Here is a 115343-nt window from a genome sequence, read left to right as displayed (position 1 = left end):
TCGAAGCAACAGTTGAAACAGCACATCAATTACAAAAACACATTGAGCAATTGAATCAAAAATTGGCGAACTTCCAAGCAACAGACTTAATTGGTCAAGTTCAAGAGATTGCAGGTCGCCAAACACTTATTGCCACAGTTCAAGGACAAGATGCGAAATCTGTTCGCCATCTTCATGACAGTGTCAAATCTAAATTAGAAAATGCAGTCATCGTGCTTGCAGGTGTTGAAGGTGACAAAGTCAGCTTAATCGCATCTGTAGCGAAAGATTTTACTGCAAATCTAAAAGCAGGTGACATCATCAAACACTTAGCAACCGAGTTAGGTGGTAAAGGTGGTGGTAAACCTGACTTAGCACAAGGTGGCGCGCCACTAAACGAGAAGTTTGATCAAGTGATGGCAGATTTAACTGCTTGGCTTGCTCAAAAATAAAACTTCACCTTTTGTGTAACTGACCCTAATGCCAATTAGGGTCATGGCTTATATGGAACAACTATGGCATTAATCGTTCAAAAATATGGCGGTACCTCTATGGGTACTCCCGAGCGCATTTTAAATGTTGCTCGTCGTGTAAAGCGTTGGCATGACCACGGCCACAAGGTTGTAGTGGTTGTATCAGCAATGAGTGGTGAAACTAACCGCTTATTGGCTTTAGCGAAAGCCATTACCGAAACTCCTGATCCTCGTGAATTAGACCAAATGGTGTCTACCGGTGAACAGGTAACGATTTCAATGTTAGCTATGGCGCTTAACTCAATTGGTGTTGAAGCAAAATCGCTAACAGGTCGCCAAGTGGGTATCAAAACTGACAACGCATTTACCAAAGCCCGTATCGAATCGATTGACACCGACGTCATGACAGATCATTTAGATGCAGGTCGTGTTATTGTTGTTGCAGGCTTCCAAGGCTTTGATGCTGATGGCAATACCACAACTTTAGGTCGTGGTGGTTCTGATACTTCAGGTGTTGCACTTGCTGCTGCACTAAAAGCGGATGAATGTCAGATTTATACAGATGTTGATGGCGTATATACCACTGACCCTCGTGTTGCACCTAAAGCGAAAAAAGTTGACCGCATTTCATTTGAAGAAATGCTTGAAATGGCATCTCTTGGTTCTAAAGTTCTACAAATTCGTTCTGTTGAATTTGCAGGGAAATACCAAGTGCCTTTACGCGTATTATCAAGTTTTGATAATGACAATGATGGCGCATTCGACGAACATTTCAAAAAGAATGTCGGGACACTAATCACTACAGAAGCGGAAGACAGTATGGAACAGCCAATTATTTCAGGTATCGCATTTAACCGTGACGAAGCTAAATTAACAATTTTAGGTGTACCTGATGAACCAGGTATCGCTTCTAAAATCTTATCTCCGATCGGCGCAGCAAATGTCGAAGTCGATATGATTATCCAAAATGTAGAAGAAGATGGTACGACTGACTTCACATTTACAGTCAACCGTGGTGAGCTTAAAAAAGCCACGACAATCCTAGAAGAAACTGCTCGTGCAATTGGCGCACGTGAAGTTGCAACTCGCGATGATATCGTTAAAGTGTCTATCGTTGGTGTAGGCATGCGCTCACATGCGGGTGTTGCGAGTAAAATGTTTACAGCACTTGCAGATGAAGGGATCAATATTCTAATGATTTCAACATCTGAAATTAAAATTTCAGTGATTATTGAAGAAAATTATTTAGAGCTTGCTGTACGTTCTCTACACACTGCTTTCGGTTTAGACCGTGAACATGGCGAATCAAGTGCGCATGCTTAATATTTAATCTAAAAGATTAAGTATTTCACTATTTCACTTGATAAAAAACCAGAGCCACTATAGTTTTTACTATAGTGGCTCTGTTATATTAGACCATGAGGTTTAAGAAGAATTTTCAACAGTGCGTGCTAAAGTGAAAATTTTGTCACATTTTTCTGTTAAAATTGGCTCTGCTATCGAGGTTTGTTTTTCGTATATTGAAATTCATCGCAGGTTTAGCGTTTAAGCAAGGAGATAAACATGCTGATTCTGACCCGTCGTGTCGGAGAAACATTAATGATTGGGGATCAAGTCAGTGTAACTGTACTTGGTGTCAAAGGTAATCAAGTGCGTATTGGTGTGAATGCACCAAAAGAAGTATCTGTTCATCGTGAAGAAATCTATCAACGAATTCAACATGAACGCGCTATGCACGAACATCTTCAACACATCGATCAAGATTATCAGCCTTCTTTTGAAGATGATAATACAGTGCAAAACAACTATAATCGTTAAGGTTATAGTCTTTTTGCAAAATAAAGCGGCTCTTGAGGCCGCTTTAAATTTTTATGGATTTCAACAATTTATAATTAATCAATGCCCAAAGCTTTCTTGACGGGTGCATAACTACGACGATGTTGATCGATTACGCCATGCTGCTCAATCGCTTCAAAATGTGCTTTAGTCGGATAGCCTTTATGTTTAGCAAAACCATATTGCGGATACTGTAAATCTAAAGCCACCATTTCATAATCACGCGTTACTTTGGCAAGAATACTTGCAGCACTGATTTCAGCATGCAATGCATCTCCACCGACCACCGCATCACAACTCATCACAAGACCTTGTGGCACTTTATTACCATCAACAAGGACATGCTCAGGTTGAACTTTTAATTTTTCTACCGCACGACGCATTGCCAATAAAGACGCTTGTAATATATTGATCTCATCAATTTCTTCATGGCTGGCTTCTGCAATAGCCCAAGCCAACGCTTTTTCTTGAATTTCAATAAACAGTTTTTCACGTTTTTTTTCAGTGAGTTTTTTTGAATCGTTCAAACCTTCTATTGGATTATTAGGATCTAAAATCACAGCAGCAGCTACAACTGAACCAACCAATGGCCCTCTACCCGCTTCGTCTACACCAGCAATTAACATTTTCTACTCTCATAAAAAATGACTGATCAACAGCCATTCTAAAAGTTTAATAACAATCTCTTGATCTTAGTTTAACATTTCAGAGGCACAAACGGCTGTTGTTTTTGTAGTTGCCAAAGCTGCATAAGTTTCTTTCGCTTTCGGATCAATTGCCGCTAATGCCAATTGTTCTTTAGACAACACCTTCGGTGAATTTTCTCCTACACAGTTACATACTTGACGTTTTTTCTTATGTTTTTGATCTTCAGATAAAAGTTTGCTACTTAACATCCATGTTGGATTATTTTCAATTTCATTCATACATTTGCTATGTGACGCCATCTTAATCACGGAAAATCCATCTGACTCAGAACCAGATAAAGGATTTGATACACAAGCTGTAAGCATGACAACCCCAAGCAAACTAAGTATTAATTTATCATTTTTCATACGGATATCACCCTTGTTGTAAAATAGACGATGCTTCGATTTTTATAGTTCAAATTAATATAAAAGATAAATTCAAGAAAGTACAAAAAATTCAGTAAAAGAAGCTCGGATTGCCCCAGCTTCTTGATTTCACATCAACTTATTTGATTGCTTCAGCAACACATTCATTAATTGTTTTAGTTACAACATTTGAAACGATAGTTGCACGTGCTTGTGGGTCAATTGCTGCTGTAGCTAAATCAACTGCAGTCACACTTTGCGGTGCTTTTTCACTTACACAACCACAAATTTGACCTTGAACATTGGTTTTTTGCTCATCTGTCATTACGCGAGTTGCAGTTTTCCAAGCAGGAAGACTATTCAATTCTGTCGTACATTTTGCATTGATTGCAACTTTCATCGCAACCATACCCAATTGTTGAGTTGTGGTACTTGCAGCAGTGCCAGTTGAATCTGTTGTTACGCAAGCCGTTAAACCTAAGCTGATTAAAGCAACAGCAGCGAATAATTTATTCACACGTTTTTCCTTTTCATAATATGAAGTGCGAGTATTTTGCCTAAACTATGACTTAGTTTAAACCTAAATTTTAAATAATCATGTAATCGCCCTTTCTTGAATAATTATTGAATCATCATCGAGTATTTTTATGTTTTTGAATATCTTGCGTTGCAAATATAAAACAATACGTTGAATTTTTAACGATGATCGTCAGCTAAAAAATGGATATGATATTGATAAATATATTTAAGGTGCGCATAAAATGTCGCAAAAATCAAAATATTACACCAAAACTGCGCAATGGTTACATTGGGTCATGGCTGTTATTTTCATTGCAGCATGGATTATCGGTTTTTATAGTGGGAATTTTCTAAGTTACGATGTTGACGGTAGTTATAAAGGTGATGTGATTACACTGCATAAGAATATTGCATCTGTGATTATCTTTCTTGTGATTATCCGTATTTTTTGGCGCTATACCCATCCTGCACCTGAGCTACCTGAAACCATGTCACCGATGATGAAGTTTTTGGCTCATTTAGGACATTTGGGGCTTTATTTTATGCTCTTGGCATTACCGATTTCAGGTTGTTTATTCAGTTGGAGCGCCGGTCATCCTGTACCTGTACTCTATCTATTTGAAATTCCAAGAATGATTCAAGACAATCCTGACCTAACAGATATTGTGAAACCAATTCACATTTACTTATCTTGGGCTGCTGGTTTGCTTTTAGTTGGACATATCTTAGCTGCACTTAAACATCATTTTGTTGATAAAGATAATGTGCTTAGAAGCATGACTCGCCAATCCGATTAATTTACTCTGATCAATTCAGGTTGCATATTTCCTTTTCGTTTAGGAAATATGCAAATTTTCCAGCTTAGAAATTCTTTTAGCAAAAAATATAGTAAGACTAAAACTGAAAATAAATAAAATACGAACTAAATAAAACATCACCCATTCAGACGTTCATATTTATTGATTTCTATTTAAGATGCTATTCTCAAATCCATTCGCATTATTTCAATACTTCTTGTACGCAGCCCTTTAAACTATTTATAAGTGCCTGCTGTACTAATTCATTCTTCGCATTTTTATTGACTGTCGCCATCAGCAAATCTTGAGTAGGCACATCGTTTAATGCATTTTCACTGACACATTCACAAACTTTTTCTTGTGCATGATTCTGTTGTTCCGTTGATAAAAATAAAGCAGAAGCTTGCCAAAGTTTAGAGGCTTTCAATTCATTACCACACTGCAACTCAATTACTGGTTTCAGTATTCTTTGTACCGTAGATTGTTTTTGATTTCCTGTATAAGCGAATATCACAACGCCTATGATTAACAATACAAAAAGTAAAATAAGCAAGCGTTTTAACATATTGTCCTCATTAAAAAAGCAGTGTATGAACACTGCTTTATCATTGTCACTTTAGAATAACGGAGAATAAATCGTTATCTAAACCAATGCATCAATTTGATTGTTCCATTTTTGCTTTTCTTCATTCGAAATAAATGAAGCTTCAAATGAATTTTTAGCCAATTGCTTTAGCTCATCATTGTTTAAATCAAGTGCATCTGCAATTGCAAAGAAATTATCATTCATATAACCACCAAAATATGATGGGTCATCTGAATTCACGGTCACGTGAACGCCCTGTTTTAATAATCTCTGAATATTATGCTGTGCCATATCATCAACCACGCACAGTTTTAAATTACTCAGTGGGCAAACGGTCAAAGGCATTTTTTCAGCAATTAAGCGTTGCATGAGTTTAGGATCTTCTTCTGAACGTACACCGTGGTCAATACGGTTCACTTTCAATAAATCCAATGCTTCCCACACATATTCAGCTGGCCCTTCTTCACCTGCATGTGCAACCACTAAAAAGCCAGCTTCTCGTGCTTTGGCAAATACACGTTCGAATTTAGCAGGTGGATGCCCCACTTCACTTGAATCAAGCCCCACGCCAATAATTTGGTCTTTATATGGCATCGCTTGCGCTAATGTTTCGAATGCTGCTTCTTCGCTTAAATGGCGTAAGAAACACATAATCAGACGTGAGGTTATGCCCAATTTTGTTTCAGCATCATCACAAGCACGCTGTAAACCATTGATCACCGTTGCAAATGCAACACCACGATCTGTATGGGTTTGCGGGTCAAAAAACATTTCTGTGTGCACAACTTTGTCTTCAGCACATTTCTCAAAATACGCCCAAGCCAAGTCATAAAAGTCTTGTTCATGTACAAGTACATTGGCACCTGCATAATAAATATCAAGAAAAGACTGTAAATTATGGAAGTTATACGCTTGTTTCACTTCTTCTACAGATTTATAGGGAATATCAATCTGGTTACGTTGAGCAATGGCAAACATGAGTTCTGGCTCAAACGTCCCTTCAATATGCACATGCAATTCTGCTTTTGGTAAAGCACGTATGAGTTCATTTCTATTCATGTTCTATCCTCAAAAATCGAAAGTCAAAAACTTATTTATCAGTTCAATAACTTCATTCAAACTAAAATTCTTTAATCATCTTAAATAAAAAAGGGTGCAAACTGAGTTTACACCCTTTCTTGAATCGGAGAAATTATCCACCAAATGCGATGAATTTAATCACCCAAAGCAAGGCAATAATCCAAACCATATACGGAACAGTCTTCGCTTTACCCGTAAATAATTTTATCACTGCATAGCTAATAAAGCCCATTGCGATACCATCTGCAATTGAGTATGTAAATGGCATGAATACAATGGTTAAAAATGCAGGAACAGCTTCTGTAATGTCATCCCAATCAATATTGGTAATGCCTTGAATCATCAACACACCAACAAATAACAATGCTGGAGCGGTTGCAAAACCAGGTACCGATTGCGCTAATGGCGCAAGGAATAAACATGCAATAAAGAGCACACCAACAACAACAGCAGTTAAACCAGTACGACCACCAGCAGCAACACCAGCAGATGATTCAATATAAGGAGTCGTTGAAGATGTACCTAAAGCAGCACCTGCAACAATCGCAGTTGAGTCAGCAAATAATGCTTTTTTCAAGCGTGGTAATTTACCATCTTTGAGCAAACCTGCACGATGCGAAACCCCTACAAGCGTACCTGTAGAGTCGAATAAATCGACAAGGAAGAAGACAAAAATCACACCGACTAAACTTGCAGTAAACAAACCTTCAAAGTTCATCTGTAAGAATGTAGGTGCAATTGAAGGAATTGTACCAACAACGCCTTTAAATTCATTCAAACCCATTGCCGTTGCAATACCCGTAATCACTAGAATACTAATGATAATTGCACCACGGATTTTAAAATGATGCATCACAACAATCATGGTAAAACCGAGTAAAGTCAACAAAACTGTTGGTTGTTTCAAATCCCCCAAGCCTACTAAAGTGGCTTGATTTGCAACAATAATACCCGAATTTTTCAGTGCGATCAGGGCTAGGAATAAACCAATTCCGCCACCGATTGCAAATTTCAAAGACATTGGGATCGCATTCACAATCGCTTCACGAATCTTAAACATACTGATCGCGATGAAAATCAAACCCGAAACGAATACAGCAGCCAAAGCAGTTTGCCAAGGAACGCCCATGCCTAAACATACAGAATAAGTAAAATAAGCGTTTAAACCCATACCTGGTGCAAGCGCAATAGGATAATTTGCGATAATCCCCATTACAAAACAACCGATTGCAGCAGCCAAACAGGTTGCTACAAATACAGCACCATGATCCATTCCTGTTTCAGACAAGATCAAAGGGTTTACAATAATGATGTAACACATCGTTAAAAATGTCGTTAAACCCGCAAGTATTTCGGTTCTAAACGTTGTTTTGTTCTCGCTTAATTTAAATAAGCGTTCAAGCAAACCCGCTGAAGGATTTGGATTTGTCATTGCTGAGCCCCTATCGAGTTTGAGCTATTCGTTGATAAAATCTAGTTCATTTAGAAAATGATGCACGTCCAAATTTAGCGTGAACAAAACATTCAATAAACGTACCAAAATAACATTTCCGATAAAAAACGATTTGAATTAAAAAAGCTGCGGTTAGGCAGCTTTTATATTAAGAACGCTTTATTACGGTCTTTTTCGATCACATATTACAAATTATAACATACTGTTCAGTTAATTTTACCAATCTGTTCATGCTACTTATCGAGTTACTTTGAACGTGAAAGATCAAAAAATGACTTGAAACTATTTTTCAATGTTTACCCTGTTCAAATCACAGGTTATCGTCTGGTATGACCATCCCAATAATTTTTTAAATCTCGGCTGTAATTCTTCCAACATTACACTTCTCATCTGTCATCACATTTTCTAAAAGAAGGCAGTGAAACGTATATTGAGTTGTAAATAATAACCACCATTTGAATGAACGAGATGATTTCTAACCGCTCGTATTCCTTTTTTGTCGCAAATGTAAAAAATTACAATTTTCCATTTCTAAAAAATATTGAAATGCATTAAAAATGGTTCAAATTTTTATAACCAATCAATTGTTTAATTTATGGAAAATTTAGAGCTTCTCAAAGCCTTATTTTTGGGTTTAATCGAAGGGTTAACTGAGTTTTTACCTATTTCGAGTACTGGCCATTTAATTCTTTTTGGACATTTAATCGATTTTCACTCAGATGGTGGTCGAGTTTTTGAAGTGGTGATCCAACTTGGTGCGATTTTAGCCGTCTGTTGGTTGTATCGACAAAAAATTGTAGAACTGGTTAAAAGCTTTTTCTCTGGCGATTTACATGCACGACGTTTTACTATCAATGTCTTGTTAGCGTTTATTCCAGCAGTGGTCATCGGAGTCTTGGCTGTTGATTTTATTAAACAAGTACTTTTTAGCCCTCTTGTTGTTGCCTGCGCACTGATTATTGGTGGATTAATCATTTTTGCAGTAGAAGCAAGAAAATTTGAACCCAAAACCATTGAAGCAACCGACATTTCGATTAAACAAGCTATTATTGTTGGATTCGCTCAATGTGTCGCAATGATTCCGGGAACTTCACGTTCAGGTGCAACCATTATTGGTGGAATGTTAGCAGGCTTATCACGTAAAGCTGCAACAGAGTTCTCATTCTTCCTTGCCATGCCAACGATGCTCGGCGCAGCAACTTATGATTTGATTCGCAATGCAGATGTGCTCACTTCTGATAATTTAGTGAATATTTCAGTTGGATTTGTCGCAGCATTTATTGCAGCACTTTTAGTTGTAAAAGCTTTGGTAAAATTTGTTGAAAGACATACTTTAAGAGTATTTGCTTGGTATCGAGTGGTATTAGGTGTAATTTTACTCATTGTATTCTTATAAATTAAGCATTTCTTAGATATAAATAAATCCCCCTAAATTTGAAATTTAGGGGGATTTTTATTCTTGAATATTTAAGATTTTCATCGTACAAATTGCATCATTGATTCAAATCTAAAACTCAAAATAATCAAAACTTCTTGGTATACGTTGTTAAGAGACGATTTTCCTGAAATGAATTTCCATGATCAATATCATAGTCGATGTAAATCCATTGAAATGCCAAACCTTTTAACGATGGATTTTGCACTTGATAAGATAAAATTAAATTTAATTCAGACTCTTTATTATCTCGCCCTTGCGAATCCTTAAAATCAAAACCATAGACATATTTTGCTAAAGCATTTAAACCAGGAACATAGTCTTTAAAATCATATCCATATAATGCATGAATTGATTTTTCATCTTTCTTGAAGAAACCTGTAGTATTCCAGTTAATAAAATACAGTTCCGGAAGGAAACCATCAGGAAGTGGATAAGCTGTGTCCCCTGCGATCTGTTGATAACCTAAAGCTGCTGTTTGGTTTCCAACAAAGATCTTTTCCAATACACCAATATTATGGTTATCAATTTCTCCTGCTTTTGAATCCCCAGAATCTTGAGATCTAAAATATTTGATACGTGTCTGAGATTTAAAATGCTCATTTTTCCACGTGTATTCTAAACCGACATAGTGCTTATCAAATAAATCTTCCATGTCGCCATAATAATATTCAGCTTTAAAATTAGGTGTTAGATCATATTTAAGGTCAACATAATTTAAACCTTCAGATTCATGTTTTTGTCCTTTGACCGTATAAGAAAAGCGATGAAATCCCTCTTGATAACGTGGTGAAACTTGTTCAACTCGACCAAATTCAAGCTTCAATTGATCTGTGATTTTGGATTGAACTTGTCCACCCCAATATGAACTTAATAATTGGCGACTGGCATCAATAGACGTCACAGGTAAGTCTAACCAAAGTTCACCTACTTTTAACTCAGTTTGATCATAACGTGCTTTAAATGTCGCACCATATTTAAAGAAGTTACGATCTTGAGTTTGGGTATTTTTATCGAAAGGCAGAACTGTATCATCCACATGTCGGTCATCACTTAAACGATATGCATATTGCAATGATGCATCTACGCCTAATTCGATGGGCTTACCTGCTACTTCTAAAACCGTTGGAATATATTTTGAATTATAAAAACCTGAAATCCCTTGTGACCAACTTCCTGGATCTTTTAAATCATCACGATCGAAATTACGCTCAATAAATGCATTTTTTAATACGAGTTTAAATTGGTTGTCATTACCACTATCTGCATGGCTTAAACCCGTCACGCATAGATTACCAATTAAAATAGAAAGTAGTGTTTTTACAGTGGTTTGCATATTTAATCCTTTTAAAATTGTATCGATATTCCTAAATTTGATACAAAAGAGTCCTCAGCCAGAAGGTATGCAAATACCTTCTGTTCTAATTTTAAATTTGAACGTTATGATTCGTGAACTCAGCCAATTACTGTGCTTTTACTGCTGAATTTTTAGAAAAATCTGCTGATTCTTTCGCTCTACTTTCCGTAGAAACTTTTAAATTCACCATGAAGATTGCCAATGCTGCAATGACACCAGGGATTGCAATGATCATGAAATTCAATTGGTGTGGAAGCTGTAGTGTCAATAGCGCACCTGTTAAAACAGGACCTACGATTGCACCAATTCGACCAATTCCAGAAGCCCAACCCATACCCGTAGAACGAACTGCTGCTGGATAGAATTGTGCAACAAAGGTGTAAAGTAAGATTTGTGAACCAATGGTTGCCGCGCCTGCAATGGCAATTAAGCTATAGAGAAGGATTTGATGGCTCTTAAATCCAAGTAAAATTAATGCTGCTGCACCGACAGTAAACATCACAATTAATACAGGTTTAAGATGGAAGCGATCTGCTAAAACACCACCACCAATTGCGCCAACCATACCACCAATGTTGAGTGCGAATAGAAACAACATACTTGCGCCAAGCGAGTAACCTGCTTGAATCATCAGCTTCGGCAACCAGCTACCGAGCGCATACACCATCAACAAACACATAAAGAAAGCAACCCAAAACATGACTGTACTGGTGGTACGTCCTTGTTGGAACAATGCTTTCAGAGGCGCTTCATCACCTACCGTTGGTTCATTCAGTACAAATTCTGTTTCAGGTGTAATTGCTTGTTGAGGAGAAATCTTTTTCACAATTTCAGCAACTTTTGCAGATTCGCCTTTTTTCGTAAGGAACATCAATGATTCTGGTAGAAATTTCCAAATTAATGGTAAGCAAAGTAATGGTAATCCTGCGATATAGAACATGATTTTCCAACCATAATCAGCAACTAACCATGCACCAAGCAAAGCTGAGGTCATTCCACCAATCGCATAACCACTAAACATGACTGCAACCAAAGTGCTACGGATACGTTTTGGAGCATATTCTGTCATCAACGCTACGACATTCGGCATCACGCCGCCAATACCTAAACCAGCAAGAAATCTTAAAATACCAAATTCAACAGGTGTGGTTGTAAATGAACCTAAAAACGTAAAACCACTAAAAATAGCCACACAGATCATAATGGTTTTTTTACGACCCAATTTATCTGAAAGCGTACCAAAACTCATTGCACCAAACATCATGCCGAACAATGCTGTACTGGCGAGTAAACCTGCTTGTACCGCGGTTAAACCCCACTCTTGCATCAGCAAAGGCAATGCGACACCATAAATAACCAAGTCATAACCATCAAAAATAATGATCATTAAACACCACAACAAAACACTCCAATGAAAGGGTGTAAATTTAGCGTCATCCACAATGCTATTTATATTCAATTTATTCGTTTGCATGTTCAGCCTCCTGCTGTGAAACGTGATAAAATTTTCCAAACAATGGGGCAACTGCTATTTTTTGTCCAAAACCGAATATATATATATTCATACCTAAAAGGTCGGTTTAATAAAAATGATTTGATAAACAATAAATTAAGACTTAAAAATAAGAGTCATTGATTAATTTTTTTATGCATTTTTCTTTTAATTTTATTATTTTTATTCATTTTTCATTAATTTCAGAACAAATCGAATGATTTGCTCTGATTAATCAATACTTTACTATTCACATAATATTTAACACTATATAGCTTATATATTGTTGCGATCATATTGGAATCCCTCCAAATCATAGACCTGATAAATACAATCAAATAAAGAACGAATATTTTCACTTTCATCCATACAACGTATTGCAAGGAAAATTGGACTCTTTGCAGAACTGTCTAATAATGGAATATAGTTTAAATTTGGCAATTGAATCGTTTTAGCACTTTCGGGAACAATACAAATCCCTTCACCCGCAGCAACTAAACCCAAAGCCAGTTGAATTTCTCTGACTTCTTTAAGATTTTTCGGATCTAGACCATGTTCTGAAAAAATATTACGGACTTGCGTTGAAAAGTTTGGTTTAGGATGACTTGGATATAAAAATAAATTTTCATCTTCAATATCTGCTAAATATGTCCCTTTTGAATTACTCGCTGCTAAATGATGACTGGTATGTACAGCAACCATTAAGGGTTCTTCACGTAACAATACTCTGCGCACCGCAGGATCTGAAATTCGAAGTCGTCCAAATCCAACATCAATCCGCCCTTCTTTTAAAGCTTGGATTTGATCTTTGGTACTCATTTCTACGAGCTCTATTTTTAAATGAGGCTGTTGCTGACGAAACATATAAACAATTTTCGGCAATAAGCCATAGAGCAGAGATCCAACAAAACCCATGGTGACTGTTTTTTCGATCAGACCAATGCGTTTAGTCATCGACTTCACTTCTTCTGCATTAGACAAAAGTTTAACAGCGTGTTGATAAAAGAATTGCCCTGCTTCCGTGGTTTTCAACGGACGACTTCCTCGCTCGAAAAGCGCAATTCCTAGTTCACTTTCAAGGTTTTGGATCTGCCTGCTTAATGGAGGCTGAGCGATAAAAAGCTTTTCTGCGGCTTTTGTAAAACTTTGTTCTTCTACAACAGCGACAAAATAACGTAAATGTCTGAGTTCCATCCCAACTCCATACCTTTAAGATATAAATAAATGCAAATTTGATCTTAGACAGCGATCATTCATTCTTTTAAGGTATATCAAAAGTAAGATGAAAAGCAAGATTGCAAAACTTTTCACAATGCCAAGCGAATTAATTTAATTCAGTCAGCCAAATGAATAAGCGATGCACGTTCAACTTTTTAAGTCTTATTGAAATAGGACATGAAAAGTGGTCAGCAATGCAGTAAGCAGAATTTCAATCACTGCGAGTCACATGCCAAACCACTCATATTTAGGAGCAATCGTATGAATCGTCAAGAAATTGATGCTTTAGTTAAGCAAATGAACGTGGAAACGGCGACAGGTGCTGTCAATGATCGAGTACAACAAATCGTTGTTCGTTTGCTTGGTGACCTTTTTCAAGCTATTGAAGACTTGGATATCTCACAGTCTGAATTATGGAAAGGTTTAGAATATTTTACTGATGCTGGTCAAGCCAATGAACTTGGTCTTTTAGCTGCTGGTCTAGGTTTAGAACATTATTTAGATTTACGTGCTGACGAAGCAGATGCTAAAGCAGGGATTACTGGTGGTACACCTCGTACAATCGAAGGTCCACTCTACGTTGCTGGTGCACCTGAATCTGTAGGTTTTGCTCGGATGGATGATGGTTCTGAAAGCGATAAAATTGATACGTTATTCATCGAAGGTATTGTTAGGGATACTGATGGCAATATTATTCCAAATGCTAAAGTTGAAATTTGGCATGCCAACAGCCTAGGTAATTATTCATTCTTTGATAAATCACAGTCTGACTTCAACTTACGTCGTAGCATTTTGACAGATGCAGATGGAAATTATGTTGCTCAGACAACAATGCCTGTTGGCTATGGTTGCCCACCTGAAGGTACAACACAAGCTGTTTTAAACTTGCTTGGCCGCCATGGTAATCGTCCTTCTCATGTCCATTATTTCATTTCTGCACCGGGTTATCGCAAACTTACAACGCAATTTAATATTGAAGGTGACAAGTACCTTTGGGATGATTTTGCCTTTGCTACACGTGATGGTTTAGTCGCAACTGCTGTTGATGTAACAGATGAAGCTGAAATTGCACGTCGTGGTGTAGACAAACCATTTAAACAGATCACTTTTAATGTTGAATTGGTCAAAGATCAAACTCAAGCACCTTCAACAGAAGTAGAACGTCGTCGCGCAAGTGCATAACAAAAATACCAAAATTGATGACTCGACTGAGGCTTAGATCAAACAGCCTCAGCCCTATCACCACACGGATAGTCGGAGAACAGACATGCCTCGTATTCCAGTAATTAACACCAGCCATCTTGATCGTATTGATGAGTTACTTGTCGATAATTTTGAAACAGGTGAATTTAAATTACATCGCTCAGTATTTACAGACCAAGCTTTATTTGACCTTGAATTAAAATACATTTTTGAAGGTAATTGGGTTTATTTGGCACATGAAAGTCAAATTCCCAATAATAACGATTACTACACCACTTATATGGGACGTCAACCGATTTTAATTGCACGTAACCGTAATGGTGAACTCAATGCAATGATCAATGCATGTTCACACCGTGGTGCACAACTGTGTCGTTATAAGCGTGGTAATAAAGCAACTTATACCTGCCCTTTCCACGGTTGGACATTTAATAACTCTGGAAAATTACTCAAAGTTAAAGATCCAGCAGATGCAGGTTATTCAGACTGTTTTAATAAAGACGGTTCACATGACCTGAAAAAAGTTGCACGTTTTGAAAACTACAAAGGTTTCTTATTTGGTAGCTTAAATCCTGATGTACCAAGTTTAGAAGAATTCTTAGGTGAAACAACTAAGATCATTGACATGATTGTTGACCAATCTGAACAAGGTTTAGAAGTTTTACGTGGCTCTTCAACCTATACATTTGAAGGCAACTGGAAATTAACCGCTGAAAATGGCGCAGATGGTTATCACGTTTCAGCAGTACACTGGAACTACGCTGCAACGACTCAACAACGTAAAGAAAAAGAAGCTGCTGACAATGTCCGTGCGATGAGCGCAGGCTCATGGGGTAAACAAGGCGGTGGTTCATACGGTTTTGACAATGGTCACATGCTGCTTTGGACACAATGGGCAAACCCAGAAGATCGTCCGAACTATTCTAAAGCTGAAGAATATACTGAAAAATTCGGCGCACCTATGTCGAAATGGATGATTGAGCGCTCACGTAACCTATGCTTATATCCAAACGTCTATTTAATGGATCAGTTTGGTTCTCAAATTCGTGTGGTACGTCCAATTTCAGTCAATAAATCTGAAGTGACCATTTATTGTATCGCACCTGTGGGTGAAGCACCTGAAGCTCGTGCGCGTCGTATTCGTCAATACGAAGATTTCTTTAATGCTTCTGGTATGGCAACGCCTGATGATCTTGAAGAATTCCGTGCTTGCCAAGCAGGTTATGCAGGTATCGAATTGGAATGGAACGACATGTGTCGTGGTTCAAAACACTGGATTCAAGGTCCTGATGATGCAGCCAATGAAATTGGTTTAAAACCATCGATTAGCTGTATCAAAACAGAAGATGAAGGTCTTTATCTTGCACAACATCAATATTGGTTAAAAACCATTAAACATGCCATTGAAGCAGAAAAAGAACTTGCTGGTTTGGATTTGGTTGATTAAGGAGAAACAATATGAATGCGACTGCAACAATGGATAAAGCAAGTATCGAAAATATCAGCCAATTTCTCTACCGTGAAGCTCGTTTTTTAGATGATGAGCAATGGGATGATTGGTTAGCGTGTTACGCACCAAGCGCTTCTTTTTGGATGCCTGCTTGGGATGATGACGACAAATTGACTGAAGACCCACAGTCTGAGATTTCCCTCATTTATTATCCAGACCGTCAAGGACTTGAAGACCGTGTGTTCCGTATCAAAACAGAACGCTCTTCTGCAACTATGCCCGACACACGTACCTGTCACAACATTGCCAATGTTGAAATCATTGCACGTGAAGGCGACAAAGTCACAGTACGCTTTAATTGGAACACTTTAAGTTTCCGTTATAAAACCAATTATTGCTACTTTGGCATGTCACGTTATGAGATTGATTTTTCAGGTGAAAAACCACAAATTTTAAGCAAATATGTGGTGCTAAAAAATGACTATATCAACCAAGTAATTGATATCTACCACCTCTAAGACTCTTGATTGTAAATATTCACAATAAAGAGCAAGGTCAGCCGTTCAGCCTTAAGGAGATTTGACTGAACGGCAGAAGATTTATATACATTAAAAGGATTCTGCCATGTCAAACCATAATGTTGCACTTCAATTTGAAGATGGCGTAACTCGCTTTATTTCTGTTGCTCAAGATGAAACCCTTTCTGATGCAGCGTATCGTCAAAAAATTAATATCCCTTTAGATTGCCGTGATGGTGCATGTGGTACTTGTCGTGCATTTTGTGAATCAGGCTCGTATGACATGCCTGAAGAAAATTACATTGAAGATGCGTTGACTCCCGAAGAAGCTGAACAAGGCTACATCTTGGCTTGCCAATGTAAACCAACTTCAGATGCTGTATTTAAAATTGCAGCATCATCAGAAGTTTGCAAAACGGAAATTCATCAATTTCAAGGCACGCTCTCTCGTGTAGAAAATCTATCTGATTCAACGATTACTTTTGATATCCAATTGGATGATGGTCAGCCTGACATCAATTTCCTTGCTGGACAATATGTCAATGTAGGCATTCCTGGAACATCTGAAACACGTTCATATTCATTTAGCTCAAAGCCGGGTAATCGCCTCACAGGCTTTGTGGTACGTAATGTTCCAAACGGAAAAATGAGTGAATTCCTCAGCAAAAATGTTCAAGCTGGCGACAAAATGACGTTTACAGGGCCTTTCGGAAGTTTCTATTTACGTGATGTCACCCGCCCTGTGTTGATGCTCGCTGGTGGAACAGGTATTGCCCCGTTCATGTCAATGCTACAAGTGCTTGAAGAAAAAAATTCAAATCATCCTGTACGTTTAGTCTTTGGTGTGACCAATGATTTTGACCTTGTCGCTATTGAAAAATTAAATGAGTTACAAGCTAAATTTCCTTGGTTTGAATACCGCACTGTTGTAGCACATGCAGACAGTCAGCATGAACGTAAAGGTTATGTGACCAGCCATGTAGAAAATGACTGGTTAAATCAAGGTGATGTCGACGTTTATCTCTGCGGCCCAGTGCCAATGGTTGAAGCAGTACGTGGCTGGTTAGATACAGAAGGTATAAAACCTAAAAGCTTCTTATTTGAAAAATTCTCTGCGAATTAATCAGTAGATATAAATATTCATATTTGAGGAGAATGGAGCCATGAATCAACGCTTTCAAAATAAAGTTGTTATTGTTACAGGTGCAGCTCAAGGTATTGGCCGTGGTGTCGCATTACAAGTCACTTTAGAAGGTGCCCAAGCAGTTTTGGCTGATCGCTCTGAATTTGTTGAAGAAGTCCTTGCTGAAATCAAAAATAATGGTGGTGACGCTGTCACCATCAATGCAGACTTAGAAACCTTTGCAGGTGCGCAATCTGTTGTTGAAAAAGCGATTGCGACTTATGGACGTGTTGATGTGCTCATTAACAACGTCGGCGGTGCAATTTGGATGAAACCTTTTCAGGAGTTTTCTGAGGAGGAAATCATCAAAGAAGTGAATCGTTCATTATTTCCAACACTTTGGTGTTGTCGTGCTGTACTTCCTGAAATGATTAAAAATCAGAAAGGTACGATTGTAAATGTATCTTCGATTGCAACACGTGGTATTAACCGTGTGCCCTATTCAGCTTCAAAAGGTGGCATCAACGGATTAACCGCTTCTCTTGCTTTTGAACATGCCAAAGATGGTATCCGTGTCAATGCAATCGCAACAGGTGGTACAGAAGCACCGCCACGTAAAGTTCCTAGAAACGACAATCCGCTTTCTGACAATGAAAAATTATGGATGCAAGAAGTTGTTGATCAAACTATTGAACGCACTTTCTTAGGTCGCTACGGCACCATTCAAGAACAAGTCAATGCCATTGTATTTCTTGCATCTGATGATTCTTCATATATCACAGGTACTGTCGTCCCTGTGGGTGGTGGTGACCAAGGTTAGACACCGCTTTTAACAATCGACACTACAAATGAAATCATTTGAAGTCACTGATGTTATATGCATGTGTTATATACTGCATCTTTTGAAAATTAAAAAATGCAGTATATATCTATAAGCAATTATAAGCGGGAAAGTCCAAGAAGAGATTACCCGAACGTCAGTAAGAAAAACCATTGAACACGGAGCTAAGTAATGGCGAATCTATTGCGAACATTAAAAGATGATTGGTCTATATCAGCAACTGTTGCAGGATTTTTAGCTGTTCTTATTTCCTATTCTGGGCCATTGATTATTTTCTTCCAAGCTGCACAGCAAGCCCATGTTTCCAATGCGATGATGATTTCATGGATTTGGGGAATTTCCATTGGTGCAGCCGTTGCAGGCATTTATTTATCGATCAAGTTCAAAACACCTGTGATTACAGCATGGTCTGCACCCGGGACAGCCTTACTCGTCACACTCTTTCCTCACGTTTCGCTCAATGAAGCCGTAGCTGCCTACATCACGACCGCTGTCGTGATTTTAATCATTGGTATCACAGGTTATTTCGACAAATTACTGAAATGGATTCCACAAGACGTCGCTGCGGGAATGATGGCAGGGATTTTATTTCAATTTGGCTTAGGTTTATTTACCTCAACCGATACTATGCCATTGATTGTGTTTAGTATGTTGATCGTTTTCCTCTTTGCCAAACGCTTCACACCACGTTATGCAATGGTATGGGTACTGGTTGCTGGCGTTGTTCTTAGTCTTGTTTTTGGCAAAATGAACCCTGTTGATGTGAATTTCACCTTGGCTATTCCACAATTTATTCAACCTGAATGGACTTGGGATTCAACTCTAAACCTTGCTATCCCACTTATTTTAGTGAGCCTCACTGGACAATTTTTACCCGGTATGGCCATTATGAAACTCAGTGGCTATGACACCCCTGCTAAGCCTATTATTACCGTGACCAGTATTGCTTCTTTAGCTGTTGCATGTGTAGGTGGGATTACCATTGTACTAGCATCGATTACCGCAGCGCTGTGTATGGGTAAAGATGCGCATGAATTAAAAGAAAAACGCTATATTGCAGGTATTGCCAATGGTATTTTTTATATTCTAGGTGGTTTATTTGCAGGCAGTATTGTGATGCTGTTTAGTTTGCTACCTAAGGAATTAATTGCTGCACTTGCAGGTTTAGCATTATTAGGTGCGATTGCAACCAATATCTCAGTTGCAATGAAAAATGAAGCTCAACGAGAAGCAGCCTTAATTACTTTCCTTGCAACCGCTTCTGGTATGCATTTTTTAGGGTTAAGTTCTGTATTTTGGGGCATTTGCATTGGTGTGATCGCACATTTGATTTTAACCAAACGAACAAGTAATACGCTAAGCTCTGCCAAATAAAAACACATCATTCACTACAATGACTGTCATGTGTAATTGCAATCTGCTCCAAACATCAGAATTAAATTGATTCACTTGTTTTGAGCAGAATATTTTCTTCGTCGAATACACTTCTAATGCAATCTAAAATTTTTGGAATATAGTTGCTTTGATCCATATTACGAACAGATAAAGAAATGGGACTATAAGCTTCAACATCTAATATTGGAATATAGACCAAATTTTTCATCCCTATATCACTTGCACTTTCAGGAATAATGCAAATTCCCTCCCCCGAAGCCGTTAGCCCTAAAGCCATATGAATTTCTCGAACTTCAATCATATCTTTAGGAACTAGTCCTAGCTCAGTAAATATAGACTGAATTAATGTTGAAAAATTAGGTTTTTGTGATGCAGGATAAGAAAAAATAGGTTCATTAATAATCTGCGATAAATAAATACCTTGATTCATAAATTCAGCTAAATGATGATTTTTATGTACTGCTAATTTTAATTTTTCTTCTCGCAGTAAAATACGTTTAATCGCTGGATCACTAATTCTTAAGCGCCCAAATCCGATGTCTATTTTGCCCTGCTTCAATGCTTCAATCTGATTTTTAGTTCCACATTCAATCAGTTCAACTTCAATCTCAGGATTATTTTGACGAAACAAATAAATAATTTGCGGTAATAAAGCATATAAAAGTGAACTGACATAACCAATACGAACAATTTTGTTGACCGAGCTGATGCGTTTTGCCATCGATGTTGCTTGGGCTGTATGCGTTAAAATTTGCACAGCATGTTGATAAAAGAACTGCCCCGCTTCAGTGGTACGGGCTGGTCGAGAACCACGTTCAAACAACAAAATGCCAAGCTCTTCTTCAAGCTTCTGAATTTGCCGACTTAATGGAGGCTGAGCCATACATAATTTTTCAGCAGCTTTGGTAATACTTTGCTCTTCCACTACCGTAACAAAATATCGAAGATGTCTTAATTCCATTTAATATACCTAATAAGTATATAAAAATACCAAATTGAGCCTAGTTAAAGATTTTATATTAATTTAGGGTATATAAATAGATTGATACAAAAGAAATATGCAGATGTATAAGTCCATAGAAACACTCTTGGTAGAAATTCCAACGATTCGCCCTCACAAGATGGCTGTCGCAACCATGCAAACTCAAACACTGGTTCTCATCAAAGTCACCACTGAAGATGGGCTAGTCGGTTGGGGTGAAGCAACCACGATTGGTGGCTTAGGTTATGGTGAAGAAAGTCCTGAAAGTGTAAAAACCAATATCGAAACCTATTTCGCACCATTGCTCAAAACATTGGCAGGTATGAATATCGCGCAAACGATGCAAGTGATTAACCGTAATATCAATGGTAATCGTTTTGCAAAATGTGCAATTCAAACTGCATTATTGGATATTCAAGCGCAACGTTTAGGCCTACCACTCAGTGAAGTTTTAGGTGGTCGCTTACGTGACAGTATTCCTGTGTTATGGGTTCTAGCTTCTGGCAACACTGAAAAAGATATTGCTGAAGCTCAGAAAATGATTGCGTCTAAACGTCACAATATTTTCAAACTAAAAATTGGCTCACGCCCTGTAGAACAAGACGTAGAACATGTTCTCGCAATTAAAAAAGCTCTAGGTTCTGACATTTCTATTCGTGTTGATGTCAACCGTGCTTGGTCAGAATTGAATGCCATTAAAGGCATTCAAATGCTTCAAGATGGTGGTGTTGATCTGATTGAACAACCCTGTGCGATCCATAATATTGATGCCATGCAACGTTTAACACGTAAGTTTGATATCGCAATCATGGCAGATGAATCTTTAACGGGTCCTCAAAGTGCTTATGAACTTGCGCAACGCAATGCGGCTTCAGTCTTTGCCGTTAAAGTTGCCCAGTCTGGCGGTTTAATCGAAGCATGTGAAGTTGGGAAGTTAGCGAATCTTGCAGGAATCGACCTCTATGGCGGTACCATGTTAGAAGGCCCTGTCGGAACAATCGCCTCTGCTCACGTATTTTCAACTTTCAGCAATTTAGCATACGGTACTGAGTTATTTGGTCCATTACTATTGACTGAAGACATTTTAAAAACACCACTTCAATATGAAAATTTTGAGCTGAAAATCCCAACAGGTTCAGGCTTAGGTATTGAATTAGATGAAGACAAGATTGACAACATGCGTCGTCAATAATTGAAGGAGTTAACATGCTTTTCCAAGTAAGAATGGATGTTCATATCCCACTCGATATGCCTACAGAAAAAGCCAATGAAATTAAAGCTATAGAAAAGGCTTATTCACAAGATTTACAGCGTCAAGGTAAATGGCGACATATTTGGCGTGTTACAGGGCAATATTCAAATATCAGTATTTTTGATGTTGAAAGCAATGAAGAACTTCACAATATTTTACAAGGGCTTCCATTGTATCCCTACATGAATATTGAAGTGATGGCACTTAATCGCCACCCTTCTTCAATCCGTGATGATGACAGCTGAGTTGTTATATTCGTATACGTTTAATTTTTAGTTATAGCAATAAACAAGGAATGTGGTGAGCAAAGGAGCAAGCGAATAAAACGCGAGCAAAGCCAACCACGTAAATACTTTCATACTTCAGGAGAATTTGTATGAACCGTCAAGAAATCGATAAATTAGTTAAGCAAATGAACGTAGACACTGCTACAGGTGAAGTGAATCCACGTGTTCAGCAAATCGTTGTTCGTTTACTTGGCGATTTATTTCAAGCTATTGAAGACTTGGATATTTCACAGTCTGAATTATGGAAAGGTTTAGAATATTTTACCAATGCAGGTCAAGCCAATGAACTTGGTCTTTTAGCTGCTGGTCTAGGTTTAGAGCATTATTTAGATTTACGTGCTGACGAAGCAGATGCTAAAGCAGGCATTACTGGTGGTACACCGCGTACAATCGAAGGTCCACTCTACGTTGCTGGTGCACCTGAATCTGTAGGTTTTGCTCGTATGGATGATGGTTCAGAAACCGATAAAATCGATACGTTATTCATTGATGGTACGGTGACTGATACCGATGGTAACATCATTGAAGGTGCTAAAGTTGAAATTTGGCATGCCAACAGTTTGGGTAACTATTCGTTCTTTGATAAATCACAATCTGACTTCAACCTACGTCGCACCATCCTTTCTGATGCAAATGGACAATATGTTGCTCAAACGACAATGCCCGTTGGCTATGGTTGTCCGCCTGAAGGTACAACACAAGCTGTTTTAAACTTGCTTGGTCGTCATGGTAACCGCCCTTCTCACGTACATTATTTCATCTCTGCACCGGGTTATCGCAAACTTACAACGCAATTCAATATCGAAGGTGACAAGTACCTTTGGGATGACTTTGCCTTTGCTACACGTGATGGTTTAGTTGCAACTGCTGTTGATGTAACAGATGAAACTGAAATTGCATGCCGTGGTGTAAATAAACCGTTCAAACACATCACTTTCAATGTTGAATTAGTCAAAGAACTCGCTGAAGCCCCAACGACTGAAGTTGATCGTCGTCGCGCAAGTGCTTAATTCACATTAATAACAAAGCTGTGAGATTGCTCCCCCTGCGCTCACAGCTTTTTACCTCACAGTTTTTCAATTTCAATACAGTTTTTCGATTGCTATGCATAGATATGCATTGACTCATTTATGCATAGAAATTTAGAAACATAGACAAAGGTTCAGTCTTATGATTGATAAAAGTTCATTATCCATGAAGGAAGTACTCAGCCAGATCCAAGATGGTTCCACCATCATGATTGGCGGTTTTGGAACAGCAGGACAACCTGCCGAATTAATCGATGGCTTAATCGAACTCGGCGTCAAAGACCTCGTCATTATCAATAACAACGCAGGCAATGGCGACTATGGCCTTGCCAAACTCCTCAAAGCCGGCGCAGTGCGTAAAATGATTTGCTCATTCCCACGCCAATCAGACTCTTGGGTTTTCGATGAACTTTACCGTGCAGGCAAAATCGAACTCGAATTAGTCCCCCAAGGCAACTTAGCCTGTCGCATCCAAGCCGCAGGCATGGGACTGGGTCCAATCTACACCCCAACAGGTTTTGGCACACAACTGGCAGAAGGCAAACAAACTCTCAACTACCAAGGCAAAGACTACGTCCTCGAAACCCCACTCAAAGCAGACTTTGCCTTGATCAAAGCTCAACAAGGCGATCGTTGGGGTAACCTCATCTACCGCAAAGCCGCACGAAACTTCGGTCCGATCATGGCCATGGCAGCAGACATCACCATTGCCCAAGTCACAGAAGTGGTTGAACTCGGCGCACTCGATCCAGAACAGATCGTTACACCAGGCATCTTTGTACAGCATGTTGTTGCTGTGACACCTGCACAATAATTGGATCGGGAGAATAACCATGAGCTACAACAAACTCAGCCGTGATCAAATTGCACAACGCGTGGCACGAGATATCCCTGATGGCGCCTATGTCAACTTAGGCATAGGCTTACCCACAAAGATTGCCAGTTACCTACCTGCGGACAAAGACGTTTTTCTACATTCTGAAAATGGCTTATTGGCTTTTGGCCCACCGCCTGCACAAGGCGAAGAAGATCCAGAACTGATCAATGCAGGCAAAGAATACGTCACGCTATTACCAGGTGGTTGCTTTTTTCACCATGGCGACTCCTTTGCCATGATGCGTGGTGGTCACCTAGACATCGCCGTATTGGGTGCATTTCAAATTGCTGAAAATGGTGATTTGGCCAACTGGCATACAGGTGCGGCCGATGCCATCCCCGCTGTGGGTGGTGCAATGGATTTAGCTGTAGGTGCAAAGAAAGTCTTTATCACCACAGACCATGTCACCAAAAAAGGCGAACCGAAAATCGTCAAAGAACTGAGCTATCCAGCCACAGGTCTGAAATGCGTGGATCGTATCTATACCGATCTGTGTGTCATTGATGTCACACCTGAAGGCTTAAAAGTGATTGAGAAAGTCGACGGCCTAAGCTTTGCAGAATTGCAGTCAATGACAGGTGCAACTTTAGTGGATGCGACGCAAGTCAATTAAAGAAATGAATCCCCCCCTTGCGAAGCAGTGCTTCTCACCCTTTGATAAAGGGGGACTTCCATCTTTCTAATTTTGGGAGGTTCCCCCTCTTTTATAAAGAGGGGTTAGGGGAGATTTTTAAAGAATTGGAAAATTAAAAATGAAAAACGCTTACATTATTGACGCGATTCGTACCCCATTCGGCCGATATGCAGGAGGCTTAGCTCCTGTTCGTGCAGATGACCTCGGTGCATTGCCAATACAAGCCTTGATGCAACGTAATCCAAGCATTGATTGGACACAAGTTGATGACGTGATTTACGGCTGTGCCAATCAAGCAGGAGAAGACAACCGTAATGTTGGACGTATGTCGGCACTATTGGCAGGACTACCCGTTGAAGTTCCAGCGACGACAGTCAATCGTCTATGTGGTTCATCTTTAGATGCCATTGCGATGGCAGCGCGTGCGATTAAAGCAGGCGAAGCAGACTTGATCATCGCAGGTGGTGTGGAAAGTATGTCCCGTGCACCTTACGTTATGGGCAAATCAGAAACAGCTTATGGTCGAAGCCAAAAAATAGAAGACACCACCATGGGTTGGCGTTTTATCAATCCAAAACTCAAAGCCATGTATGGTGTAGATACCATGCCACAAACGGCTGAAAATGTAGCAGAGCAATTCAACATCAACCGAGCTGATCAAGACCAATTTGCTTTGAACAGCCAACAACGTACAGCAACAGCACAAGCCCAAGGCTTCTTTAAACACGAAATTATTGCAGTCACCATTCCACAACGCAAAGGTGACCCGATCATCGTGGATACAGACGAACATCCACGTGCATCAACCACACTAGAAGGTTTAAACAAACTCAAAGGTGTAGTGAAAGCAGATGGAACAGTCACCGCAGGCAATGCATCAGGAATTAATGATGGTGCAGCAGCCTTATTGATTGCTTCGGATGAAGCCATTCAGCAATACCAGCTCAAACCTCGTGCCAAAATCATTGCAGCCACAACTGTAGGAATCGAACCGCGCATTATGGGATTTGCCCCTGCACCTGCCATCAAAAAGCTGCTTAAACAAGCCAATCTCAGCATCGAACAGATGGATGTGATTGAGTTAAATGAAGCTTTTGCAGCACAAGCACTTGCTGTGACGCGTGATCTTGGTTTAGCCGATGATACAACACAGGTAAATCCGAATGGTGGTGCGATTGCAATCGGTCATCCTTTAGGTGCATCGGGTGCGCGTTTGGTGACAACGGCTTTGAATCAGTTGGAACAAACGGGTGGAACTTATGCTTTGTGTTCGATGTGTATTGGTGTTGGGCAAGGCATTGCGATGATTATTGAAAGAGTTTAATTTCATTATATTGCTTAGGCTATTTAGTTTTTATTTTAAATAAAAAGCGAATGAATCATTAGCCTTATTCAATATTTATATTTGGTTAAACGCTGTAGAAAACTCCCCTCTTTATTTATTTTTTTAGAGGGGAAAACAAGCCCAATACCCAAACTGTCTTTATTCGTGAAGAACAAATTGTAAGGAAAATACAATGCCAACATTTACTTCAAATGACGCCATCATTCATTTTCAAACTTTTGGTGACAGTTCAAAACCTGCGCTTATTTTTTCAAACTCATTGGGTACAAAATTGAGTATGTGGCAAACTCAAATTGATCATTTTCAAAAAGATCATTTTGTAATCTGCTACGATACTCGCGGTCATGGGCAGTCTTCAACACCACAAGGCCCATACAATATTGACCAACTGGGTCAAGATGTAGTGAATTTACTCGATCATTTAAAGATTGAGAAAGCAGACTTCTGTGGAATTTCTATGGGCGGTCTGACTGGGCAATGGTTAGCTATTCATCGACCTGAACATTTTAATCATGTTGTAGTCTGCAACACTGCGGCAAAAATTGGTGAAGAACAAGCTTGGCTAGATCGAGCTAAATTAGTTCGTGAGCAAGGTTTAAAACCGATCGCAGAAACAGCAGCACTACGCTGGTTTACCGAACCCTTTATCCAAAGCCAAGCAACAATTGTAGCATCCTTGAGTAACGACTTAGCAGCTAGCAGCGCAGAGGGTTATGCAAGTTGTTGTGAGGCTTTGGCTAAAGCGGACTTACGTGACCAACTGGGTAAAATTACGATTCCTGTCTTAATCATTGCAGGGCAAAAAGACCCTGTCACGACAATCATTGATGGGCAATATATGCTTGATCGCATTGCCAATGCTCAACTTGTAGAAATCAATGCTTCTCATATTTCCAATATAGAAAAACCTCAAGATTTTAATCAGGCTTTAACACAATTTTTAGCACAGTAATCTTTATTGAAAATACTTGAAGGTATTACCATATAAAATTAAACCTCACTTCGGTGGGGTTTGCTTTTAATGGGCTAATTAATAAGCTAATCGTCAATTTCAAATGATCTTACTGTCATCTTAAAATTTGCATATAAATAACCCCGCCAAATTTAGCAGGGTTATTTTCAATCACTTACTTCATTTCAATGCTTAGGTCGATAATCAAGCAACTGGAATTTTTCCGAATTTACCACTGTTAAAATCATCAACTGCTTGTTCGATTTCTTCACGGCTATTCATTACAAATGGGCCATAGCCTTCTATCGTTTCATTCAATGGCTGACCTGAAAGAATCAGGAAGCGAGCATCTTCTACCGCTTCAAATTCAAAATCAGTCTGACCATCTCTTTCTAACAAGATCATTGAGTTATCAGTAATTTCTTTCGTGCCATTCAATAGTGCTTTACCAGACAGCATAATCACCATCGCATTGTGGTCAGCTGGAACACTAAACACTTTTTTGTGGCTCGCTTTTAACTCGCCATCCCATACATTGACTGGGCTAAACGTAAATGCTGGGCCAGTATGATCATGATATTGACCTGCAATCACACGGATATATCCGGCATCATCTTCTAGCTCAACCTTTGGAATGTCTTTCGCTTCAATGGCTTGGTATTTAGGTGGAGTCATTTTATCTTTGGCTGGTAAATTCACCCAAAGTTGCACCATTTCAAATAATCCGCCTGTTTGAGCAAATTCTTTTGAATGGAACTCTTCATGTACTAAACCTGCACCCGCTGTCATCCACTGCACATCACCTGTTTTAATGGTACCACCACCACCACTTGAATCTTTATGTTCAACCTCACCTTTATAGGCGATTGTGACTGTTTCAAAACCACGATGAGGATGAGAACCTACGCCTAGTTGCGCAGTCGTCGGTTCAAAGTGATATGGAGCTGCATAATCAAGCAAAAGAAAAGGACTGGTTGCTTGATCAAAACGATCATACGAAAACAAACCACGAACAGGAAACCCATCACCCACCCAATGTGCATGTGGATTACGGTATACGCCTACAATATTTTTCATTTAGACTCTCCTACCTATAGGAGTTAAGATAGATTCATTTTAGATTTTTAAATGCTATGAATAAACACTTTACACGATAAACAGCTTTTCATACATAGAACAATACTTGACTTGTATTCTTTAATATTGTCCACAGTTTTTTTGAGAGATAGTCGACCATAAGGACATAACCATTACTTGATTATAAAAACATCAAAAATGCATGTAAAATCAGTGACTCATTATACTTAATAGGTTGAATATAACCAGCCTATCAATAAGTATCATCCTAAAAAGATCCACCTTAAAGAATCATACTCAACCCTATCAAAGGAAACGTTCAATATCTTGAATAGCGTTCATCTCCCTCCGTTCAAGAGGAATAGAGAAAATAGAAAGATTAAATAACCTGAGTTCGAGATAAGATATGTTCCCAACTATCTGATACGCGAAAACGTCAGTCGCATTGTTCGAGGCATGAGGAATATATTCCGCAAGATCTGTAATATACTGTTTTTGCAATATATTAGGTACTTGATAGTATCTGTCGAGTTGGCGACTGACAAATGGTTTTGCCTACTTTTCCCGAAAGAAAAGTAGGTCGAACCGAAGGTTAATCCTTGCATTTGACTTTTAAACGGTAAGACTCCGCCGTGCCTGATCTATCTTTTCAATAGCTTACATCAAAGGTTATCCCTAACTGACGTTAAATAGGATAAAGCCCCTCTTCAGCTTCCTAAGCCCCTTAATTATTTACACACCTTACCCTGCGTATTGGCTTTTAAATCGACCACAACCGACATTCCAATCGCCAAGTTTTCCATACCCTGCTGTTTAGGATCAAAAATAATTTTTACAGGAAAACGGCGAACAATTTTCGTAAAATTACCTGTCGCATTGTCCGCAGGCAATAACGCTAAATCTGATCCACTGCTTCTGGAAATACTCTGCAAAGTTCCGCAGAATTTTTTACTCGGAATTGCATCCACGGTGAAATAAACATTATCACCCGCAGCTAATTTCGATAATTGCGTTTCTTTTAAGTTCGCCTCAATCCATAAGTTTGAAGATGGTGCGACCACCATCAAGCTTTTTGCAGCCGTGACATATTCCCCTTCATGAATCTTACGGGAAACAATACTACCATCACGTGGCGCAACTAATTTTGTCGCTTTTAAGTTGTTCTCAGCCTGAGTTAAATTGGCTTGAGCCGCAGCCAATGAGGCTGTCAATGTTGCACGTTGTGCTTGTAGAACATGAATATTTTGCTCAGATTCACGGATTTTAACTTGAGCAACATTTAAATTGGCAGTTTGCCCAACTTGATCTTCAACGGCTTTGTCATACTCACTTTTACTGATTCCGCCGATACCTACTAAATTTTCAGTCCGTTTTAAATAATTATTTGCACGGTTACGTGTTGCTTCCGCAGCAGAGATTTCAGCTTTACTAATATTGATTTGTTCTTTGGCTAATTTAATTTTCTCTTCAAGTTCATGTTGTGAAGCTTCAATGCCAGCAATCTTTGCTTTCGCTTGATCGACATCAGATAAATAATCTGTTTGATCAATTTCAGCAAGCACCTGTCCTGCTTTAACTTGCTGATTATCCACTACATTCACTTTTACAACGTAGCCACTCACTTTACTGGTAATGTAACTTAAATCACCTTTAACATAAGCATTGTCTGAAGTCTGAGTTTTACTATTCACACTCCAATGATTATAAATGTAGAACACCAAACTCAGGATGCACAACATAATAATGAAGGCAATGATGACTCGCATCCAAGGACGAACTATTTTTTTAGATTCAGTCATTGTTTAAACTCGACTCCAGTGAAATTGCAGAAATATTCAACCTATGAATACACCTAGTAAATGGCCTTACTGTGCGGAAAGATCCACACACAAGCGGACGCAATAAAAAGAACAACAAAAACCAATAAGAAAGCATCATTATAAGACAATGCAAATGCCTGAGTTTTCACATGCTGACTCAACTGAGCATAACTCACCGCATCAAGTCGTCCTGGATCAGAAAAAAATTGACTTAAAGAAGCTTGGATTGAACTTAAAGTAGATAATGTTTCTTCACTTTGAGAATGAACATTTTCACCGAGCATTGCTGAATGCAACTTTTCCCGTTCATTAATAAAATGACTTAAAACACCAATTCCACCAGACAACCCCAATACACGTGCATAGTTAAAACCTATACCACATGTTGGGCCTTCTACAGGTAAAATGTCATATAAAACCAAATGTAAGGTTGCTAAAGAAAACAGACCTTGCCCAAGTCCTGCAATAAAAATGGGAAGCAGAAAGTCATCAATCGCCCATTGCGAAGTTGAATAACTACAATACAGTGATGTAAAGGCTAAAATCGCCAATGCCACAGACATGACAATTCGCTGATCAATACGCGGGCTAAGCATATAAGCCACAACCAATCCGATTAACGTCCCAAAAGTAAATGGCCATAATACTTCGGCAATTTGCTCGATTCTAAAACCAGCAAGTTGAATTAGAAACTGAGGAATAATCCAAATAATAAATAAAGAACCGAAGCGGAATACCACCTGAAAAATAAGACCATAACTAAAAGGCTTATAAAATATGGATTTTTTTAATAATGCTTGGTCATGTTTGATAAAATGATATAAAGCAAAGATGAAAAATAAAATTGCATTAACCAAACAAGCTGTAATCCACCAAGAATCAAACCAAAAATGACGCTCACCTTCAGAAACAAAAATAACCAAACATGCCAAACTCATTGAAATAAGAATATAGCCCGGCCAATCAAATAATTTAAATGCTTCTGGTTTAATCGGATCTTCACGAAATAAAAAATGTGCCATCACCACATAAACAATGATGCCAAGTGCAGGAACAATAAATAGCAAACGCCAATTTTCATTGTATAAAAATAAACTACCAAACCATGCGGATATTCCGACACCTATTGCTGTTGCTGTTGCTGTTGCAAAATAAGTTAATCCACGTGTCCGAATAATACCTGCGGGATGCGTAGAAAAAAGGATAATAAACATCAATATGGGGAGCATGCCTGCAAAAGCACCCTGAAACACTCGAAGAATCAGCATCGTCGCAAAATTATCAATGATCACAATGAGTAATGAGCTGAGAATGTAACCAATTCCAGCAGCCATCATTGCACGTCGACGTCCTAACAAACCTGAGAATAGAAATGCAATCGGTAAACCCAGAATCTGTCCAACGTTATACAGTGTCACAACCCAACCAACATCTTGAGAAGTCACAGAAAAAGCGCCAGCAATATCTTGCTGTGCAAAAATAACAGACAATGGAAAAGTACTGCTGATGGCTGCACCAAAAGCAGCAACAGACATACTGGTTAATCTTTGAATTGACGCCTGATCAAGCATAGAAATTCTCTTGATGGACATATAAATAGAATGGTGAACTTTATAAAGCGATCTATACAAATATTACTTCTTCATTCAGTTCACGTTCTAACCAAGTTTATAGAATAGATTACTTTTCATCTTTCTTAAACCAGTAATCGCTTACCGAAATGCTCGAAGGTGAATTGATTTAGAAATTCTGAATGTATAGTTACATGTATAAAAAACTAAATAGATATGATGAAAGGAGCTGATACTAAATTGTATTTACAATAATCGATAGCTCAGCTCAGTACTTTCATACATATTTACTGAAGAACAATTTTACTAAAGAACAATAATCTATTTAACAGCTAATCCTTCTGTCGTAATTTGAATATCAATCGTATCACTGACCGCTGGTGCAAATGCTGCGATATCAAAATCAGATCGTTTGATGGTTGTTGTTGCATTAAAACCAATGGCTGGTACTTTTAACATCTGATGTAGCGCTTGATTATTTAAAACGGCATCCAATACCACAGGCTTTGTCATTCCTTTTACGGTCAAATTACCTGAAATTTTAAAGTTCTTTTTATCTATTGTTTCAACTTTAGTACTTTTAAAAGTAATATTTGGATAAATTGCGACATTAAACCAATCACTCCCCTGCAACTTAGTATCTAACACAGCCACATTGGTATTAATACTTTTTACAGGAATAGTAACGGATACTGAAGATTTTTCTGGATGATCATTGTCAACCTGAATTGTGCCCTGAACATCTGAAAAGTTAGCACTTGGTGTAGAAAAACCTAAATGATTCCATGTGAATACAGTTGCTGTATGGGTTGGATCAATTTTATAACTGACTGTTTCTGCTGAAATCAAACCCGAAATCATCAGTAAACTTAAACCTATTGCAAATTTTTTGAGTTTCATCTTATTTTGCCTTCTAGAGCCTGAGGCTCTGCAATTTGAGATCTCGTCAGTTCATCCAATTTGAAAATAACTTTGAAATAGTTATGAAAATAATTAAGCGACATTATAACCAAAACTAAATTATTATCGATAAAACATGAATGAACTGAATCTAATGGATGAGTTCAATATTAATAATTCATACCTCATCATTAAAGACCTCAAAATGATAAACATTGTCCTATAGATATGACAATGGAAAGGACTTTAACCACCTGCATTGGTTTTAAATGAGGCAATATCGGAAGCTAAACCATCAATTGCTTTTTTCACATCTGCTACGCTCAATTGTGATTTATCGTTTTCAAGCGGTTTTCCTTGTACTTTCATCACAACTTCATAAACAGGCTGTTTTGATGATGCATCTAAAAATTTACCTTCAAAATAAATTTCTGTATCACGATCACGACTACCTAACGCATATTGAGTACTCGCTTTAACCAACATAATGGGTAAATATTCATAAGGTTTTAAGTGTTTAGCATCGGTACTAATTTTAGAAATTGTCCCTTGAAAAATTAAGGTTTTTTTATCTGCTTGGTTGGTAAGCGTAAAATGTTGCCCTAGAGCGTTTTGGATTTGGGTATTGGTATAATTCAATATTTCTTTACGAGCATCTTGGGAAATATTCGCTGTATTTTGAGTATCAGATTCAAGATTACTATAACGAATGGGTGTATAAATTACTTTAGAATATTGTTGAACATTATCTTTTGACCAAACTAATGCATCATTCTTTGATTGCATTTCAACTTTCTTAAGTTGCGAATAGTCTGGTAAAAATGCCATATAATTTTGAGGTTTTACATAATTTGTTGAACAACCTACGATTAAAAATGCTGTACTCGCAAAAACCACAAGTTTGTTAAAGCTTAACATCAGAATGACCTCATCTATACAAATAAATTATGTATCAAATAAATTCTCCCAAAACTCTATTTCCATGATAAAAAATTTCAATATTTTCATAAAATATCATCATTTTCTCATTTAAAGAGAAAGTTTGGGTAGAATATAGGTTAAATCATTCTCAACTAAAAACAACTTTAATAGTAGGAAACACCATTCCAAAAAAAGAACAATCAAAAAATTTTAGAATGAACACGCTTTAAAAATGAAGTGATAGTAATGCTAATCTAAGCTTTCTAAAAAACTAACTTATTAATAAATAATTTATTTTTATTGAAGATGCTCACGTAAGATACGTTGCAATTCATACACAGCTTCTGGTGTTTCTTGAATAGAATGCCCTCCTTGAATTATTTTTTCAGAAACAGCTAAATCCAAATGTGAACTTTTATAAGGAACGATACCATCTGACATGAGTTCAGTATTTTGACTGGTGCTGTTATTCCCCATAATTGAATGATATTTCAAACCCGTTTGAGGTTGAATTTCACTTGTTAATTTCATAAAAATTGATTGATCACTTAAATCACTTGGCCCAATGGTAGCCACACCTAATTTAACCGCCTGACTGGTTTTTTGAATAAGATTACCTGCTTTTAATGACTCAAAAAAATCGCCAGGTAAATTAATCATTTTGCGTACTGTTCGTGTAAACCACCGATCTGCATAAGCTGTTCCTCTGTGTGGCGATGCAATGAATACAGCTCTACTAAAATTAGGAATCGGTTCAAATTGAAAACGATCTACAATACTTGGATATTTATAAATAAACTTGCGCTCATCATCACTTAAAAGTGGAATAACACTGGATCTGACATCAGCTTGGCTTAATAAAAGTCGACTAATCACACCGCCCATACTGTGCCCTATTAATACGGCATCATGTGAGGATTCTGAATCTGGAACAGTTCGGCTAAAAGCTTGTTTCAGTAAAACATTGATCTGATAACGACTTTCCCAAATTGGCATATTGGTTGAATAAAAAACTTGCCACACTTGGTAATGATCTCTTAAAACTTTATCACCCATAATATTATTGGTTAAGGCAACCCACGCTTCAGGACTACTGGCTAAACCATGAATCAGTACGATAACTTTTTTATTGGGCTGATAAGGCTCGATCATAAATAAATGTGGCATTGCCGAGTTTTCACCCATATTTAATATTTTTTTATAGCCCAAAGCTCCAAAGTTATTGTCTGCTAACCACAATCCATAAGGTACAGAAAAATTGCCTGAAATTTTAAATTGCTCTCCATCAACCGTTGCGCTATCTTCTTGATAAGGATCGAAAAAGCGTATTAAAAAAGGTGTCGTTAAAATCTGCTGCTCACTATTTTTTTCTGGCTCAGCAATCACAGTGATAGGTAAATATTTGGCAGTATAAATATTCCAATCTTGTGCATTTTGGTAATGCTCTTCAGGATTAAAAATAAACTCTTTGGATTGATTAATCGGTTTGCTATCCCGAACAACAACAAATTCAGCACCAAAACCATCTCGACGGTTAATGGTCTGAAGCCCTTTGAATTTCATATTATAACTGGACTTTAAATGCTCAATTTTCAGCTTTTCCAAAGCTGGATAATGTTTAAAATCAAATAAATATTGATTTTGACCAATCGAAAACCCAACAGGAATTTGCTTAAAGTGGCTTTTTGAATATTGTAAAGTCATAAGCCGTGATAAAGCATAATTATAAAAGGTTCGGACTTGTGATTGCCGAAGACTAAACACACGCGATTGCGGACTGTCTTCAGTTCTGAATAAATACATATAACTATAACGAATACTTTTATCCAGCATATAAAGCGCCTGATCAATACAGGTCTGTGCTTTATTATTGTTATCCTGATTGCTATACCCTTGCTTTAAAGCATGTTCACATGACGAAGACTGCTCTAACTTCATTGCATTGGCCAGATATAATTCACTGGCTGAAGAATACAATTGCGCACGATCAATGTATTGATATTGGTTTAATTTTGAAACACAGTCTTCGGAATGAAGTAAACAATAAGACTGACTTTTATCGATGAGAAATAACAAACTAGTGGTTTGATTGCTCAAATTTGAATGGGTCAAAATGGTTTCGATGTTATTGGATAATTCCGAGCTCATTTTTTGTTCTTTTAGCTTCACCAATTGGCATCCAGCCAATAATAAAGGCATCACAATAAGCAAAAATCGTTTGTTTATCTTCAATCGTTTTATCATGTTAAAACTCTTAGAGATGTTTACAGGCTAAAAGTAATGCTGTGACAAATAGCTAAAAAATTAAAACCAAAATAATGCAATGCGATCTAATCAGGTTTTCTATTTTACTATCTTAGTGTAATCGTCGAATCAATGAAATCATTGTTTGTTAAAAATTAAATTGGTTTTTTATTCCCTCTGCTAAATAGACAAATCCCAGACTATTCATCTGGGAATTTAGAAATCAATTTCTACAAACGGCATTTTATACAGAGAAGTATACAAAACAACCTGCTGATCAACTAAAAGCTTTTAGATAAACTTACATAAAATTTGTCCTTAACCATTTTTTGATTGGTATCAATTGAGGTATCTATCCATGAAAGTTCTGCTTTTATTCCACTAATTTCAGTCGTAAGCCCCACTTTATAGTCTAAATAATGATCTTTATTCGGCTCTCCAAAAAGCATTAAAAACTCATCTTCACCCTTAATCTTGGTATAACCTAGCGTGCTGATGATATTAATGTTGTTATAAATTGGATAAGATGCTGCAATATTTAGGTAAATTTCATCACCTGTTTGCAAAGCAAAGTCAGGGGAATAATTAGCACCAAGTGAGAAGAAATCTCCATCTTTAAAAGTTGAATTCTTCTGATATAACAAAGCATATTCTGTAAAATCAGGCTTTATACCTTCAGCACCAGAATAATTCACATCGATATATTGAAAATCTAAAGTTGATTTTTCATTAATCTGCCATTGATAACCCAAAAAGTAATCCATCTCAATGCTATTCCCTTCAAAGAGATCGACATTAGATGCCCATAAATTGACATAAAATCCTGATTGATGTGCAAGCGTTAATCCGCCTTGTACTGACATTTCATTATCAGTTTGAGAAATACCTCTGAAACGATAGTCATTTGCTAAAGTAATATTTCCAAATGTCTTAAATTGCGATGCAATATCACTCTCCGCCATAACAGCTTGCGAAGCTACCCCTAAACAGATTAAAGCAATTGATTGGCTATATTTATTCATATTATTTTCCAGTTTATAAACTGGCTGTTTAGGCGAGTAAGTCGTCTTATGCTTTATGTTTTAACTGTGTAATGCTCATATTCGTCGAATAAATCTATTAATATAAACATTACACAACATCAAGACACAATCATAAGAAACCATTGAAAAACATTTACTTTCGAACTAAACAGCCTTTAACAAATTAATGCTGATGTGTATCGGAAGTATCTGTTTCTTTCACAGCAGACTCATTCACTGTCAAGCTTGGCGTTTGGTTAAAGAAATTCCAAGGCTTGAGTAACACATTTACCCATTCTGTTGGCATCATTGGCCATTCTTCGGCACGAGCAATATGGGTCGTTCCTGTAGTGAGCCATACGACAAGATCTTTATTATCAATGTTGTCATTATTCGCCACAAATTGATTTAAACCCGTGTCATGCGTTGAACGGTTTGGATAATCACCATCACTAAACAACTCATTTGGTTGGTATTTTGTCACCCAAATTTGCTTATCCATGAAGTTCAATCGTTTGAATAACCATTCATCTGGAGAAAAATTCGCACCTTTAGCAATTGGGTGTGTTCCGCCTGCAAACGGGATAAGCTGATAAGACACAGCATTGCCCATAGCATTTTCTTTATTGTAATTGCTAATTAAACGCACCGTACTTGGATCAAATTTTTCAGTCGCATCTTTCTCAGTACCAACCGTCGAAGTTTCTATTTCCATTGCACTTTTACGTATGCCTACGTTGTTTGAACGAATGACAGGATTCATGCGAGTTAAGGTATTATTTTCACCATCCACATCCATATCTAAACGGAAGTTATAAATGTGTTGATGCGTTGTTCCTACAATATTGTGATCGATTAATGTGCCATAACGAGTATCCTGTTTTGCAGTAGCATCATGCATGTTTTTTGATCTGACGCCTTTTACTGCTTCAATACCTGTAGCACCTGCATTAATTCCAATCGTACCGTTTTCTGCTAATACCCAATCAAAAATATAATCATAATTACCAATCGTACTTACCCAACGCACAACCAATTCACGGCGTGCGACACTTACATTAGGCTGTCCCATTTCTTGATGCTTATACTCTGGGTTTGCATAACGTTCGAATATTGCAAAAGCATTTGGTATGGTCAGTGGATTGCCTTGATAATCAGGAATCACAGCATCAAACATCACAGCATTTTCAGGGACATCTGTACCACGTTGTAGAGATGAAGTCAGCGTTCCCATGCCATAATCGCCAGAATCAAGATATGATTTAAAGTACCAACCAATATCAGGATCACCATAAGGTACAACCATACCGCCTAAATTACCTTCGTACATAATTTTGCGTTTGGTGCCATTATCCTTAAAAGTCATGGTAGATAATTTAATCCCCACACGAGAATCCATGGATACATGGAAACACCAATTCCCCCAATGAACACTCTGTCCTGTCACAGTAAAGTTTTTACCCTCAGGTTCTGTGATACGCAGCGGTTTTCTATTCATCGCTTTTTTATCACGTCCATCATAAGGACGAGCTGCCATTGGAATAGGAACTACACCACCATCTTCAACCTTTACAATTTTTTTCTTATCTAAATCTACAACTGCGACTAAATTTTCAATTGGGTGCGCCCAATAATTTCCATCCCCTACATCAAGATAAGCAACAATTTTTAATAAGTTGAATTCTTTATCTAAGCCATCTTCTCCACCAAAATACCCAACAGTTAATGGTGTTGCGACAACTTTACTGACATCAGTTACACCACGCTTTTTCAGTGCAGCAGCATATTCAGGACTTTCTTTGATGACTTTTTGAACCATTTCAAAATCATCTAAAAGCACCATACCGTGTGCATCTTTAACGATTTTCCATTGCGTAATTTTTTTGGTATTTAAATCAAGTACACCTTCAATAATGTTATTACCATTGAGTAAAGCAAAATTGGCTTGGCGATCTTCTTTAAAGTCTTTGTGCTCTAAAACACTGCGCCAAACTGTATTTTTATCTGGCTCAGCAAGTGCTAATCGACTGAAACGTAGTGCTTTTGGAGCACGAGCATCTGCTGCAATAATTGAACGTGCTAATTTAATTTCTTCAGCAGATAAACTATTTAAAGGGTGAACAACGGTTTCTGTTTTAAAGGTTTGATCTAAACCTGATTGAAAAATTTCATTGGCTAAATCTTCTGAAGCAAAAGCTTGACCATTTTTTTCTACAACGGGCACTGTAATATTAAGTGCTTTACCATTGATCAAAATGGTTTTTGAATTTGGTTTGATTTTGGCGTATGTAGAGTTTTTAGTCACAATATAAATATTTGAATAAGCATCGTGTTCTACACTTGCACCAGCCGCCTGCATTGCTTTGACCAAAGGTAACATATGCGCTTCTTGACCATGTGCCATTGCCTGTTGCATTACGACAGTAGGCAAAGCCAAAAATAATGCATTTACAGCTAAAACTTTTTTAATACTTTGTGTAATCGAACTCAACTTCATTACAATCCCTTATAAGCAATGACAAGATAAGAAGTAAGTTAGACAAGTCTTGATTAAAAAAAATCATCCTAAAGGATGATTTTGCACTCAATTTAAATTAAATGCGCTAGTTTAGTCACCAGCTGATGCTTGCTCGCAACATCAATTTTTTGAAAAATATGTTGAATATGTGTTTTCACCGTAGACACACTAACAAATAAAGAGTCTGCAATTTGTTGATTATTCTGACCATAACAAATTAATTTGATAATTTGTTGTTCTTTCTTTGTGACCTGATATTGCTCAAGAATAGTTCCATCGACTTGATTATTTTCCTTCACATTCGTTCTAAAATAATGGCTTGCAAACAAATAATAACTCTGTAGAAACTGTAGTTCTGTCGAAGTAAATCGTCCACTTTCATGCGTTCTAATTAAACTTACTCCTTTTACAGGTTTCCCTTGGCATGTGAAATAGAGCTCCACATTGTCTCCAATACAACCTTCATGCATAAATGACTGATATGTTTCTGAGATTTCTTTTTGTTGTGAGAGGACAATGATATTTTTTTTGTTGTTGATATTTTTTTGAATGAACAATGGATCATGTTCTTGCATCTGCCCTAAATAACGTTCAACCATAGGCGCACTGATATTTTTAAAAAAATGTTCAGAAGTCATTAAATTAGATTGAATATTATAAGCAAAGAAACCGTCTATTGATAAAGAGTCAACGATTGCGGAAGTAAAATTGTCAACGAAATTTGACCATGCTTGAAAATTCATAAGTATTCCATACTTTAATACAACTATAACTCAGCAATAAAAATGCCAAAGTTGCTCAACATCCCTGTTTAAATCTATTCCTACTTAAATGCTTCCTGCATTTGTCTGCATAAGGTTCAACCTTCTCGGTGCAGACCCTCAGTCAAGAAAACCATATATTCTGCTGCTAAATCTCGATGTTGCTTTGCTTGTTGATAGGCTGGGCTCTCATACCAAGCACGTGCTTCAGCCATATTTGGAAACTCTAAAATCGCAACCCCATCTGTTTCAATATTTTCTAAAGGCTCAACAGTGCCATAAAAAACAGTAGGTTTAATCGTATGCCCTTCACTTGCTTGTTTTGCAAGCTTTGAATATTGTTTCATTTCATCTTTATTGGTTAATGACTTTCGGATAAATACAATGTACGCACTCATTTTTTTCTCACTAAAAATGAGTTAACAACCTTTCAAGTACCTGAGCTTTTGAAAATATTGTTAACTCTTTAACTTTCACACTGATAAATTACAGAAGCTCGTTCAAAACGCTTTCATCGCTAATTTTATGACGTTGCATATTGAATAGCTTGCTTTTTAGTAAAGAGTAAAAGCCCATCTAAACCAAAGGTATAACCTACACCCGACATTTTCCAACCACCAAATTCAGCATAAGGAGAAACATCGGAATGACTATTAATCCATACCGTTCCTGTTTGCATTTGACTCGCAATTTGCTCTGCTTTGGCAATATCTTTGCTCCATACTGAACCACCCAAAGCATAATGTGACTCATTAGAGTCATGTAACACTTGCTGAATATCTGTAAATTTCACTATAGGTAGGACAGGACCAAATTGTTCAGTCGCAAAAATCTCACTTTCTGCTTTGACATTGGTTAAAATCAAAGGATTCAAGAAATACCCTTTCACAGGTAATTCCACTTCTTTCTGATTTTCTACTTTTGCACCTTGCTGGATTGCATTTTCAATCAAAGCTTTAACTTTTTGATATTGTTTAATGTTTTGTACAGGACCTAAGGTGGTTTTAGGATCTAAACCATCACCCACAATTTGAGCATCTGCAATTTTTGCAAGTTGTGCAACCATTGCATCATAAATAGACTCATGCAGATATAAACGTTTTATACATGCACAAGTTTGCCCCGCATTAAAAAAGGCACTCATAAATATTTTTTGTGCTGTTTGTTCAACATCAATATCGTCTAAAACAATTGCAGCATCATTTCCACCTAATTCAAGCACGACATGACGTAACTCATCTACAGATGCAGCCAAAATCTTTTGCCCTACAGGTGTAGAACCTGTAAAAGTTACTTTTTGAACATCTGGATGATTACTTAATGCAGCACCAACGTCCCCTGCACCCAATACGATGTTACAAACACCTGCGGGTAGATGACGATTCATGATTTCAATCAATCGAATGGTACTTAATGGCGTGAATTCCGAAGGTTTATTTACCACACAATTCTTCGCTTTTAATGCAGGAATAATATGCCAAATTGCAATCATAAATGGCCAATTCCATGGCGTAATTGAAGCCACCACACCTAAAGGTCGATGATAGACTTTCATCTTTTTACCCATTGGATCGGTATGTTCTAAAACGGGTATCTCGAGCTCATTGGTCGCTTGAATCCAATATAAACTCATATCAACTTCCATTTCAGCCAGTGCCAATGGTTTACCTTGTTCCTGAGTAATTAAGGTTGCCAATTCACTACGTGCAGCCTGAATATCGACAGCAATACGATTCAGAATTTCTTTGATCTCGCTATCACTGGTATCTTGCCAAGTCTGAAAAGCTTGCTTTGCACTTGCAATAGCATCATTAACTTGCTCTAGCGTAGCAGAATTACATGCAGTAAAACTTTCTTCAGTTGCAGGATTAATCACATTGATAGCATGTCCTAACCCTTCTACTTGCTTCCCTGCATACAACATTTGATTGTTCATAATCTACCTTTTCATTGAAAGCCAATTTATTGTTTATTTAAATCAACCATTCATCCTTAGTTAAATTGATTTAGATCATAAAAAGTATCTAAAAATTAATATATTCACTTTCAGAACAACTTCATAAAAAACACTGAGCGTGAAAATGCCTATCTTCTGAAAGATCAAAAGAAGTCACTCTTATCTCTTAACGAAATCTTTCAAAATCTAACTTTAGTCACTAAGAACAGCGTGTTTAGCTACACCATTTACTGCCTCTAAAGCACATTTCTGACTAATCACACTCAGAATCCAAAAAATCAATATCATTAATTTATATACAAATATAATTTCATATCAATATTTATTTTTACAAAACAAAATAAATAATTGTTTTAAATAGTAAAAAACATTTAATTAATTTTTTAACAAATTTTTAATGATACTTTTTAATTATTTTTTAATTTTTTGTGTATCTTTTAATTGAAATTTAAAACATAATCATTTTGTGATCAATCATTCATCAACAGGACGTTGTTAAATGACATCGAGATGGCACTCAACATTCACTGTTGAAATTTATCAGGACGATTCTTAAAGGAATTTTTAGATGGAACAATCTATTATTTCACCTGCCCCTGCTACATATCAGGACGTACAAACCACAAAAAAAATTGCACTTGCAACCATCGTCGGTACCACGATCGAGTGGTATGACTATTTCATCTATGCGGCTGTTGCAGGTCTGGTATTTAATCAATTATTTTTTAAACCCGCAGGACCTATTTTCGCTACGCTATTGGTCTTTGCATCTGTAGGTATCAGCTTTATTTTCCGACCATTCGGTGCATTTATTGCAGGTTATTTTGGCGATAAAATCGGTCGAAAAGCGGTTCTCGCAATGACATTAATTATGATGGGTGGGACGACAACGATCATTGGCTTACTGCCGACTTACGATACTATTGGGATTGCAGCCCCTATCATTCTCATTCTACTCAGAATTATGCAAGGAATTTCTGCTGGCGGTGAATGGGGCGGCGCAGTACTCATGGCTGTTGAACATGCACCCACGCATAAACGAGGAATGTTTAGTGCGTTCCCGCAGTTAGGTGTACCACTAGGTTTATTGATTGCTTCTATTGTTTTAGTCGTAATGACCGCCTATGTTTCACCAGGGGATGCTTTTCTTGAATGGGGATGGCAGATACCCTTCTTAATTAGCATACTGTTATTTGGTTTAGGTTACTGGATACGTCGCTCTGTTGAAGAAAGCCCAGTATTTGAAGAACTTAAACTTAAAGGTACCACCCAAAAACCAATAAAAACTCTATTTTCAGAATATAAGAAAATTGTGTTTACATCGGCACTACTGATTGCAGGCACAACAGCGCTTGGTTATATGACTGCTGGAGGCTTTATTCAAAGCTACACCACAAAACCTCAAGGTTTGGCTTTAGATCGCCCAACAATTTTATTTCTCGTCAGTATTTCTGCACTTATTTGGACTTTTTTCACATGGTTCTCAGCTGTACTTTCTGACAAATTTGGTCGAAAACCAATCTATATTTTGGGCTCACTGATTCAAGTTTTAACAGCATTAACACTCTTTCCACTCATCAGTACGGGTGAATATATTTACATCATGCTGGCATTGGCATTGTTATCTACTGGTATTGGAATTACTTATGGCGTTCAAGCTGTTTTTTATTCTGAACTTTTTCCTGCATCGATACGCTTCTCAGGTATTTCTATTACCTATGCCATAGGATCAATTATGGGTGGCGCATTTGCACCATTAATAGCAGCAGCGTTAATTACTAAATCTAACGGTATATTTTTAGTCAGCACTTATCTTACCATCATGTCGATTATTGCATTTATTGCGATCTGTTTATTTAAAGACCGTACAGGTATTTCGCTTAAACCAGATGATGAAGCTTTACAAAAAGTCTCACCATTCATAGGAAAGTAAATTCCCTAAAATTTAAAATTCACTTCTATCCCTCATATATAGTAACTCACTGTATATGGGGATTTAGTTTCATTTTATTCAATGTCAATAATTAAAAATTATATTTATAATATACATATCGTCAAGCTGCCTAGTTCTTCATACAGATGATGCAAGCCTTTAATCTAAAATAAAGTGAGTTAATAGATGTATATACTTTACAACGGTTAGGCTATAGTGTTGAATAATAAAATCCAAAACAAAAATTCATACTAAGCCAATGAATTAAAATAATTTAAATTAGAGGAATATTATTAAATTTTAAAAATTAGTTTCTTATGAGATATTATATATAGAAAATACATAGCTCGAAATCAGCGAGTATATTAATAGAAAATCACATCACCCTATTTATGATAAAAATTAAAATGAATGTAAAAATATTAAGATTTATGAGCTTCCCTGCACAAAAAAACTCAAAAATGAATTGTTAATATAACGTCAGTTCGGGATAAACTTTAATGTAAGTTATTGAAAAGATAGATCAAGCACAACGGAGTCTTACCGTTTAAAGTCAAAAGCAAGGATTAACCTTCGGTTCGACCTGAGAGGTATTACCTCGCAAGGCTTTCGGGAAAAGTAGGCAAAACCATTTGTCAGTCGCCAACTCGACAAATATTATCAAGTACCTAATATATTGCAAAAACAGTATATTGCAGATCTTGCGGAATGTATTCCTCATGCCTCGAACTATGCGACTGACGTTTCCGCGTATCATATAGTTGGGAACATATCTTATCTCGAACTCAGGTTAATATAAAGTCTTTAGAACTTTCGTTTCTTGCGGGCGTGATTCAAACCGAAACATATGAATTTATCCATTTAAATGTTCGGTCTAAATATAAAAAGTGAATTTACTCAATATGCGCTTTTATTTTATGATCAGCTTGAAAGTCCTTATAAGTCTTACGCCCTTCAATCTCATACGTTAATGGCTCAACTTCCTGCATAGATGTCAAAGACCGCTCCACTAAATAAATATATTCTTGAGTACCTTTATTTTTCCATTCAAGCTCTTTATCTGTCAAAGAGCGGATAACCTTCGCAGGACTTCCTATAGCTAAAACATTTGCTGGAATATGGTCTTCAGTTTTAACTAAACTATTTGCCCCAATAATGCTATTTTCACCAATTTCAGCAAAATCTAAAATAACGCTATTCATTCCAACCAATACATTTTTACGAATCACACAACCATGTAAAATTGCAGCATGTCCAATATGACCATACTCTTCAACTAAAGTGACACTGTTTGGAAATCCATGAATAACGCAAGAATCTTGAATATTGGCATTTTTCTGAATATGAATCCTACCAAAATCAGCTCTTAAAGCCGCAAAAGGTCCAATATAAACACCATCCTCGACAATTACATCACCGATTAAAACAGCTGTAGGATGAACAAAAGCTTGAGGACTAACAACAGGAACGACCTGATCTATTGCATAGCACGGCATTAAAATTATCCTTAAAAATTCAATCCATTAAATATAGAAAACTAACTTAACTCTTCGATTTTTAAACCACCGAAACGCTTATAAAACTGAGGGTGTATTGGTGGCATTGAACCTTCAGATGTACGTGCAACTTCCATAAAGAAATCTTCACCTGCACTCGCCACCATTTGGTATAAATTACTACTTAAATTTCTTGCATTCAGTGATAACCAGTTTGAAGGTAACAATTCTGATGGTAGATCTGGATCTTTTAACAAAATTCGACGGAATTGATGAATCAACAAAATACGTAGCTGAAAAGCTTGTACTGCATCTAAATCGTCTGTATTTTCAATTAAATTTAAAAACTCACGAAAATCTCGAATAAACTTCTCATAACGTGAATGCAATTCCTGAATTGGCCAATTGGCTTCGACCATACGTTTAACTGTTGGATACGATTCTTGCCAAAGCTGTAACGCTTCCGCTTTAAAAATCACAACTTGGTCGGTCATATTTAAATTCAGCAATAAATTCTGCAATTTCAAATGATCACAACCAGGATATGCCATGACATTGCTGGCAATCGTTGCGAAACCAATCCATTCCAACTCTTTCTTTAAAACCAACTTATTTTCTAAATCTAAAGAACTTAATAAAATCAAATCCCACTTTTGATCCCAATCCACATGGTTGAAATTGTAGATCTTCGCATCTGCTTGGACAAAACGTTGTCTGCTACTTTCCGTCACTCGATAATAACTCGTGCGACCTATTTTTTCAGAAACCAGCCAACCATTTTGCACCAAACGAAATACTGCTGTACGTACTGAACGCTCATTGAATCCAAAAACATCCATTAACTGGATCAAGCTTGCTAAACTGATGATGCCACCATGATGATAAATACAATCACCAAAAACGGTCATGATCAGCGAAGTACCACTCAATGATTCATTCGCGATAAAATCATCAATTGCTTGTTTTAATTTTGGATTCATAATGTTTAACGATGACCTTAAATAATAAGTTACAACAATATCTCAACAGCTTAAGCTGTCTTAGAGTTTATCTGATCGGGTTGACGAATATCAAAAACCCGTTGAGCTTTACCATCTGAACGAGGCAAATGCCCTTCTGGTAATATTTCTATACCAACGGTAATTCCCACCATAGTTTTAATTCGACTCTTTAATTGATTTGCTAATTGTGTCGTCATATCTTGCGGAATATCTTTACGCATCTCAGTACGAATATGTAATGTATCTAAATGACCATGCTTACATATATGAATTTCGTAGTTTGGCAAAAGTTGTGAGATTTGTAAAATCTGCTCCTCAATTTGTGATGGAAATACATTCACACCACGAATAATCATCATATCATCACTACGCCCAACGATCTTGTCCATTCTGCGCATTGGTCGTGCAGTTCCAGGCAATAATCGTGTCAAATCACGAGTACGATAACGAATAACTGGCATTCCTTCCTTAGTAATAGTGGTAAATACCAATTCACCTAATTCACCATCTGCCAATACTTCGCCAGTTTCTGGATGAATAATTTCAGGGTAAAAATGGTCTTCCCAAATGGTCGGTCCATCTTTACTTTCGAGACATTCCATTGCAACACCCGGCCCCATTACTTCTGAAAGCCCGTAAATATCTAATGCGTCAATACCTAAACGCTCTTCAATTTCTTTACGCATTTCATTGGTCCAAGGTTCTGCACCAAACACACCAGTCTTAATTGAACAATTTCTTGCAGTACCAAATTTTTTCTCAAGTACTTCAATAATATTTAAACAATAAGATGGTGTCACCATGATTGCAGTAGGCTTAAAATCTTGAATTAATTGAACTTGCTTTTCTGTCTGACCGCCAGACATTGGAATAACAGTCGCACCTAAACGCTCAACACCATAATGAGCGCCTAAACCACCTGTAAACAAACCATAACCATATGATACTTGGATAATATCTTTACTTGATAACCCAGCAGCACGTAAAGAACGAGCAACAACATCTGACCAAGTTTGGATATCATTTTTCGTATATCCGACTACAGTCGGTTGGCCTGTTGTTCCAGAAGAAGCATGTACACGTACAATTTGCTCTTGAGGCACTGCAAACATGCCAAAAGGATAATTATCTCTTAAATCTTTTTTGGTGGTGAATGGAAACTTTGCCAAATCCGCTAAAGTTTTCAAATCATCTGGATGCACGCCTGCGTCATCAAACTTTTTACGATATACAGGGCTATTTTGGTATGCATGTTGCAAAGTTTTTTTCATTCTTTGCAATTGTACATGACGTAATTCATCAAGTGATGCTGTTTCGATTTGTTCCAATGCATTGTTATTCATGCGCTTACTCCCTGAACAACCATCCTCTGGTTGTTAGCTTAATATCCTTGGTTAAATGACTAATCTAGCTTTTTAGACATCAATATTTTCAAGTATCAGTGCAACACCTTGCCCAACACCCACACACATTGTACAAAGTGCATATTTTCCTTTACGGCGTTTTAACTCTTTCATCGCTGTGATCACTAAACGTGTACCACTCATACCCAACGGATGACCCAATGCGATTGCACCACCATTTGGATTGACCCGCGCATCGTCATCTTCTAGTCCAAGCTCTCGCATAACAGCTAGTGACTGCGCAGCGAAGGCCTCATTCAATTCAATGATATCCATTTGATCTAAACTTAAACCAGCAAGCTTTAATACTTTTTCTACAGCGGGCACAGGACCTATACCCATATATTTAGCTTCTACGCCTGCACTTGCTGTTGCAATAATTTTAGCCAAAGGTTGTAACTTATTTGCAGCTGCAAATGTCTCGTTTGCCAATATTACACATGCTGCACCATCATTTACGCCTGATGCATTACCAGCCGTAACAGAACCATTCTCTTTACGAAATGGCGTTTTTAATTTTGCCAATGCTTCAAGTGTAGTATCCGCTCGTGGATGTTCATCTTCAGTTATACGAATCACATTTTTTTTACGATCTGTTATTTCTACAGGTAAAATTTCTTCTGCAAAAATACCGTTTTGCTGAGCAACTGCTGTTTTTTGTTGGCTTCGATATGCAAATAAATCCTGATCCGCACGGCCAATCTTATATTTTTCAGCTACATTTTCGGCAGTTTCAGGCATGCTATCCACACCAAAATTTGCTTTAAACTTTGGATTAATAAAACGCCAACCAATCGTAGTATCATAAATAGCCGGTGTACGACTGAATGCTGTTTCAGGTTTAGACTGGACAAATGGAGCACGACTCATCGACTCTACACCACCAGCCAAAATGAATTGCGCTTCGCCAGATTTAATTGAACGAAATGCTAAGCCAATTGCGTCTAAGCCAGATGCACATAAACGATTGACAGTAATTGCAGGGACTGAGTCTGGAAGTCCAGCCAACAATGAAGCCATACGTGCCACATTACGATTATCTTCACCAGCTTGATTGGCACAACCCAAAATCACTTCATCGAGTAAATCCCATGCTAACTCAGGATGTTGTTGTTTAAAATATTGAATAGGTAATGCAGCCAAATCGTCTGTACGAATACCACTTAAAGCACCTGCATAACGTCCAATCGGTGTACGAATTGCATCACAAATAAAAACTTGATCCATAAGAGTATTCCCTATCCTGCTTGCTTCAAAACACTACTGGCTATTTCTGGCAATCCTAAAATTGCAGCTTTTTTTCTCAAATATAAACTTGGTCGATAACGTTCTTCAGCATATATCCGATATAGATTTTCCAAAGTAGTCAATACATGATCAAAACCAATTTGTTCAGCCCATTGGAAAGGCCCCTGCGGATAATTCACACCAAACTTCATCGCAGAATCAATATCTTGTTCAGTAGCAATATGATGTAATACCGCCTCACATGCTTCATTGATGAGCATTGCGATTGTACGAGTTACATAAAGTCCAGGATTGTCTTTTGTCCAAATCGTCTGAATACCACATGTTAAAAATAGTTGCGTTACTTTATCGCAGTCATTTTGGCTACATGCAGGAGAAGCTGTCACAACTACAGCTTTAGCTTTCTGCCAATCTGCATGCCAATCCATTAAAATAACTTTTTCATTTATACAATCAATTTCAACAGATTCGCCTTGAGTGAACCGTAAATAAACATCTTCAATTTGAATTACACTTTGTTTTGAATCAGCATTTTGTTTGGCTTCGATATAAGCAATATCAATTGCTGATTCAAGCTTGAATCTTTGAATAAGTTCCACAAACTTTTCTGAATGATCATGTATTTTCAGACTAATTTTCAGTGAATCTTGTTTTGATATTTCAGGTATTGCATAAATTGGTGTTCGCTGTTCCTGACGGTAATCATAAAAGCCTTGTTGACTTTTACGACCATAACAACCTGCATCTACAAGTTCTTTTTGAATCAATGATGGGCGATAGCGCGGTTCATAGAAAAATTCTTGATACACACTTTGTGTTACTGAGAAATTAACATCTTGACCAATTAAATCAGTTAATTCGCATGGCCCCATGGCAAAGCGGCCACATTCACGAAAAATATAATCAAGTTGCTCAACTGTAGTTACATTTTCTTGTAGCGCCCTAAAAGCCTCCGCATAGTATGGACGTGCAACACGATTCACAATAAAACCAGGTGTAGATTTTGCGTTAACTGGCACTTTATTCCATTGCTTCATTAATTCAAATAATGCATTCGCTATACTTGCGGAAGTTTTCAAACCTTGCACGATCTCTACCAGTTTCATTACAGGCGCAGGATTAAAAAAATGCAAACCCACAACACGTTCTGGAAATGGAATCGCTGAAGCAATTGCTGTAATTGAAATAGATGAAGTATTCGAGGCAAAAATGGTTGTTTCAGAACAGATCGTAGCAAGTTTTTGAAATAAATTTTGTTTTACTTCTTTCTTTTCTACAATCGCTTCAACAATTAAATTCGCTTGTGCCAGTTGTTGAATATCAGCAACAATGGTCAAGTTCCCAAGTGTGCTCTCCAACTGCTGTTGTGTCATTTTTGCTATTTGCACACGCTTATTTAATTGTGCTGTCAGTTGCTCCAAAGCATCTTGAGCTTTGCTATTATCTAAATCAAAAATGAACGTTTGATGTCCATGCATTGCAGCCAATTGAGCGATACCCATTCCCATGGTACCTGCCCCAATGACAGCAACTGTAGCCTGCTGTAAATTGAGTTTTTCCATGATTAGCACCCTTTATATTCAGGAGTACGTTTATGCATAAATGCTTGTACTCCTTCTTTATAGTCACTAGATCGACCTGCTAAGCGTTGTAAATCACGTTCTAAAATCAATTGATCATCTAGATTATTATGTGCAGATGCATGAATCGCTTTTTTAATCAAAGATAATCCATAGGTTGGTTGTTTAGCCAAATGGCTCGCCATTTTCTCAGCTTCAACTTTGAGTTGTTCATCATCTACAGTACGCCAAATCATGCCGAGTTGAACTGCTTGCTCCGCTGGTATTTTATCACCTAATAGAGCCAAGCCCATTGCCTGTGCACGACCAACTAAACGTGGTAAAAACCATGTACCGCCAGAATCAGGAACCAAACCCAAGCGACAAAATGCTTGAATAAATGTTGCAGATTTTGCTGCTAATACAATATCGCAAGCCAACGCAATATTTGCACCTGCACCTGCTGCAACACCATTCACCGCACAAATCACTGGTTTTGGCATTTCAGTAATCAATTTAATTAATGGGTTATAATATTTTTCAATCGATAAACCTAAATCTGGTGCATCTGCATTTGGATCAACCACACGATCATTCAAATCTTGACCTGCACAAAAACCACGACCTTCAGCAGAAATAACAACAGTACGAATATTCTGATCTTTAGACCATGCTTTCAACACTTGTGAAACTTCTTTATGCATCACTTCATTGAAACTGTTCAGTTGCTTTGGTCGATTAAAAGTTAAATAACCAACAGCATCTTTTTCTACAGCAATAATTGTTTGGTAGTCCATTACACACCTCTAAACTCTGGTTTTCTTTTCTCTAAAAATGCATTAATGCCTTCTTGCCGATCTTGCGTTGCAGCGAGCCAGACAAAATGCTGTCGTTCGAGCTTCAAGCCTTGGCTTAAAGTGACTTCATGGATTGATTTCAATGATTGTTTAATAACGCGAATCGCCAGTGGGGCTTGTTTTGCAATTTTTCCCGCTAGTTCAATAGCATATTCAACAGTTAAAGCTGTTGGGCAAATTTGACTACTTATGCCATATTGTTGCGCCATTTCAGCCGAGATTAACTCTCCTGTCATCGCCCAACGCATGGCAAGTTGCTGTCCTACCAAACGAGCTAAACGCTGTGTACCGCCTGCTCCTGGAAGCATACCTAAACCAATTTCAGGCAATGCAAATTGAGCATTTTCACCTGTTAAAATAATGTCACCATGCAATGCCAACTCAAAACCAGCACCGAGTGCAAAACCATTTACAGCGATGATGATCGGTTTAGAAAACTCATCAATTTTTTTCCACAACAAAGGACGCTGATCTTGTTGGATAGATACCACATCTAATTGTGCTAATTCATTTAAATCAGCACCTGCGGCAAAGCATTGAGTATTCCCTGTAATAACCACCGTTTTAACGGCTAGATCCAAATCAATGCTATGCAACACGTCTACGAGTTCTTGCAATGTTGCATTATTGAGCGCATTTCGTTTTTCAGGACGATTCAACTCAATGAGCATCACACCAACTTTTACTAAACTCGTTTTTAAGTAATCCATGATCGATCTCCCTATCTCCGTCGCATTTATTCGTCAAAACTCAAACGGACATTTGCTGTAGTTGGGAGAGCTTGGCAACTCAGTACGTATCCTTTTTCAATTTCTTCTGGTTCAAGACTATAGTTAATCGCCATTTCAACTTGACCTTCAATGACCTTACATTTACAGGTCGCACAAACACCGCCTTTACATGCGTATGGCAAATCTGCGCCTGCACGTAAAGCGGCATCTAAAATACTGTCATCTTGTTTCGATACTTCGACAATTAATTCACGACCATCAAGAATAATATTGACCTTTTCTTCATTACGACTTTCGATTTGTTTTGCAGTCGCTTTTGGCGCAGAACCTGTATTAAAGCGTTCTGTGTGAATTTTATTACGCGCGATTCCCAATTCAGGTAGAACTGTTTCAACCGCTTCCATCATTTCATCTGGACCACATGCAAAACAATGATCTACGTTGGTATTAATCAAATCAGCTTTAAATAACAAATGCAGCTTTTCAGCGTCAATACGCCCATTGAACAATGCACTATCATTCATTTCCCGTGAGAAAATATTAACCAACTGAAAACGCTCTTTAAAACGATCTTTCAAATCCATAATTTGTTCAGAAAACATGGTTTGTTTCCATGAACGATTGCCGTAAATTAACGTAAAACTAGCATCAGCCTGTTGCAACAACACCGATTTAACAATAGATAAAATAGGCGTAATACCACTTCCCGCAGCAAAACCTAAATAGTTTTGACCACCAGTTTTGGCTGCTTTTTGGAAAAAAATGCCTTGTGGAGGCATGACTTCTAATTGATCGCCTACTTTTAAATTATCATTCGCCCATGTTGAAAATTGCCCTTGATCAATTTTTTTAATCGCAATACTGATATCTTCTTGAATATCACTGCAAATTGAGTAACAACGGCGAATTTCTCCATCTTCGGTTAAATGACGAATTGTCAAATGTTGTCCTGGTTGATATTGAAAACTTTGCTGTTGATCAGTTGTCAAATCAAAAGCGATACAAATAGCCTGCTCAGTTTGCGGCGTAATCGACTTTATTTTTAGTGGTAAAAATTGGCTCATGTTAAAATCCCTCTCATTTTGACAACGCAAAGTACAATTTAAGTTGTTCAATTAAATACATTTGAAGTAGTCAAAAGGTTCTAAGCAGTCTTGGCATTGGTATAAAGCTTTGCATGCAGTTGAACTAAATTCGCTTAATAATTTGGTTTGTAGACTATGACAATGTGGGCACTCAATCCCATCAGATAGTGCAACATGTGTACCACAGCTATGTGCTTCACCTTTTGGTGGTGCAATACCATACTTTTTCAATTTGTCTTTACCATCTTGACTCATCCAGTCTGTTGTCCAAGCTTCTGATAAATCGACAATCACTTTAACGGGAGTTAATGCATGTTTAGTAAAAGCTTGTTCGATCTCGTCTTTTAAAACGTCGGTTGCTGGACAACCGCTATATGTCGGTGTGAGTCGAACCACAATTTCATCTTGCTGATTCAAATCCACACCACGAATCATGCCCAAATCCACCACAGACAATACTGGAATTTCAGGGTCTGAGATTTGCTGTAAAATATCCCAACATTGTTCGGTACAGTGTCGAATCAAATTCATGTGGTTCACTCCTTGTGAATAACAGAACTTACCAATTCATATTTGGATAAGTACGTTGCATATATTGCAGTTCAGCCAACACGAAGCCCAAATGTTCGGTATGTAAGCCTTGTTTTGCACCACTGCGATAAGCACCTGTTTCAGGTAAATGAAGTTCAAAACGCTGTAATTCTGCAGAAACTTGCTCAAGCCACGTTGCTTTTAACTGCTCAATATCTGGAATTAAACCTTGCTCAACCAATTGCTTTTCATCTACTGTTAAAACAAAAAGTTCTGCCGTAAAACGCCATAACTCATTTAAACCCTGTTGTGTCTTTTCATGTGCTTCAACAGTACCTAAACTTAAGCGCTCCATCCAAGTCGTAGAAAAACGTAAGTGATACTTCACTTCACGCAAAGATTTGAGTGCAAATGCTGCCAACTTCTCATGTTGACTATTGATGAGTGAAGCAAATAATAAATGATGGTAATGATCAACCAACCATTGACGTACAATAGTCTGGGCAAAATCACAGTTAGGTTGCTCACATAACAACAAATTGCGATATTCACGTTCTGTACGTAAGAAAGCCAATTGGTCTTCATCACGTCCTAAACCTTCAACTTCACCTGCAAGACTCAACACAGTCCGTGCTTGCCCTAATAAATCTAGGCCGATATTGGCTAAAGCAATATCCAGCTCTAACTCTGGTGCATGTCCACACCACTCAGACAAACGATGCGATAAAATAAGTTGACTATCACCCAAATGTAATAGGAACTGTGTAAATGTTGAATTACTCATTTCACTCTCCCTTTACATGTGCTCAATGCCATTTGGAATATTATAGAAAGTTGGATGGCGATAAACCTTATCTTGCGCTGGTTCAAAAAATTCTTCTTTTTCATCTGGTTGTGACGATGTAATCAACTCAGATTTTACAACCCAAATGCTTATCCCTTCATTTCTACGGGTATAAACATCACGTGCATTTTGCAAAGCAATTTCAGCATCTGGAGCACGTAAACTTCCAACATGACGGTGGCTTAAACCCTGTTTACTGCGTACAAAAACTTCAAATAATGACCAATGATTTTTATTATCCATGAGATATCCTTCCTTAAATTTTGAGTTAAATACTGACTTAAGCAACTTTGTTGATCTGTTGTTCTTGCTGCTTTCTCGCATAAACAGCAGCCGTATCACGTACCCATTTTCCACCATCCCATGCCTTACGACGTGCTTCTATACGCTCGTGATTGCACGGACCTTTGCCTGCAAGAACATCAAAAAATTCATCCCAATTGATTTCCCCAGACTCATAGTGCCCAGTCTCTTCATTAAAACGTAAATCTGGATCTGGTACGGTTAGACCTAACATCAAGACTTGCGGCACAGTGTTATCAACAAACTTCTGACGCAACGCATCATTACTAAATAATTTAATTTTCCATTGCATGCTCTGCGCACTATTAGGAGAATTATCATCACTCGGACCAAACATCATTTGCGCAGGCCACCAAAAACGATTCACTGCATCTTGAGCAAGCTGTTTCTGCTCAGGTGTGCCATTCGCCAATTGCATCATGGCTTCAAAACCTTGACGCTGATGGAAACTTTCCTCCTTACAAACTCGAACCATAGCTCGTGCATAAGGCCCATAAGAAGTCCGACACAAAGCCACTTGGTTTACGATTGCAGCACCATCAACCAACCAACCAATTGCAGCAACATCCGCCCAAGTTAAAGTTGGATAATTGAAAATAGATGAGTATTTCATTTGCCCTGCAATAAGCTTATCCATCATTTCATCACGGTCAGCACCCAAAGTTTCTGCCGCACTGTATAAATACAATGCATGACCCGCTTCATCTTGAACTTTAGCAAGTAATACAGCTTTACGTTTCAAGCTAGGCGCACGAGTAATCCAATTCCCTTCAGGCAACATTCCAACAACTTCTGAATGTGCATGTTGCCCAATTTGGCGAATCAGTGTTTTACGATATGCATCTGGCATCCAATCTTTTGCTTCAATTGAAATATCCTTTTCGATAGCTTGATCAAAATCTTGCTGATGATTTTTCATGGTGTCCTTCACTTATCCCAAGTGTCTATGCATTAAAATTAAAACGATACAAAATAAAAATCAATAATTATTTTTTAGTATCATAAATATTTATTGCAAGAATATCACCAACCAACTGTTTTAATTAAATTTTAAATAAAAATAAATTTTCATATCTTCAATATTTGATAAAAAATATTTGACAATTCCTATTTTAAGGAACAAATTACAAAACATAAAAATCTATTTTTTTAAAAAAGTGTATCGTAAAAGGAGTTTAACAATGCTTGAATTGGATACTGACGTAAATACTGCGGAACAACGAGATTCCAACCAACAGTTCACAGCCACAGCACTCAAAAAATTAAGTTCTTTAGTCAACGGCCGAGACTATATTGCACAACAGGATTTTCGTACGGTCTATCACGCGATAACGGGTGAAGCTATTTATGAAGTAAGTAGCCATGGTATTGATACCAAAGCTATTGTCGAGTTTGCAAAACAAAAAGGTTCTGCTATTGCAGCATTAACCTTTCACGAACGTGCCAACGCCTTAAAACAAGTTGCACAATATTTATTGGAACGTAAAGAAAACTATTATGCTCTTTCTAAAGCTACAGGTTGTACACGTAAAGATGCATGGGTCGATATTGAAGGTGGTATAGCAACGCTTTTTGCTTATTCTAGTTTGGTTCGACGTGAACTGAGCGATGAAACGATTTTAATTGAAGATGCTTGGATTCCTTTATCTAAAAACGGTACTTTTGGCGCAAAGCATATTCTGAGTGCGAAAGCAGGTGTTGCAGTCCATATCGATGCTTTTAACTTCCCGATTTGGGGGATGTTAGAAAAAATTGCTCCGACGCTTCTAGCAGGTGTTCCTTGTATTGTAAAACCAGCAACTGAAGGCTCAGAAATGACGCATGCTGTTGTTAAAGACATCCTTCAAAGTGGTTTTTTACCTGAAGGCGCTTTGCAATTAATTTGCGGACAAACCTATGATTTATTTGAGTATTTAACACCACAAGATACTGTCACATTTACAGGATCTGCTGCAACAGGTCAAAAACTACGTGCACACCCACATCTCAATCAATACTCAATTCCATTCACTATGGAGGCAGATTCAGTCAATAGTGCTATCCTGACTGAAAATGCTAATGATGAAACGATCGATTTATTTGTTCGTGAAATATTCCGAGAAATGACTTCTAAAGCTGGTCAAAAATGTACTGCGATTCGCCGTGCTTTTATTCCAACTAAGTTAGTCGACACTGTGCAAAGCCGTTTGATTGCAAAACTGCAAAAAGTTGTTATTGGCAATCCTGAACATGAACATGTCACAATGGGGGCATTGGCAAGTATTAAGCAAAAATATGATGTCGCTGAAAAAGTTGAACAACTTAGCCAAGAAGCGGAAATCGTTTTCGGTAGCCATCTACGCCATGACTTTGAAATTCAGACTGAAAATGTAGAAAAAAGTGCATTTTACCCACCTACTGTTTTACTTTGCAAACAACCTAGCCAAGCCCAAACGATTCATCAAATTGAAGCATTTGGCCCAGTTGTAACCTTAATGCCATATACTAATATCGATGAACTAGCTTCCCTCGTTGCTCGTGGCGAAGGTAGTTTGGTCGCATCAGTCATGCGAAATACCGATCAAAATATCGAACAAATCATTGCTAAAGTCGCACCTTGGCATGGTCGTGTACATATTTTAGATGCGGAAAGTGCTAAAGAAAGTACAGGACATGGCTCTCCACTTCCGCACTTAGTACATGGTGGTCCTGGACGTGCAGGTGGTGGTGAAGAACTCGGTGGATTACGTGCTGTAAAACACTATATGCAACGTACTGCTATTCAAGGTTCGCCTAGTGTAATGACACAAATTAGTCATAGCTGGACGATTGGTTCTGAAGTTTTTGAAGATCGTGTACATCCATTTAAAAAATCATTTGATGAATTACGCATTGGTGAACGCTTACTTACTGCACGCCGAACTGTAACTGAAGCAGATATTGTGAATTTTGCTTGCTTGAGTGGTGACCACTTCTATGCGCATATGGACAAAATTGCAGCAGCAAATTCGTTGTTTGGTGACCGTGTTGCACATGGTTATTTCATTGTTTCAGCTGCTGCTGGATTATTTGTTGATGCAGCGCCTGGCCCTGTTATAGCGAACTACGGTATGGACAATTTACGTTTTGTAGAGCCTGTAAAAATTGGTGATACAATTCATGTTGAACTTACATGTAAACAAAAAACGCCTAAACCGCACAAAGATCTTTCACAACCAGCGCATGGTGTCGTTGTTTGGGATATCAAAGTCAAAAACCAACGTGATGAACTTGTAGCGACTTATGACATTCTCACTTTAGTCGAACGAGCAGCTTAAAACATTGAATAACTGAGCTAGATGAATATTTTATATTTATCTAGCATTGCAGCACTCAATGTTAAATAGCAATATTCTCAATCTGACACTTTCACTTCAATTTTAATCATTGAAGTGAAAACCTAATTCATGGTGACATTGATTCTGTGAAATTGATTAAATTGATCATTTCAGCGGAATCACCATACCATCCTGACCTACAGTAACTTCACCTTTATAAAACTCACCAATATCTTTTTTCCAAACTGCATCACTCAATTCAGGATCTCCTACAGGTACAATATGACTTAACACAAGTTGTTTAACATGTGCATTCGTTGCTGTTTTGCCTACATCCTGCGGTGTAATATGATGTGCAATGACTGCATCTCTAAAGCTTGGACCATATCCCATACGCTTAGCTAAACGGTCTATCCCTTCTGTGTGTGCAACTTCATGTACTAAAATGTCTGCATTCTGCGCAAATTTTGCAAAAGGCGGATAATAGTTGGTATCTCCTGAGAAAACGATCTTTTGCTTTTTAGCAGTATCAAATTTAAAAGCAAAAGCCTCTCCCATTTTAAATGGTTTGTGAGGTACTCGTTTAGCTGTTACTGTGACATTTTTATCTTGATACACATCTCCTTCATCGAATTCGTAAACTTTTAAAAATTTACTTAAAGGTTCGCGACCCTCATCTTGATAGCGTAGTTTGATATCAACGCTATAAGCTTCTAGCAATTTTTCAGTCATCGCTTTGGTACCCTTAGGACCATACACTTTAATTTCATGGTCTAAACTACTCAACCAACTGTTCATCAATAAGGCTGGATAATCAAGAATATGATCACTATGTAAATGTGTAATAAAAATCGCTTTAATATTTTGAAGTGGTACTTTTGCTTCCAATAATCGATAGCTTGCACCATAACCAGCATCGACGACATAAACATCATCATTCATCACAATAGCGCTCGATTGTGGCAATGCTTTAGGTGAATAAAGTGATGGCCCTCCTTTAGTACCCAGTAGAATTAACTCATCTTGAGCGCTAGTCGATGTTGCTACTGCTAGACTCCCTACAGCCAACGTGTTCAATATTATTTCTTTAAACTTAAACATATCCATGTCCCTATTTGTATGCACTTACTTCGACGAATCTGTCTTGTATTTCCGCTCTCACAAGAAAACTAAAAACACATTGTAAGGCTATGGTGATTTAAATTAATTAACATATTTAATATTAATAATGTTAATATATTAACTAAATATCAATTTTTCAACTCTATATTTGTTTTAAGAAGCCTATCGTGTCAAAAATGTTCCAAAGCCTTTATTATCCAAATTTCAGAAATTACTTTGTTGGACATACGCTCTCCACATTAGGGACATGGATACAACAAGTAGCTTTGGCATGGCTTGTTTATGATTTAACGCACTCAGCGGCATTACTGGGTATGATTGCATTTTTTGCAATGGCTCCTCAGTTAATACTTAGCCCTTTTGTAGGCGCAGTGATTGATAAATTAAATAAAAGACTTGCTCTCATTTTTGTTCAATGCTTATTTTTCTTTCAAGCTATTCTTCTTGCTTATTTAACCTATACCCACTTATTAAATACTGTCAGCATTATCAGTATTTCCTTGCTTATGGGTATTTTCACTGCAATAGATACACCGTTACGTCAATCTTTCATCAGTGATTTGGTACATGATAAAAATAACATTGCTAATGCACTTGCCCTAAATGCCATGATTTTTAATTCATGTCGTTTCATTGGCCCGCCTATTGCAGGATTCTTACTTGCAATGAGTAATGCATTTACTTGTTTTATACTGAATGCATTTTCATATTTTTTTCTAATCATCGCTTTGATTTTCATTAAAAATGTAAAAGTCACTAAGGCAAAAGGTAATATTCAAAGTGTATTTAAGGAAGGCTATCTTTTTGTTTTTAAAAATAAACAATATTCAAGAATGATGCTCAATGTTGCTTTTCTAAATTTTACTGCATCGAGCTATGTCACCATATTACCCATATTGGCTAAGGATTATTTAAAAGGCAATGAAACAACTTTAGGTTATTTATGGGGAATGGCTGGTATAGGTTCTTTGCTATCCTCATTAATTTTAGCCAATACCCAGAATTTCGAACGCATTCAACATCGAATTTTAATCAATATCAGCTTATGCGCTATCGCATTGTTTATGCTTGGATTAATCAATCTTCAATTAAGCTATTATCTTGCCATGTTAATCTTAGGTTTTGGAATTTCTAGCGCCAATGTTTCGACCAATATTCTTATTCAGCGCAACACACCTACATTACTTCGTGGTCGCATAGTTTCAATTTATACTTCAATTCGATTTGGTTTTGATGCTGTGGGTGGCCTACTAGCAGGGCTGTTAGCCACATACATCGGTGCTAAAACCACGATGTTGTCCTTTGGCTGCATCCTTGCAGTCTATCTTGTTGTTTTGTCATTCCATCAAAATACTGAAACAACTTAATTTAATTTCACTTTAGACAAATCATTTAATAACTCCATAAGCTGTTGCACTTTTTCAGCACCAAACTGTTCTTGGATTTTGTTATACGATGCTTCCATTTTCACAGCTTGAATTTCAAAACAATGCTTACCATGTTCAGCAAGTGTAATTAAATTAATCCTTTGATCACTATGATCTTTTCTTTTTAAAATTAAGCCCTGATCAATCATTCGGTTTAAAATACCCGTTAAACTCGGTTTTAAAATACATGCTAAATCAGCCAGTTGATTACTTTCTAGTTCTTCATATTGATAAAGAATACGGATAATACGCCACTGTTGTTCTGTTAAACCCGCTTCGTTTAAAGCAGGTCTAAAATGTGTCATTGCAGCTTCACGTGCTTGTAATAAAGCCAAGGTCAAAGACGGACGTATTTTTTTCATTGATAAATCTACACTCTTAATTTGTAAACATATTAACTTACTTTTAAAAACAAAACATCTTTCTTTATTATCATAAATCAATACTATATAGTCATATTTCTCATTCAACATAATCGCTCAATAAAAATTTAACACGACTAAAAATTAAAATGATCGCATAACAATGCGACCATTTTTAAATTAAATAAATTAAGTCTTAATTAGAAACTTAAAATTAAAACTTCTTGGTATAGGTTAGAAACACCCTATTTTCATCAAAATCTTTTCCATAATCCACATCATACTTCGCATATAAATACTGTAGACCCACGCCTTTCAAAGCAGGTTGTTGAAAGTTATAACTTCCGATCAAGTTCAACTCAGACTCTTGATTTTCCTTACCATTATCCATCTTAATTTGATCACCATAAGAATATTTAGCAATCGCATTTAAACCCGGAATGTAATCTTTGAAATTATATGCATAAATAAAATGGTACGACTGCTCTTCTTTTTTAAAGAATCCTGTTACATTCCAGTTAATGAAATATAGCTCAGGTAAAAAACCATCTGGAATTGGGTAAGCATCTCCAACAATTTTTTGATAACCGATACCAAAACTATGATTATCATATTTAAGCGTTTCAATTAAACCAATATTTTGGCTATCAATATCTAAACCACTGCCAGAATCTTGTGCATTAAAGTATTTAAACTTAGATAACAGGCTTAATTTATCGCTTATTTTATATTGGTGATCAAGACCGAGATAGTGTTTATCATATAAATCTTCTAAGTTACCAAAATAATATTCAGCCTTTAAGTTATCATTAAATTGATAACGCAAATCGATATAATTTAACCCATCAGAATCATGTTTGACTCCATTTGAAGTATAAGTAAACTTATGAAAACCTTCTTGATTTCTTGGTGAAACCTTAGTGACTCGTCCTGCTTCTAATGTTAATTTATCATTGATTTTACTATTGAAATTAACACCTAAATAAGAAGCCAGTAATTGTCGACTTGCATCTACAGAAGTTACAGGTAAATCTAACCATAACTCACCCACTTTCAGTATGTTATCGTTATATTTAAGTTTTAACGTTGCACCATATTTGAGAAAATCATCTGCCTGAGATTGGGTTTCGGTATCAAAAGGTAAAACCGTATCTGCAACATGCTTATCATCACTTAAACGTACTGCATACTGCACAGATCCATCCAAACCAATTTCTAATTGATCAATCGGTGTCGGCTTATAATCTGAATTATAAAACAGTGAAATCCCTTGCGACCAACTGCCTGTATCTTTCACGGCTGTATCGTCAAAATCTCGATTAATATATGCATTTTTTAGCGATAACTTCCAGTTATCATCAGCATTTGCATGTTGACCGATCAACAATCCTGTTATGGTCAAATGACTGACTGCTAAAAAAAGCTTTCTTTTTGACGTTCTCAAACTATCCATAATTGTTCCCTGAACATAATCCTTGATCTTTTTATTGCACTTGTATTGCTTGATGCTAAAACTATAGCAACTTATTTTAAGCATATAATTAATATATTAACAATAGTTAAATAATATAAATTTAATATATTAACTTAAATTTAAAAACCCAACCATTTTTACTTAAATATTCAATAAACAATGCAAAAATAAACACTTAGATCCAATCATCAATTCATTACGGAAAATTTATATTTTTTAAGAATTTCAAACACAGGAATTTCTTATATTTTAAATATTTTTTATTATTTAATCATCATGGTCTTGTCCACCTAAATTTCAACGGACAAGACCATCTTATATTCTCAATAATGAGAAATTATGCATTTTCTAGATCAGCACGTTTTTTTAAATAAATACGTGTTGCAACCGCAGGTGCATCACTTGCAGCAGAAATCTCAAAATGTTGCTCATCTTGATCATCCAAAACTTCTTCCAAAGCCCCTAAACCAACCACATCTTCTTGAAATGCTGCAAAGAGCTGCTCATGCATAAACTGTTCAATATGATCATCATCCAAGGCAAAATCACGTCCATGCACAATAAAGTAATGCATAGTGTTGTTTGTTTCGGGCGTTAAGATATGAGCGGTATGAATCTTAAAGGTTTCTCGTGTTGCTTCATCCAAAGCCGAATCATAAAAACTCACACTAACTTGATGTAAACCTGGGGACAAGAATTCTGATGTTGCAATTCGTGCTGCGGTATTTTTTCCAGCCAACCCTGTTGTTTCACCCCACACAGGTGAAAGCGTTGTTGGTACGACCTCACGGATCAGCTTGTAATGACCTTCTTTTAACTCCATCTTATATGGTGCGCTCGCATAGTCTGGCGTACCAATCGTGTCTGCGTGCAAGAATGTGAGATGGGTTAAATCCATCAAATTTTCATGCATGCTGACATAATTCCCTGGATGGAAAAAATAGCCTGAAGTAGCAGCCCACTTTTCATTATCTAGCCAATATAAATCAGGAATTTTCGCTTCATCTGCCAATGCTTGATCACCAAGCCAAATCCAAACCAATGGCCCTTTTTCAACGAGTTTATAGTTGTGAATTCCAATTCCTTTTGGACATTGCTTTTGTGATGGAATATCGATCAAATCACCAGAATCATTATATTTAAAGCCATGATAACCACAGATGATTTCATCGCCCTCTAAATGACTTTTAGATAATGGAAAAGAGCGATGCGCACAACGGTCTTCTAAAGCAATCGGCTTTCCTGCCAAAGTTCTGTACATTACAACACGTTTATTGAGGAATGTTCTTGCCAATAAACTACGTCCGATTTCATCTTTAAATGCTGCAACATACCATTCATTATAAATCAAAGGCGTATCTTTATTCGCCATTTTACTTGATGCTTTTCGAGAGGCTTCAATAATATTTAAAGTTGGGATCGTCATTTTGTATTCCTTTAACTTTTACAGATCTAATTCAATAATTTCGCTTTTTGCTCTAGATACACAAATCAGCATCGTTTGGTTTGAATCACGTTCTTCATCCGTCAAAATCATGTCTTGATGATCTGGTGTTCCTGAACAAACCGTGGTTTCACACGTTCGACAAATTCCTGCTCTGCATGAAAATGGCAGCTCAAACCCTTCTTGCTCCAATGCATCTAAAATACTTTGATCAGCCATGACTTGAATTTCTTTGCCAGACCGTTTGAGCTTTAAAGTAAATGAATCTGAGGTATTGATTTCGGATTGTTCTAGCACTGGTGTTGGGGCACTAAACCATTCAAAATGTATTCGTTGTTTTTCTAGGTGTTGACTCGCTTGTTGAACACTTTGCATCAGGCTATTTGGACCACAGCAATAGACATGCTCTTTTTCAGATACGCTGGCAATGATTTGCTCAACATTTAAATGTTGATGTTGATTTTCATCATTGAAGTGATAATGAATATTTTCAGAACCAAATGCTTGTAAATGCTCATAAAAACTTGCACGTTGCTTATTACGCAAAGCGTAGATCAAACGCCATTTCTTATGATTTTCCACACACCAATGAATCATGGATAAAATAGGCGTAATTCCGATCCCACCTGCAATAAAGCAGTATTCATCTGTATCAACGAGCGGGAAATTATTACGTGGTTGACGTACTTTTAGTCGATCACCTACACGAATGTGATGATGAATATATTGTGATCCGCCACGGGTTTCTGTAGCCAATCCCACAGCAATGACATATCGTGAACTTTCACTAGGAGAATTAAGCAAGGAATAATGACGTACTAAACCATTGGCTAAATGTACTTCTAAATGTGAACCTGAGGTAAAAGGTGGCAAAGGTTGTTGTTGTGGATGCCGTAACTCCAAAACAACTGTATCCTTCGCTTCAGGATGAAACTTGGTCACCACCAATTCTAATATTGAACTTTCCATAGCATTTCTCTTCAATTCATATATTCACATGAATAAAATCATTGTAAGGAACACTAGAAAATACAATGTCCCCCAAAAGGAGGACAAACTTGATTGGATTGGCTCATAGTGATTTTGGACGTGTAATGGCGTTACACTTTAAATGCTCACTAGGAATGTAAAAACATGGAAAATAATTGATTTTTAAAACTAATGCCTAGTTTATCAAACGCCCGATTTCTATAGGTTTTTATTGTAGATTCTTTTAAATTTAAATCTGCGGCAATGCCAATATAACTCATACCTTTTAGAATGCGACTACAGACTTCAATCTCTTGTTGAGTTAATAATGGCTGATAACGTTTTAGTCTGTATTTAAAATCTTTTTGTCTGCTTTTCTCACTTAACGCCAAATGTCCTTGAATCATTTTAGCCAAAGCTGGGGTCATTTTCTCAAAATTTGCTATTTCATGATCAGTGTATAAGCCTTGATCTTTATGTCGATAAAAATTAAATAGAATGGGCTGATTATCATCATCACGATAGAATCCACATAGACGTTGGATTAAACCATTTTTCTCGTAAATTTCCTGTCGATACGGTGAAAAAATTATATCGTCCGCACACAAATAGCCTGTTGCGGTTTGATGTGGTTGAATATCTTTATCTGAAAGTCGCACATAAAGATCATCATAATGATGATACTTTCTGACATAAGATTGACCACAACTCCAAGGAACTGTTCGCTCTTCATCTTGCGTCCCACAAAGCAACAACACAGGTGTCTTATCCTCGACACGCAAAATAGAAAAATATTTTGAACGAATCCATTTATTCAAATATAACAGCAAGTGTGTATCAAAATCTGGACGCCCCATTAATGCGACCAGATCGATAAAATTTGAAAATTCCAGATTATTATTCATCACTTCAATCCATTTTGATGATGTAATTTCTAACCATTCAGCCAGTTAAGGCAAAGTAATTCGAAACTTGCTAACTGAAACACGACAATACAACATATACCATATTTGATGTTACTTTATTCATTAGAACTTTAGATATTAGACCATTATGTATAGCACTATATTGCTTTTATGACATAAAATTAATTTCCATAACGTTTGTGCCATCATCTAAAAATCTACGAATAAAAAAGGGCTCAACACTAGTCAAACCCTTTCTAAATAAGCAATCAAAGACCGATTAAATCTTTCAACATCCGTTTAAATAATTCATGTTCCTGTTCTGTGTATTGAGCAAAAACTTCCTCCTGATGACTTTCTGCAATTTTATACAGCATAAAAGCACATTCCTTACCCCGCTCTGTCAGCGTATAACAATCACCTGTATCAATGAGCAAACCTTTTTGCGCCAAAATTTCAGTCGCCTGTTCAATTTCACGACTAGGCATTGCGACTTCACGTAATAAGTCACATTTACTGGTTGCCGTCTTACTTTCGAGCACAAGTAATAAGCGCGCTTCACTGGTTCGAAAACCACTGGCCAATTGCTTCGGTTGATAATCATTTTGGTAAGCACGTACTGCTTGGGTTAACAAGTAGTACATATTGTCATACAAACGCCCAGGAAAAACATCTTCTCCAGGTTTGGCTTGCATATTTAAACTTGGATGTGGCAAAACTGTCGAATAAGCACCTTGATGATAAAGTAAAGGAGATCGTCCATGGTCATGTAGTTGCACCACTTTACCTAAAATAATCCAGTGATCACCGCCATCGACAATACTAAACTTTTCACACTCAAAGTTAGCTGAACAATTTTTCAATAAAGGTGCCGCTCCTGCGCCGACATGAAAATCAACACCTAGAAATTTATCTTCACCACGTTTAGCAAACTTATTTGACAGGTCAATTTGAGCAGCAGATAAAATATTGACAGCAAAATGCGTAGCTTCCGAAAAAGTTTTAAAACTAGAAGAGTTTTTATCAATACTCCATAAAATTAACGCTGGATCCAGAGAAACGGAATTAAAACTATTGGCTGTCACCCCAACACGCTCACCTACTGAGTTTTGCGCTGTCATAATAGTTACACCTGTAGCAAAGTTCCCCAAAGCTTGTCGAAATGCTTTGCTATCAATTGCACTATCAGGATTAAGCTCTAACTTATTTATTGCATTCATCGTTACAAATCCTTTTGATGTTCTTTAATTGACATTAAACCATGCTTGGGTCTGGCTCTAAGCCCATCAATTCTCTACCTAAAATCTGCTTGCAAACATCATAATCGGTATAAGCATGCGCACCTGTCATATGTGCATCACGGAACAGACGTTGTAATTCACTACTATCTAGGAAGCTTGTCGCACCTGCACCTGCCATTAAACGATCTACAGCTTCAATACACATTTTAACGGCATAGCCTTGATTGGTACGCCAAAAGGCCAAAGTATGTTTATTTGGATAATGATGATTTTCACTATGCTTTTTATGGTCTTCCCAAGTTTTTTCCAATAATGCACGTGCTGCTGCAACTTGATGAGTGGATTCTGCAATACGCATCAAGGCGGGGGTTGCTACACCGACATTCACACCTGTATAGGCACGAATACGGTTACGTTGTTTGTCCTTAAATGCTTCAATCATACGTTCCGCAACGCCTAAACTTACTGCCGAAAAACCACTGGCAAAATAAGGACGATATGGCGAATAGAAAATCTTAGAGTCAGGATATAAACCAAAACCAGCAGATTTACCTTCCATCATGTCTTTGGCTTTAGAAATGCGATATTCTGGAATAAAAACATCAATCAACTTCAATTGCTTAGAACCGCTTCCTTTAATCGCTTGTGCAAACCAATTATCAACAATTTCATAATCACGACGTGGAATTACCCCAAATGAATAAATTTTGTTGCCTTCAGCATCAAAACGGTTAAATCCAACAATGGCATATTCAGCATGATCACAGCCACTGCTCCAACCGTATTCACCATTGAGAATGATACCGCCTTCAACTTCTTGAACCTTTCCAAATGGTGCAATCGAACTACTCGCAGTTGCATCGGGATTTGAAAGCCAGATTTCATCTTGTAATTGTTGACTAAACATTGCCATTTGATGGCTATGTGTACACAGTAAGCTAAATGCCCATGCAGTTCCCGCACATGCACCTGCAAGCGCCGCAATACAGTTAGCAAAATCTGGCAAGTTCATTTCCAAACCGCCATACACTTTAGGTTGAAAAGCGCGATGTAGACCAATACTTTTTAAAAGTTGAATATTTTCATCAGGTACTTGTCTTAACTGTTCCGCTTTTTCAGCATTAGCTGCAATTTGTGGAAGAATATCTTGAACTTTTTCTAGCATATTTTTATCGACTGCTGCAGAAATTTTAGCTTGCGTATAATGTAAGTGAATAGAATCATCACTTGGTTCATTTTGGTAATGCTCTAAAGATGCCATATTCATTGTATTTTCCATTATCTCTCTTCCATAAAATGTATTTATTCAGCTCAATGATTTAATCTACTCAAATCATAATAACGACTGCTTATGCACTGATATTGACTGAAATACAGAATAGAGTTAATGCATTTTTCAGAGTTTAAATGGTACTTTTCTGGGGAATATATAACCAATATGAATATTCATTTTCAACCTTAACCTTATTCATCCATCAGCTTCTTTTATTTATTATGAATTTACACAAACCTCAACTTTCTAAGCTATTAAAATAAAAAGGACATAACACAGTTTAGATTTCCGCCAAGAAAACCATCTTATGTTATGTCCTTTACCTGACGCTCCTCGACCTCTTTTCCCTCTAACTCGTCGAGTGCCGAAGTAAAATTCATCAAGTTCAACTACACCATTAAATGGTGAAACTTGTTCACATTTGAGTGCTATTTTTCTACGAATTTTAATAAAGATAGAATTGATTGAACGAACAGAAATATTCGTCAATTGAGCGGTGTCTGTTGCAGTGAAATCCATGGCAAAAAGCGAATAATCTATCTGAATTTCGCTTCACTGATTTTTGAACAGCAATAGTATCTATTTTTATATTTCATATTAGGAAGTTACCATATAATTTAAATATGTTTACTTCCTAAGCCCCTAATTTAATAAGATGTATTTTCATCTAATATTATTTTGTGTATGGAACTTGGCTATTAAAACAAAGAAGGCTGTTTTTGTAACAACCTTCTTTTCGCAACATATAACAAATATAAATCTTAGCGATCTATTTCCAGATTAAAGGCGATTTAGCCTGTTCTTTTTCATGATCAGGCCCTAAAGGAATCCCCGTTCTATCTCTTAATACCAATGTTGAAACCAAAGCAATACACGTCATCATTGCCAAATACAGGGTAACTGACCACGTTGAACCTGTGACACTGACTAACCATGTACCAATCATAGGTGCAAAAGCACCGCCTATAATTGCACCAAGCGCATAAGAAATTGAAATTCCAGAAAACCGTATAGAAGCAGGAAATAATTCTGCATAAAAAGATGATTGCACACCATAGGTTAGACCAATACCGCTGGCAAGAAAGCATAGACCAACTGCCAATAATGGAACAGAACCTGTATTCACCAATGGAAATAATGCGAAAACTCCACACAGTTGAATAATCCATCCGACAATGTAAGTTTTTTTACGGCCAATCAGATCAGATAAATAACCTGAAAGATAAGTAGTAATTAACCAACAAAATGAAGCCAATGTGACACAAATCAAAACGGGGGTACGTGCAATATGCAATGGTCCATCAGGATTCGTTGCATAATTTTGTATAAATCCTCCCGTAGTCATATAACCACAAGCACTATTCCCTGCAAATACTAATGCTGCTAGTAAAACCAGTAAGCTATGGTGTTTAAAAAGATCACGGATCGGTGTTTGTGAAGCACTTTTGCGCTCTTTAATTTCTTCAAATACAGGACTTTCTTCTACAGTACGACGAATCCAATGTCCTACAAATAATAAAATTATGCTGAACAAAAATGGTATACGCCAGCCCCATTCCACAAATGCATCACCTGGTGCAACGACACCTGTCATCAATGCAAGCATACCGGATGCTAGAATTAAACCTAAAGGAACGCCAATCTGCGGAAATGAACCAAAACGCCCACGTTTATGAGTAGGAGCATGCTCCACCGCCATGAGTACTGCACCACCCCATTCACCACCAGCAGCCAAACCCTGTAATATTCGAAGAATCAATAACAGTATTGGCGCTAATACCCCAATACTTGCATAAGTTGGTAATAAACCAATACAAGTGGTTGCCAATCCCATTAGGACAAGTGTCATCACTAACACAATTCGACGACCGTATCGATCCCCCAGATAACCCGCCAAAAAAGCGCCTAATGGGCGAAACAAAAAGCTAATACCGACTGTGGCGAAGGCCAACATAGTACCTAAAGTATTACCTGCTGGTGCAAAAAATAAATCTTTAAAAATTAATCCTGCAGCAGCAGCGTACACGAAGAAATCGTACCACTCTACCGTTGTGCCCACGATGGTTGCATAAGCAACTTTCCGTTGGTCTTTTGTCATTTTATCAGATGCAACGTACGTTGCAGAACTAGATATCATGTCCATCTCCTTGTAGCGCCATGAGCCTGTTTAAACTCAAGGTGAAATATCCATATTCAATTTATTAACATATTAACAATTTGTGTAAAAAAATATTAAATAGATATGACTTTAGCTGTTATGGAACTAAATTCATTTTATTAATATATTAACTAATATCACAAAAAAAGTTATTGTTAAAGTATTTTGTTCATTTTGTTGTATGGGAATTATATTCCCATACACATGTATTTAATTTCAAGATAATCTTCAATTCCATATTTGGAACCTTCACGACCAGATCCTGATTCTTTAATACCGCCAAATGGTGCCACTTCTGTTGAAATCAAACCTTCATTGATCCCAACCATGCCATATTCCAATGCTTCACCGACATGCCATGCACGACTTAGGCTTTCAGTATAAATATACGAAGCCAAACCAAATTCAGTGTCATTAGCCATCTGAATTGCTTCTGCATCTGTAGAAAATTTAAAAACAGGAGCCAGTGGTCCAAATGTTTCATCTTTTGCGACCAGCATGTTCGTGGTGACATCTGCAATAACCGTAGGTTCAAAGAAAGTTTGCCCCAATGCATGGCGCTTCCCACCAACAATAATTTTTGCACCTTTTGCCACAGCATCATCAATATGTTCTTGGATTTTTTCTACAGATTTTTCATTGATCAGTGGGCCCTGTTCTGCACCCTGTTCAAATGCAGATGCAACTTTTAGCTGATTCACTGCATGCGCCAGTTTTTCTAAAAAAGCATCGTGTATATTTTCGTGTACTAAAATACGGTTCGTACATACGCAGGTTTGACCACTATTACGAAATTTAGATGCTATTGCTCCTTGAACAGCTTTGTCCAGATTTGCATCTTCGAAGACAATAAAAGGGGCATTTCCACCTAACTCCATACTGACTTTTTTCATGGTTGTTGCACATTGCGCCATCAACAATTTGCCAATTTGGGTTGAACCTGTAAAAGATACTTTTTTCACGGCTGGATGTGACGTCAGCACTGCACCAATATCGCGAGCACTTCCTGCCACAATATTCACAACACCTTTGGGAATACCCGCTTGCTCAGCCAAAGCCACTAAAGCCAATGCAGATAATGGTGTTTCGGAAGCAGGTTTGATCACCACAGTACAACCTGCTGCTAAAGCAGGCCCTACTTTACGGGTAATCATCGCATTTGGAAAATTCCATGGTGTAATTGCTGCGACAACACCAACAGGTTGTTTAATCACAACTAAACGGCGACCATTTTTATCATGGGGAATAACATCACCATAAGTACGTTTGGCTTCTTCTGCAAACCACTCAATAAAGCTTGCCCCATACAGAATTTCACCACGGCTTTCAGCAATTGGTTTACCTTGCTCGGTGCTTAAAATCACTGCAAGATCTTCCTGATTTTTTACGATCAGGTCATACCATTTACGCAATAAATTTGAACGTTCTTTAGCAGTTGTCAATTTCCACGATGCGAGTGCTATTTCTGCTGCTTCTACAGCTTGTTCTACTTGAGCAACACTCACAGACGGAACTTGTGTGATTTCTTCACCTGTTGCTGGATTGGTGACTGCAAAACTTTTATTTTGTTCTGCATTAACCCAAACGCCATCAATATATACCTGTTGTTTCAACAAGTCTGGATTGCTTAACTGCATATCTATCACTCCTTAATAGACGCTAGGTACTGTACTTGTAGTAGAAGCGACACCGTCTTTAAATTTACCTAATAACTGACTCATAGATTTCATTAACAAGCTGCTATCTACACCAACAGCCACAAATTCTGTGCCTAATGATAAATAATGTTTTGCCAATTTTTCATCAGCCGACAAAATACCTGCCGCCTTACCTGCCTGACGAATTTTTTTAATGCTTGAAACAATAATCTCTTGAACCTCAGGATGTCCTGGATTGCCTCGATGCCCCAATGCTGCGGAAAGATCTGCTGGTCCAATAAATACGCCATCAATACCTTCAACCGCTAAAATGGCATCTATATTTTCCAGACCTTTTTTAGATTCAATCTGTACAAGCACACAAATTTGTTCATCAGCCTCGTTTAAATAATTGCTCAAACTATTCCAACGTGAAGCACGAGCCAATGCCGAACCTACTCCTCGAATGCCTTCAGGTGGGTAACGGGTCGCTTTCACCATCAACTCGGCTTGTTCTGCTGTTTCAATCATCGGAATCAATAAAGTCTGAGCACCGATATCTAATAACTGCTTAATTAAACCAACATCTCCAGTTACAGGGCGAACCGCTGCTTGACTTGGATAAGCTGCAATAGATTGCAATTGATGTAAAATCGTCCGTAAATCATTCGGTGCATGTTCACCATCAATTAACAACCAATCAAAACCTGCATTTGCGGCAATTTCAGCACAATAACCATCAGCCAAACCCACCCACATACCAATTTGTTGCGTTTTTTTCAGCTTTGCTTTGAAATAATTTGTTGTGTCCAACATCGTCTAAATCCTTATACAAAACGGAATGCAATTGAACCTAATTGATCATAATCAACATGGAAGGTATCTCCTGAACGTGCCGCCACGGGCCGTGTAAAAGATCCGCCGAGAATCACCTGACCTGCTTTAAGACTGACTCCATGTGGGTGCAATTTATTGGCTAACCATGCTACCCCTTTAGCTGGATGGTTCAAGACAGCAGCAGAAACCCCTGATTCTTCAATCACTCCATTTCGATACAGAATTGCAGCGATACGGCGTAGATCAACCTCATGCGGTTTAATTGCTCGACCACCCATGACAATTCCTGCATTGGCAGCATTGTCTGAAATCGTATCGAAAACTTTACGGGTCACTTGAGTTTCAGGATCGACGTTATGTAACCGTGCATCGATGATTTCAACTGCTGGAATAACATAATCAGTCGCATCCAACACATCAAAAATCGTACAATTCGGCCCCGTCAAATCTTTGCCTAAAATAAACGCCAGTTCCACTTCCACTCGTGGCACGATAAAGCGATCGAATGGAATATCGCCACCTTCATCAAAGACCATGTCATCAAGTAAAGCACCGTAATCAGGTTCAGTAATATTAGAAGACACCTGCATTGCACGTGAGGTCAAACCAATCTTATGCCCAATTAATTTACGCCCCTCTGCGATTTTATGTGCAACCCATTCTTTTTGAATTGCATAAGCATCATCGATGGTGATTTCAGGGTATTGCAGTGAAAACTGACGCATCTGCGCGCCGGTCTTTTCTGCTTGATCTAACTGTAAAGCAAGCGTTTTAATTTTTTCTGAATTAAGCATCATATTCACATCCGTTGTTATTGCTGCGCATTGAGAAATTGATGAATGTTGTTGGATTTAAAATTCAATACTGGATCAAGTTCAGTCATTTCAAAGGAAATCGCCAATAACCGTCGGTCTTTTAATGGCTGAAAATGTTCCTCAATCAACTTAAATAGCTCTTGTGCAACATGTTGCCGAGTTTCTAAATCACGCCCTGAACCAACTTTTAAAGTCATATGAATAAAGGCGTAGTCATGCTTGGCATCCGCTATCACATAATCATGCATACAGATGGCACGACTTCGAATTCCCCCTAATGGGAATACACCTGTCGCACCCAGAAAATGGTTCACTTTGCCAAAGAAATCCTGAAAATCGATATCGTCATGGAGATTGGCACTATATTCAGCAATAAAATGAGGCATGCGATTTACTCCTATTATTCAACAGGGAAAATGGCATTAATTTGCCCAGTTCCTGAGCTTGGAAATGCATCCGTAATAATTTCTACAGGTTTGTCGTACTGATCCCAGCCCAATAAGCCTAACAGCATCGCTGTATCGTGCATGCCACCTTCGCCATAACAATATTCAGCATATTCTGGCAACATTGCGATAAACTCAGGCCATTGTGCATTTTTCCACATGCCGACCACATGTTTATCTACTTGACGATCCCATTCACGGGTATAAGAATCCATACCACGGCTCACTTCACGATCCCAAATAAAACGATGTGACAGAGAACCACTGGCAAAAACAGCAACAGTACCGTCATATTTTTCAATGGCTTTGAGCAGGCCTTCACCAAACTTACGGCTATCTTCTAACTCATGTGAAGTCAAAAATGCAGATACCGACACCACTTTAAATTTTTTGTCTTGATTCATATAACGCATTGGAACCAATGTGCCATATTCCAACTCTAAACTCTTGATGTTATGCGCCTGTACCCGAATCCCAGTTTTGCTAATTTCTTCTTGCATGAGCTGACCAAATTCAGGATTACCGTCGTATTCAAAGCTCATATCTTTAATAAAATGAGGCAACTCATTACTGGTATATATCCCTTGGAAATGTTCACCGCAGTTAATATGAAATGCGCTATTCACCAACCAGTGGCTATCAAAAACCACGATCGTGTCAACATTCAATTCACGACAACGGCGACCAATTTCATAATGACCATCAATCGCAGCTTGGCGACAACCATTTTGAGGTCCTGGTAATTCAGATAAATACATCGATGGAACGTGTGTGATTTTTGCTGCTAAAGCTAGCTTGCCCATAACTTTCTTCCTGAAATTTTATTCATCATCTAAACGATTTTCTTAAAAAGGGAGCTTAAGCACCCCAATGTGGAATATGGTGTGAGCCCATTGAAATACAAACATTCTTTAACTCAGTAAAGACCTCAAAGCTATATTCACCACCTTCACGACCTGTACCTGAAGCTTTCACACCACCAAAAGGCTGACGTAGGTCACGTACGTTCTGACTGTTAATAAATACCATGCCCGCTTCAATTCCCGCAGCTACACGATGCGCTTTGCCAATATCTTGTGTCCAGATATATGAAGCTAGACCATATTCAACATCGTTTGCCAATTGAAGTGCTTCTGCTTCATCTTTAAATTTCAATAAGCAAACCACTGGGCCAAAAATCTCTTCCTGCGCGATACGCATACGATTATCAACATTTGCAAAAACCGTTGGTTGAACAAATTGTCCATTTTTAAGATGTTCAGCTAGACCAACAGGACGCTCCAAACCACCAGCAACCAAATTCGCACCTTCTTCGATACCAATTTTGATATAACCTGTCACTTTGTTGTAATGCGCTTGGGTAATCATTGACCCAACCTGAGTGTTCGGATCCTGTGGATCACCGACCTGAATATTTTTAGCACGGCGAGCAAATTCTTTCACAAATTCATCATAAACAGATTCTTGAATGAAAATACGGCTTCCTGCTGTACAACGTTCGCCATTCAGTGAAAAAATAGTAAACAAAGCTGCATCTAATGCACGATCAAGGTCTGCATCTTCAAAAATAACCACAGGTGACTTACCGCCCAATTCCATGGAGTACTTTTTCAAGCCTGCGTTAGCCATAATCTTACGACCTGTTTCATTCCCACCAGTAAACGAAATAGCACGAACATCAGGATGCTTTACTAAGGCATCACCTGCATTAGCACCATAACCTTGCACGACATTGAAAACACCTTCAGGAATACCCGCTTCCATCGCTAAGCGTCCTAACTCGTTGGCAGTCAATGGTGAAAGTTCTGACATTTTTAAAACAGCGGTATTACCTAAAGCTAAACACGGCGCAGTTTTCCATGTTGCTGTCATAAACGGTACATTCCATGGTGAAACTAGACCACAGACACCCACGGGTTGATGCAACGTGTAATTCAACATTTGATCATCTACTGGATAAGTATGTCCATTCACACGTGTACACACTTCTGCAAAGAAGTTGAAATTATGCGATGCGCGTGGAATCAAAACATTTTTCGTTTGATGAATCGGTAATCCTGTATCTAATGTTTCTAATTCTGCAATTTTAGCAACGTTTTGATCAATCAATTCACCCAGATTGCGCATGAGACGAGCACGTTCTTTAGCAGGTGTTTTCGCCCATTTTGGAAAGGCATTTTTTGCCGCAGCAACAGCTAAATTAATTTCGTCCTGACCACCACTTGCTACTTCGCCAATCGCTTCATTGGTTGCAGGGTTATAGTTGGTAAATGTTTCTTTGCTTTCTACTTCTTTACCATTAATCCAGTGCTTAATCATTTTACTCATCCTTAATCTAGTTAAACTGTTTTAAAAAAATCTGATTCTGAAACGATAAAGTTGCGCAACTTACCAACACCCTCTATCTCAACCACCACTTCATCGCCTGGAACAACATCCGATAAACCTTCAGGTGTACCCGTTGCAATCATGTCGCCAACTTGTAGAGTCATAAATGAAGAAATGTATTCGATCAGGAAAGGCACGTCAAAAATCATGTCTGCAGTCGTTCCCTCTTGACGAAGTTCACCATTCACCCATGTTTTAAGTGCTAAATTATTAGGCGCAGGAACTAAACTTTTATCGATGATATATGGCCCAACAGGTGTCGTTGAAAGGCGGTTTTTGACTCGTAAATTTGGACGATAGTAATTTTCTAAGAAATCACGAATCGCATAGTCATTACACAAGGTATAGCCTGCAACATAATCTAAAGCATCTTCACGTTTCACATTTTTAGCTTGCTTACCAATCACAGCAACCAATTCACATTCATAATGCATGTAATCAACATTGTCTGGACGCCACGTTTTTTGGTTATGTCCTGTATAAGTGTTTGGTGCTTTGATAAAAATTAACGGTTCCTTCGGTGGCTCAAATGCTAATTCACGGGCATGATCAGCATAATTTAGACCAAGTGCAAACATGGTTCCCTGTGCTGGAGCTAACCATTCAACAGCATGTTCATCTAGTATTTCACCTGTCGCTAAAGTGACTTGAAGCTCGTCATTAACCTGAACATTATGAATTTCATTGTTGTAGCGGATGCGTGCAGTTTTCATGACTTAGTTCCCTTCTTGCTGAATCGTATTCGTTACCGAACCCAATTGATCAATTTCAATACGAACCACATCACCGTCTTGTAAATCAACACGACCGTATGGTGTCCCTGTCAAAATGATGTCACCTTCGTTTAAAGGCATATATTCTGAAATTTCTTCAATAATTTGCTCAGGTGTTCTAATCCAATTAGCCGTTGTGCCTTGCTGTTTCAATTCACCATTCACAAATACACGCAACTCAAGTTGCCCAATATTCTGAATTTGTTCTTTAGCGACAGGTGTACCAATCACACAAAACCCATCCTGACACTTTGCTTTCACAGCTGGACGGTAATAGCTTTCTTCAGGAAGGCTCAGCTCATTCACCACGACATAACCAGCAATATGCTGTAAAGCATCACTTTTCGAAACTCGACTGGTACATTTCCCGATGACAATGCCTAATGTAGGTCCAGCTTGTAAAATATCTCCTTTTCTTTTAACAATAGGAGCACCTGATTGATTGCGGGTATTGGGTGTTTTGATAAATAAAACAGGTTTTTTCGGTTCGCTTAGATAAGGCTTTTCATTAAACTGCGCTTTTAAGAATGCATACAAGTCTTTATAATTCAAAGCTATACCAAAAATATTTCCATTTATTACGAGGTTTTTACTATCAATCATTGAACACTCTCATCCTTTTTCATCTAGCCTTGATCAGCCAGATTTCCTATGAATTACTTAATATGTTAAATATATAGTTAATATATTAACAAATGCAAGCCATTTTTAGGTTATGATGTAAAAAATATACTTTTCATGGACAAGAAAGGATGAAACTAGACACTATTCCAAATTTGCATATGGGAGAAGTTTATGATCAACGCTATGCGGATGCAGAAATTCATTATGATGCCTTAGAAAAACTTGCCAAATTCTTTGGTATGAATATGTCACCACATAGACATGACCGTTTCTTCCAACTGCATTTTATTAGCAAAGGTACCGTTCGTGTTTTTTTAGACGATGTAAAATATGTATGTCATGCACCCGCATTCTTTTTAACGCCACCGTCTGTCGCACATTCATTTATTACAGATCCCGGATGTGAAGGTCATGTACTCACATTACAACAAAATATTATTTGGCCCTTGTTGCAAGTAGATTTAAAGGCACAGCATATCTCTCCCATATGTCTGCACGCCTCTCAACTCAGATCTGAGGATTTAAAAGATCTTACTTTATTAGATACTTATTTACGTGAACTCAAACAAGAATTTAACACCAACAAATACGGTAAGAGTTTTGCATTAAAAAGCTTAATTAGCTTAGTTTTCCTACAAGTATTACGACTCGCTGAGGCTGTACCACCACGTATTAAAAACAATTGTGGCGATCTTGCAATTTTTAGAAAATTTAACGAACTTATCGAAAGCAACTATGATCAACACTGGCCTCTTATACAATATGCTGATTTTCTAACAATCACAGAAACTCGCTTAAATGATATTTGTCGTCGTTTAGCCGATATTTCTTCTAAGAAATTAATCTATGATCGGCAAATGCAAGAAGCTAAGCGTCTTTTAATTTTTACAGATACTTCAATTAATCAAATTTGCTATCAATTGGGTTTTAAAGATCCTGCTTATTTTAGTCGTTTTTTTCAACGACACGCAGGAATTAGACCCTCCGAATTTAGACAAACCTACTTGCAACAGGAAAACAGCACCAGCAAATTATGAATAAAAAGCTTTTCTATAAGCGTCAAGTGTAGTGTGCATCCCCACACGATTAGCAAAATAAAAAAAGACTTTGTATGGTGTTAACACCCTAATGTGTAAACGTTCACATACAAAGTCTTAGGATATTTTTAAACAATTGTTTTTGAATAATCGCCTTTCAATTGCGCTATTGAATATTGTGTCGTTTGAATATGGATATTGTAGATAGTTTAAGGGTGTTGGGCTGTTTAATAAGCCGATATAGTTTTATTAAAGCGACATACACTCACTATAACCAACACCTTCTTTCAAAAATTTAGCTCACATTACCCAAACACACATATTTCATTTCCAAATACTCATCCATGCCATATTTCGACCCTTCACGTCCGATTCCCGATGATTTTACTCCACCAAAAGGTGCAGCAGCGTTGGAAATAAGCCCTGTGTTTACCCCAACCATGCCATATTCCAAACCACGTGATACACGGATAAATTGATTAATGTCTTGAGTAAATACATAGGACGCCAATCCAAACTCGGTATCATTTGACATCGAAATTGCTTGCTCTTCACTGCTAAATTTAAAAATAGGTGCAAAAGGACCAAAGGTTTCTTCTTTAGCGCATAACATTTCTTGGGTCACATCTTTTACAACGGTAGGTACACACCAATTGTCTTCATTCTGTGTGGTTTTACCTGTGACTAGGCTTGCACCTTTTGATAATGCATCTTGAATATGTTCTTCAACTTTTAGCACAGCTTTGCGATTAATGAGCGGACCAATGTCCGTTGAGGCATCTAAACCATTGCCCATTTGCAGTTGTTCAACTTTAACTTTAAGCTTTTCAACAAAAGCCTCATAAATTTCACTTTGAACATAAATTCGATTTGCACAGACACAAGTTTGCCCTGCGTTTCTAAATTTGGTGTCCATAACACCCTGCACAGCTTGATCCAAATCTGCGCTTTTAAATACAAGAACTGGTGCATTTCCACCTAACTCTAGCGACATCTTCTTAACAGTCGGTGCGCTTTGTGCCATCAATTTTGCACCAATTTCTGTAGACCCAGTAAAACTTAACTTTTTAATGATTGGGCTTTCAGTAAAAATTTTGCCAATTTTTGCCGATGAACCTGTAATAACATTAAAAATACCTGCTGGAAATCCTGCTTTTTCAGCTAATTTAGCGATTGCCAAAGCGGTTAATGGTGTTTCTGACGCAGGTTTGACCAAGATACTACAACCCGCAGCTAAAGCTGGTGCAACTTTACGTGTGATCATTGCTGCTGGAAAATTCCATGGCGTAATCGCAGCACATACACCGACAGCCTCTTTAAAGACTAAAATTTCACTCGAAGCTGATGAAGGAATAATATCACCATAACCTCGTTTAGCTTCTTCACTGAACCATTCGATATAGCTTGCAGCATAAGCAATTTCACCTTTCGCTTCTTTGAACGGTTTGCCTTGTTCTACGGTCATGATGGTCGCAAGTTCATCTTGGTGTTGCATTAACAAATCAAACCAGTTGCGTAATAAACGACTACGTTCATTTACTGCAACATTTTTCCATTGTTTTTGAGCGATTTCAGCATCCACAAGTGCTTGTTTAATTATACTTTCATCAAGCACAGGAACTGTCGTGATGACTGAGTTGTCTAATGGATTCAAGACTTGAAGATTTTCATCCGCACTTAACCATTGACCATTCACTAAACATCTGTTTTCAAATACAGAAAGTGTTGTGATATCCATACTGTATATTTCCTAAAATATAATTTATGACTTAAATCGTGCGATTTTCTTCACGAGCGTTGACTGCTCCACACCTAAAGCTTCTGCTGTTGCACGGGTTGAACCGTGAATATTGAGTGCACTGATAATTAAATCTTTTTCAAAAGCTAAAACACGATCTTTTAAATTTAGTCCGTGATTGCTTTCTACTGAATGCGCCCGTAAATATTCAGGTAAATCCTTTAAACTAATTTCAGATTGAGGTGTACTCACCATCAAACGTTCAACAACATTGATTAATTGGCGAATATTTCCAGGCCAATCATATTGAGCTAAGGATTCAATCACTTCTGGGCTCAATGACTTTTCGAGTTGATATTTTTCATTGAAGTTTCGCTGATACTGCTCAATCAAAGGTAATATCTCTGTACGTCGTTCACGTAGTGGTGGTAAAACAATATCAATCACATTAATTCGATAATATAAATCTTCTCGAAATTCGCCTTGAGCGACCATCTCATCCAGATCACGATGCGTTGCCGAAATGATGCGAATATCGACTTCTTTAAATTCAGTACCACCTACAGGTAAAAAGCGATTATCTTCAATAACTTTTAATAGTTTGACTTGCATATTCAGCGGTAAATCACCAATTTCATCTAAAAACAATGTGCCTTGATGAGCAATTTCCAATAAACCTTTCTTACCCTTTGCAGATGCGCCCGTAAACGCACCGGGAACATAACCAAACAACTCCATTTCAAGTAAATTGTCTGGCATTCCAGAACAATTCAGTTCGAGAAAAGCATGTTCAGCTCTTGGGCTAATACTGTGTAGATAACTCGCAAGCTTGCTCTTACCAGTCCCAGTTTCACCTCTCAGTAAAACTTTGCTATTAAATTTAGCAACATTGGTCACCAAATCAAAGATTTGCTGTGTTTCTCTAGAAACGATCAACGCTTGCGATGAAAAAGAAACTTTGTATTGTGACTGACTACGAAATAAATTTTCTAACTGTTCCTGTGCATGCTTAGCACGTAGTAATTCGGTAATATCTCGAACACTTGTGACCACACAAATCAGTTGATTTTTCTCATCAAAAACAGGGCTTCCTGTCACTAAAATATTTTGCGAGCCATTGATGGTCTGTACTAATGTCACAACTTCATTACGTTTAAGCACTTCTAATGAAGCAGAATTGGATAAATAACCCAACTCCACCAAATCACCCATAAATCGACCGATCAATATATTGCGATTTAATCCAGTAATTCGTTCATATGCACTGTTTACAGCAATGGTTATCGCATCTGCATCAGTGATATAAATTCCATCCTGAATTGCATTAATAATTGAACGAATCGGCTCAACATCGAATATAGAACGACCATCTGCACCCATTAGCGAAAAACGATCATTATGGGTTTTCATAAATGAAATAACCTGATCTATAGTCATGTTGATCTCCGCCGAATGAATATGAATTAATACGCTTCACTATAAATCGCTTCAATATCTTGCACAGACAATCGGCGTGGATTATTTTTCAGTAAACGCTCTACCTTAATCGCTTCAGCAGCCAAGGCAGGAATATCCTGTTCTGCAATACCAAAATTGCGTAAACCCGCAGGAATATTCAACTGTTCGCAGAATCGATGTAGGAATTCAACCAAGACTTCGGCATTGTGCATATGATTTTGAGTGACCTCTAATTTCAGTAATACTGCAATACGGCTTAATCGTTCTGCGCAACCTAAAACATTCCACTTCAATACATAAGGCAACATCAACGCATTACTTACCCCATGAGGCATTTTGTATTTACCGCCCAATGGATATGCCAATGCATGTACTGCACCAACACCTGCATTACCAAAGGCCAAACCTGCCATTAAACTAGCTGTTGCCATCTTTTCCCGAGCCAGCAAATTGCTCGGCAACGCATACGCTTTAGGTAGATACTCAATAATCAGTTCTATCGCTTGTAATGCCAAAGCATCAGTAATTTCAGAATGATGAATAGAAATATAGGCTTCAATCGCATGAACTAGAGCATCAACTCCACTCGCTGCCGTGACTGAAGCTGGGCAACTCACAGACATTATGGGTGAAACTATTGCAACATCTGGAAGTAATGCATCAGCAACAATACCTTGCTTCATTTGATTGGCATTGTCAGAAAGAATTGCAATATTGGTTACTTCTGAACCAGTCCCCGAAGTTGTCGGCACAACGATCAAAGGAATATCACGGTTTTTAATTTTATCTGTACCAATATAATCGTGAATATTACCTGTTTGACCTGCAAGTGCTGCCACACATTTAGCAATATCCAATGCACTCCCACCGCCGACACCGATTACAGCACGACATTGATGGGTATGATAAAAATCAATACAGTCTTGAACTTGCTCTAATTCAGGTTCAGGTTTTACTGAGTCGTAAATTGAATACTCAATATCTAATATATTCAGTACATGCTGAATGGTTCCAGACTTTACGACACCTTGATCACTGACAATTAACGCTTTTTGAATTTTAAATTGATCGACTGCTTGCACTAAATATTCGAGTGCATCCTGCCCAGTAATCAATTTATTCGCACTTTTAAAGGTAGAAAAGCTCATTTACAATCCTATTTTTCAAATTCGTTTTGCAATATATCGACCCACTAATTCTAAATATTGCTCTGCCACAGGTAACTTACCTGCTAAGGTAAAAATACCGTGCATCAATCCTTTTAAATGATGATATTCGACATTCAAACCACTCTTAACAGCTTGATCTAAGTACAACATTGCTTCATCACGCAGTGGGTCATGTTCCAATGTGAGTAAGAAAATGTCTCCATTTTCGGCAATGAATGGCTGTTCAAGTAATGAGATCTGAGCGTATTCTTGGTCTGAACTAAGCAATTGTAGAAAGAACCAATGCATCGTACTGGCAACCAAAGGAAAGCCTGCTTGATAAGTCTGATAGCTTTGAGATTCAGGCATATAACCAATCGCTGGATACAATAAAACCTGTGCTTTTAAAGCAATACCATAGCGTTGGAAAAAGTTTTGCCCTAAATGACCTGCTAAATTGGCTCCAGCACTATCACCAAACATCACCATCCGTGTTGGATCTACAGATAATTCATTTTTATGCTCAATGACATACTGTAAGCCACGTTGACAATCCTCAAAGGGTACTGGAAATTTCGCTTCTGGCGCCAAACGATAATCCACGGCAATAACGCGCACATTTGCAATATCTGCAAGCTTTCGACAAATTGAGTCATGGCTATTTAAATTGCCAATCACCCAACCACCACCATGAATAAAGAATACTGTTGCACGAGCTTCTTCACGATCAATCTGTGTATCATAGATCCGCAGATTAATCGGTTCACCTTCAAACTGAGCTGAAATATCTTGGGTTTGAATATGTTCCAAATCCTGCATTGCAGCTAAGACACAATTATTTTCATAGGTTGAACGTAGTAGTGAAATCTCACCTATTTTTTCAAATGACTTCCCACCATTTGCTAAAAAAGCATCGATAATGGGTTGCGCATCTGGATGCAGTAAAAAACTCATGCGGGTTCGCCTTGTTTAGCCTCTAGTGAAACCACTATATAATCAGCGAGCTTAAATTGGGTATAGTTACGATAAGTTTCAACATTTAATGGCCAGTTATTAATAACTTTACCCGCTGCATTTTTGTACCAACTTGAACAGTCTGAAGAAAATGCCGAATCGATCATTTTGGCTTGAATATCTTGGTTATACGCTGAAAATACAGGCTGTTTCACATCAACCAATACATCTTCACTCAGAATATATTTTACAGCGTCGACAATATATTGATGCTGAATCTCTAGCATTGTCACAATCGAGTTATGGTTTAGACTGGTATTTGGCCCATAGACAAGGAACATATTATTAAAACTTGGAACAGTTAATCCTAGATAAGCTTCTGCACCATCTGCCCAAACTTCTGATAAACGATCACCTTGATTGCCAATAATATCTAATTCACCATTGAAATTTTGACTTGCAAATCCAGTCCCAAAAACGATGATATCGGCTTCAATCAGCTCACCTGCCGTGGTCATTACCCCATTCTCAGTAAATTCGGCAATACCATCAGTCACTAAAGTAACGTTATGACGTGTTAGTGTAGGAAAATAATCATCTGAACGGAGAATGCGCTTACAACCAAATTCATAATTCGGTGTCAGTTTTTTTCTTAATTCTTCATCCTGAATGCTATTGTGCAAATGTTCTAATGCGACACGAACCCCTTCTTGCTGCGCCGCAGTCCCAACCTGAGTACGATCAAAGCCATTCTCACGGAAGTTGTGAATATAGTTACGGCTCTCAAAAAATTTATCTGGATTTTGTTCAAACTCATCCAATTCAGCTTCAGTAAATATTTGTTGATTACGTGGCATGATCCAATTTGCTGAACGTTGAAATACAGTCAAATGATCAGCTTCTTTTGCCACTTCAGGAATATATTGCACCGCACTCGCTGCATTACCAATACTAATCACTTTCTTAGCGACGAAGTCTGTAGAACTATCCCATTCTGCTGAATGGAAGAATTTCCCTTTAAATTTTTCTAAACCTTTAAAATCTGGAATGACAGGTTTATTTAATTGCCCCCACGCTGGAATAAAGACTTTTGCTTTTACAGGCGCGGCATTTTTAACTTCTAAATCCCAAAGTTGTTCATCCGCATTCCACGTTGCTTTCGTAATTTCTGAGTTATATTGAATTTGCGACTCTAATTCATAATGCTGTGCAAAACGTTGTAAATAATCGAGTAACTCACCTTGCTCTACATACATTTTGCTGACACGTAAGTTTGGAAAATAACTAAAACAGTAAATATGAGACTCGGTATCACATGCAGCGCCCGGATAAGTATTATCACGCCAAACGCCACCTAAAGTTGGGGCTTTTTCAAAAACTTGAAAATTAGTAATACCATTTTGTTTAAGTTGAGCAGCCATACCAAGACCGCCATAACCTGAACCTAAAATTGCCACATCAATAATTTGATTTTTCATCTATAAATTCCTTTTTCAAAATTTCCGAGTATTCAGAAAATAATCATCAACAGTATTGATTTAACAAGAAGCGTGCCAACTCTTAAAAATTCATTAAACAACTGTTTTTGTTAAACTAAAAATAAATAAATACATTAAGAAGTGATGAATTAATTCAATTTAGCTCAATCATTGATGAAAAAATTCCTAAAAACTCGATGGAATTGATGACTCATTGACCAAAAGATGTATCGCTTAATATGCGATATTTCTTACTTAAGCCATCAAATGCTGTTCAAACGGCACAACTCCTTTACGCAACGCTGAGTTTGTACCGACCGTACGAATGACCTTAGTTGTGTGATGTTATGTGATAAAACACTTGATTGAATATTTGATGTAACGTTGATTTGATGCATTCGGATTGCTTCACATCAAATCAGCGTCATTTCTGAGAAATTACAAATCGATTAAAAATTTGCTCTTAAGGATAATGATACGAAATCTCTATCATCGATCATGCTGAATTCATTCGAACCAAAAAAGTTGTAGTAAGCCAATTCAGTTGTGTATTTTTTCTGATACGTAGCGGACAATGTCGCTGCAATACTCATTTGCCCTTCCTGAAAATTCTGACTATAACCATGTACATCATGGCGGAAAGTCAGGCTCGGCGTAACCACTGTTGCAGGTAAAAGGTCTTGATAATTCAATGCACCACGTAATCGATAACCGTATGACCATTCACTCATAAAACCTTCGTCATTACAAAAACGTTCATTCAAACGGTCAATTTCATCATTAGACAAGTGTGCTGTACCGTATGGCGTACACTTAAACTCACCTGTTTCAGGATTGTATGCGCCTGAAGTCATCTCACTACGTCCGAATGGCCCCGTCCGACCAAAACGATAATCACCAATTTCAGCAATATGGTTTACAGCAGCTTCAGCAGACCAACTCAAACTGCTTGCACCTAAAATATTTGGAATACTGCTACTTGCACCAATTGAAAATTGAGTTACAGGCAATCTTCGATAGGCATTGATAAATTCTCCGGGTTCAAAAGAAACACCCGGCGAGGTCAGTGGTGTATTTTTATCTAAAACCTCTGCATATACGACATCTGTACCATTGAATTGCATGGGTAGATTTGGCTTATACGTTAACTCACTGAAAATATTTGTCTGATCAATTTTTCCAGTCAAACTTAAGCCATACATTTTGATATCTGTAGGATAAATTGAATAAAAAGTAGAGGTTTTAAAATTCTGCATCCCGGGCGCTGTAGCAGCATAAGCATCAAAATTTGGATTACGGCTATGGTAATTCGCAAAATACACACCAAGCTCGGCATCATTTAAACTGGGTAAAGTACGTTTTAAAGAAAAACCATATTGCCCACTATCCTTTGCCATATGACTTGAACTACGTGGAATATAAATTCCATCTCGAAGCGCCGTTTCCGAGTATTTGTCCCCTGGTGCAAATGTAATCAAAATTGGACCACAGTTTTCTGGAACAAAATCAGAAGCTGCAAAAAAAGTCCCACAACCATCTATCACAGAGGGTCTGAACTTAAACTGGTAAAACCCTTCCAATTTCAGCTTGTCACTTAAACCTGCTGAAAAAGAAAACATTTCGACAGGGATAACTTTTTCTCTTGGATCACCGCCGGGTCTATTCATCGCAGCATAATCAAAGGCATTGATAGAATTCAGACCATTTTGGAAAAACTGGGATTTCCCCCAATTAAAAACATGTTTACCCAATTTAAAATTGAAAGATTGCCCATTATCAAATGTAGAATTCTTCCAAATGTAAGCATCCCAAAGGTCTATCCCTTTAAATTTGGCAAGTCTTGGCCATGCAGAATCATCAAATGCTTTTAAATCACCATGTCCTGTTTCATAAGCATGGTCATACCAATATTTGGTACTGAGTACAGCGCCTTGCTGTTTTCCATTCAATCGAAATTCAGTATAACCTTTCACGATTTGTGATATCGCATCACCTTTACTGAAGTTTGCTCGACCATCATCCCCATTGGTATCAATACTTGCACCATACTTACCAATTTTGTAAGCATCTGGGCGATAAAGTAATGATGCAGATGGATCTTGAGTACTCCAGTTTTGACCTAGGCTGATACTTGAATTGGTCTCAAATTTCCAATCTTCATTGATATCAAAACCAATTGCTGAAGCTTTTGAGACGGCTAACAGCAATCCTAAAAACGTACCTAATTTTTGAATAAAAACAATATTCGCTTTGACCTTATCCAAACGTACATGCTTATGTACCATACGATCTCCATATCGATATGATTTTGCGAGTAGTCTTCTTGACTGCGCAGAAGTTAAATTATTTTTTAATTGTTTTATTTACAGCAATGCTTGCTGATCTATAAAAGTTATTGAATAAAATAGTTAAATCTTAATTAAAACAAGGCTTAACCCATGTCATGCTTTGTATTTAACGATACATAACCAAGCTAGAGTGCTATAACGAAATGCTTTTCCAAGTACTACGCCAAAACCGCCGCTTCACTAACCAAATCAAGCTGTTGAATCAATTGTTCAGCCTGTGGCCAAGATCCGAAACCTGCTGCTGGATTCATATGTCCTACCGCACCTAAATTCAGCAATTGACTGCCCCATCGCTTCGCCATTTCTTCAACAGCGATGAGACTTGCTAGGTGGTCATTGGTACTAGCAACGACAATGCTAGAGAAAGGTAATACTTGATTTGGTAATGGATCCCACCCTTCATTACGAAGCGTGTCAGCACTTGGGTAATTTGCTGGCCAATTTTTTGTTAAATCTGGTGGTGTGACCAATAATGCACCTTGAATATCATGTTGGTATTTTGCTGCCCAATGGACAGTCATCAATACACCTGCACTATGCGCAACTAAAATCACTGGTCCTTCTATTTGTTCGAGTTGCGCTTGAATAGCCTCTACCCTTTTTTCACAATTAAGCTTGTCCGTTTCAAGTGGTGGTACAGAACGCACATTCTCTAACTTCGCTTGCAATAAAGTTTGCCAATGATCAGCCACATGATCACGTAAGCCGGGAATGATTAAAACTGTTGCTTTTGTCAGTATTTTTTCCATGTCTACACCTTAACTGAGGAGCACTTTGGGGATGATGAATTGTGTAAATTCCATACACACAATAAAGAACAGGTCTTTTAAATAATGCACATTAGATGACAGACTCTTTTCATTTGATGACAAATTACAGAAAATATAAAGATGAAAAATCGTTAAAATAATTAAAAATAAATATTTGATTTAATTAAAATAAAACGATTTTTAAATATAGTTAAAAGAAAAATATACATTTGTATATAAAATATTTTTTGAGTTGCTTTATCGTCTCAGTATTTGAATAATGTCTCCGTGTTTCAGAAAGGATCCGCTGAAACCATAAAAAAATTAAACCAAAAGGAAAGTAAAATGAGTCAAATTTTTAGAATAGTGCTGCCTGTTGCATGCCTATTGACAGTAAATTTAGCTTATGCGGATTCTACAAATTATAAACGTTGGGCAGTGAGTGCAGGTTGGATGCATGTCATGCCTCAAGGTAAGGCAAATTCAACCCACGTTACAACAAGTGTAAAAGAAGGTGGGAGTTATGGTGTGGGATCATTGTGGGGCAGTGATCTAGGAGCATATGCATTAAACGGCGGAGAATTGGAGAGTTCTTTAGGACGATTAATGTTTAGTTCTTTTGTTAGAAATGGACAAAAAGATCCTAACTATAAAGTTCCTGATGGATTTGTAAAAGGTGCTAGAGCCGATATTACTGGAATTTCTGACTACACAGCCAATGGTGGTATGGAAATTGATGACACGGATACACTCGGTTTAACCCTCAGTTATTTTGTAAATGACAATGTTTCCTTAGAATTGGTGGGTGGTATTCCACCTAAAGTGGATGTGAAAGGTGTAGGTGAAATTCGAGCAGCAGCTTTATCTACCTCTAATTCACCTTTACCACCACATACACCACCGACCTATTTTGATGGTTTACAGCTGCTTAAAGATACGTTAATTACCGACCTTGGTGCACATGGCACTGTGGCTGAAGTGACTGCTTGGACACCTGCGGTAACGGCAAAATATCACTTCGGTACTTCGGATAAAAATAAATTCCGTCCATTTGTTGGTGCAGGCGTCGTGTATGGACATTTCAATAAACTAAAACTCGATGGTGGTGTCAGAGAAGACCTCGTTCAAGCGGGTTATATGATTGATAATATTTTAAATGACCGTGCTGGCGAAGCGCTTCATGGCGGTAAAGGTAGTTCAACTGCTACACCAGAAGTAAAAGTGAAAACCAGTGATGCTTTTGCTCCAGTATTTACCGCAGGTTTTACATATGACTTGACTGAACGTTGGTTTACTACAGGTTCATTAAGTTATATGCCAAACTTTAATAATGTCGCTACGGTAACGGTAACGGATACATCAACGGGTACTCAATTGATCAAATCGACCACTAAAATTGATTTTGATCCTTTAGTCACATATGTCGGTGTTGGCTACCGTTTCTAATTTTCATCATATTCAAATGGTTTAGTGAATAAAAAATTTGAATACTGTTTGAATACTCACGTGAAACATTGTTTTATAACCGAATAGCTGATTTCTATACTTTAGTTTACAGAAATCAGCTATTTCACCTATTAAATATTGTTTGCAAAAATAGTATATTCAGACGAGACAAATACATGCGAAGATTGCGGTACATTGAGAGTAAATTGTACATAGCACCTTACATTTTAGTTATCAATAAATACTGATCAGGACGATTAGATTTTGAATAAGGAGATAATAAAATGGTACCTCTTGCTCATGCTGCTGTTTTAAAAAATTATTTAGATGTTAGCCAACAATTTAACATCAATCCGTACTATTTATTATCAAATGTCGGGTTGAATCAAACGCTTCTAAAAGATTTAAAACAACGTATTCCCGCAGATAAGGCCATTGAACTACTGGAAAAGTCAGCTCAATTGAGCGGTTGTGAGATGTTTGGTTTACATATGGCGGAACAGCGCCAACTCTCAGATTTTGGAGAGCTGAGTCTCTTGCTCAGCTATCAGGAAACATTAAGGGATGCATTACAAGTCATTGTTAGATATAGAAACTTAATTAACAATGCTTTAGAAATATATATTGAAGAAGTCAATAATACCGTCATTATTCGTTTAGAAGTCATCTCAGGATCGTCAGCATACAGTCGCCAAGCCATTGAGTTGGCGCTAGGCATCACCCATCGTTTTTGTGCTGCCCTATTATTTCAAAAATGGCATCCATTGAGTGTACATTTTACCCATGATGCACCGCATGACCAATCTGTTCATCAGCGTATTTTTGGCTGTTCATTAGAGTTTGGAAGCGAGTTTAATGGCATTGTTTGTACAGCAGCAGAGTTAAATAAAGCCAATCCACATGCCAATATTGCAATGGCAAATCACGCACAACGTTACCTCGATATTGATATTTTACAACATAAAAATGAATCTTCTATTATCTTTGAAATACGAAAAAGTATTTATCTGCTTTTACCGATGGGGCGTGCCACAATAAATCAAATTGCACAAACGCATGGTATGAATGTACGCACATTACAACGCCGCTTAGAAGCATCTCAAACCAGTTTTAGCGATTTAATTAATGATGTCAGACGCAGTTTAGTATTGCGTTATTTAAAGAATATTAATTACTCACTTGCACAAGTCTCTGATATTTTAGGTTATTCTATGCCAAGTTCATTCACGCGTTGGTTTATCAGTCAATTTAGTATGACACCAACCACATGGCGCAGTGTAAATAAAAATGCTCTTGATCAATAAGATTATTATTTATAAATAGATAATCAAATTTTCTCGCGAAGATGAATCGCTTTTAAAATAAATATGCCGTTTTAGCTTGATGTTAAAACGGCATTTTTTAATCATTTTGAACGCTGATACTGAAACTTAAAAATACGTAAATTTATTAAAAAATGATATTTGCAATAAATAAATACTCATTTCAGAATAGGTGCTTTTAAATTTTATAAGAATAAGCTCAGATTTATTTATAAAACATAGGGTTTCACTTATCTTATAACAGTAAAACCCTTGTTTTCATTAAATGACAACGAATATTAAAACCACCAATGCATCAATGTTAAAACCAATAATATGAGGAAAACACTTTCTCCAATCATCAGCAAAATTGGTTTTATTCCTACAGTAGCAAGCTCTTTTAGTTGAGTCTTCATACCCAAGGCGCTGATTGCGATGACCAGACACCAGCTTGATAATCCATTGATGCTACTTTGTACCACATGAGGCACCCAACCCGTACTATTAATACAAGCCAAAATAACAAAACCTACAGCAAACCACGGTAATAATGGCGGGCGTGGACCTGTCGAATCACCTCCACCCTGCATACGTGTGATCATTGCCGCACAAACAATGACAGGTAAAAGCATTGCGACTCGCATCAACTTAACCACTGTTGCAGTATCACCGATTTCAGGTGACATGCTATAACCAGCACCGACAACCTGCGCAACATCATGAATGGTTGCACCCAAAAACACACCTGCTTCTTGGGGTGGAAGATGAAGTGCTTTTACAATCATTGGATAGACAATCATGGCTAAAGTCGAAAGCGCAGACACACCGATAACGGTGAATAATGTCGCTTTCTCTTTTTGTGGATGATTTGGTAATGCAGCAGACAAAGCTAATGCTGCTGAAGCACCGCAAATTGCAGTCGCACCACCTGTCAACATACCAAAAAGCTTATTAAAACCAAGTACCTTCGCAGCTATGATCGACACGGTGATGGTCACTACAACCAGTGAAACGACTAAAGCAACAGGTTGCCAACCGAGCGCAGTAATCTGCTCTAAAGTAATCCGCATTCCCAATAAAGCAATACCAAAACGCAATACTTCACGTGCTGTAAATTCAATACCGGCCTTACATTTACTTTCAGTCGTTAAAAAATTAAGCCCCATACCTAATAACAAGGCAAATAACATGACTGGAGCGCCATAATGTTCAGACAAAAAAGTGGCAGCAGCGGCAACAACCGCACTCACAATAAATCCAGGTAATAATTCAGGAATCCGTTGCCCTATACTGGCTATTTTAGCATTGCTCATGTTGCTCTCCTGCCGACTCCATGATAATAAAAACATCTTCACCAACGACTTCTACAGGATAAGAATTCACTTTTAGATGTTTAGAATTCAGCAAATAACCACTTTCCAAATCAAAACGTAAACCATGCGCACAGCATTGGATCAATTTGCCATCTAATCGCCCTGTAAAGAGTGAAGCACCTTGATGTGGGCAACCATCATCAATGGCGTAGAATTGAGTATCGACATTAAAGAGAACTAAAAACTTCTCTCCGACTTGAAGAAAAGCCCTTGCACCTGCAACAGGTACTTTTTCACTAGGTACTTGAAAACGGGAAGTCATTGCACTTCTCCTTGGCTTGCAAGTGCTTCAAGCATGACCTTATAGAGCGTATCTGCGGAATGAGCGCCTGCTAATGCATATTGATTATTAAATATAAAATACGGTACGCCTTTACCACCTGTATTTGCAGATATAAATGGTTGTGAAGAGATTTCAGGATCTAGATCACCATTTTTAATCGCTTCGGAAAAACCAAAAGAATTTAAAATGTCGAGCAAAACCGAAGAATCACCAATATCTTCTGAATAATGAAAATAGGCTGAGAATATACGCTCGAGTAACATCTCACATTGTGCAGGTGTTCCGACTTTCAATGCTTTTGCAAACAATTGATGTGCTTTGGTCGTATTTGGCATTCGCATGATACGATCAAAATGAATATCTACTCCGACTGCGTGGGCAGCTTTGCGAACTTGAGCCTGTCGCATAGAAACGGCTGATTCACCGCCCAATCGTTCAAGATAAAACGCTTTAAAAGGAACACCATGAGCAGGTAAATGAGGCAGCAATTGGACACCATGCCACTGTAATATCACCTCTACATCTGGATCATTGTCTTGTAGCTGATCAATTGCTGCTTGTAACTGACGTTTTCCAATCAAACACCAAGGGCAAATAAAGTCAAAAAATACATCTATACGCAATTGGCGAATCATATTTTATCTTCCACACACTGTTCTTGAATTCTATCTTCGTACTGTAACTTTTCTTCAGCAGCGATCTGCCCTTCTAAACGCGCCATATCTTTGTGATAGTGATGTTTGGCATATAAAAATACGGATGCTGCTGCAATACTTACTAAAGGCATAAACTGAAATGCGTTATGCAAACCAATCACATCAGAAACCCGTCCTACAACCAATGGGCCAAGGGCTAAACCTAGAAAATTATTAGCCAATGTCAACGTTGCAAAAGCAGTCCCATGTACAGAGTTATGCGTCAGATTTGCAACCATCGCACTTGATGGGCCATTCGTTCCTAGAGCAATCAACATTCCCATACAGATCATTAATAATTGCGCCTTACCTGCTGGCATTGAAAATGCAATTAACAATAAAATACAGCTACCTATACAATAAATAATGGCTAAACTGACTTTACGATCAGGACGTTCACGGCCCATTCGATCACACAACATGCCACATAGAATCGTTCCAACAGCACCACATAAAACAATGATTGCAGCGACAACTCCTGCTGAATCTGTCGTCATGCCATAGTATCGATTGAGATAACTCGGCATCCAAACAATGACTGTTCCACCCACAAATAATTGCAAGCCGCTACCAATATAAGTAGCAATGACGGAATGGCTGGAATAGATCGTTTTTAATGGACTTTTAGATTTATCAGAGTTTTTTCTAACTGCATTTAATTGACGTGACGGCGAAATTTTCTTTTCTTTAACAATAATCGGATATAAACATGCCAAAATTAAACCAAACAGCGCCATACCACCAAATGCCCAGCGCCATCCAAAATGTTCAGCTAATACACCACCTAAAGCCATACCTAGAAAAGAACCGAATACCCCGCCTGCCATAAAAGCACTTGCCAATGTAGCGCGCATTTCTCGTGGAAATACTGCAACAACAACAGCAATACCTACACTGCCATAAGCTGCTTCACCGACACCGACCATAAAACGGGCAATAAACATTTCTTCATAATTCTGTGCAAGCGCACAACCTAAAGTTGCTAAACTCCACAACACAGCCATGATCGATAAGCTTTTGACACGACCAAAACGATCCGCCATAAGTGACAAAGGTAGAGTTAAAACACCTACCATGATTGCCACAATGCCGCTCAGCAAACCCAGTTGACTATCACTGAGTAGCCACTCACTTTTAATTAAAGGAAATACTGCATTTAAGACCTGTCGTGACATGTAATCTGAAATGAGCAAACCGAATGTTAAAGCAAAAATTACCCACGCATACAGACGTGGTACATTGACCGATGTATCTACACTACTCGCATGATTTGTATACTGATGCGCATCCATACGAACTCCTTGTGTTTTTATAATTTCTATTTTACTAACAAAGAATTACGTCCCTTTTAGAAACGTAATTCCAGTTTCACACTTCAAGTCATGTCCATATTTCTTCTAAATAAGAACATCATTAAAGGCGTGGAACACCTTTTTGACCAGCTTTACGGTTTGGTGCCATACCATTGGCAAGCAATGTTTCTTCAATGCTGTCGTATTGCACGCCAATACGATAAATTTCACGAGCTTCTTTGCCTGAAGCAATTTCACGACCTAATTCATGCGCAATACGCACAGTTTGCTTAATTTGCTCGACAGATGAGAAACGTTTGCCATGATGATCAATGATTGTATCTTCCGTACCCACTCGTGCATGCAAGCCCATTGCCATTGACATGGTATTAAGCGGTAGAACATTTTTTAACAATGATTCTGATGTCAACGTACAACCATCAGGTACACGATGAATGAAATTAAAGAAGTTAAATGGATTTGGCCCGTCAAAACCACCACCAATACCAATCCAAGTTAAATTCAATGGCCCCTTATATACCCCTTTGCGCACCAAACGCTCTAGGGTTTCTAGACCATGCATACCTGTTAATTGGAAATGTGGTTGAATGTTATTTGCGCACAGACGTTTAAGATGCTCTGCAAGCCAAGCCGGCCCCGCAGGAACAGTCATTTCTGCATATGCCTCTTGAATCGCAGGATGTGACAACGACGTTCCTTCTAAATATTCAGGATACAGCAGTTCCATAATATTCATTTGTGTCGTATTTACAGCAACTGTTACCTGATCTGGTTTTGGCGTTAATTCAGCCAACATATGACGTGTATCATCACTTAACCAAAGCGCAGCTTCGCCTTCACTTTCTGGAGCAAAAGAAATCGAGCCACCGACTTGAATAATCATATCAGGCACAGCTTCACGAACACCTGCGATTAATTCATTAAACTTAGATAAACGCTTAGAACCTTTGCCATCTAGCTCGCGAACATGTAAATGTAAAACTGTAGCACCTGCTTCATAGCAATCTACCGCTTTTTGGATCTGTTCTTCCATAGTGACAGGAATATCTTCTGGAAAATCTTCTGGCATCCATTCAGGACCATACGGTGCAACAGTAATTACAACTTTTTCCATGTTTTCTGGGTGCAAAGAATCGTCAAAAAATTGCATGTCCATCTCCTACTGTATTATCTTGATTCGTCAATGAGATATGGGAATAGAGTCCCTAGATTTAATAAGTCGCGTCACCAATAATGCCAGCGCGTTCCATTTTGCGATGACAAGGTGGGTAATCCATGACGGCATAATGCTGTGTGCTACGATTGTCCCAAATCGCAACGCTGTTCGGTTGCCAAGTCCAGCGAACTTGATACTCTGGAATATAGGCTTGGCTAATGAGATAACGTAGTAAATCCCCTGCACCAGGATTGGCATCTTGACCGAAACGCACCATTTCTTTGGTGTGGTAATTACTGATATGTGTAGCAAATGCATTTACATATAGAATTTTCTCACCTGTTTCAGGATGAGTACGTACAATTGGATGCTCAGCATCTGGATGTTTCGCTTTCAATTCCAAGCGTTTTTCAATAGGTAGCATTGCTCCAAAACTTGCTTCAATACTATGGTATGCACGCAAGTTGGCAATTTTAGCTTTAATCTCTTGTGGCAAATTCTCATAAGCCAATACCATATTTGCCCACATGGTATCGCCACCTACAGGAGGACATTCGATACAACGCAATACACATCCCATTGGAGGAGATTTACGCCAACTAGCATCGCTATGCCAAGCATTTTCATAACGATCGATGGGGCTTTCAGGATTTTTATAAATTTGTACTAAACCCGGATGCTCTGGATGGCTACCTAGCGCAGGATGATCCTCTAACTGTCCAAAACGTTCAGCAAATGCAACATGTTCTGCACGAGTCATTTGCTGGTCACGTAGAAATACAACTCGATGTTTCAGTAATTGCGTACGAATTTCAGCAAATAATCCATCATCATGTATCGCATCTGCTAAACGAACGCCGCGTAATTCTGCACCAATATTGCAGGTTAACTGTTCAATTTGCATAAGAAATCCTTTCTAACAACAAACTTAAATAACAAAAATTGAGGAACCTATGGTTTTTCGTGCTTCTAAATCACGATGTGCTTGTACAGCGTCTTTCAGCTCATAACGCTGATTAATTTCGATTTTGATACGACCACTGCCTACGTGATCAAATAACTCTTTCGCTAATGCTTTTTTCTCTTCTGGATCGGCAATATAATCTGCTAAAGCTGGTCGTGTGATATACACAGAGCCTTTGATCGCAAGCAACACAGGATTAAAGTCAGGAATTGCACCTGAAGCAGTTCCTACACAAACCAATAAACCACGGCGTTTTAATGAATCTAAAGAAGCCATAAAAGTGTCTTTACCTACACTATCAAAGACGACATTTACACCAACACCGTTGGTTATTTCACGTACACGTTGCGCGACGTCTTCTTTACTATAATTGATCACATAATCACAGCCATGAGCACGCGCTACTTCGGCCTTTTCTTCAGTCGATGTCGTTCCAATGACAGTCAAACCCAGTAGTTTGGCCCACTGAGAAACGATTAAACCTACACCGCCTGCTGCTGCATGTAATAAAATCGTATCGCCAGCTTTGAAATCATAAATACGTCGCATCAGGTAAGCTGAAGTTAAACCACGCATCGTCATTGCCGCAGCTGTTTCACACGAAATGTCATCTGGAAGTTTAATCAGTGCATTAGCAGGAATCAGTCTTTCAATGCTGTAAGCACCTAGGGTATTTATAAATCCTGTATAAGTTACACGATCGCCAACTGCGAATTCAGTAACGCCGCCACCCACAGCTTCTATGACACCCGATGCTTCTACGCCCATACCATTTGGCATTGGAATTTGATATGTGCCATCACGGAAATAAGTGTCAGCGTAATTTAAGCCAACTGCCACATGACGTAAGCGAACTTCACCTACGCCTGGCTCGCCTACTTCCACATCTTCATAGCGCATTACTTCGGGTGTTCCTGTTCCATAGAAACGTACAGCTTTAGTCAACGTCATTTTCTAGTCCATGTCTTTTTACAGTGCTTATCAAAGCAATGACCCAAATTACAATACTCAGCTTAGCCACCACTTTACATATGACGACACGCACTTATCCTTTTACGACACTCATTTTGCTTTGGGTATTTTGCTTAGACGTATCTGTCACTCATTTTCAGATAAGTTCATAAAGGAAATTAAAAGAATAGAAATTTAAAATTAAGGAAAGAAACAGAAATAATGAAGAAATAGAGTTAGTTATTATTGAAGGTGCATCATCTTCCAAAAAGTATTGATGATAAAAGTGAATATTTTCCGACTAAGAATTCAACACAATTGTAATTGTAAGCAAAAGATTTTTCCAAACTTATCGTGAATAAATGCTGAACTTAAAGCCTATATAAAGTGGCGATCGTGCAAACTTTCATCAATAGAACACTTGACCTTCAATCTCACTTTAAGATTATTATCTACTTTAAAATATCGTCTAAAGAAATCAATCTGATACTACGGTTGATATGCGTTAAACCGAGGAAAGTAGAAATGAACATTAGTGAATTATCAAAACGAAGTGGTTTGACGACACCGACGATTCGTTATTATGAACAAATTAAATTGCTACCCAAAGCTAAACGTAAATCAAATGGGTATAGAGAATATACTGACAATGATCTCAAGCTACTTTTACTGATTCAACAAGCCCAGCAAGTCGGATTTTCACTCGCCGATATTAAAACTTTTCTGCCTACAGATGTGATGGTTTGGAACCATGATGAATTGCTTGGAACAATGAAAGATAAAATTACTGAGATTGAAAGTCTTGAACAAAAATTGGCGTTGAGTAAGCAAAACCTACTGATGATGATTGCATCTATTAACAATAAACCAGATGATATTACTTGCGAGGAAAATGCTGAACGTTTATTTAACCTTTATTTCTCTGAAACCAGTAAATAAAGGCTAAATATTGATTTAAAGAAAATAACACTTCTTATTCATAATTATTGATCGAAAGCTTCACTTTAAACCTAACTTTAAGCATAAACTCAAAGATAAATGGTGAATGGGGAATCTTTTATATTCCAATATTAAAATTCCCCATTGAAGTGCTATTTACACCATAAATCATCCAGTTTGAATTACGAATATTGTTCATACAAAGCTCTTTTTAAGATGCAAATGAATAATCACGCATACGACTTTTATATTGGCGAGTACGGCGTGCCATCGCAGCTTGCTGTAAAATCAAAGCCCATAAAGGTGAAACTTTTGGATTTGGCATTTTTCCAAGGCTCAATTTACGCAACTGGTATTTCACCGTTGCCATATTCGCAAGTGAAGCTAAAGTTTTATTTTCCCAAGTGATGGGTTTCAGTTCGGGTGTAATATTCAACCCTTGTTTCCATTGATTTGGTAAGCTCGGATCAAGGGCCAAAGCGGTTGCAATACCAACCATATCCACACCACTAGCAACAACTTGCTCTGCAACCTGCTGACGTCGAATTCCTCCAGTCACCATGACTGGCATTTTGGCAACTTTACGAATTTCTTGTGCAAATTCTAAGAAATATGCTTCACGTGCTAATGTACGCCCATCTCTAGCTTGACCTTGCATCGCAGGTGCTTCGTAACTTCCGCCTGAAAGCTCGACTAAATCAACTGGATAATCATTGAGCATTTTCACAACTTGTTGAGCATCTTCTGCACTAAATCCACCACGTTGGAAATCTGCTGAGTTGAGTTTAACTGCAACAGCAAACTGAGGTGACACAACTGCTCGAACAGCCTTGACGATCTCAATCAAAATACGTGCACGATTTTCCAATGAACCACCCCATTGATCTTGACGCTTATTACTCAATGGAGAAAGAAACTGGCTCAGTAAATAACCATGTGCAGCGTGAATTTCTACACCTGTAAAGCCAGCTTTTTCACCTAAACGAGCAGTATTTGCAAAGCGCTGAATCACTTCATCAATCATTTCTTGAGTCATTTCAATAGGTGTATTAAAACGATCAGACATTTTGCCTAAATCCAAAGCAACTGCTGATGGCGCCCAAGTCTGTTGACCTAAATTTGACTGCATTTGACGACCGGGATGGTTAATTTGCAACCAGAACTGTGCGCCCTTAGCACGACCGATTTGTGCCCAGCGTTTGAAAATATCTAAATACTTTTCATCTTCAAGCACTACACCGCCCGGGCCTGTCATTGCACGGCGATCAACCATCACATTCCCTGTAATAATGAGACCCGCTCCGCCTTCAGCCCAAGCCTGATACAAACGCATTAATGCCTCAGATGGTGCCTGATTCAGATCAGCCATGTTTTCTTCCATCGCTGCTTTTGCAATGCGGTTTGGGATACTTGAGCCATTTGGAAGTGTTAACGGATTAAATATACTCATTATCATCACACCTATTTGGTTTATGAGAATACTATAAGATTAAAGTTAACTTTAATGTCAATAGGGTTTTTAGGTAATCCATAAATATTTTTAAATATGAATATTGAGTTAGTTAAATCAATATATTAAAAACCTATTGGAAATTTAAAACTGTCAAAAACATGGGAAGCATCAGCTTATATTGAACGAATTTAAATGGTCTATACTTATTCAAAATATTGATTTTTAGGTTATTTTGCACTTAATTTCTAATTGATGCCGTAACGTTCAATTTCAGATTTTTGCTATTTTATAAAATGTACGCTTTCTTGACCAAAATGAGCGGGAAAAGCTAAGGGCATTGAAAATAAAACAGAATTATCATAAGGGAATATAGTCTTGTTCACAGTCTAAGCTTACAACTCCCCCTGACTCAGCATTTTTACGTAACACTAATGAAAATGTTACAGCAATTTACATGCCAAAAAAATTATTATTAAATTACAAATACTTAATTATTTCAATCGTTTCAAAAATGAAAATAATTGCATTTTTGAAATCCTACAGCTTATTTTCAATTCAACTCCCAAAACAATAAGGTGCTTATGATCGTTTTGGGCTATATCTCATATTCAACACTTTTAAGCATTGATAAAAAGAAGTGAGAAACCTAAAATACATAAAATTGTGCCAATCACTCTATTCATAAGAACCTGCTGCTTTAACATTTTCTGTCTAAGGCTTACCGTCGAAAACAGAATAGATACGGCTGCAAACCATAAAAAATGCGTGAATGACATAAACAAACCATAACCAATCAATATGATCTTAGGCGTAGCAAGGCTGACAATTTGCGTATATGTACTCATGATAAATAACGTAGTTTTGGGATTTAAAGCATTGGTAAAGAAACCAAATTTTAATGCTTGCACGACACTTAAATTCGTTCCAGACGAAGTATCCATTATGGGTTTTTGGATCAATGTTTTATAACCAATATAAATCAAATATGTTGCACCGATATACTTCATCATATTGAAAATATAAGGTGTATAAGCAAATAGAATAGCGATCGCCAACAACACATAAGCCACTTGTACCAATACACCAAGTGCAATACCGAATGATGTAAAAACACCCATTTTTCGACCATACAAATAACTGTTTTTGGTCACAATAGCAAAATCAGCACCAGGGCTAATCACGGCAAGAATGGTAATCATGATGACTGCAATAAATTCTCCAATAAACTCACCCATGACATTTCGCCTTAATCTTCATTGTTAAATCAGCGTAATCCACTGTGCAATGATGGCCTTTTTCTTGAGCATTAGCTTCCACTGCATTGAGTATTTTTTGGAATGTATTTAACACATAAATTTCACAGTCATGTATTTTAACCACATTCAAAAATAAAGAATTGATGCTATAGTTCATAGTAGCAATGAGGTTATTTAAACGATTTTTCATTCAGTTAAGCATTCAATGACGTTACGAGATTTTTATTTTGAACAATAAACTGAGAAATAAAAATGGATAAATTCGACTGATCAAACATGAGATTTTGGAATGATAGAAAAAATATCTTTGAATTCGCTCAAATATTTTTATTATGTAGGGAAATATGGAAGCGTCACAGTCGCTGCAAAAAAACTCTTTGTCACACAAAGTGCCGTGAGTAAGCAGATTTTCAGTTTAGAAGAAACATTAAACATTGCGCTATTTCAGAGAAAAAATAAATCTTTAGTGCTCACAAGCCAAGGAACGTTATTACTTCAATGCTGCCAAAATATTTTCCATGAATTGGATGAATGTTTAATTGAAGTGACGAAACAAAATTTTGAAAATAAACAATTGGTGCTGTCTTGTGAGCCAACCTTTTCAATGAAATGGCTCATTCCTCGCTTGTCTAAATTTAAAGCACAATATGATGATTTTGATATCGTGTTATTAACTGCTGGTGGGAAGGTCGATTTTGAAAACAATAATATCGATCTTGCAATCAGGCGCAATGATTTTGATTGGAGTGATCATATACATAGCGAAAAAATAGCAGATGAATATATGGTCATGATTGAATCAACACAAATTGAGAAAAGCAACGATTTGTTAATATCCAATTCTCGCCCTTATTTTTGGAAGAGTTTAAATAAATCCAGAACATTAAAAACAATCATTGGGCAATATTCTAAAGTTGATCTTGAACATTTTTATCTTTGTTTAGAGGGCTGCTTGGCGGGATTAGGTGCAACCATTATTTCCATTTATATGATTGAAAAAGAAATGGAATTTAATTTTATTCAAACAATAACGCCTCCTTTTCGAGATGAGTCAGCCTATTACTTATTATCCAAATCTAGTTTTGAAGAAGACCCGAGAAAGTTAATATTTTTAAACTGGCTTAAAAATGAGATGGAAGATTCACAGGGCAAATTTTTAAAATCAGTTACACCAGTTCAAATCTAATCTTACAATTATCGATATTTAGCGGAAATTGTTAGCTTAGATTTAAACCAGAGCGAATCAAAAAAAGGTTTTTCCGATACGATCAATCACTGAAGACTTATCTTGAATCGATTTATGAGTCTAATGCACTAGATTTCCAAATACCTTTATCAATCATTTTTTGAATCTGTTTATCTAAAACATTTGCTTTATAATCAGCATGTTTACCTTGTTTTTGCTCAAGATATAGATTTTTAGGGTAAATATTTTCTGCGTAAATTAAACGTGCACTTTCAGCTCGCACATCTTTCAACCAGTTCGTGACTTGTGAATGAGTACGGTGGTATCTTTGTGCTTCAATATCAATGACACCATATACATAAGTAGAACCGTTCGTGTCGTTCTGCTTTCCAACTATACGTCCCTTATAATCTACAATTGCAGATAAGCCCCCACCACAATCAATTGGTGCAAGGGTTTTTTCAGAAATGTACATCGCACCAATATTCGGAGCAACCACGTACATATTATTTTCCAAAGCTCTTGCTCGATTCGATATTTCAAAAATATCGTTTTCAGTAAATGGTGTTGGCAACGAAGCACGGTATACGACTTCAGCACCATTCATGGCAAGTCCTCTACCATTTTCAGGAAAATTACCTTCCATTGCCATCATGATACCTAATTGACCAATTTCAGTATCAACCACTGGCCAGAAAGACTGCAAGGTATTGCCATATTTCTCAATCCATTGATCATACAAATCATGCGGTGATGCAGATCTTTCACAAGGAAGCAGTGCTGACATTTTATGATGTTTAAGGATAATTTCACCCTTTGGATCAATGATAAAACCAACATTGAACATAATCCCTGGCCAATCTGGATCACGTACTTTTGCTTGAGCCATGATAAAAACATTATGATGTTTCGCCATTTCAGCTAAACGATCTGTTTCTGGTCCTGGAATATCAATTGCCCCATCTGCAAGAAATGCTTCCATATCTTGATCAAGCGCTTCATCATTAAACCCTTGCAGTGCGCCTTCAGGAATAACCAGTAAACGTACAGGCAAATCAAGAGAACTTAACCATAATGCACCATGAGTAAGCTCTTCTAAATGATCAATATTTTTCATTATATCAGCACGTTTTTTGATTCCCCAAACTGTTGGGACAAGTCCTACGACACCATATGGTTTGATCATGATTACATCCTCTATAATGGAATTGATACAGTTCATATCAACTTGTGTGACAATGAACCGTTTTAATCAAGCGATTTACATTGCTAAGGCAACTTGATTGGCTAAACATATTTGATTCATATAAATTATCAGCATGCTGATAATTTAAAAGTCATGTTTTATAATAGGATCGTAATAAAGTGAAAGAAAATGTAACTGCCGAGCAGGGTTTACTTGATAATGAGCATGGATATTTAGGTTTAATGTTGCGTAAAGCAGCCAATGCTTATAAAAATAAAATGGAAAAAATTCTACAAGAACAAGGTATTACGGCGTCACAATTTACAGTTTTAAATATCATTTCAACATTTCCTCAATGTTCCAATGCAGATGTTGCAAGAATGGCTTATTTAACGCCTCAAACGGTAAATTTAATTGTCAATAAATTAGTTAAAATGGACGCAGTTCAGAAAAATAAACACCCTGAGAATAAATTAATTCAATTATTAGAAATAACCCCGACAGGAAAGCAACTTTTAACACAATGTAATGAACTTGTACTTACATTGGAAAATCAATTAGAGTTTAATTATGAACAAAATGAGCAAGCAGTAATACGAAAATGGTTATCTCAAATCATTGAAAATGAAGGTTAATACCTTCTAAAATAATCATTATTTTTATTTCTAAGCAGATGCAGAAATACTTAAATTAAAAATGCCCAATCAAGTATTGGGCATTTTATTTTAAAGACAAATATAAACTAAGAGTGGCTTATCTATTCTAAATATGAGCTTCAACATTATGTTTTGTATAACTTGTTAAAATACCACCCATATCATCCCAATGGATTTTATTTAAAAAGTAAGATTTACGCTTATTTAGATTGATAAGAAAGTTTCATCCCCACGATATAGCCTGTATTATCTTTGAAGTCACCAGCGACTTGACGGCTAGACAACTCCCCCTTTGCATCACCAAACCACATATAACGACCACCCAAACTAAACGCTAAATTTTGATTCAAGTTATATTTCGCTGCTAAACCTACTCCCCAATAACCATCAACAGGGCCCAAAGTTGGTGCTGGATCTCCTGCACCTGAGTCCCATAAACCAGAAACTGAAAGCGCTAGATTTGGAGATAATCGTTTCCCCAAACCAAGTTCAACTGAAATTTGGTCTTCCGAATAATCAACTAAAGGTAATCCTTTACCTAATGCAACTGAAGTCGATGCTTTGAGTATTGGTGGGTAATAAGCAAAATCACCCCATGGTACGTAACGTACTTTGGCATAAAGCGCAGTCGTCTGATTTAAACCGGTTTGCAAATTTAAATTTATCGACTCAGGTGTAGTAATTTTACCCTTATTGCTATGTGAGTAGTCACCTGCGAATACGATATCAGCTAAAGGTACATCTTCTTGAATTGTCGTTTTATGTTTAACCTCTGAGCGATAGGTTAATGATGCTAAAATTCCCATCTCAGGCTTAGCATAGCTCATACCTGTAACCCAACCTACAGCTATGTCATCAAAGCTATTATTATATCCACTATTTACAGCATAGGTTAAACCTCGCAAATGTACATCTGCCTTAAGCTCTTGTAGTGCAGGACCAGCATAAACCATAATGTTTTTATTTAAGTTATAACCTAAAAGTGTTGTTACATTTTTCGATTTCACATGTACACGTGTATTTGCATCTTCTGCTGGACGATTTTTTGCAATGAAGTTATTTTCACCGTCAAACTTAACTTTAGCGCCAAACGGTTCATCATAAATAACTGCTAAACGTAAGTTCGGTACTAAATCTGTTTTTACCGCATAATTGAGTGATTGGAAGTCTTCCGCCATGTCTGAAATATGATTGCCACTAGTGTCCTTACCTGTGACTTCAGGCGAAATAAAGGTATAACCGACTTCGGCATAAGTTCCTGCTTCGAATAATGCGTCTATAGATTGCGGTGAGCGTTCAAGCCCTGCAGCGTATACAGTACTCATCGACGCAAATGGCACTAAAGCACATACTGCTATTTTGTTCATAGCATTTAACATATTCTAATCCTTTAGATTTTAGGAAATCCTAAATCATTCTTTATTCAATCTTGTTTTCCCAATTCAATACCGTCTAGAAATGTGCAACTTCTTATGTGACAATCCAATATCAACAAAAGCTTCACAGCTATTCTTATTTAGACGCAATGAAAATGACTTACATAACTGATCTTTACTTATCAGCTTAGTTAAGAAGTTATCAAACTTAGTAAATCGGTAAACCACTCTAAAGAATGGTAATTCAATTGTTTTTGTACCCATTCTTTACTTCTATATTTGATAACCTGTGCAAATTGGTATGCCATCAATCAAGACAGTTCATACACTGCATAAAACAGAATGCTTTGTGACTAAAAGAAATTTAAATAAAGAAAATTAAGTTAGGAGTAATGCTGAATTTTGTAAAAATGTGGATTATTTAATTTATTCTGATGCTGTACTAACTATTGATATCAAAAAGATTTCTGATGATGAAAAGCAAAGATGACATCTTTAAATCTTTAAATAGACTATAGCGTTTAGATAGACAATAACGCTTTAATATATGAAGTTCTTAGATGAAATAAAAAACTCAAATTAAAACTGACAGTTATAATAAAAAATGAATAACTGTCAGTTCTGATTTGAGCTATAAATAATGGTAATTAATTAAGATTAAAACTTAACAATAAATTTACCCGTATTTTCACCTTTAAATAACTTAATTAAATCTTCAGGTAGACTTTCAAAGCCTTCAGTGACATGCGCTTTATATTGAATTTTACCTTCTGCCAAGTAAGCTCCAAGTACTGAAAAAGCTTCATCCGCAATATCTTGATAATCTGTGACAATCAGACCTTGCACACGCAAGCTTTTTAGATTGATATCCACCCAGCTTGGGCCTTTAGTTGGTACTTCATTATCATAATCAGCCAAAACACCACATACAACAACTCGACCAAAACGATTTAATTGACTAAAAATAATTTCTTGAATTGGGCCACCTGTGTTTTCATAAAAAACATCTACACCATTCGGTGCAGCGGCACGTAACTGAGCATCTAAATTGTCTGATTTATAGTTAATCGCAGCATCAAAACCGAGCTCTTCCACCAACCATTTACACTTTTCATCAGAGCCTGCAATACCGACTACACGCAGACCTTGAGCTTTAGCAAGTTGTCCAACCAATGAACCCACAGAGCCAGCAGCACCCGTCACAACTAAGGTTTCACCTTTTTTAGGTTGTCCAATCTTCATTAAACCTGCATAAGCTGTTAGACCTGTCATATAAAACAAAGAAAGGACTGCTTCAGGAGGCAATGAAGGATCGATGATATTCATCTCTTCATTACCCAATACATACTCACTCCAACCCGTTACGCCGACAACGTGAGAACCAACTGGAAATTTAGAGTTTAAAGACTCTTCAACGATACCCACGCCATAAGAGCGCATGACTTCACCGATTCGTACAGGTGGCAAATAGCTATCTTCTCGTTGTTGTAACCAAGTACGCATAGCAGGATCAAGAGACATATATGTTTGCTTCACTAAAAACTCACCTTCTTTTAAAGTGGGTTTAGCGAGTGTGACCATATCAAAAATATCTGGGGTAATATTTCCTTGCGGATATTTTGATAATTTAAAAGCCTTATAACTCATTTTCTTTCCTAATCATGATCTAGGTTTTGATTCTATAAATTCATCTCAAAACCTAGATGTTCTAAGTTAGTCTTTATGCAGTAGCACGACCAATAGCTTTTCGTATTTAAGCGTATTGAAAAATACTGACCCAAACTAATGCTTATACATAGCTTAATTAGACGTTATCAAACTTATGAAATTAGAAAACCACTCTAAAGAATGGTAATTGGATTGTTTTTATATCCATTCTTTTCTTCTATGACTTATAACGCTAAGTTAAATTTCATCAGTTCAGACTGATTGAACACAGGATAAAATAAGATGAATAAGAAATGGAAACCTTTAATACAAAAATCTTCGAAAATAAAGTCGCAGTCGTCACTGGAGTAACGTCTGGTATTGGCTACGCTGTCGCCGTTGCCTTGCTCAAAAAGCTGCCAAAGATAGGCATTAGATTTACAATTAGAAATTGATGTGACGGATAAAGCTGCAGTGGATCAATTTTTTTCAACACTAGATCATGTAGATACACTCTTCAACGGCGCAGGCATGGGTGCTTTAACTGAACATGAGCTAGATACATTTAAACATGTCATCAATGTTAATTTAACTTCTATATTTTATATCAGTGAATGTGCTGCAAGATGACTCAATCAGATAATGCGTCTATTGTAAATGTATATTCTATGTCTATGTATGCTATGTAGAAAGGGCTTAATGAATATGCCCTTTCTTTTTCGCCTCAGTCACAGCTTCTAAACGTGAACGCACCATTAACTTATTATAGATATTACGCAAATGCCATTTCACGGTATTTACAGACAAAAAAATCAAATCTGCAATTTCAGAATCAGTTAAACCTTCACTGACCTTTTCCAAAATTTGAATTTCACGCTTTGATAAACCTTCCGTATCATTCTCACGCTTCTCAGCAAGCTGAACATGATGATTTTCCATCATAACCAACTTGTCAGTCGGTCGCTCTTGAAGGGAAAATAAGTGTTGAATATAAGTCAATAATTGTGAATTATTCTCTTGTTTAGCTGTAATTAACATTTGACTGAACTGATGCAACATTTCCCAAACACTCGGATGTTCATCCAAAATGATACGTACAGCTTGAGTTGGCATTAACAACAAAAGCGCTTGTTGTAAATAATCAAAAGCCTGCTCATTCTGTTTAAGTTGATAAAATGCCAGTGCCAATAATAATTTTACACGTGCTTGTCGCAAAGGATATAGTTTAAAAAAATGAGTCTGTTGTACTAAAAAATCAATCGCTTGTTGTACATGACCTGAAAAAATCTGAGTGCGAGCAGCAATTAAATCATCTCCACGGAGTAGATGAGTAAAATTTAATAATGGTTTTTCCACACCATCAACAATATTTGAGGTGACTGAATCATTTGAAACAAGTGGTTGTGCATAGGCTAGAATGGTTTGTGATAAGCGTGGCAATGACCATTGGCTACTTCGAGTTTGTACTTGATTTAAACATGTTTGGATTGCTGTTTGGTCTGAGCTTAATGTCGCTAAACGCATTTGTAAAATATATCCCACGATCACCATATCAGGCATTGTTAAATGATCACCACCATTAAAAAAAACCAAAGCTTTTTCAGCTTGATCTAATTGATTCAGTTCATAATATAAATCAGCTTTAAAGCTACTGAGAATATTCATAATGGCTGTTTTATTATTTTCATCTAAGCCTAGCTTTTGATATTCCTCGCTATACCCAATTTGGCTAAATTTTTCTGCGGCTAAAGCAAGATCTCCCAATAAATAATCGCATAGAGCATCCATGCAATCGACCATTCCTAGACCATATAAATTGTGACCTTGTACATAAATCACGCGTGTTTGTTGCAGTAGTTTTCGCGCTTCAGTTATTTCTCCTAGACAAACATGGTACAAACCCGTAATCCCAATTAAAGGTCCTCGTGAAAAGTAGGCCGTACTGGTAATTTTCGCTAAATTTTGCTCGGCTAGTCTGTAAGCTAATTCCCATTTATCTTCTGACAAAGCGATGAGTGGTGCTAGGCCTAACTGATCTTCATGCTGTAATAAAGTTTGATGTTGATCCACACTATGCCATAGCTGTAAATAATGATTGGCTAAAGCACTTTGATGTGTCAGCAACAATGACCAAATAATGTCATAGAGTAAGGTTGGATTTTGTACCAATGTCTGTTCAGGTAACTGCTTTACCAATTCTAATAAAGTATAAATACGCCCTTCTAAGACCAACTCTCGGCTTACATCTTTCAACAAAAGTAGCATTAATTGCTCATCTTCTGCCTGCTGTGCATGGTAAATCGCATTCATTAAATAATGGTGTTGCTTAAACCATTCAGCAGCTTTGCTGTGCATTTCCCTATATGCATCTGCTTGCAATAACTTAAATCGTGATAATAGAAAATCTCGAAATAAATGATGTATTCGAAACCATGTCCGTTGTTCATCTAAAGCCTGAATGAAAAGCCCTTTTTGGCTAATCGCATCCAATAAATGTTGCGAAGCTTGGTTTCCAGTAAGCTCCATAACTAAGGCTAAATTTACTTTCCTTAATACACTAATCTTTAATAAAAACTGTTGAATCTCAGCATCCTGCTGTAAAAAGACCTGCTCACTTAAATAATTTACAATTTGATGATGCGCACCACTCAAATTTTGAATAAAACCCGCAACATCTTGACGGTCTTTAAGATACAAATTCGTCAACTGAATCCCAGTCATCCAGCCTTCAGTTCGATCGATCAATAGCTGAGCAAGATCAAAGTCCATGATGGCTTGCTCTGGATTTTGTTGATGTAAAAATTCAACTAATGATGCAGTATCTTTCGGCTTTAGACTTAACTGGTTTTCAGTCACAATTTGAATGCGACCAAGTAAGATTTCTTTGCTTAGACTCCATTCCGGGCGTACACGTGAAGCGATCACTAAATGATAATGTTCTGGTAAATGCTGATATAACCACCAAAACAAATTTAAACTGTCTTTATTCTCAAGTTGCTCAAATTCATCAATAAAAAGTACAGTGGCTTGTGTTCGCTGTGGAAGTTGCTGGAGCAATTCATAAATACTTTGCTGTGAAATGGTATTATCAGCAAACATATCTTGCTGTTCAGCACCCTCTAATAAAACAAGTCTCAAATACTGATACAACCGTATCGGATCATTGTCATCTGTATCTAGCGTTAACCACTTGACCGCTGTACCTTGCTGAAGCAAATGTTCACTCAGTTGTCGCATCAACGTTGTTTTTCCATAACCCGCAGCTGCATGAATCAACAACATTGCTTGCTGGCTATATTGCAACAATTGTGCAAGCAACTGTGGACGTTGCATCATTTGTTGCTGACCTGCCGTTGGCCGACTCAGTTTAGTTTTTAAAATGCGCATATTTTCTAATAAACCTAATCTGTATATGGCTGACCTAAAAGCCAACATTTCTTCCTGAAACTTACCATTTCACACAACAAGCTCAATTTAATCACAACGTGTACTGCATACGCTTTGTAAATATGCTTTAAAACGGGCTAACAACTTAATATAAGGCTTAATTTTTCGCAATGCTCCTTTCTGCTCATTTTCTTATATAAAATTTATACAGCTTACTCTGTTTCCTTTGGTTTTATTGTAGCGATTGAAACCATTCCAATTCCATTCTTTCGAGTGGTTTACCACGTTTCAAACACTGCTATGCTCATTTTAGTAAAGAATATAAAACGGAAATCTGCCAAGACGATCAATTTAATTTGATCCGCCAATAGCCTAAAACATTAGACATACATGGAGTTTGTCATGAGTATCGCACAATCAATTAAACATCAGGATAGATTATTAACCATTAACATCAAAGATGGTGAAATAAAAAATGCACTCCCTGGTGTACATGTCACACCTTGCTTTTTAGACCCAGATAATGGCGTTTGGGTCATCCATGCCCGTTTTGAACCAGGTACTATTCTGCCACGTCACTTTCATACTGGTGTTGTGCATTTCTATACCACAGCAGGCTCATGGCATTATGTTGAATATCCTGAAGATGTTCAAACAGCTGGTAGCTACTTATTTGAACCAGCAGGTTCAATTCATACCTTAGCGACACCTGAAGGCGCTGAAGGCTTTATGATCATTAATGGCGCGAACGTCAACTTAAATGATGATGACTCACTGATGTTTATCATGGATGCAGGTTGGATTGAGCGCACCCTTCACGCTGTAGCTGAACATACGGGGCAAAAAATGCCACGTTACATAAAACCGGGCTCAGATGTTGCATTCAGCGACAAATAAATTCCAAAAGGCTTTTAGTTTCAGCTAACAGCCTTTTTATTAAAAAACAGTTACTCAGGATGAATGAAATGTTTGGCAAAATGATGCATCAATCTCTTCTTATCAGTAATTTAATTGATCATGCAGCGAGATACCATTCAGATACCTCCATTATTTCTCGTGAAGTGAATGGCCAAATCCTCACCACCAATTGGTTAGACGTACAAAAAAATAGTAAACGTCTTGCGAATGCACTTAATAATTTCAATTTAAATCAAGGTGATCGCCTTGCAACTATTGCTTGGAATAATCATCGCCATTTAGAGTCTTGGTATGCAATTTCAGGTAGTGGTTATGTATGCCATACCATTAACCCACGTTTGTTTCCAGAACAATTGATTTTCATTATTAATGATGCCAAAGATAAAGTAATATTCTTTGATTCAACATTCTTGCCTTTAATTGTCGCAATCCAAGGTCAAGTTCCAGCCGTAGAACAATTTATTTGTTTGGGTGCGCGTGATGAGAAAGTCAGTGCAGCATTACCAAATGTACTGTTTTATGATGAACTCATTCAGAATCAGTCAGATGTATTTTCTTGGCCACAGTTCAGTGAAGAAACACCAAGTTCTTTATGTTATACCTCGGGCACAACGGGCAATCCAAAAGGTGTTTTATATAGCCACCGCTCTACATTGCTCCATACGATGGCGATTAGCCTACCCGATTCTTTAAACTTATCTGCAAATGATACCGTAATGCCTGTAGTGCCAATGTTCCATGTCAATGCATGGGGTGTTCCTTATTCAGCAGCAATGGTTGGTTGTAGCGTGGTTTTACCAGGACCAAATCTTGATGGTGATAGTTTAGTCGACTTGATTGACAACCATCAGGTAACAGTTGCACTTGGTGTACCTACGATTTGGCAAGGTCTACTCGCAGCAGCGAAAAAACGTGGCACAACATTAGCAAGTATGAACCGTAATGTGGTTGGTGGTACAGCTTGTCCTCCATCGCTGATGCGTGATTTCAAAAACAACTACGCTTGCGACACGATTCACGCTTGGGGAATGACTGAAACCAGTCCACTAGGTACTGCTAATCAGCCTAAAACCAAACATACAGCTTTAAGTGCTGAAGATTTTGAAAAATTACGTCTTACTCAAGGTCGCCCACCTTTCGGCGTAGAGTTACGTATTGTCGATGCAGATGATAACAATGCAACACTGGCGCATGATGGTCAGACACAAGGTAATTTACAGATCCGTGGCCCGTGGATTGTCGATCATTACTTTAATCAAGAGAAAAGTGCGCTAACAGCAGATGGTTGGTTCGACACAGGTGATATTGCGACCCTTGATGCTGATGGCTATTTAACTATTTGCGATCGCGCCAAAGATTTAATTAAATCAGGTGGTGAATGGATTTCTTCTGTTGAAATTGAAAATATTGCAGTAGGTCATCCTGAAATTCGCATGGCAGCAGCAATTGCAGCACGTCATTCAAAATGGGATGAGCGACCTATTTTAATCGCAGTGAAAGAAGAAAACTCAACACTCACAGAAGAAGACGCGCGCGCTTACTTCGACAATAAAATTGCACGCTGGCAGATTCCTGATGCGATCATTTTTATCGACGCATTACCGATCAATGGTACAGGGAAAATTGTCAAAGCAGAACTGCGTAAACAATTTGGTGATGTACTGCTCCAGAGCGAGTTAGCCTAACCATAACGTGTACAGTTGGCTATGTTTTTTCTATACTCCCTAATAAGCATAGCCAACTGCCTTATTCAAAAGGAATGAATATGTCAAAAAATACAATTTTACCTACAGCATGGATTACGGGTGGTAGTAGCGGTATTGGTCTTGAATTGGCTAAACGCTTACTTAAAGACAAATATCAAGTCTGTATTTTCGCATATGCAGGTATTGAACAAGCTGTCGCTGACTTGAAAAAATTATCGGCAACTATCTATGGTTTTGAAGTCGATGTTCAAGATGAAAAGACCTTACAAGAAAAATTTGCTGAAGCTGTTGCTATTTTGGGTACACCAGATCTGCTAATCAATTCTGCGGGTATTAGTATCGCAAAATCATTTGAAGATATGACAGCGCAAGAATTTGAAAGACAGATCAATATTAATTTGGTTGGTAGTCGTAATGTTGCACATGCAGCATTGCCACATTTAAAACAAGCAGCTCAACAGAAAAAACAGCCTAAACTGGTATTTATTGCTTCTGCTGCGGGTTTGGTTGGCTGCTATGGTTATACTGGTTATTGTTCGTCTAAATTCGGCGTTGTCGGCTTAGCAGAAGTCCTTCGTATGGAGTTGCGTAGTCAAAAAATTGATGTCGCAGTCGTCTGTCCACCAGAAGTCGACACACCGCTTGTAACTGAAGAACGTAAAAATGGTTCACCAGTCACAGCTGCATTAAAACAATTGGGCGGAAGCATGCCAGTTGAAAAAGCATGTAAAGAAATCTATGCAGGTATTTTCTCTTCTGAATTTATGATTATCCCAAGTGCACAAGCGAGAATTCTAACCAAACTCTCACGTGTATTGCCTGATCTTTATCGCAGTCAAATTGACAAGAAGCTGGATAAAATTATTCAAAAATTTGCATCTTAATTTAAAGTATTTCGAGCGTATTCAAGAAAAATTTTTATCATAAAAAATCGAGTCAATTTGACTCGATTTTTCCCTAGAGAATGATAAATGAAGCTTTTTACAATTATTCTTGCCCAGCTTGCATCTGTTTAATCAGCTCACTAAAGTCTAAAGTCGCTGCTTTTTGTACTGGTGGATAGTCCTTTAAAGACTGTGCATGTTCACTAATCAGCTCTTG

The 115343-nt window shown here is 37.6% G+C and carries 103 protein-coding genes and 1 pseudogene (2 of these 104 cut by a window edge); 31 read left to right on the top strand and 73 right to left on the bottom strand.

Annotation, left to right across the window (positions count from 1 at the left end; all coding sequences use genetic code 11):
* The 3 genes from alaS to csrA form a co-directional block, all read left to right on the top strand.
* Nucleotides 1-431, top strand: the final stretch of a protein-coding gene (gene alaS / locus GGG_RS0100795) for an alanine--tRNA ligase (protein ID WP_171057627.1). 2260 nt of this gene lie to the left of the window's left edge; the window shows 431 of its 2691 coding nt (coding positions 2261-2691); its start codon lies beyond the left edge, outside the window; its stop codon occupies nt 429-431.
* Nucleotides 432-494: 63 nt separating this feature from the next.
* Nucleotides 495-1775, top strand: a complete 1281-nt coding sequence (locus GGG_RS0100790) for an aspartate kinase (protein WP_010111266.1) — start codon at nt 495-497, stop codon at nt 1773-1775.
* Between the two features lie 240 nt (nt 1776-2015).
* Complete coding sequence (gene csrA, locus GGG_RS0100785; protein WP_010111264.1) at nt 2016-2270, top strand: carbon storage regulator CsrA; 255 nt, start codon at nt 2016-2018, stop codon at nt 2268-2270.
* Between the two features lie 74 nt (nt 2271-2344).
* On the opposite strand, the gene rnhB is transcribed toward csrA, so the two are convergent.
* The 3 genes from rnhB to GGG_RS0100770 form a co-directional block, all read right to left on the bottom strand.
* Nucleotides 2345-2914 (bottom strand): ribonuclease HII, encoded by a 570-nt coding sequence (gene rnhB / locus GGG_RS0100780; RefSeq protein ID WP_010111262.1) that lies wholly within the window; start codon nt 2912-2914, stop codon nt 2345-2347.
* Nucleotides 2915-2980: 66 nt separating this feature from the next.
* Complete coding sequence (locus GGG_RS0100775) at nt 2981-3301, bottom strand: hypothetical protein (RefSeq protein ID WP_227500471.1); 321 nt, start codon at nt 3299-3301, stop codon at nt 2981-2983.
* A gap of 181 nt (nt 3302-3482) precedes the next feature.
* Nucleotides 3483-3860 carry a hypothetical protein gene (locus GGG_RS0100770; protein WP_010111258.1) on the bottom strand — a complete coding sequence of 126 codons (378 nt, stop codon included), beginning with the start codon at nt 3858-3860 and terminating at the stop codon, nt 3483-3485.
* A gap of 244 nt (nt 3861-4104) precedes the next feature.
* Between GGG_RS0100770 and GGG_RS0100765 the strand changes: the two genes are divergently transcribed.
* Nucleotides 4105-4659 (top strand): cytochrome b, encoded by a 555-nt coding sequence (locus GGG_RS0100765; protein WP_010111256.1) that lies wholly within the window; start codon nt 4105-4107, stop codon nt 4657-4659.
* 202 nt (nt 4660-4861) lie between these two features.
* On the opposite strand, the gene GGG_RS0100760 is transcribed toward GGG_RS0100765, so the two are convergent.
* From GGG_RS0100760 to GGG_RS0100750, 3 genes are all read right to left on the bottom strand, one after another.
* Entirely contained in the window at nt 4862-5224 is a 363-nt protein-coding gene (locus GGG_RS0100760; RefSeq protein WP_010111254.1) for a hypothetical protein, read from the bottom strand.
* Between the two features lie 78 nt (nt 5225-5302).
* Nucleotides 5303-6304 carry an adenosine deaminase gene (locus GGG_RS0100755; protein ID WP_010111252.1) on the bottom strand — a complete coding sequence of 334 codons (1002 nt, stop codon included), beginning with the start codon at nt 6302-6304 and terminating at the stop codon, nt 5303-5305.
* Nucleotides 6305-6437: 133 nt separating this feature from the next.
* Nucleotides 6438-7757 (bottom strand): NCS2 family permease, encoded by a 1320-nt coding sequence (locus GGG_RS0100750; RefSeq protein ID WP_029574377.1) that lies wholly within the window; start codon nt 7755-7757, stop codon nt 6438-6440.
* 616 nt (nt 7758-8373) lie between these two features.
* On the opposite strand from GGG_RS0100750, the gene GGG_RS0100745 reads away from it, so the two are divergent.
* Nucleotides 8374-9174 (top strand): undecaprenyl-diphosphate phosphatase, encoded by an 801-nt coding sequence (locus GGG_RS0100745; RefSeq protein ID WP_010111248.1) that lies wholly within the window; start codon nt 8374-8376, stop codon nt 9172-9174.
* A 127-nt stretch (nt 9175-9301) separates the two neighbouring features.
* Here GGG_RS0100745 and GGG_RS0100740 read toward each other — a convergent pair whose 3' ends face one another.
* The 3 genes from GGG_RS0100740 to GGG_RS0100730 all read right to left on the bottom strand — a co-directional run bounded on the left by GGG_RS0100740 (nt 9302) and on the right by GGG_RS0100730 (nt 13256).
* Complete coding sequence (locus GGG_RS0100740) at nt 9302-10549, bottom strand: OprD family outer membrane porin (protein WP_010111246.1); 1248 nt, start codon at nt 10547-10549, stop codon at nt 9302-9304.
* Nucleotides 10550-10676: 127 nt separating this feature from the next.
* Nucleotides 10677-12044 (bottom strand): MFS transporter, encoded by a 1368-nt coding sequence (locus tag GGG_RS0100735; protein ID WP_010111244.1) that lies wholly within the window; start codon nt 12042-12044, stop codon nt 10677-10679.
* 294 nt (nt 12045-12338) lie between these two features.
* Nucleotides 12339-13256: a LysR family transcriptional regulator gene (locus GGG_RS0100730; protein ID WP_010111243.1), complete on the bottom strand. Its 918-nt coding sequence runs from the start codon at nt 13254-13256 to the stop codon at nt 12339-12341.
* 285 nt (nt 13257-13541) lie between these two features.
* Between GGG_RS0100730 and catA (GGG_RS0100725) the strand changes: the two genes are divergently transcribed.
* The 6 genes from catA (GGG_RS0100725) (at nt 13542) to benE (ending at nt 19789) form a co-directional block, all read left to right on the top strand.
* Nucleotides 13542-14462 carry a catechol 1,2-dioxygenase gene (catA, locus tag GGG_RS0100725; protein ID WP_010111242.1) on the top strand — a complete coding sequence of 307 codons (921 nt, stop codon included), beginning with the start codon at nt 13542-13544 and terminating at the stop codon, nt 14460-14462.
* 85 nt (nt 14463-14547) lie between these two features.
* Nucleotides 14548-15930 carry a benzoate 1,2-dioxygenase large subunit gene (gene benA, locus GGG_RS0100720; protein WP_010111241.1) on the top strand — a complete coding sequence of 461 codons (1383 nt, stop codon included), beginning with the start codon at nt 14548-14550 and terminating at the stop codon, nt 15928-15930.
* Nucleotides 15931-15959: 29 nt separating this feature from the next.
* A complete protein-coding gene (benB, locus tag GGG_RS0100715; protein ID WP_010111240.1) occupies nt 15960-16451 on the top strand; it encodes a benzoate 1,2-dioxygenase small subunit in 492 nt (163 codons plus the stop codon).
* Between the two features lie 106 nt (nt 16452-16557).
* Nucleotides 16558-17574 (top strand): benzoate 1,2-dioxygenase electron transfer component BenC, encoded by a 1017-nt coding sequence (benC, locus tag GGG_RS0100710; RefSeq protein WP_010111239.1) that lies wholly within the window; start codon nt 16558-16560, stop codon nt 17572-17574.
* Nucleotides 17575-17614: 40 nt separating this feature from the next.
* Nucleotides 17615-18394, top strand: coding sequence for a 1,6-dihydroxycyclohexa-2,4-diene-1-carboxylate dehydrogenase (locus GGG_RS0100705; protein ID WP_010111237.1), 780 nt, complete (start codon nt 17615-17617; stop codon nt 18392-18394).
* Nucleotides 18395-18586: 192 nt separating this feature from the next.
* A complete protein-coding gene (gene benE, locus GGG_RS0100700; protein WP_010111236.1) occupies nt 18587-19789 on the top strand; it encodes a benzoate/H(+) symporter BenE in 1203 nt (400 codons plus the stop codon).
* Nucleotides 19790-19850: 61 nt separating this feature from the next.
* Here the strand turns inward: benE and catM are convergent, their stop codons facing one another.
* Nucleotides 19851-20771: a cis,cis-muconate-binding transcription regulator CatM gene (gene catM / locus GGG_RS0100695; RefSeq protein WP_010111235.1), complete on the bottom strand. Its 921-nt coding sequence runs from the start codon at nt 20769-20771 to the stop codon at nt 19851-19853.
* A 103-nt stretch (nt 20772-20874) separates the two neighbouring features.
* Between catM and GGG_RS0100690 the strand changes: the two genes are divergently transcribed.
* The 7 genes from GGG_RS0100690 to pcaD all read left to right on the top strand — a co-directional run bounded on the left by GGG_RS0100690 (nt 20875) and on the right by pcaD (nt 27167).
* Complete coding sequence (locus tag GGG_RS0100690; protein WP_010111234.1) at nt 20875-21984, top strand: muconate/chloromuconate family cycloisomerase; 1110 nt, start codon at nt 20875-20877, stop codon at nt 21982-21984.
* 14 nt (nt 21985-21998) lie between these two features.
* Complete coding sequence (catC, locus tag GGG_RS0100685; RefSeq protein ID WP_010111232.1) at nt 21999-22289, top strand: muconolactone Delta-isomerase; 291 nt, start codon at nt 21999-22001, stop codon at nt 22287-22289.
* 131 nt (nt 22290-22420) lie between these two features.
* Nucleotides 22421-23341: a catechol 1,2-dioxygenase gene (catA, locus tag GGG_RS0100680; protein ID WP_010111230.1), complete on the top strand. Its 921-nt coding sequence runs from the start codon at nt 22421-22423 to the stop codon at nt 23339-23341.
* Nucleotides 23342-23501: 160 nt separating this feature from the next.
* Nucleotides 23502-24173, top strand: coding sequence for a 3-oxoacid CoA-transferase subunit A (locus GGG_RS0100675; protein WP_010111229.1), 672 nt, complete (start codon nt 23502-23504; stop codon nt 24171-24173).
* 19 nt (nt 24174-24192) lie between these two features.
* Nucleotides 24193-24849, top strand: a complete 657-nt coding sequence (locus GGG_RS0100670) for a 3-oxoacid CoA-transferase subunit B (protein ID WP_010111228.1) — start codon at nt 24193-24195, stop codon at nt 24847-24849.
* 139 nt (nt 24850-24988) lie between these two features.
* Nucleotides 24989-26194 carry a 3-oxoadipyl-CoA thiolase gene (gene pcaF / locus GGG_RS0100665; protein ID WP_010111227.1) on the top strand — a complete coding sequence of 402 codons (1206 nt, stop codon included), beginning with the start codon at nt 24989-24991 and terminating at the stop codon, nt 26192-26194.
* Between the two features lie 193 nt (nt 26195-26387).
* Nucleotides 26388-27167, top strand: a complete 780-nt coding sequence (gene pcaD, locus GGG_RS0100660; protein ID WP_010111225.1) for a 3-oxoadipate enol-lactonase — start codon at nt 26388-26390, stop codon at nt 27165-27167.
* A 204-nt stretch (nt 27168-27371) separates the two neighbouring features.
* Here pcaD and GGG_RS0100655 read toward each other — a convergent pair whose 3' ends face one another.
* The 11 genes from GGG_RS0100655 to GGG_RS0100605 form a co-directional block, all read right to left on the bottom strand.
* Nucleotides 27372-28244 (bottom strand): pirin family protein, encoded by an 873-nt coding sequence (locus tag GGG_RS0100655; RefSeq protein ID WP_010111223.1) that lies wholly within the window; start codon nt 28242-28244, stop codon nt 27372-27374.
* A gap of 728 nt (nt 28245-28972) precedes the next feature.
* Nucleotides 28973-30043: an HlyD family secretion protein gene (locus GGG_RS0100650; RefSeq protein ID WP_010111222.1), complete on the bottom strand. Its 1071-nt coding sequence runs from the start codon at nt 30041-30043 to the stop codon at nt 28973-28975.
* A gap of 53 nt (nt 30044-30096) precedes the next feature.
* Complete coding sequence (locus GGG_RS0100645) at nt 30097-31635, bottom strand: MFS transporter (RefSeq protein WP_010111221.1); 1539 nt, start codon at nt 31633-31635, stop codon at nt 30097-30099.
* Between the two features lie 321 nt (nt 31636-31956).
* Nucleotides 31957-32535, bottom strand: a complete 579-nt coding sequence (locus tag GGG_RS0100640) for a YceI family protein (RefSeq protein ID WP_010111220.1) — start codon at nt 32533-32535, stop codon at nt 31957-31959.
* A 246-nt stretch (nt 32536-32781) separates the two neighbouring features.
* Nucleotides 32782-33453, bottom strand: a complete 672-nt coding sequence (locus tag GGG_RS19340; protein WP_010111219.1) for a DUF3313 domain-containing protein — start codon at nt 33451-33453, stop codon at nt 32782-32784.
* A gap of 300 nt (nt 33454-33753) precedes the next feature.
* On the bottom strand, nt 33754-35604 hold the full coding sequence (locus tag GGG_RS0100630) for a triacylglycerol lipase (protein ID WP_227500469.1): 1851 nt from the start codon (nt 35602-35604) through the stop codon (nt 33754-33756).
* A 377-nt stretch (nt 35605-35981) separates the two neighbouring features.
* Nucleotides 35982-36722 carry a TorF family putative porin gene (locus GGG_RS20375; RefSeq protein ID WP_010111217.1) on the bottom strand — a complete coding sequence of 247 codons (741 nt, stop codon included), beginning with the start codon at nt 36720-36722 and terminating at the stop codon, nt 35982-35984.
* A gap of 184 nt (nt 36723-36906) precedes the next feature.
* Nucleotides 36907-39219, bottom strand: coding sequence for a primary-amine oxidase (gene tynA, locus GGG_RS0100620; RefSeq protein WP_010111215.1), 2313 nt, complete (start codon nt 39217-39219; stop codon nt 36907-36909).
* A gap of 92 nt (nt 39220-39311) precedes the next feature.
* The gene (locus tag GGG_RS20370; protein WP_010111213.1) at nt 39312-39983 is read right to left on the bottom strand and encodes a response regulator transcription factor; all 672 of its coding nucleotides are present in this window, start codon (nt 39981-39983) and stop codon (nt 39312-39314) included.
* Nucleotides 39984-40099: 116 nt separating this feature from the next.
* On the bottom strand, nt 40100-40399 hold the full coding sequence (locus GGG_RS0100610) for a DUF1330 domain-containing protein (RefSeq protein WP_010111212.1): 300 nt from the start codon (nt 40397-40399) through the stop codon (nt 40100-40102).
* Nucleotides 40400-40524: 125 nt separating this feature from the next.
* Nucleotides 40525-41937 carry an aldehyde dehydrogenase family protein gene (locus GGG_RS0100605; protein WP_010111211.1) on the bottom strand — a complete coding sequence of 471 codons (1413 nt, stop codon included), beginning with the start codon at nt 41935-41937 and terminating at the stop codon, nt 40525-40527.
* A gap of 589 nt (nt 41938-42526) precedes the next feature.
* Between GGG_RS0100605 and GGG_RS0100600 the strand changes: the two genes are divergently transcribed.
* Complete coding sequence (locus tag GGG_RS0100600) at nt 42527-43891, top strand: MFS transporter (protein WP_010111210.1); 1365 nt, start codon at nt 42527-42529, stop codon at nt 43889-43891.
* Between the two features lie 893 nt (nt 43892-44784).
* Here the strand turns inward: GGG_RS0100600 and GGG_RS0100595 are convergent.
* The 12 genes from GGG_RS0100595 to paaA all read right to left on the bottom strand — a co-directional run bounded on the left by GGG_RS0100595 (nt 44785) and on the right by paaA (nt 55868).
* Complete coding sequence (locus tag GGG_RS0100595) at nt 44785-45387, bottom strand: carbonic anhydrase (RefSeq protein ID WP_010111209.1); 603 nt, start codon at nt 45385-45387, stop codon at nt 44785-44787.
* Between the two features lie 41 nt (nt 45388-45428).
* Entirely contained in the window at nt 45429-46367 is a 939-nt protein-coding gene (gene paaX, locus GGG_RS0100590; RefSeq protein WP_010111208.1) for a phenylacetic acid degradation operon negative regulatory protein PaaX, read from the bottom strand.
* A 50-nt stretch (nt 46368-46417) separates the two neighbouring features.
* The gene (gene paaK / locus GGG_RS0100585; RefSeq protein WP_010111207.1) at nt 46418-47731 is read right to left on the bottom strand and encodes a phenylacetate--CoA ligase PaaK; all 1314 of its coding nucleotides are present in this window, start codon (nt 47729-47731) and stop codon (nt 46418-46420) included.
* A 72-nt stretch (nt 47732-47803) separates the two neighbouring features.
* Nucleotides 47804-49018 (bottom strand): 3-oxoadipyl-CoA thiolase, encoded by a 1215-nt coding sequence (pcaF, locus tag GGG_RS0100580; protein WP_010111205.1) that lies wholly within the window; start codon nt 49016-49018, stop codon nt 47804-47806.
* An 11-nt stretch (nt 49019-49029) separates the two neighbouring features.
* The gene (locus tag GGG_RS0100575) at nt 49030-50601 is read right to left on the bottom strand and encodes a 3-hydroxyacyl-CoA dehydrogenase (RefSeq protein WP_010111203.1); all 1572 of its coding nucleotides are present in this window, start codon (nt 50599-50601) and stop codon (nt 49030-49032) included.
* Nucleotides 50602-50603: 2 nt separating this feature from the next.
* Nucleotides 50604-51395: a 2-(1,2-epoxy-1,2-dihydrophenyl)acetyl-CoA isomerase PaaG gene (paaG, locus tag GGG_RS0100570; protein ID WP_010111201.1), complete on the bottom strand. Its 792-nt coding sequence runs from the start codon at nt 51393-51395 to the stop codon at nt 50604-50606.
* Nucleotides 51395-52165, bottom strand: coding sequence for an enoyl-CoA hydratase-related protein (locus GGG_RS0100565; protein WP_010111199.1), 771 nt, complete (start codon nt 52163-52165; stop codon nt 51395-51397). The genes paaG and GGG_RS0100565 overlap by 1 nt, the downstream gene beginning before the upstream one ends.
* Before the next feature lie 26 nt (nt 52166-52191).
* Nucleotides 52192-53250, bottom strand: coding sequence for a 1,2-phenylacetyl-CoA epoxidase subunit PaaE (paaE, locus tag GGG_RS0100560; RefSeq protein ID WP_010111198.1), 1059 nt, complete (start codon nt 53248-53250; stop codon nt 52192-52194).
* Nucleotides 53251-53301: 51 nt separating this feature from the next.
* Nucleotides 53302-53802: a 1,2-phenylacetyl-CoA epoxidase subunit PaaD gene (gene paaD / locus GGG_RS0100555; protein WP_010111196.1), complete on the bottom strand. Its 501-nt coding sequence runs from the start codon at nt 53800-53802 to the stop codon at nt 53302-53304.
* 28 nt (nt 53803-53830) lie between these two features.
* A complete protein-coding gene (gene paaC, locus GGG_RS0100550) occupies nt 53831-54586 on the bottom strand; it encodes a 1,2-phenylacetyl-CoA epoxidase subunit PaaC (RefSeq protein ID WP_010111194.1) in 756 nt (251 codons plus the stop codon).
* Nucleotides 54587-54598: 12 nt separating this feature from the next.
* A complete protein-coding gene (paaB, locus tag GGG_RS0100545; RefSeq protein ID WP_010111192.1) occupies nt 54599-54889 on the bottom strand; it encodes a 1,2-phenylacetyl-CoA epoxidase subunit PaaB in 291 nt (96 codons plus the stop codon).
* A 37-nt stretch (nt 54890-54926) separates the two neighbouring features.
* Nucleotides 54927-55868 (bottom strand): 1,2-phenylacetyl-CoA epoxidase subunit PaaA, encoded by a 942-nt coding sequence (paaA, locus tag GGG_RS0100540; RefSeq protein ID WP_010111190.1) that lies wholly within the window; start codon nt 55866-55868, stop codon nt 54927-54929.
* Nucleotides 55869-56130: 262 nt separating this feature from the next.
* Here paaA and paaZ point away from each other — a divergent pair, with 262 nt between their 5' ends.
* A complete protein-coding gene (paaZ, locus tag GGG_RS0100535) occupies nt 56131-58245 on the top strand; it encodes a phenylacetic acid degradation bifunctional protein PaaZ (protein WP_010111188.1) in 2115 nt (704 codons plus the stop codon).
* A 165-nt stretch (nt 58246-58410) separates the two neighbouring features.
* On the opposite strand, the gene GGG_RS0100530 is transcribed toward paaZ, so the two are convergent.
* Complete coding sequence (locus GGG_RS0100530) at nt 58411-59346, bottom strand: MBL fold metallo-hydrolase (protein WP_010111185.1); 936 nt, start codon at nt 59344-59346, stop codon at nt 58411-58413.
* A 197-nt stretch (nt 59347-59543) separates the two neighbouring features.
* Here GGG_RS0100530 and GGG_RS0100525 point away from each other — a divergent pair, with 197 nt between their 5' ends.
* Nucleotides 59544-60734: an MFS transporter gene (locus tag GGG_RS0100525; RefSeq protein WP_010111183.1), complete on the top strand. Its 1191-nt coding sequence runs from the start codon at nt 59544-59546 to the stop codon at nt 60732-60734.
* Here the strand turns inward: GGG_RS0100525 and hpaR are convergent.
* The 17 genes and pseudogenes from hpaR to GGG_RS0100440 form a co-directional block, all read right to left on the bottom strand.
* Entirely contained in the window at nt 60731-61156 is a 426-nt protein-coding gene (gene hpaR / locus GGG_RS0100520) for a homoprotocatechuate degradation operon regulator HpaR (RefSeq protein WP_010111181.1), read from the bottom strand. The two genes, GGG_RS0100525 and hpaR, sit on opposite strands and share 4 nt — an antisense overlap.
* Nucleotides 61157-61370: 214 nt before the next feature.
* Nucleotides 61371-62609 (bottom strand): OprD family outer membrane porin, encoded by a 1239-nt coding sequence (locus GGG_RS0100515; RefSeq protein ID WP_010111180.1) that lies wholly within the window; start codon nt 62607-62609, stop codon nt 61371-61373.
* Nucleotides 62610-62967: 358 nt separating this feature from the next.
* Complete coding sequence (locus GGG_RS0100510; RefSeq protein ID WP_010111177.1) at nt 62968-64056, bottom strand: aromatic ring-hydroxylating dioxygenase subunit alpha; 1089 nt, start codon at nt 64054-64056, stop codon at nt 62968-62970.
* Between the two features lie 18 nt (nt 64057-64074).
* Nucleotides 64075-65043, bottom strand: coding sequence for a PDR/VanB family oxidoreductase (locus tag GGG_RS0100505; RefSeq protein ID WP_010111176.1), 969 nt, complete (start codon nt 65041-65043; stop codon nt 64075-64077).
* 149 nt (nt 65044-65192) lie between these two features.
* The gene (locus tag GGG_RS0100500) at nt 65193-65948 is read right to left on the bottom strand and encodes a helix-turn-helix transcriptional regulator (RefSeq protein ID WP_010111174.1); all 756 of its coding nucleotides are present in this window, start codon (nt 65946-65948) and stop codon (nt 65193-65195) included.
* 269 nt (nt 65949-66217) lie between these two features.
* A complete protein-coding gene (locus GGG_RS0100495; protein WP_010111172.1) occupies nt 66218-67168 on the bottom strand; it encodes a p-hydroxyphenylacetate 3-hydroxylase reductase component in 951 nt (316 codons plus the stop codon).
* Nucleotides 67169-67202: 34 nt separating this feature from the next.
* On the bottom strand, nt 67203-68456 hold the full coding sequence (locus GGG_RS0100490) for a p-hydroxyphenylacetate 3-hydroxylase oxygenase component (protein ID WP_264650116.1): 1254 nt from the start codon (nt 68454-68456) through the stop codon (nt 67203-67205).
* Nucleotides 68457-68780: 324 nt separating this feature from the next.
* Nucleotides 68781-68998 (bottom strand): annotated as a pseudogene (locus GGG_RS19325) (IS1595 family transposase); the annotation flags it as partial.
* A gap of 233 nt (nt 68999-69231) precedes the next feature.
* The gene (locus GGG_RS0100480) at nt 69232-70605 is read right to left on the bottom strand and encodes an MFS transporter (protein WP_171057626.1); all 1374 of its coding nucleotides are present in this window, start codon (nt 70603-70605) and stop codon (nt 69232-69234) included.
* A gap of 203 nt (nt 70606-70808) precedes the next feature.
* Nucleotides 70809-72257, bottom strand: coding sequence for an NAD-dependent succinate-semialdehyde dehydrogenase (locus GGG_RS0100475; protein WP_010111165.1), 1449 nt, complete (start codon nt 72255-72257; stop codon nt 70809-70811).
* Nucleotides 72258-72269: 12 nt separating this feature from the next.
* Nucleotides 72270-73073: a 4-hydroxy-2-oxoheptanedioate aldolase gene (hpaI, locus tag GGG_RS0100470; RefSeq protein WP_010111164.1), complete on the bottom strand. Its 804-nt coding sequence runs from the start codon at nt 73071-73073 to the stop codon at nt 72270-72272.
* Nucleotides 73074-73084: 11 nt separating this feature from the next.
* Nucleotides 73085-73891 (bottom strand): 2-oxo-hept-4-ene-1,7-dioate hydratase, encoded by an 807-nt coding sequence (gene hpaH / locus GGG_RS0100465; RefSeq protein ID WP_264650115.1) that lies wholly within the window; start codon nt 73889-73891, stop codon nt 73085-73087.
* Nucleotides 73892-73905: 14 nt separating this feature from the next.
* Entirely contained in the window at nt 73906-74295 is a 390-nt protein-coding gene (locus GGG_RS0100460; protein WP_010111162.1) for a 5-carboxymethyl-2-hydroxymuconate Delta-isomerase, read from the bottom strand.
* A 14-nt stretch (nt 74296-74309) separates the two neighbouring features.
* The gene (gene hpaD, locus GGG_RS0100455; RefSeq protein WP_010111161.1) at nt 74310-75158 is read right to left on the bottom strand and encodes a 3,4-dihydroxyphenylacetate 2,3-dioxygenase; all 849 of its coding nucleotides are present in this window, start codon (nt 75156-75158) and stop codon (nt 74310-74312) included.
* Between the two features lie 55 nt (nt 75159-75213).
* Nucleotides 75214-76674, bottom strand: coding sequence for a 5-carboxymethyl-2-hydroxymuconate semialdehyde dehydrogenase (gene hpaE / locus GGG_RS0100450; protein WP_010111160.1), 1461 nt, complete (start codon nt 76672-76674; stop codon nt 75214-75216).
* Between the two features lie 20 nt (nt 76675-76694).
* The gene (locus GGG_RS0100445) at nt 76695-77456 is read right to left on the bottom strand and encodes a fumarylacetoacetate hydrolase family protein (protein WP_010111157.1); all 762 of its coding nucleotides are present in this window, start codon (nt 77454-77456) and stop codon (nt 76695-76697) included.
* Nucleotides 77457-77459: 3 nt separating this feature from the next.
* Nucleotides 77460-78119: a fumarylacetoacetate hydrolase family protein gene (locus GGG_RS0100440; RefSeq protein WP_010111155.1), complete on the bottom strand. Its 660-nt coding sequence runs from the start codon at nt 78117-78119 to the stop codon at nt 77460-77462.
* Between the two features lie 149 nt (nt 78120-78268).
* On the opposite strand from GGG_RS0100440, the gene hpaA reads away from it, so the two are divergent.
* Nucleotides 78269-79177: a 4-hydroxyphenylacetate catabolism regulatory protein HpaA gene (gene hpaA, locus GGG_RS0100435; RefSeq protein WP_010111153.1), complete on the top strand. Its 909-nt coding sequence runs from the start codon at nt 78269-78271 to the stop codon at nt 79175-79177.
* 295 nt (nt 79178-79472) lie between these two features.
* On the opposite strand, the gene GGG_RS0100430 is transcribed toward hpaA, so the two are convergent.
* The 7 genes from GGG_RS0100430 to GGG_RS0100400 form a co-directional block, all read right to left on the bottom strand.
* On the bottom strand, nt 79473-80915 hold the full coding sequence (locus GGG_RS0100430) for an NAD-dependent succinate-semialdehyde dehydrogenase (RefSeq protein ID WP_010111151.1): 1443 nt from the start codon (nt 80913-80915) through the stop codon (nt 79473-79475).
* 24 nt (nt 80916-80939) lie between these two features.
* On the bottom strand, nt 80940-82352 hold the full coding sequence (locus GGG_RS0100425) for a sigma-54-dependent Fis family transcriptional regulator (RefSeq protein ID WP_010111149.1): 1413 nt from the start codon (nt 82350-82352) through the stop codon (nt 80940-80942).
* Between the two features lie 26 nt (nt 82353-82378).
* Nucleotides 82379-83521: an iron-containing alcohol dehydrogenase gene (locus tag GGG_RS0100420; protein WP_010111148.1), complete on the bottom strand. Its 1143-nt coding sequence runs from the start codon at nt 83519-83521 to the stop codon at nt 82379-82381.
* Between the two features lie 15 nt (nt 83522-83536).
* Complete coding sequence (locus GGG_RS19320; RefSeq protein ID WP_010111146.1) at nt 83537-84475, bottom strand: alpha/beta hydrolase; 939 nt, start codon at nt 84473-84475, stop codon at nt 83537-83539.
* Complete coding sequence (locus GGG_RS0100410) at nt 84472-85953, bottom strand: NAD(P)/FAD-dependent oxidoreductase (protein ID WP_010111144.1); 1482 nt, start codon at nt 85951-85953, stop codon at nt 84472-84474. The genes GGG_RS19320 and GGG_RS0100410 overlap by 4 nt, the downstream gene beginning before the upstream one ends.
* A 449-nt stretch (nt 85954-86402) precedes the next feature.
* Nucleotides 86403-88238: a DUF1302 domain-containing protein gene (locus GGG_RS0100405; RefSeq protein ID WP_010111143.1), complete on the bottom strand. Its 1836-nt coding sequence runs from the start codon at nt 88236-88238 to the stop codon at nt 86403-86405.
* 221 nt (nt 88239-88459) lie between these two features.
* Complete coding sequence (locus GGG_RS0100400) at nt 88460-89050, bottom strand: alpha/beta hydrolase (protein ID WP_010111142.1); 591 nt, start codon at nt 89048-89050, stop codon at nt 88460-88462.
* A 345-nt stretch (nt 89051-89395) separates the two neighbouring features.
* Here GGG_RS0100400 and GGG_RS0100395 point away from each other — a divergent pair, with 345 nt between their 5' ends.
* Both GGG_RS0100395 and GGG_RS0100390 read left to right on the top strand, forming a co-directional pair.
* Nucleotides 89396-90496, top strand: a complete 1101-nt coding sequence (locus GGG_RS0100395; protein WP_010111141.1) for an OmpW family protein — start codon at nt 89396-89398, stop codon at nt 90494-90496.
* Between the two features lie 284 nt (nt 90497-90780).
* Nucleotides 90781-91800, top strand: a complete 1020-nt coding sequence (locus GGG_RS0100390; RefSeq protein ID WP_010111140.1) for an AraC family transcriptional regulator — start codon at nt 90781-90783, stop codon at nt 91798-91800.
* 296 nt (nt 91801-92096) lie between these two features.
* Here the strand turns inward: GGG_RS0100390 and GGG_RS0100385 are convergent, their stop codons facing one another.
* From GGG_RS0100385 to GGG_RS0100355, 7 genes are all read right to left on the bottom strand, one after another.
* Nucleotides 92097-93110: a YeiH family protein gene (locus GGG_RS0100385; protein ID WP_010111139.1), complete on the bottom strand. Its 1014-nt coding sequence runs from the start codon at nt 93108-93110 to the stop codon at nt 92097-92099.
* The gene (locus GGG_RS0100380) at nt 93097-93432 is read right to left on the bottom strand and encodes a Rieske 2Fe-2S domain-containing protein (protein ID WP_010111136.1); all 336 of its coding nucleotides are present in this window, start codon (nt 93430-93432) and stop codon (nt 93097-93099) included. Before GGG_RS0100380 ends, GGG_RS0100385 begins: the two co-directional genes overlap by 14 nt.
* Nucleotides 93429-94088 carry a DsbA family oxidoreductase gene (locus GGG_RS0100375; RefSeq protein WP_010111135.1) on the bottom strand — a complete coding sequence of 220 codons (660 nt, stop codon included), beginning with the start codon at nt 94086-94088 and terminating at the stop codon, nt 93429-93431. The genes GGG_RS0100380 and GGG_RS0100375 overlap by 4 nt, the downstream gene beginning before the upstream one ends.
* A complete protein-coding gene (locus GGG_RS0100370) occupies nt 94085-95440 on the bottom strand; it encodes an MFS transporter (RefSeq protein ID WP_010111134.1) in 1356 nt (451 codons plus the stop codon). Before GGG_RS0100370 ends, GGG_RS0100375 begins: the two co-directional genes overlap by 4 nt.
* Nucleotides 95441-95561: 121 nt before the next feature.
* A complete protein-coding gene (locus tag GGG_RS0100365; RefSeq protein ID WP_010111133.1) occupies nt 95562-96611 on the bottom strand; it encodes a 3-keto-5-aminohexanoate cleavage protein in 1050 nt (349 codons plus the stop codon).
* A gap of 61 nt (nt 96612-96672) precedes the next feature.
* Complete coding sequence (locus GGG_RS0100360) at nt 96673-97521, bottom strand: TauD/TfdA family dioxygenase (protein ID WP_010111132.1); 849 nt, start codon at nt 97519-97521, stop codon at nt 96673-96675.
* 24 nt (nt 97522-97545) lie between these two features.
* Nucleotides 97546-98532: a quinone oxidoreductase gene (locus GGG_RS0100355; protein WP_029574371.1), complete on the bottom strand. Its 987-nt coding sequence runs from the start codon at nt 98530-98532 to the stop codon at nt 97546-97548.
* 525 nt (nt 98533-99057) lie between these two features.
* On the opposite strand from GGG_RS0100355, the gene GGG_RS0100350 reads away from it, so the two are divergent.
* Nucleotides 99058-99471 carry a MerR family transcriptional regulator gene (locus GGG_RS0100350; protein ID WP_010111129.1) on the top strand — a complete coding sequence of 138 codons (414 nt, stop codon included), beginning with the start codon at nt 99058-99060 and terminating at the stop codon, nt 99469-99471.
* 211 nt (nt 99472-99682) lie between these two features.
* Here the strand turns inward: GGG_RS0100350 and GGG_RS0100345 are convergent, their stop codons facing one another.
* From GGG_RS0100345 to GGG_RS21275, 3 genes are all read right to left on the bottom strand, one after another.
* A complete protein-coding gene (locus GGG_RS0100345; protein ID WP_010111123.1) occupies nt 99683-100921 on the bottom strand; it encodes an NADH:flavin oxidoreductase/NADH oxidase family protein in 1239 nt (412 codons plus the stop codon).
* Nucleotides 100922-101541: 620 nt separating this feature from the next.
* Nucleotides 101542-102147: a LysE family translocator gene (locus GGG_RS0100340; RefSeq protein WP_029574370.1), complete on the bottom strand. Its 606-nt coding sequence runs from the start codon at nt 102145-102147 to the stop codon at nt 101542-101544.
* Between the two features lie 4 nt (nt 102148-102151).
* Nucleotides 102152-102370 (bottom strand): hypothetical protein, encoded by a 219-nt coding sequence (locus GGG_RS21275; protein WP_010111121.1) that lies wholly within the window; start codon nt 102368-102370, stop codon nt 102152-102154.
* 99 nt (nt 102371-102469) lie between these two features.
* Between GGG_RS21275 and GGG_RS0100330 the strand changes: the two genes are divergently transcribed.
* Nucleotides 102470-103366, top strand: coding sequence for a LysR family transcriptional regulator (locus tag GGG_RS0100330; RefSeq protein ID WP_010111120.1), 897 nt, complete (start codon nt 102470-102472; stop codon nt 103364-103366).
* A 112-nt stretch (nt 103367-103478) separates the two neighbouring features.
* On the opposite strand, the gene GGG_RS0100325 is transcribed toward GGG_RS0100330, so the two are convergent.
* On the bottom strand, nt 103479-104552 hold the full coding sequence (locus tag GGG_RS0100325; protein ID WP_010111118.1) for a nitrilase-related carbon-nitrogen hydrolase: 1074 nt from the start codon (nt 104550-104552) through the stop codon (nt 103479-103481).
* 179 nt (nt 104553-104731) lie between these two features.
* On the opposite strand from GGG_RS0100325, the gene GGG_RS0100320 reads away from it, so the two are divergent.
* The gene (locus tag GGG_RS0100320) at nt 104732-105187 is read left to right on the top strand and encodes a MarR family winged helix-turn-helix transcriptional regulator (RefSeq protein WP_010111117.1); all 456 of its coding nucleotides are present in this window, start codon (nt 104732-104734) and stop codon (nt 105185-105187) included.
* Nucleotides 105188-105408: 221 nt separating this feature from the next.
* On the opposite strand, the gene GGG_RS0100315 is transcribed toward GGG_RS0100320, so the two are convergent.
* Nucleotides 105409-106587, bottom strand: coding sequence for an OmpP1/FadL family transporter (locus GGG_RS0100315; protein WP_010111115.1), 1179 nt, complete (start codon nt 106585-106587; stop codon nt 105409-105411).
* 654 nt (nt 106588-107241) lie between these two features.
* Nucleotides 107242-108231, bottom strand: a complete 990-nt coding sequence (locus GGG_RS0100310) for an NADP-dependent oxidoreductase (RefSeq protein ID WP_010111113.1) — start codon at nt 108229-108231, stop codon at nt 107242-107244.
* A 456-nt stretch (nt 108232-108687) separates the two neighbouring features.
* Between GGG_RS0100310 and GGG_RS20540 the strand changes: the two genes are divergently transcribed.
* Nucleotides 108688-108861, top strand: coding sequence for an SDR family NAD(P)-dependent oxidoreductase (locus GGG_RS20540; protein ID WP_010111110.1), 174 nt, complete (start codon nt 108688-108690; stop codon nt 108859-108861).
* Between the two features lie 66 nt (nt 108862-108927).
* On the opposite strand, the gene GGG_RS0100295 is transcribed toward GGG_RS20540, so the two are convergent.
* Nucleotides 108928-111618, bottom strand: coding sequence for a LuxR C-terminal-related transcriptional regulator (locus GGG_RS0100295; RefSeq protein WP_010111109.1), 2691 nt, complete (start codon nt 111616-111618; stop codon nt 108928-108930).
* Between the two features lie 402 nt (nt 111619-112020).
* Between GGG_RS0100295 and GGG_RS0100290 the strand changes: the two genes are divergently transcribed.
* The 3 genes from GGG_RS0100290 (at nt 112021) to GGG_RS0100280 (ending at nt 115126) form a co-directional block, all read left to right on the top strand.
* Nucleotides 112021-112515, top strand: coding sequence for a 2,4'-dihydroxyacetophenone dioxygenase family protein (locus GGG_RS0100290; RefSeq protein ID WP_010111108.1), 495 nt, complete (start codon nt 112021-112023; stop codon nt 112513-112515).
* A 68-nt stretch (nt 112516-112583) separates the two neighbouring features.
* A complete protein-coding gene (locus tag GGG_RS0100285; RefSeq protein ID WP_010111107.1) occupies nt 112584-114221 on the top strand; it encodes a long-chain fatty acid--CoA ligase in 1638 nt (545 codons plus the stop codon).
* 80 nt (nt 114222-114301) lie between these two features.
* The gene (locus GGG_RS0100280) at nt 114302-115126 is read left to right on the top strand and encodes an SDR family NAD(P)-dependent oxidoreductase (RefSeq protein WP_010111106.1); all 825 of its coding nucleotides are present in this window, start codon (nt 114302-114304) and stop codon (nt 115124-115126) included.
* A gap of 103 nt (nt 115127-115229) precedes the next feature.
* On the opposite strand, the gene GGG_RS0100275 is transcribed toward GGG_RS0100280, so the two are convergent.
* A protein-coding gene (locus GGG_RS0100275; protein WP_010111104.1) for an arylsulfatase crosses the window boundary here: on the bottom strand, nt 115230-115343 show its end. Its footprint extends 1437 nt past the window's final position; 114 of the gene's 1551 nt are visible here — the last part of the coding sequence; its start codon lies off the right edge, out of view; the stop codon is at nt 115230-115232.

It is taken from the genome of Acinetobacter sp. P8-3-8 (assembly GCF_000214135.1).
GTDB lineage: Bacteria > Pseudomonadota > Gammaproteobacteria > Pseudomonadales > Moraxellaceae > Acinetobacter.
Note: the sequence above shows the minus strand (reverse complement) of the source record. Positions and strands in the feature narration are given on the sequence as shown.

What these genes read in the sequence shown, in the direction of transcription:
- GGG_RS0100365 (WP_010111133.1), bottom strand. Translation starts at nt 96,611, where the DNA reads ATGCAATTTTTTGACGATTCTTTGCACCCAGAAAACATGGAAAAAGTT.
- GGG_RS0100750 (WP_029574377.1), bottom strand. Translation starts at nt 7,757, where the DNA reads ATGACAAATCCAAATCCTTCAGCGGGTTTGCTTGAACGCTTATTTAAA.
- paaD (WP_010111196.1), bottom strand. Translation starts at nt 53,802, where the DNA reads ATGAATTTGATTCGACACTGTACCGAACAATGTTGGGATATTTTACAG.
- GGG_RS0100575 (WP_010111203.1), bottom strand. Translation starts at nt 50,601, where the DNA reads ATGGAAAAACTCAATTTACAGCAGGCTACAGTTGCTGTCATTGGGGCA.
- hpaI (WP_010111164.1), bottom strand. Translation starts at nt 73,073, where the DNA reads ATGTTGGACACAACAAATTATTTCAAAGCAAAGCTGAAAAAAACGCAA.
- catC (WP_010111232.1), top strand. Translation starts at nt 21,999, where the DNA reads ATGCTTTTCCAAGTAAGAATGGATGTTCATATCCCACTCGATATGCCT.
- GGG_RS0100565 (WP_010111199.1), bottom strand. Translation starts at nt 52,165, where the DNA reads ATGGATTACTTAAAAACGAGTTTAGTAAAAGTTGGTGTGATGCTCATT.
- GGG_RS0100525 (WP_010111183.1), top strand. Translation starts at nt 59,544, where the DNA reads ATGTTCCAAAGCCTTTATTATCCAAATTTCAGAAATTACTTTGTTGGA.
- benB (WP_010111240.1), top strand. Translation starts at nt 15,960, where the DNA reads ATGGATAAAGCAAGTATCGAAAATATCAGCCAATTTCTCTACCGTGAA.
- GGG_RS0100425 (WP_010111149.1), bottom strand. Translation starts at nt 82,352, where the DNA reads ATGACTATAGATCAGGTTATTTCATTTATGAAAACCCATAATGATCGT.
- GGG_RS0100400 (WP_010111142.1), bottom strand. Translation starts at nt 89,050, where the DNA reads ATGGAAAAAATACTGACAAAAGCAACAGTTTTAATCATTCCCGGCTTA.
- GGG_RS0100445 (WP_010111157.1), bottom strand. Translation starts at nt 77,456, where the DNA reads ATGAAAACTGCACGCATCCGCTACAACAATGAAATTCATAATGTTCAG.
- GGG_RS0100530 (WP_010111185.1), bottom strand. Translation starts at nt 59,346, where the DNA reads ATGTTTAAGTTTAAAGAAATAATATTGAACACGTTGGCTGTAGGGAGT.
- pcaD (WP_010111225.1), top strand. Translation starts at nt 26,388, where the DNA reads ATGCCAACATTTACTTCAAATGACGCCATCATTCATTTTCAAACTTTT.
- GGG_RS0100755 (WP_010111252.1), bottom strand. Translation starts at nt 6,304, where the DNA reads ATGAATAGAAATGAACTCATACGTGCTTTACCAAAAGCAGAATTGCAT.
- GGG_RS0100600 (WP_010111210.1), top strand. Translation starts at nt 42,527, where the DNA reads ATGGAACAATCTATTATTTCACCTGCCCCTGCTACATATCAGGACGTA.
- GGG_RS0100510 (WP_010111177.1), bottom strand. Translation starts at nt 64,056, where the DNA reads ATGACGATCCCAACTTTAAATATTATTGAAGCCTCTCGAAAAGCATCA.
- GGG_RS0100645 (WP_010111221.1), bottom strand. Translation starts at nt 31,635, where the DNA reads ATGCTTGATCAGGCGTCAATTCAAAGATTAACCAGTATGTCTGTTGCT.
- GGG_RS0100395 (WP_010111141.1), top strand. Translation starts at nt 89,396, where the DNA reads ATGAGTCAAATTTTTAGAATAGTGCTGCCTGTTGCATGCCTATTGACA.
- pcaF (WP_010111205.1), bottom strand. Translation starts at nt 49,018, where the DNA reads ATGGATCAAGTTTTTATTTGTGATGCAATTCGTACACCGATTGGACGT.
- GGG_RS0100405 (WP_010111143.1), bottom strand. Translation starts at nt 88,238, where the DNA reads ATGGTACATAAGCATGTACGTTTGGATAAGGTCAAAGCGAATATTGTT.
- GGG_RS0100500 (WP_010111174.1), bottom strand. Translation starts at nt 65,948, where the DNA reads ATGAATAATAATCTGGAATTTTCAAATTTTATCGATCTGGTCGCATTA.
- GGG_RS0100790 (WP_010111266.1), top strand. Translation starts at nt 495, where the DNA reads ATGGCATTAATCGTTCAAAAATATGGCGGTACCTCTATGGGTACTCCC.
- GGG_RS0100480 (WP_171057626.1), bottom strand. Translation starts at nt 70,605, where the DNA reads ATGGACATGATATCTAGTTCTGCAACGTACGTTGCATCTGATAAAATG.
- GGG_RS0100290 (WP_010111108.1), top strand. Translation starts at nt 112,021, where the DNA reads ATGAGTATCGCACAATCAATTAAACATCAGGATAGATTATTAACCATT.
- GGG_RS0100315 (WP_010111115.1), bottom strand. Translation starts at nt 106,587, where the DNA reads ATGTTAAATGCTATGAACAAAATAGCAGTATGTGCTTTAGTGCCATTT.
- GGG_RS0100595 (WP_010111209.1), bottom strand. Translation starts at nt 45,387, where the DNA reads ATGCCGTGCTATGCAATAGATCAGGTCGTTCCTGTTGTTAGTCCTCAA.
- GGG_RS0100430 (WP_010111151.1), bottom strand. Translation starts at nt 80,915, where the DNA reads ATGGATATCACAACACTTTCTGTATTTGAAAACAGATGTTTAGTGAAT.
- GGG_RS0100380 (WP_010111136.1), bottom strand. Translation starts at nt 93,432, where the DNA reads ATGACTTCCCGTTTTCAAGTACCTAGTGAAAAAGTACCTGTTGCAGGT.
- GGG_RS0100420 (WP_010111148.1), bottom strand. Translation starts at nt 83,521, where the DNA reads ATGAGCTTTTCTACCTTTAAAAGTGCGAATAAATTGATTACTGGGCAG.
- GGG_RS0100375 (WP_010111135.1), bottom strand. Translation starts at nt 94,088, where the DNA reads ATGATTCGCCAATTGCGTATAGATGTATTTTTTGACTTTATTTGCCCT.
- pcaF (WP_010111227.1), top strand. Translation starts at nt 24,989, where the DNA reads ATGAAAAACGCTTACATTATTGACGCGATTCGTACCCCATTCGGCCGA.
- GGG_RS0100490 (WP_264650116.1), bottom strand. Translation starts at nt 68,456, where the DNA reads ATGAATATGGCATCTTTAGAGCATTACCAAAATGAACCAAGTGATGAT.
- GGG_RS0100655 (WP_010111223.1), bottom strand. Translation starts at nt 28,244, where the DNA reads ATGAAAAATATTGTAGGCGTATACCGTAATCCACATGCACATTGGGTG.
- GGG_RS0100475 (WP_010111165.1), bottom strand. Translation starts at nt 72,257, where the DNA reads ATGCAGTTAAGCAATCCAGACTTGTTGAAACAACAGGTATATATTGAT.
- paaZ (WP_010111188.1), top strand. Translation starts at nt 56,131, where the DNA reads ATGCTTGAATTGGATACTGACGTAAATACTGCGGAACAACGAGATTCC.
- GGG_RS0100610 (WP_010111212.1), bottom strand. Translation starts at nt 40,399, where the DNA reads ATGAGTGCGTACATTGTATTTATCCGAAAGTCATTAACCAATAAAGAT.
- GGG_RS0100515 (WP_010111180.1), bottom strand. Translation starts at nt 62,609, where the DNA reads ATGGATAGTTTGAGAACGTCAAAAAGAAAGCTTTTTTTAGCAGTCAGT.
- hpaH (WP_264650115.1), bottom strand. Translation starts at nt 73,891, where the DNA reads ATGATGCTTAATTCAGAAAAAATTAAAACGCTTGCTTTACAGTTAGAT.
- GGG_RS0100410 (WP_010111144.1), bottom strand. Translation starts at nt 85,953, where the DNA reads ATGAAAAATCAAATTATTGATGTGGCAATTTTAGGTTCAGGTTATGGC.
- GGG_RS0100760 (WP_010111254.1), bottom strand. Translation starts at nt 5,224, where the DNA reads ATGTTAAAACGCTTGCTTATTTTACTTTTTGTATTGTTAATCATAGGC.
- paaA (WP_010111190.1), bottom strand. Translation starts at nt 55,868, where the DNA reads ATGAAAAATCATCAGCAAGATTTTGATCAAGCTATCGAAAAGGATATT.
- catA (WP_010111242.1), top strand. Translation starts at nt 13,542, where the DNA reads ATGAATCGTCAAGAAATTGATGCTTTAGTTAAGCAAATGAACGTGGAA.
- GGG_RS21275 (WP_010111121.1), bottom strand. Translation starts at nt 102,370, where the DNA reads ATGAAAAATCGTTTAAATAACCTCATTGCTACTATGAACTATAGCATC.
- GGG_RS0100310 (WP_010111113.1), bottom strand. Translation starts at nt 108,231, where the DNA reads ATGAGTTATAAGGCTTTTAAATTATCAAAATATCCGCAAGGAAATATT.
- GGG_RS0100355 (WP_029574371.1), bottom strand. Translation starts at nt 98,532, where the DNA reads ATGACGTTGACTAAAGCTGTACGTTTCTATGGAACAGGAACACCCGAA.
- catA (WP_010111230.1), top strand. Translation starts at nt 22,421, where the DNA reads ATGAACCGTCAAGAAATCGATAAATTAGTTAAGCAAATGAACGTAGAC.
- csrA (WP_010111264.1), top strand. Translation starts at nt 2,016, where the DNA reads ATGCTGATTCTGACCCGTCGTGTCGGAGAAACATTAATGATTGGGGAT.
- GGG_RS20370 (WP_010111213.1), bottom strand. Translation starts at nt 39,983, where the DNA reads ATGAATTTTCAAGCATGGTCAAATTTCGTTGACAATTTTACTTCCGCA.
- GGG_RS20375 (WP_010111217.1), bottom strand. Translation starts at nt 36,722, where the DNA reads ATGAATAAATATAGCCAATCAATTGCTTTAATCTGTTTAGGGGTAGCT.
- paaG (WP_010111201.1), bottom strand. Translation starts at nt 51,395, where the DNA reads ATGGACTACCAAACAATTATTGCTGTAGAAAAAGATGCTGTTGGTTAT.
- GGG_RS0100345 (WP_010111123.1), bottom strand. Translation starts at nt 100,921, where the DNA reads ATGAGTATATTTAATCCGTTAACACTTCCAAATGGCTCAAGTATCCCA.
- GGG_RS0100630 (WP_227500469.1), bottom strand. Translation starts at nt 35,604, where the DNA reads ATGAGCTCGGAATTATCCAATAACATCGAAACCATTTTGACCCATTCA.
- GGG_RS19340 (WP_010111219.1), bottom strand. Translation starts at nt 33,453, where the DNA reads ATGTTAAGCTTTAACAAACTTGTGGTTTTTGCGAGTACAGCATTTTTA.
- hpaA (WP_010111153.1), top strand. Translation starts at nt 78,269, where the DNA reads ATGAAACTAGACACTATTCCAAATTTGCATATGGGAGAAGTTTATGAT.
- hpaD (WP_010111161.1), bottom strand. Translation starts at nt 75,158, where the DNA reads ATGGGCAAGCTAGCTTTAGCAGCAAAAATCACACACGTTCCATCGATG.
- paaE (WP_010111198.1), bottom strand. Translation starts at nt 53,250, where the DNA reads ATGAGCCAATTTTTACCACTAAAAATAAAGTCGATTACGCCGCAAACT.
- GGG_RS0100670 (WP_010111228.1), top strand. Translation starts at nt 24,193, where the DNA reads ATGAGCTACAACAAACTCAGCCGTGATCAAATTGCACAACGCGTGGCA.
- GGG_RS0100765 (WP_010111256.1), top strand. Translation starts at nt 4,105, where the DNA reads ATGTCGCAAAAATCAAAATATTACACCAAAACTGCGCAATGGTTACAT.
- rnhB (WP_010111262.1), bottom strand. Translation starts at nt 2,914, where the DNA reads ATGTTAATTGCTGGTGTAGACGAAGCGGGTAGAGGGCCATTGGTTGGT.
- GGG_RS0100390 (WP_010111140.1), top strand. Translation starts at nt 90,781, where the DNA reads ATGGTACCTCTTGCTCATGCTGCTGTTTTAAAAAATTATTTAGATGTT.
- GGG_RS0100280 (WP_010111106.1), top strand. Translation starts at nt 114,302, where the DNA reads ATGTCAAAAAATACAATTTTACCTACAGCATGGATTACGGGTGGTAGT.
- GGG_RS0100775 (WP_227500471.1), bottom strand. Translation starts at nt 3,301, where the DNA reads ATGCTTACAGCTTGTGTATCAAATCCTTTATCTGGTTCTGAGTCAGAT.
- GGG_RS0100705 (WP_010111237.1), top strand. Translation starts at nt 17,615, where the DNA reads ATGAATCAACGCTTTCAAAATAAAGTTGTTATTGTTACAGGTGCAGCT.
- GGG_RS0100675 (WP_010111229.1), top strand. Translation starts at nt 23,502, where the DNA reads ATGATTGATAAAAGTTCATTATCCATGAAGGAAGTACTCAGCCAGATC.
- GGG_RS0100385 (WP_010111139.1), bottom strand. Translation starts at nt 93,110, where the DNA reads ATGAGCAATGCTAAAATAGCCAGTATAGGGCAACGGATTCCTGAATTA.
- hpaR (WP_010111181.1), bottom strand. Translation starts at nt 61,156, where the DNA reads ATGAAAAAAATACGTCCGTCTTTGACCTTGGCTTTATTACAAGCACGT.
- GGG_RS0100325 (WP_010111118.1), bottom strand. Translation starts at nt 104,552, where the DNA reads ATGATCAAACCATATGGTGTCGTAGGACTTGTCCCAACAGTTTGGGGA.
- GGG_RS0100740 (WP_010111246.1), bottom strand. Translation starts at nt 10,549, where the DNA reads ATGCAAACCACTGTAAAAACACTACTTTCTATTTTAATTGGTAATCTA.
- GGG_RS0100730 (WP_010111243.1), bottom strand. Translation starts at nt 13,256, where the DNA reads ATGGAACTCAGACATTTACGTTATTTTGTCGCTGTTGTAGAAGAACAA.
- tynA (WP_010111215.1), bottom strand. Translation starts at nt 39,219, where the DNA reads ATGAAGTTGAGTTCGATTACACAAAGTATTAAAAAAGTTTTAGCTGTA.
- GGG_RS0100505 (WP_010111176.1), bottom strand. Translation starts at nt 65,043, where the DNA reads ATGGAAAGTTCAATATTAGAATTGGTGGTGACCAAGTTTCATCCTGAA.
- GGG_RS0100745 (WP_010111248.1), top strand. Translation starts at nt 8,374, where the DNA reads ATGGAAAATTTAGAGCTTCTCAAAGCCTTATTTTTGGGTTTAATCGAA.
- GGG_RS0100330 (WP_010111120.1), top strand. Translation starts at nt 102,470, where the DNA reads ATGATAGAAAAAATATCTTTGAATTCGCTCAAATATTTTTATTATGTA.
- paaX (WP_010111208.1), bottom strand. Translation starts at nt 46,367, where the DNA reads ATGAATCCAAAATTAAAACAAGCAATTGATGATTTTATCGCGAATGAA.
- GGG_RS19320 (WP_010111146.1), bottom strand. Translation starts at nt 84,475, where the DNA reads ATGAGTTTTTTACTGCATCCAGATGCGCAACCCATTATCGATGCTTTT.
- GGG_RS0100360 (WP_010111132.1), bottom strand. Translation starts at nt 97,521, where the DNA reads ATGCAAATTGAACAGTTAACCTGCAATATTGGTGCAGAATTACGCGGC.
- GGG_RS0100460 (WP_010111162.1), bottom strand. Translation starts at nt 74,295, where the DNA reads ATGCCTCATTTTATTGCTGAATATAGTGCCAATCTCCATGACGATATC.
- paaB (WP_010111192.1), bottom strand. Translation starts at nt 54,889, where the DNA reads ATGGATAATAAAAATCATTGGTCATTATTTGAAGTTTTTGTACGCAGT.
- GGG_RS0100350 (WP_010111129.1), top strand. Translation starts at nt 99,058, where the DNA reads ATGAACATTAGTGAATTATCAAAACGAAGTGGTTTGACGACACCGACG.
- GGG_RS0100440 (WP_010111155.1), bottom strand. Translation starts at nt 78,119, where the DNA reads ATGATTGATAGTAAAAACCTCGTAATAAATGGAAATATTTTTGGTATA.
- benA (WP_010111241.1), top strand. Translation starts at nt 14,548, where the DNA reads ATGCCTCGTATTCCAGTAATTAACACCAGCCATCTTGATCGTATTGAT.
- GGG_RS0100495 (WP_010111172.1), bottom strand. Translation starts at nt 67,168, where the DNA reads ATGAATGCAATAAATAAGTTAGAGCTTAATCCTGATAGTGCAATTGAT.
- hpaE (WP_010111160.1), bottom strand. Translation starts at nt 76,674, where the DNA reads ATGATTAAGCACTGGATTAATGGTAAAGAAGTAGAAAGCAAAGAAACA.
- catM (WP_010111235.1), bottom strand. Translation starts at nt 20,771, where the DNA reads ATGGAATTAAGACATCTTCGATATTTTGTTACGGTAGTGGAAGAGCAA.
- paaK (WP_010111207.1), bottom strand. Translation starts at nt 47,731, where the DNA reads ATGAATAACAATGCATTGGAACAAATCGAAACAGCATCACTTGATGAA.
- GGG_RS0100295 (WP_010111109.1), bottom strand. Translation starts at nt 111,618, where the DNA reads ATGCGCATTTTAAAAACTAAACTGAGTCGGCCAACGGCAGGTCAGCAA.
- GGG_RS0100640 (WP_010111220.1), bottom strand. Translation starts at nt 32,535, where the DNA reads ATGAAACTCAAAAAATTTGCAATAGGTTTAAGTTTACTGATGATTTCG.
- GGG_RS0100285 (WP_010111107.1), top strand. Translation starts at nt 112,584, where the DNA reads ATGTTTGGCAAAATGATGCATCAATCTCTTCTTATCAGTAATTTAATT.
- GGG_RS0100650 (WP_010111222.1), bottom strand. Translation starts at nt 30,043, where the DNA reads ATGACTGAATCTAAAAAAATAGTTCGTCCTTGGATGCGAGTCATCATT.
- benC (WP_010111239.1), top strand. Translation starts at nt 16,558, where the DNA reads ATGTCAAACCATAATGTTGCACTTCAATTTGAAGATGGCGTAACTCGC.
- GGG_RS0100370 (WP_010111134.1), bottom strand. Translation starts at nt 95,440, where the DNA reads ATGGATGCGCATCAGTATACAAATCATGCGAGTAGTGTAGATACATCG.
- GGG_RS0100690 (WP_010111234.1), top strand. Translation starts at nt 20,875, where the DNA reads ATGTATAAGTCCATAGAAACACTCTTGGTAGAAATTCCAACGATTCGC.
- GGG_RS0100735 (WP_010111244.1), bottom strand. Translation starts at nt 12,044, where the DNA reads ATGCAAACGAATAAATTGAATATAAATAGCATTGTGGATGACGCTAAA.
- paaC (WP_010111194.1), bottom strand. Translation starts at nt 54,586, where the DNA reads ATGAGTAATTCAACATTTACACAGTTCCTATTACATTTGGGTGATAGT.
- GGG_RS0100605 (WP_010111211.1), bottom strand. Translation starts at nt 41,937, where the DNA reads ATGAACAATCAAATGTTGTATGCAGGGAAGCAAGTAGAAGGGTTAGGA.
- benE (WP_010111236.1), top strand. Translation starts at nt 18,587, where the DNA reads ATGGCGAATCTATTGCGAACATTAAAAGATGATTGGTCTATATCAGCA.